Below are 115,343 nucleotides of genomic sequence, written 5' to 3' on the forward strand. Positions count from 1 at the left end.
CAATTACATTTATCACTGAACCCGCAAGGCCGGGCATTGGGGATGACCACAAACGATTTGGCTGTACAAATCTTACAGGGCTTCAGCGGACAAGTCGTACAACGCTATCAACGTAATAGTGATGAGATTGAAGTAAAAGTACGTTATCCGGAAGACGAACGTCAAAACGCTGCCAACGTACTCAACTCACGCGTCAGAACACCAAATGGCGATGTGGTACCGTTATCCAGCGTAGCAAATATCAGCTTCGGTTTTACCCGTGATTCAATAACCCGAATTGATAAAAAACGGGCGGTATATATTTCTGCCGATGTGAACAAAGATATCTTACCCACTACTGAACTGGTGTCTGATTTACAGTCGGATATTGTGCCGAATTTATTAAGAAAATATCCAGGGCTGGACATCCACTTTGCAGGCGAAGCGGAAGAACAAGCTGAAACCGAGTCTTCGATGGTGCATGTCTCCTTGATCGCTTTATTAGTCATTTATATGCTGTTGGCGATTCCACTGCGTTCATATATTCAGCCGGTATTGATTATGACCGCCATTCCTTTTGGCATTGTCGGCGCTATACTCGGTCACTGGGTCAATGATCTGACCTTAGGCATCTTATCGTTAAATGGCATCATCGCTTTAAGTGGTGTCGTGGTTAACGACAGTCTGCTGCTGGTCTCACGCTTCAACGATATTCGTCATGAATATGATGATATTAAACAAGCGATCAGCATCGCCTGCCGAAGTCGTCTGCGCCCGGTACTACTGACCTCTGTCACCACATTTGCCGGTCTTATGCCGTTATTAAGTGAAACATCCCGGCAGGCACAATTTTTAATTCCGGCAGCCGTTTCTCTGGGCTACGGCATTATGTTTGCTACTATCATCACCCTGATTTTAATTCCAAGCCTATTACTGATTCAGAATGATGTTTTAGCCTTATTTAAACGAAAATCAGTCATACATACTGCTGAGGTAAATTAACCATGTTTCATGTTTTATTAATCGAAGATGACCTCGATCTGGCTGAAACAGTCATTGATTACCTCAGTTTAGAAAACATCGAGTGTGACCATGCCAGTAATGGTGTAATGGGCTTACAGTTAAGTCAGGAAAATGAGTATGACGTGCTGTTACTTGACTTAAATCTGCCCAGAATGGACGGACTCACAGTATGTGAAAAATTACGCAAACAAGGCTATGACATCCCTATTCTGATGCTGACAGCGCGTGACCAAATCAGTGACAAAATTACCGGCTTTAATACTGGAACCGACGACTATCTAGTCAAACCCTTTGATCTGGATGAACTCGTTGTGCGTATTCGGGCACTTGCACGTCGTCGGAGTGGTCAGGTGCAACGCTTGCAATGTGATGATTTAATCATGGATCTGCAGACAAAAACTGTCAGCCGTCAGGGACAGCTCCTCAAACTATCCCCCACCAGCTGGCAATTATTAGAAGTGTTAATGCGCGCTTATCCAGAAGTCGTCACTAAACAAAAACTTGAAACGGCTATCTGGGGTGATATGCCACCAGACAGTGATAGTTTAAAAGTGCATATGTTTCACTTGAGGAAAGCCGTAGATGCACCTTTTGATAAAAGCTTAATTCATACCATTCCCAGTCACGGATTTGCATTGAGAAATGAAACTTAAACTCAGCCTCAAACTTTGGATTGCTCTATCCTTTCTGGTGCTCGGAATTACCATTGTGACCGGTTATTCCATGCTCAGTATTCATTTCTTTTTCCGTGGAATGGATAGCATTATTTCAGCCAATATGGAACATGCCGCAGAAGATTATCTGCATGCACAACAACAAACTACAGAAATAGCTTATATAGATGGCTATACCATCACCCGGAGCTGGGATGAGCAGACGGCTGTTGTCAAAAAGTATTTCAAAAAACCAAAACGTTATGCTGTGCTGATGAAACACTTCACACGTGGTGAGGCCGGACGCGGCTCAGGTCTGATGTACTTTCTGATCAAATTACGTGTTGAAGGGCAGGATTTTTTTATCAGTCGTACGCTTACCCGGGCTGACGCATCCCCTTTGGTAGGAAAAAATGCCAGACAAAGTCGACACTTTATTATTACGCTAAGCGTTGGTATTACACTACTTTTAGCCTTAATAACCTGGTTATTGATGAAACGTCTATCACAACCAGTCTCCAGGCTCACCAAATGGACTCATGAACTGACACCGGAGACATTGAAACGTAACCCGCCTGACTTTGCCTATCCTGAACTCAATCAGATGGCAAAATTAATCCAAAGCTCGTTATCTTCAGTCAATGAAGCAATGGAACGCGAACAAAAATTCTTACGTTATACCAGCCATGAATTACGCACCCCCATCAGTGTCATCAGAAACAATGTGGAATTGATGCATAAAATTCAGCAAAAACAGTCCAGCGCTTTACCAGAAAAACAGCAGGAAATTTTTGAACGAATTGAGCGCGCCAGTCTGACTATGCAGCATCTGTGTGAAACATTATTGTGGCTGAACCGTGATGAGACTGATTCACTGACAAAACAACATTTCCGTCTGGATGAATTAATCCATAACCTGGTCGAAGAAATGCGTTACTTGCTTAAAAACAAACCCGTCAATATCCAACTTGAAACACAGGCCTGCGAGTTGCATGAATCATCCGTAGCAGCAAGAATTATTATTGGTAACCTGATAAGAAATGCTTTTCAGCATACATGGGATGGCAGTGTATCTATACAACAGCATGGTGCAACGATCACCATCCATAATCACTGTAGTCAGTCCAACAAAGATAATACTGGTGATGCTCAGGGCTTTGGTTTAGGTTTGCAGCTCACTGAACAACTCTGTCAGAAGCTGAAATGGTCATATCAAAATCAGGTAAATACTGATGGCCACTGTGCGATATTAACCATTATTCCGGCTCATTCACTTGAGTAGGTATATCCAGTATAAAGGTAGTGCCTTTACCAGGTGCTGAGTTAACCGAAATCGACCCTTTTAGCACCTGTGTGACCCATTGGTGACATAAGTGTAATCCTAAACCAGTATGCCCTTCTCCTCTCGCACCAGTTTCAAACGGATCAAAGATTTTGTTCAATCGCTCAACTTCAATTCCATTGCCATTATCAGATACCATCACTGTTACACGCTCAGGTGAATCCTGTGAAACCTCTATGTGAATATGCCCGCTATCGCGCCGTGCAAAACCATGCGAAACCGCATTATCAATCAGGTTCTGGAATAACTGCGAAACAATGCCAACATAACTTTGTATCGCTAACTGTTCAGGCCCAGAAATATCCAATTTAATATGCAGCCCTTTTAGTCTGGGTAAAGAGGTAGTAGTGACATCTTTGATCACCAGCATTAAATCAAAGACCGTCGCCTCATCGGTATGCCGGTCGACTGCCAGGCGCTTAAAACTAGTGACTAAATCAGAAGCTCTTCGTATATTTTTCTGGGCGAGTTCAATCGTTTCAGCTGTCTTTGTTAAATAATCTTCCAGCTCACTTTTTTTCAAACCTTCCGAAACCGCTAAAGCCAACTGTTTACAAGATGATTCAAGGCTGGACAATGTCAGTTTAGTACCACCCAGAGGCGTATTTAACTCATGCGCAAGGCCTGCCACCATCATACCCATGGATGATAGTTTACGTAGTTCAACCATAGAATCCTGCATCTGCTGTTGTTGCTCATAGGCAATATTTAATTGTTGATTTAAAAGAGCTAATGCGTCTTTCTCAATAGCCAGTTGTCTGAATAAGTCATACTGTTTACGGCCATCGTAAAGAAAACGCCAGATCAAGAAGAAGACAATCAGCAAAATCAATATAGTCGGACTAAAAACGAGTAAAGCGACTTTTTGCTCGACAACATTTAATAAATCCGGTTTGGAACTATCAATAAAAAATAAACGATGTCGACTCTCTGGCGTATTATCGCCAATATCTATAGCACTGTAACTAATGAGTCTGGCGTCTTTTATAAAATTATGTAACTGCTGTTGCTGAAGAATAGTTCTGATTACATCAGGGGGTAATAAGGTGTTTGTTTTGACGAGATAGTCTGTATACGAACGAAACTCAAGCGAAGTATTAGGATGCATAATCCAATAACCTTTGTTATCAATTATGCGTAATTTATTATCTTGTCCTTTATTTAGTGACTCGAGCATATCATTCAATACGAAATTGATGATTAACACCCCGTCCTGTAAGCCATTCTCGGGCGCTGTATGCATTACCGTCCGGATGGTTTTTTCCAAAGGTATGATGATTTTCCCATTTTCTATATTGGGATTTATCGCCGATATATATACTTCATCTCCCTGAAGTTTCATCCCGGCCTGAAAATAGTCGCGCTGAGATTTATCTTGTAATTGCTTTTGTTCAACAACGACAACTTCATTGCCAGAGATATTTATTCTGACTTTTTCCATGCCATCCTTATCCAGCCATCTCACCTGACTGATATAAGATGAAACATTTGAAAAGTCAGTGAATACCTTCTCTATTGAAGAAAGATCTATCGGCCTTCCCAATTGCACTGATTGTTCAAACTGTTGGTTGTATCGAAGCAGACGAATTAATTGTTGAATATGCCCCAGTTCTCTTGAAAAAGTGTTCATGGAATTATCGAGCCTGTTTTGCTGTGATTCAAAATACGGCTGATAGTTTGACTCAAGTATATGGAGATAAATTTGATAACTGAGAAAGCTGATAATACAGAAAATAGGAAGATAAAGAATAGTCAGGCTCTGCCATACACTTCTGAATATTAATGGCAGATGAAATGTGTTGGATTCAGACGCCGTTATTGTTGTTCTATTGCCCACTTGACCGCCTCATCAATGGGCATTGGTCTGGCATAAAAATAACCCTGCCCCAAAGTACACCCGAGTTCGATCAACTTATCCCTTTGTAGCGTGGTTTCGACACCTTCAGCAATGACTTTTAGACCAAACTTCTTGGCAACTCTTATGATCATATCCACAACATGCTCAGATGACTCCCTTTCCCCAAGGTACTGAACAAAGGATTTATCAATTTTTAAGGTGGTTGCAGCGAGTTCCGTCACATGTGATAAAGAAGAGAAACCAGTACCAAAATCATCAATACTGACATCCATTCCAAGAGCAATAAGTTTTTTTAGTGTGGCTGAGACTTGCTCATAATCAATCATCGCTAAGGTTTCGGTGATTTCCATATCGACCTGATGTGGCGAAATAGCTTCAGCTTCAAGTAATGAGAGAATGGTTGTTGAGAAATCACTCAGCAATAACTCATGGCAAGACACATTAAAAGAAATAGGTACACTCACCCCAACAGCCTGTAATTGTTTTATGGCTTTACAACACTGCAATAATATAGCTTTATCTAATTGCTCCACTAAGCCTGATGCTTCAGCAATAGGAATAAAAATATCTGGTGGTACCATTTCACCATCAGATTTAAACCAGCGAGCCAGAGCCTCAAAACCAATCAATTTCCCAGTCACCATATCAACTTTGGGTTGAAGATAGGCCTGTATTTCATTTTTTGTCAGACCAATATTGAAATCATTCAGCATCTCTAAATGCTTAGAAAACATCGCTTCATTGTCTAAAGAAACATGGTGAAAATGACTGCTACTGGTTGCTCTCAGACGATATAAATGACTCTCCAATTGTCCAAGTAAACGCTCAGGACTGCGGTTTAATGATGGCTCTAGCTGGGCTGAAATCGCTTTGGCAATAATCTTATGTTCACGATGTTGAATATGCTTTTTTTTCCCTAGTATTTCATCAAATCTAGAGGCAGATAGTACATGTGACTTATCCAACAAAATAGCAAACGCGTCCCGGCTGATGATAGCTATTGCATGTATTCCTTCAATTAGCGATAACTCGTCATGTACTGTTTTTAATAATTGAATGGCAAACTTTTCACCGAAAGTCACTGTAATGTCACTGAATCTATCAATCGAAATTAAAACAATTTGTGCCTGCTTAGACCAATATTCTTCCATAGCCAGTTGTTGGCAGAACCAGTTCCGGTTATAAATTCCAGTCTGCCAATGTTTGAAAGCCAGCCCGTTTAGATATTCTGTGAGTGCAATATTGGCAAAACCATTGTAGATATTCTCACCAAAAACCTTCAATAGATGGACATCGGACTCAGTCAATGCTGTTGCCGACTTAACGACGATTAAGTAATAAACGGGACTAGGTTGTTTGAATGAAAAATACAATAAGGAATAGCGGCCCACAAACATATGTTGTTTTTGTTGGATCGTTTTTTTTATTCTTTTTAACAGTATTTCATTTTCCAAAGTATTGATGGATTGTCCAATATAAGGTTGATATTGGCCTGTTGCTGCTAAAACGGCAGAGTCTTTTTCTAAATCAAGCGGTTCAGTCATTTTCAGACTCATAATACCGCCATCTGTAATCCCGATAATTCGGTCAATTTCTTCGAGTACAGTTTGCGAAAAATGGGGTAAATCGTTATGTCTCGAAATAGCTTGTGATGCAGAGACTACGCGCTCTAGTCCCTGACGTGCATTTTTTAACTCGTTCATGCGGCGCCAGGTCTTCAGATTACCATTCATCACATTAAATAAATGCTCTTCCCCTAAATCGGTTTTAGACCAATAATCGTCAATATCATACTGCTCCATCACATGACGATTGGGGGCAATTCCAGGCTGCCCGGTTAATAGAATAATTCGAATAATGGGATTATTGAGCGTACTGCGGATGTGATCTACCAGGCGTAAGCCAGCATCATCCGTTTCCATAACCACATCCAGTAAAATCAAATTAATATCTGGACGCTTATCAAGGACAAGCTGAGCCTCTTCAGCAGAAGAGGCGGTCAGCACTTCCATGGTCTGCCCTTGTACTATCATTCTTGACAGCGCATTAAGCAATGACTGTTGAAAAGTTTCATTATCCTCAACACTAAGGACCAGCCAACGTGGCTTTTTAGACGTTGATGAAACACTATTCTCGGCGTCAAACTCGAAAAAAGAATTGTCTCGATTCATTTCGATAATCCTTTATGAAATTAAAGCCAAGCTACTTTATCTTTATGGATAGAAGTAAGTATTTAAATGCCAGACATCATCTTTCATTGTTTAGTGTTATTTAGCCAAACAGCTTATCAATAATCAACCAAGCATTCGTGTGGTTATATCTAAAACTGAGCACGATAATATTGATAAAACTGCTTTGCCGTTCTACCACTGTGGCTCCCCCTTCCCATTGCGTAGAGACGGGCAGCCTCATGTAATTGACTCGTATCAGTACTGATATCGGCAAATAATTTTTCAACTATAGCGAAATAATTTTCCCAATTAGCAGGGTAAAAAGATAAGGTCAGTCCAAACCTATCCGATAAAGCTAGTTTATCTTCCAGGCTATCAGCATAATGCACTTCACCATCGACTAATCCACTCAGCTGATTCTCAGACTGCTTTTCTGGCAATAAATGACGTCGGTTTGATGTGGCATAGAGTCTGACATGCTCTGGAGGTAGTTCCAGTCCACCTTCCAATAAGGTTTTTAATGGTTTATAAGTGGATTCGCCTGCTTCAAACGATAAATCATCACAAAAAATGATAAAGCGGAATTGCTCGCTTTCTTCTTCCAGTTCATCAAGAATTTCAGGCAGAAAACTCAGATCATCCTTATCAATTTGTATGATGCGTAAGCCTTGAGGTGCCATTTCATTGAGTAAGGCTTTAATGACAGAGGACTTCCCCGTTCCCCTCGCTCCCCATAACAAGGCATGATTACTGGTTTTGCCTTCAAGAAAATGCTGTGTGTTATCTATAATCGCTTGTTTTTGTCTGTCGATTCCCTGAAGTTCATCCAGACGAACAGGATCAAGACGAACAACCGGTTTTAACTTTTGACTTCGGCTTCGCCAAATGGCGGCATAAACCTGATGCCAATCAATACGCATAGTCTCTCCTTCATTTATTCAAATGAAGCTAGCATAGCATTATCTATGTTAGCGGAGAGAAGAAGACACGCTGAGCGTTTGATTGGTTCGACTAGAAACTCTGGCACGGCGTTTTTTTGCCCAAATGATGATACCTGTGACACTAAAAGCCGCTACCATCAGCCCCATGATAGAAACCATCACCCTTCCTGGTAAACCTAAGATACGGCCTGAGTGTAATGGGAATTGCGCTTGAATGAAAATATCTCCGGCGGTTCCTTGTCCCGGCAACTTACCACCAAGGTATTCACCACTTTTACCATCAAAATACAGCCATGGATTACCTAAACCACCATCACCGTGATCATTCTCTGGTGTATAAAAACCCACCCCGTAAACATCGTAGTGAGAAGCATAAAAAATACTGCCTGCTGGATCGGTTATGCCCATTTTATCGGCCTGCTCACGTGCAAGAGGCAAAATCTGTTCACGACTGAGTTCAGCATTCAATGGCTCATCCAACGCTGTAGGCGTACGCTGCTCAAACGGTGTTGGAGTCAATTCAGAAAAAAGAGACAGAACCGGACGCATCACCTGATTATTGAGATTCATCGAAATCGATGTCACAGCTAATATCAATACAAATACCCAGAGCCATACCCCACCCGAGCGATGCAAATCAAAATTTAATTTATAACCGCCTTGTTTCCAGCGAAAACGAAACGATTTTTTCCAACTCTTGGCTTTTGGAAAGCTAATCCATAACGCAATAAAGCTATCTATTGTCCAGACAATAGCGATAATTCCCATAAAGAGAATGCCCAGCTCTAAACCAAAACCATCTGGAATATGCATGCTGTAATGTAGCTTGTATAAAAAAGGGAGAATGTTTTCCCGGGCTAGTGATATCTGACCCCACATTCTATTTGCCTGGACATCTGAGGTCGCAGGGTCAATTGCTACTTGATTGAAATCAACGGTCGCAGCCTTCCCTGTTTCGGGTAAAGGTCTTGGCATGACCGTCATCAATAAACTATGACCAGCTTCAATATTGAGTGGCATAAAGCTGACCATTAATTGGGGATTCTCAGCTTCGAATGTATTGGCAAGTGCTAACGGGTTTACAGACGCATTATCAACATCTTGTGTTTTTGCTTTATAAAGCTGCGGATTTAACCATTCATCAAGCTCATGATCCCATGAAATGATCGCGCCAGTCAGTCCTGCAATAAACAGAAATACAGCTGTGGCCAGGCCAAACCAACGATGAGCAACTACCCAGATTGAACGCATATTAAATACCATCCAATATTTAGAAATCAGCAACCGCTTATGAATTTAACTGGAAAGCAATTGGTACATTCACTTCAAGCTGAGATTGCGTCATATCGTCAGGAAACGAAGGTAGTGGCTGTGCTTTTTTTAACATACTAATCACAGCTTCATCCAAGCGTGCTGAGCCTGAACTTTTTGCAATACGAAACTCCAACACTTTGCCAGTACGATCGACAACAAAAAACAATTTCACGATACCCTCTTCACCACGACGTCTTGAGGCCATGGGATAGCGCTTATGTTTTGCCAACGTAGCGGCAAGTTCACTGTAATACGATTTCTGAGCAGCAATCTGACCACCACTTAATTGGGCACTGGCTTGCCCGGTCGTTTTTTTCTGTGATGTTTGTTTATTATCACTTTTACTACTGACCGTACTCGCTACTGTTTGGGTCTTAACCGGCTGTACAGGCTCGACTTCTTTCTCAACAACCTTTTCAACCACTTTTTGTGGTTTAGGCTTCGGTTTCGCTTTTACTTTTGTTTCTGTTGTTTGTTTTGCTTCAACCTTTTTAGGCTCAATAACAGGCTCAGGCTTAACAATCGGTTCAGGCTCAACAACTGGCTCGGGTTCAGGTTCTGGCTCCGGTTCTTTTTGTGGTTCAACTTCAGGCTCTGGTTCGGGTTTAGCTGCTTGCTCTTCGGTTTTTTGCGTATCACCAAGATCACCGAGCATTCCAAGGTCAATTTCTACGCCCTGCAAACCAACAAGCTCAGCACCATCTTCCTGTTCAGGCTGATAAGTAAAGAAAACAAAACCGGCAGCATGAATAGCAACAGCTATAAATAGCGCAAATAACCAATAACGATGTTTTGTCATGAGATTTCCGCTTGCTTTTGTGTGGCCAGAGAAACACGTTTAATACCAGACTGTTTAATAATTGATAAGACGTGCTGTAGACGTTCGACAGGCAAGCTGCCGTCAACCTTGACTAAAATACGAAACTTTTCTTTATCGGCTGCCGCCTCAAATTGCTGGTTTATCGATGGTAATAAATTGTCATCCGCCACAATGTCCTGATCAATCGCCACTTGTCCATCATCAGATACCACAATAACCAAAGGCTGTTCTATCTGTTTCGTATCACTAGCAGATAAAGGCGGCTGCACTTTAATTGGATCAGACTGACTAATATGACCCGCCACCATAAAAAAGATAAGCATTAAAAATACAATGTTTATCAACGGAACCAGACTATCATCCTGATCCGGCTTTTTATGTTTAATTGTTTGCCCGACTTTCATTAGTTCACTCCAGCCAAGCTGACAGATTTTGCTCCAGCCTGTTTAAAGGCATCCAGCAGATCAATCATTGTTTGTGTTTGAATACCTGATTTCACATCAATCACATACACAGCATCAGGATCCTGTTTGACTACCGTCGTAACAGAATTCACATCTTCAAGGGATAAGGTCATATTGCCGATTTTGTATTTGCCATCGTTGGATATCAGTGTCACAACACGTTGTTCACGTGATTCTGACTGCGATTCACTTGGTGCTGACACATCAATTTGGCGCCATTGGATAAAGGTGGACGAGAGCATAAAGAACAGCAACAGAATGAAAACCACATCAATAAGCGGTGTCAGGCTAATGGCGCGTTTATGTCTTGGCGGTTCAGTATTAAGCAGCATGACGCATTGTTTTATTTTCAGCAGAAACAGGCTGAGCACGTTCAACAGTAAAGATTTGTGTGACCGTATCGTTCATTAATGCGGCAACACGTTCAACTTTACGCTCCATCCAGTTATGTACAGTCACAACCGGAATAGCCACAGCCAGACCGACAGCCGTAGTCAATAATGCCTGCCAGATACCACCTGATAACACAGAAGGGTCGACCTGATTACCCGCTGCTTCCATTTGCTGGAAGGCGATAATCATTCCCAACACTGTACCTAATAGACCTAATAATGGGCTTAACGTAGCAATCACTTCCAAAGGTCGTAAATAAGCACGTAGCTGATTAAGACGTAACGTTGCAACACGATCCAGTTCTTCCTTTAATGTCGCCAGATCCATTTTATGTTGGGTTAAACCGCGTATGGATAGCAATACTAATTCATCTACCGGACGTTTAGGATTGAGCCTCACCATGGCTTCAGCCGCATTCCCCTTCTGCCAGTCACTAATCACCGACGCAAGATGTTTTGTAGACTCTGGACGGGTAGAAATAAACTGCCAAAGTTTGATTAGCACAATTGCTAAAGCGATTACAGAAAATCCAGTAAGAATCCAAACAACCGGACCACCTACATGCATGAACTCGGCAAACTGAGACATAACCGCATCAGGTTGTTGCTGAGTTAATGTAGTGACGTCGGTACCATTCAACGCGTCAGTCATAGCTGGTGTGACAGCATTTGGATCAGCATTGGCAGCAGAACTCATATTAGCTGCAGTATCAGTAGTCGCAGTATTACTCATGTTCTCTGTTGCACTTATCACATCGTTTTCTTGAGCCATAAATCCCCCTATTTGATTTATTAATGATAATAGTTATCATTTAGTTTATCAAGAGGAAGTATTTCCTATTAATGTATGGCCCGTTCAGTGCTGTGCTTGTATGAAAATTGAGTCAGTTTTATATTTGTTTTTGACAAAAAAAAGCCCCGCATTGCGGGGCTTTTTCAGAACACATTACAGAAGCAATTTATTCTTCTTCTTTTGTTTCTTCATTGACCGCCTTCATACTTAAACGAATACGGCCTTGGCGATCGACTTCCAGTACTTTCACTTGGATTAAATCACCTTCAGATAATTTATCTGATACGTTTTCAACACGTTCTTCAGAAATCTGAGAAATATGTACCAGACCATCTTTACCAGGCAGAATAGTAACAAAGGCACCAAAGTCCATTAATTTAGCAACTCGACCTTCGTAGATCTTACCGACTTCAACTTCAGCAGTAATATCTTCTACACGACGCAATGCTTGTTGACCGGCATTGTAATCAGAAGAGAAAATCATCACTGTACCATCGTCCTGGATATCGATTGTCGCGCCTGTTTCTTCAGTGATTGCACGGATAGTTGCACCACCTTTACCGATAACATCACGAATTTTATCTGCGTTAATCTTAATAGTGATGATGCGTGGTGCAAACTCAGACATTTCAGTGCGATGTGAAGAAATGACCGCATTCATTTTAGTCAGAATATGCATACGACCATCACGCGCTTGTGCTAATGCAGTACGCATGATTTCTTCGTTGATACCTTCGATTTTGATGTCCATTTGCAGCGCTGTAACACCTTTTTCGGTACCAGCCACTTTAAAGTCCATATCACCTAAGTGATCTTCATCACCTAAGATATCAGTCAGAACAGCATAACCATTTTCTTCTTTGATTAAGCCCATAGCGATACCGGCTACAGGTGCTTTGATTGGCACACCAGCATCCATTAACGCCAAGCTTGTACCACAAACAGACGCCATTGAGCTTGAACCGTTAGATTCAGTGATTTCAGATACCACACGAACCACGTATGGGAACTCTGCAGCAGATGGCATAACCGCCTGCACACCACGTTTTGCCAATTTACCGTGACCAATTTCACGACGTTTTGGCGAACCAACCATACCAGTTTCACCTACACAGTAAGGAGGGAAGTTGTAGTGCAACATAAAGCGGTCACGGTATTCGCCTTCAACCGCATCAATAGTTTGGGCATCACGCTCAGCGCCTAAAGTTGCAACAACGATAGCCTGCGTTTCACCACGAGTGAATAATGCAGAACCGTGAACGCGTGGTATCAAACCTGTTTCCACAAAGATAGGACGTACACTGGCAGTATCACGACCATCAATACGTGGTTCACCAGCAATAATTCTGCCGCGAACCAATTCTTTTTCAAGCTTAGAGAAGACACCTTTTACATCATCTTCATCATATTCAGACTCATCAGATACCAGTGCTTCAACAGCAGCGTTTCTTACTTTGCTCAGTTCATCAAGACGTGCCAGCTTGTCACTGATCGCATAGGCAGCTTGAATACCTGCATAAGCTTGTTCTTTAACCAGGTTATACAAGGTTTCGTCTTTCTCTGGTGCAGTCCAGTCCCATGCAGGTTTACCAGCTTCAGCTTGTAATGCTTTAATCAAGTCCATAGCTGTTTGCATTTGCTGATGACCGAACATGACTGAACCCAGCATAACTTCTTCAGGTAGTTCTGATGCTTCAGATTCAACCATTAATACTGCAGATTCTGTACCAGCAACCACTAAATCCAGTGCACTATTTGCAAGTTGCGATTTATTTGGGTTTAAAACATAAGCACCATCAATATAACCAACACGTGCAGCGCCTAATGGACCGTTAAATGGGAGACCAGAAATAGCCAAAGCAGCAGACGCACCAATCATTGCTGGAATATCAGGATCAATTTCTGGGTCCAGACCAATAACGGTTGCTACAACCTGAACTTCATTGATAAAGCCTTTTGGGAATAATGGACGCAGAGGACGATCAATCAATCGTGAAGTCAGTGTTTCTTTCTCTGTTGGACGTCCTTCACGTTTGAAAAAGCCACCAGGAATTTTACCAGCAGAATAGGTACGTTCTTGATAGTTAACTGTTAAAGGAAAAAAGTCCTGACCCGGTTTAACATCTTTTTTACCAACGACGGTGACTAAAACAGATGTTTCACCAAGACTTGCGATAACTGCACCACCGGCTTGGCGTGCAATTTTTCCAGTTTCCAAACTTAATGTGTGCTGGCCGTATTGAACTGTCTTTTTTACTGAGTTCACTCTTTTTTCCTTCTCTTCTCTGTTGTCAGTTATGGACCCGTTCCACAACTGATATGAATTCATAAATCTAAAAATGAATATGCCCCTGAAACCGTTATAGCTTCAGGGGCATATTTTATATATCCTGCCTTGCGATCGCCGATTTGACCGGCCACATTGGCTGCATATTTTGAGTCACCAAAATCAACTTAGCGACGTAAACCTAATTCAGCGATCAGTGCACGGTAACGTTCGATATCTGTCTTTTTCAGATAATCCAACATTTTACGACGGCTGCTAACCATTTTTAACAGACCTTGGCGTGAATGATGATCGTGAATGTTTGTTTTAAAATGTTCTGACAAGTTTGTAATACGTGCTGTTAATAAAGCAACTTGTACTTCAGCAGAACCAGTATCACCTTCTGAACGTGCAAATTTAGTGATAAGTTCTTTCTTTTGTTGTGCAGAAATAGACATTAAATACTCCAACTTTTTATAGCTTTTGCTATTAGTTAAATTCTGAACTGCCCCAGCGACTTCACACCAGAACAGCCAACCATTTGAAGGTAGGCATTCTACCGACTTTCTTAATACGAAACAAGGCGTAAGTTAGGACACCGCATTTGCAAATAAACGCTTTGGTGCAACCACGCCCTCCGTTGACATCTCACCGATACCAAGAAACTGATTATTCATATTAAATAATCTGACATTTGCGCTTTTGAAGGGGGTTTCGACAGTAACTGATTGTCCAAAACCAATACTTTTTGTGTTCTCTTCATCAAGCACAATTGCAGGCCAATCCGGCAGAGCTTCTTCAGCTTGCTGCAAGCTGGCATCCAATGTCACAAAACCATCCTTTTCTGCCATTGCCTGTAACGCTTCAACCGTTATCGCTTGCGATAAATCATAACCGGCCACAGCTGTTCTTCTTAACATAGTGACATGGCCACCCGAGCCTAAAGCATGACTGATATCTTCAACTAAGGTGCGGATATACGTCCCTTTGCTACAGCGCACGGATAAGGTGAAATTATCAGACTGACAATCCATTACCTCGATAGCATAGATAACAATACGGCGCGCTTTTCGCTCGACATCAATACCCTGTCTTGCCAGCTTATATAAGGGTTGTCCCTGATGTTTTAATGCAGAAAACATCGGTGGAACCTGCTCAATTTCACCGATAAATTGCTGGATGATGTTGTTCAAAGTATCTACATCAAATTCGGGGATAGGAAGCTCATCAACGACATTACCATCAGAGTCACCACTATCGGTAATAACACCTAGCTGACAGGTAACCTGATATTGTTTATCAGCGTCTAATAGATAACTGGATAATTTAGTAGCATCACCTAAGCAAACAGGAAGAACCCCTGTCGCAAGTGGATCAAGGCTACCTGTATGGCCTGCTTTTTTTGCATCAAAAAGTCGTTTGACGCGTTGGAGTATATGATTTGAACTGTGACCGGTGGGTTTATCAATGATCACAATACCGGTGATATCCCGGCCTTTTTTATTTCGTCTTGCCATCAGCTGTGAGAATTAGTCTTCATCTTCCCGGGGAATATCTGCATTGGCTTTTGCTATCAATTCATCCATATGAAAACCGTGTTCTAAGGTTTTATCGTAGAAGAATTGAAGTTCAGGCATATTTCTGAGTTTAACGCGACCTGCCAGACCTCTACGCAGATACCCAGAGGCACTGTTTAACCCGGCCAGGCATTCTTTCATGTCCTGCTCATCTTCAAAGCCGTTAAAGCGTGTGACATAGACTTTGGCATATTTCAGATCTGAGGTCACATCAACATGTGACACGGTAACCATGCCCACACGTGGATCAGAAATCTCGCGTTGAAGCATCAACGCGAGCTCTCTCATTATGACTTCGCTAAAGCGATTTGTACGACTAAATTCTCTTGCCATTACAGGGTCGGTTTCATCAATACACGTTCATAAACTTCAATCTGGTCGCCAGGTTTAACGTCTTTGTAGTTTTTAACGCCGATACCACATTCGGTACCCGCATTCACTTCGTTAACATCATCTTTAAAGCGACGTAATGATTCAAGTTCACCTTCATAAACAACGACATTGTCACGTAAAACACGAATTGGATTATTACGTTTAACCGTACCTTCCACAACCAAGCAACCTGCAATGTCACCAAACTTAGGCGATCTGAATACATCGTCAACACGAGCCAGACCAATGATCTCATCTCTATATACAGGCTCAAGCATACCTGTCATCGCTTTAGTGACCACATCAAGCAAGTCGTAAATAATGCTGAAATACTGAACATCCAGACCTTTTTCAGCAATCACTTTTCTTGCTGCATTATCTGCACGAACATTAAAGCCAATCAGAATCGCATCAGACGCAGCTGCAAGTTGAGCATCAGTTTCATTAATACCACCAACACCCGATCCAACCACTCTGACTTTAACCATATCGGTAGACAGTTTTTGTAAGCCTTGACTCACTGCTTCAACAGAACCGTGAACGTCACCTTTAATAACCACATTAAGGGTTTTAACGTCACCTTCTTCCATCTTATTGAACATTTCGTCCAATTTAGCCGCTTGCTGTTGAGCCATTTTTTGCTCTCTGGCTTTCGTTTGACGGAAGTTAGCGATTTCACGTGCAGTACGATCATCCGGTGCAGCCTGAAGTTCATCACCTGCAGCTGGCGTACCTGATAAGCCAAGTAATTCTACCGGTGTTGATGGACCAGCATGGCTCAGTTGCTCACCAGTTTCATTAAACATGGCACGAACACGACCATACTCCTGACCGACGACAACGATATCACCTTTATTCAAGGTGCCTTGTTGTACCAACACAGTAACGACGGTACCGCGGCCTTTATCCAGACGCGCTTCAATAACAGTACCGTGAGCAGGACCTTCTTCAGGTGCCTTCAGCTCCATTACTTCAGCCTGAATAGAAATAGCTTCCAGTAAATCTTCAATACCTTGGCCTGTCAGTGCAGAGACAGGAATAAACTGAACATCACCGCCCCAATCTTCTGGGATGACCTCATGATTAGCCAGTTCCTGTTTAACACGTTCTGGGTTAGCATCTTGCTTATCGATTTTGTTCACAGCAACAATGATCATTGATTCAGCTGCTTTTGCATGCTGAATAGCTTCAATTGTTTGCGGCATAACACCATCGTCAGCGGCAACAACCAAGATAACGATATCCGTTACTTTAGCGCCACGAGAACGCATTTCAGTGAAAGCAGCATGGCCAGGCGTATCAAGGAAAGCAATTTGTCCACGGCTGGTTTCTACTTTATAAGCACCGATATGCTGTGTAATACCACCGGCTTCCCCTGAGGTCACCTTAGTTCGACGAATGTAGTCCAACAATGAAGTTTTACCATGGTCAACATGGCCCATAACGGTAACAACCGGTGCTCTCGGAACAGATTCGCCTTGATTCTCATCAGATACCTGAAGTGCTTGTTCTACTTCATTTTCCCGAATTGGTTTGGCAACATGTCCCATTTCTTCAACAACGATAATTGCCGTATCTTGATCCAAGACTTGGTTAATTGTCGCCATCGTACCAAGCCCCATCAGGGTTTTGATAACTTCGGCAGCTTTAACTGACATTCGCAAGGCTAAATCAGAAACGCTAATCGTTTCAGGCACATTCACTTCACGAATAACCGGAGCGGTTGGTTTAGAAAAACCATGTTCCTGATCTTTATTAACAGCAACTTTTGAGGCACTGCCGCCTTTTTTCTTCTTACGGCGACCGCCTTTACCTTCGGTTACATGCAGCTCTTTACGCTCGAAGTCATCGTCGCTACGACCACCTTTACGGCCAGACTTGTCACGATTATGTTTCGCTTCCGCATCTTTTGTTTTACGTACACCTGCTTTCTGCTCTTTCGCTTGTGCTTCTGCGGCGGCGGCTCTGGCTTTTTCTTTTTCTTTTTCTAAAGCCTCTTCCTCTTCACGCGCTTTTTTCTTAGCTTCAAGAGCCTTTTCAGCTTCAATTCGAGCTAGATTGGCAGCACGACGTTTCGCATCAGCTTCTTCCAGCTTTTTATGAGCAAGTTGTGAAGCAGATAATGTAGTTTCTGTTTTTTGCTTTGGTTTAGGATTCACTTTTTCTTCAATTGCTTTTTCAGCTTTCTTAGATTTAGCTTCTTCTTCCAGGGCTTTTCTCTCTTCTTCCGCTGCTAGTTTTGCTTCTTCTGCAGCTTTATTTTCAGCTTCGATAGCGGCAGCTACCGCTGCGGCTTCTTCCTCTGACTCACGTAAACGGCGCGCTTCGTCTTCTTGTTGACGACGTTTTGCTTCTTCTAAACGCAACGCCTCTAGTCGAGCAACTTCGGCAGCCTGTTGTTCAGCAACGCTCATTTGAGGCTGTTGCTCTACATTATTATTAACCGTTTCATCAGCGTCATTGCGTTTTACATAGGTTCGTTTTTTACGAACTTCTACACTAACACTTTTACCGCCACGTGCCGCGCCGCCTAGTTTAATTTCACTGACTGATTTTCGTTTCAGCGTAATTTTTTTAGGTGTTGCGGACTCACCATCACCAGATTTTCCATGGCGCTGCTGCAGGAATTGTAATAACGTCTGTTTTTGATCTTCAGTAATGAAATCATCAGGCTTTGAGACGTTAATCCCTGCTTCGTTCAGCTGATCAACTAAGCGCTCAGCTGTAATTCCGACTGTGCCAGCTAGGTCCTTAACCCTCATGTCACTCATTGGTTACTCCCCTGCATCTGTTTGTTCGTTAGCAAACCACGATTCTCTGGCTTTCATGATAAGTGCAGCAGCTTGCTGTTCATCCATACCACCTATTTCAACTAACTCATCAACGGCGAGTTCAGCTAAATCATCTAGCTCGGTGATACCTTTGCTTCCTAAAGTTAACGCGAGGTCTTGCGTCATACCTTCCATATCAATCAACTCTTGCGTTGGTTCGGCTGATTCGAGTTGTTCTTCACTAGCGATCGCTCTTGTTAATAGAACGTCTCTAGCTCGTGAACGAAGTTCAGCAACGATATCCGCATCGAATTCTTCAATATCGAGCATTTCATGTTCAGGCACATAGGCCACTTCTTCAAGTGAAGAGAAACCTTCTTGAGCCAGGATTAATGCGACATCTTCATCAACATCTAAATCTGCCATGAATGTTTTAATCAAAGCACCAATTTCAGATTCCGCTTTTTTATCAGCATCAGATGCTGACATCACATTCAGTTCCCAACCAGTTAATTGGCTAGCTAAACGCACATTTTGACCACCACGACCAATCGCTTGTGATAACTGTGCATCTTCAACAGCAATATCCATGCTGTGAGCATCTTCATCTACAACGATAGATAACACTTCTGCAGGCGCCATTGCGTTAATAGCAAAACGAGCAACATCCTCATCCCAAAGAATAATATCAACGCGCTCACCTGCCAACTCATTGGTCACAGCCTGCACACGTGAACCACGCATACCGACACAAGCACCCACCGGGTCAATACGAGATTCTTTCGCTAATACCGCTATTTTAGCTCGTAAACCAGCATCACGTGCTGCGCCTTTGATTTCAATCATGCCATCACTGATTTCAGGCACTTCCAAACGGAAAAGTTCAATCAATAACTCAGGTGCGACACGGCTGACAATAAGTTGAGGACCACGACCTTCTGGTCTGATTTCTTTTAAATAACCGCGAATACGGTCGCCCGTTCTGAAACTCTCACGTGGAATCATTTCTTCACGTGGTAAAAATGCTTCAGCATTACCACCAAGATCCAAAGTGACGTTACCGCGTTCTACACGTTTCACTGTGCCATGGATCATTTGACCGACTTTTTCACGGTATTGATCAACCACTTGAGCACGCTCAGCTTCACGGACTTTTTGAACAATAACTTGTTTTGCTGTTTGTGCCGCTATACGACCAAACTCTACAGACTCCATCGGCTCACGAATGTAATCGCCTACGACTGCGTCTGCTTTTTTCTCTTGAGCATCTTCTATCGTAATTTCTGTTTCTGGTGATTGGTAGTCTTCATCTTCTACAATCGTCCATTGACGGAACGTTTCATAATTACCTGTGACACGATCAATTTGTACATGCGCATCCAATGCCATGTCATAGCGTTTACGCGTAGCCATTGCTAACGCCGCTTCAATTGCCTGAAAAATGACTTCCTTACCCACGCCTTTTTCATTAGACATGGCATCGACAACCAATAAAATTTCTTTGTTATTCATCACGCCCCCAGTGGATTACGTAGCAGACCAATCCAGCTCAGTATTCAATATATTAACCGCTAATAATACGCTTTTTTTAGGCAACAAGTTTTGCTTTCGCTAACTTTGCCAAAGGTAAGGCATACACCTCACCATCCACTTCTATTAAGATGTCACCATCGCTAAAGCCTTCTAAAATCCCCCTAAAATTACGTCGCCCATTGACGGGTAATTTCATAGATATTTTAGCTTCAGCGCCTTTAAATCTTTCAAAGTCCCGAGCCTTAAATAAAGGTCGATCAAATCCTGGTGAGGATACTTCCAGCAAATAGGCACTGCGGATAGGTTCTTCGACATCAAGAATACCGCTCACTTGATGACTCACCCTTTCACAGTCCTCTATACCAATCCCTTGCTCAGCATCAATGTAGATACGCAAGATCGGATCAGGCCCGCCTTGAATATATTCAACGCCCACCAATTCATATCCGAGCGTCTCTATCGACGGCTCAACAAGTTGTTCAATCTGATCAGTAATGGCCATAAAGTATGTATTAAGCCTCTCGGCCTAAATCAATTCTCCAGAAAAACAAAAACCCCATACAGGGGCCCGGAATTTAAAATATTGTCATGCGGCTGATGTTCACCGCTCTGCCATAAGTATCTGTGCCGGAATACACATGACCCCGTACTGATTACTCTCCAGAAAGCACAGAATATTAACAGATCCCTACCCAGCACAGCAACTTAAACTGCTTTCTCGTCTTTATGACTTAATTTCTTCTCTTTTTACGTCAATGAAAAAAAGGATTCAATCAATATGAAATATACCTTTTATTTTCAAGCATAAAACTATCTATAGTGAAGCGAGTCAGCTATTCAATGAAAAAAGCAGGGAAACTATCCATGAAATCATTACTACCAATTTTCATTTTATTTTTCTTATCTATCAACGCCCTCGGTCAATTCGCTTTAGCAGATAGTGAAGCTGCCTCAGATTTTATTGTCTTTAAAACGATTGAAGACAAAGATACCAGTAGTGATTGCACACAACGGGGAGGTCTGCGAATTTACGTTGAAAATACACACCCTGATAAAACCATTGACTTGAGTTTAGATCGTTACTTCTCAACCGTCCGACAAGCTGGCCGCTCAATGTTTGCTTTGGAAAATGGTCATAGCCAGCCACTAGGCTGCAATATTGTTATGGATAGCGAACAACACTGGGAATTGATTAATGCTGAATTCATTAGCAAAGAAGATGCTATAAAACGCTATGGGACATTGTATTAATGACCCAATAAAAAAGCTCAAAACAATAAATTGTTTTGAGCTTCCATATTCAGTTTGGTAGCGGGGGCTGGATTTGAACCAACGACCTTCGGGTTATGAGCCCGACGAGCTACCAGGCTGCTCCACCCCGCACCTGATTAAGCAATGCATTATACATACCACTTCATAGGCACGCAAGTCTTAATCTAATTTTCTTTTAATTTACGCGTTAAAGTATTTCTACCCCAACCTAATAATTTAGCTGCTTCCTGACGTTTACCGGCAGTTTTCTCAAGAGCCACTTCCATTAACAGATGTTCTATCAATGGAACCACATCGGCTAAAGCACCTTCCTGCCCCGTCAATGCTTTATTTGCAGCCCATTGTCTGAATAATTGCTGCCAATCTCCACCTTGTCTGCCACTATGAGCATCTATTGTTTCTGTAGATAGTTCTACTGGCAGGTCGTCCATCTGAACGACTTGTCCAGGCGACATAACCGTTAACCACCGGCAAGTATTTTCTAACTGCCGCACATTTCCCGGCCAGGGTAATTGAGATAAATACACCTCAACATCCGAGGCCACAGACTTGGTCGACATATTTAACTCTTTTGCTGCTTTATTTAAAAAGTAAGCAACCAGAGCTGGAATGTCTTCTCGTCTCTCCCGAAGAGAAGGTATATGAATACGGATCACATTGAGGCGATGAAATAAATCTTCACGAAAATCACCGCGCTCAACCAGTTTTTCCAGATTCTGATGTGTTGCAGCAATGATACGTACATCGACTTTGACGGCACTATGTCCACCTACTCGGAAAAATTCACCATCCGATAGCACACGTAATAGGCGTGTCTGTAACTCAATTGGCATGTCACCAATTTCATCTAAAAATAAGGTGCCACCGTTAGCCTGTTCAAAACGCCCTTTTCGCTGCACATGAGCACCAGTAAAAGCACCTTTTTCATGACCGAATAATTCTGACTCCAGCAATTCTTTAGGGATTGCGGCCATATTTAAAGCGATGAATGGGCCATGTTTACGTGGACTATGACGATGTAAAGCCTGAGCGACTAACTCTTTACCCGTACCTGATTCACCGTTCACCATGACTGTTATATTGGAACGCGCAAGCCGCCCTATCGCCCTGAAGACTTCCTGCATAGCCGGTGCTTCACCGACAATTTCACTACCCAGATTAACATCTTCAACAGGCTGATTATTCTGTTCACGGCTATGACTTATTGCTCTTTGAACCAGTTCAACCGCTTCATCAACATCAAATGGTTTTGGTAGATACTCAAACGCCCCACCTTCATAAACAGAAACAGCACTATCCAAGTCAGAATATGCCGTCATAATAATTACGGGCAGTTCAGGATAACGTTCTTTGATCTCAGATAATAATTCCAAGCCATCAATACCCGGCATTCTGATATCACTAATCAAAACATCTGGTCTTTGTTCACGTCCCTGTTTTAGCTCGTTTAATGCAATATCACCGGTTTCAAAAGCACGAACAGTAATGTCAACAACTTCCAGGGCCTTTTGTAAAACCCATCGAATTGATCGGTCATCATCTACAATCCAAGCTATTGCTCTACTAGCGTTCACGTGCAAACTCCAAAGGAAATGTTACTGAAAAAATAGTTTGTCCAGGCTTACTGGAACAACTGACTGTTCCGCCATTGCGTTGCACCAGGTTTTGAACCAGATACAGGCCAAGCCCTGTGCCATCAGCCCTTCCAGTGACAAGTGGGTAAAACAAACTATCTTGTAATGATTCGGGAATACCTGGGCCGTTATCTTCGATCTCAACTAATACACCCAATTTGTAATACTGTTTTTCTATGGTGATATTTCGCTGGATTCTGGTGCGCAGAATAATCAAACCCACACCATGCATGGCTTGAACCGCATTTCTTACAATATTCAGAAAAATCTGAATAAGCTGATCAAAATCAGCATACAGCTCAGGAATACTTGGATCGTAATCAATTTTAAATCGAAGACGCTCATCCACTTCAATATCTACCAACTGACGAACATGCTGCAAAATCTCATGAATATTCGTATGTCGTTTTTCCGGCTGCTGATTTGGTCCCAGCATTCTATTCATTAAATTCTGTAAGCGGTCCGCTTCAGTAATGATAATGCGTGTGTACTCTTTTAAATCTTCTGAATCTAATTGTCTTTCAAGTAATTGTGCCGCACCACGTAAACCACCCAGTGGGTTTTTTATTTCATGTGCAAGGCCCCGAACGACTTGTTGTTGAGTATGGAGGTTCTCATCCCGCGTTATTCTTTGCTGATAATCAAGAAGCGCAAGTTCAAGGATGACGTAAGAATCATCGACATCCAGCATTTTTATAGAACAGTCCACTAAGACTTCACCACTGGCAGGCAAAAACAAATGTACTTCACGCTCAATCAATGCTTGTCCGGTAGATACGACACGTTCAAGAGATTTAAATAATTTTCTCTCGCCCGGTAACAAGGTTTGTAGCGGAATATTTTCAGCCTGACGTTGACTGATCTCAAATAAAATTTCTGTTGCTGTATTGATGTAACAAACACGCAAAGCGGAATCCAGAATCAGTATAGAAGTAGATAAACTTTCTAATACATCATTGCTGGCGAAAGCATTGTGGCTCATAGTGGTAACACTCATATTCATGCTCAGTTAGGTAGCAAAAAACGCTCCACATTTGAGCACAGTCAAAGGGGTTATAGTTAAGCTATTGATTGCTATAACAACACGATTAAATTCTTGTAAGATTTACTTAGTCGTATAAACAAAATCATACACGCCATTACGACTATCGCACCATAAATGTGCATTCAATATTAGTGCTTTTTGCTAGTTTACCGGCACGATGGCTAATTTAGCTTAGATGCTCGGTGTAAGTGGAACACGATGTTATCGGAGGCTAATTCTTTATCATCAGCACTGATGATTTTTGCTGTGATTTCGTGTGAACCTCTGCTGAGGTTAGTAAATTGGTATGAAGTTGTTGCCTGAGGATCACCGACAGTCTGCCCATCAAGATACACCTGAATAGCATCCCCTCTATCAACATCAAGCGCAGGTTCTACACTCAATGTGACTTTCACATCACCATTATTTACCCAAATACTTTCATTTGCTGCTGGAGCAGTAATTGAAATCTGATAGTCAGGTGCTGGTGAAGTATCTTGTTCTGGCTCTGTTTGGCTTACTTGCTGAACTTCTGGTGGAGAATATGTTGCTGAAGGTGGCAATTCGATGGTTTCAGCTCCAGGATGTTCTTCATCCGAAAACACAACTGTACCGTCAGGTTCTACCCAACGATATATAGCCGACAGGACCTGGCTACTGAATAATAACAAGAAAATCAGATATATAACTCTCATTGGCTAAGCATATTCTACCGTGCCTGTAACCGCAACTCACAGCCATAAAAAAAGCGCCCCGAAAGGCGCTTTTTGTTAGCTTCATCACATTAGTGATTACACACTGTAGTACAAGTCATACTCAACTGGGTGTGTTTCCATACGGATACGTGTGACTTCTTCCATTTTCAATGCAATGTATGCATCGATCATGTCATCAGTAAATACACCACCTTGAGTTAAGAAAGCACGATCTTCATTCAAACAATCAAGCGCTTGATCTAATGAATGACATACAGTTGGGATTTCTGCCGCTTCTTCAGCTGGTAAGTCATACAAATCTTTATCCATCGCATCACCAGGATGGATTTTGTTTTTAATACCATCTAAACCAGCCATTAACATCGCTGAGAAAGCTAAGTATGGATTCGCTGTTGGATCAGGGAAACGTACTTCAATACGACGGCCTTTTGGATTGCTAACAAAAGGAATACGAATTGAAGCTGAACGGTTACGTGCAGAGTAAGCTAACATTACAGGTGCTTCAAAACCAGGAACAAGACGTTTGTAGCTGTTTGTTGAAGAGTTTGTAAACGCATTCAGAGCACGTGCATGTTTGATGATACCACCGATGTAGTACAGAGCAGTTTCAGATAAACCACCATATTTATTACCAGTGAATTGGTTGTCACCATCTTTAGAGAAAGATTGATGAACATGCATACCACTACCATTATCACCAACGATAGGTTTAGGCATGAATGTCGCTGTTTTGCCATAAGCATGAGCAACATTATGTACAACGTATTTCAGGATTTGTACTTCGTCAGCTTTTTTAACTAATGTGTTGAATTTAACACCGATTTCGCACTGACCTGCAGTCGCTACTTCATGGTGATGAACTTCAACATCTAAGCCCATTTCTTCCATAGTTAAACACATTGCAGCACGGATATCGTTTAATGAGTCAACAGGAGGAACAGGGAAATAACCACCTTTCACTTTTGGACGGTGACCTTTATTACCATCAGCGAACACTTTTTCTGTATTCCATGCTGATTCATCAGAGTCTACTTTGAAGAATGAACCAGACATATCACTGCCCCAACGAACATCATCTAAGATGAAAAATTCTGGTTCAGGACCGAAGAAAGCAGTATCGCCTAGACCTGTAGATTGCAGGTAAGCTTCAGCACGTTTTGCAACGCTACGTGGATCACGTTCATAACCTTGCATAGTCGCAGGTTCAACGATATCGCAACGAATAATCAGTGTGTTGTCATCCATGAATGGATCCATCACAGCTGTTTCAGGATCAGGCATTAAAATCATGTCTGATTCATTAATACCTTTCCATCCTGCAACAGAAGAGCCATCGAACATTGCGCCTTCCGTGAAGGTATCTTCATCAATTGTGTGTGCAGGGTAAGAAACATGTTGTTCTTTACCACGCGTATCGGTGAAACGGAAGTCAACAAATTTGACATCCTCATCTTTGATCATTTGAAGCACATTTTCGACTGACATTTAACTTCTCCAATTTTTATAAACTGCACTTTCTGTAGTGCAAACTAAACACGCGACACAATACAGCAGAAATCACGCCAACTTTTACTATATAAAAAAATCAACTATTTAGGTGCATCCGCACCAACAAGGAGCACCTAAATGGTGCGTAAAAACCAATGAACGCACCATATCAGTGCTACGCACCAACTCGAACCGTAATGACTAGTTCATCATCATTTTGTTGCGTGGCTATTACCTCATGACCATTGATACGAGCCCAAGCAGGAATATCATGTAAAGCACCGGGGTCGGTGCATATCACATCCAGCTCCTCGCCCTGACTCATCAGCTTAATTTGATTTTGAGCTTTTATCACCGGTAAAGGGCATAACATCTTTCTGGCATCTAATATTTGCTTACTCACACATACCACTCCTGTAGAACCTGCTCCGCAGAAAGTGGCGGCGTTTTTACCTGCAAACTGCCTTGTTTTGGTAAAGCAATATCCAACTCAACTTCATCCGCCATTCTACCCTGCCCAAAGCGAGCAACAATAGCCGCAGCGAGTGTATATTGTTCCTCATCCAGTTTACCGTCAACCAGTGCCATAGGACCACTATGACTAAGGGCGTGAATACTAATAAACTCTTTTCGGTAACCTTCTAAAAACTTACTTTCACCGGCATCACGCGCGATAATCAACTTAAAATCTGCACTCGGACGAATATGTCTGCCTACTTTTAGCAGCATGATATCGTCCATCTCATACTCTCTGCTATTACGAGCTTTCCATAAATCAACAAGTTTGTCGGAATAATTTTTGTCCGTGAGGAAACAACAACCGCCTGCCGGAGTAGCAAAATCCGTTAAACCAAACTGTTTGGCCAATGCAATTTGTGGTTTACGGTTACGTCCATGGAAGTCATACAACTTACTGCGATCTACCCAGCCTTCACGCTCAGGTAATGTTTCAGGCAGGTTTTTAGCACACAAGGGTCTGAGTAATAAATCCTCAGCACCGGACTCTTCAGAGATAATTGGCATGGTCGCTTTACGTTGTGACATTGGGCGTTGACCAATCACTTCACCTGTAATAATGAAGTCAAAACCGTCGTGATGGTTTTCTTTTATCCACTCAACCGCTTTGCTGACCATAAAAATCTTACAATCCAGACAAGGGTTCATATTCGCCCCGTAGCCATGTTTAGGATTCAGTAAAACGTCTTTATACTCTTCGATAACATCAACGATATGTAATTTAATACCGAGTTGTTCAGCTACCCAGAGTGCATTATTTCGTTTCTGTTTATCTTTATCGTGATTGCGAATGGCATGTGTATGCCCCTCAACGCAAAAACCGGTATAAAAATTAATACCTTCGACTTCGATACCTTGTTCTTGCATAACCCGCACGGCCAGCATTGAATCCAGACCACCTGAAATCAGGGCCACTGCTTTATGTTTTTTTTCCATCATTATTTTAAATCTAAGCTGTTCCACCGACAGTGAGTGCATCAATTTTCAGGGTAGGCTGCCCTACTCCAACAGGTACACTCTGTCCTTCTTTACCACAATTACCAACACCGGTATCAAGTTCTAGATCGTCAGCCACCATTGATATACGTTGCATGACTTCTGGTCCATTACCAATGAGTGTTGCACCTTTCACAGGTGTAGTGACTTTACCGTTTTCAATGAGATAGGCTTCACTTGTCGAGAAAACAAATTTGCCAGAGGTAATATCGACTTGGCCGCCGCCAAAGTTGACCGCATAAATACCTTTTTCAACAGAAGCAATAATTTCTTCTGCTTTATGCTCACCGGGCAGCATGTAAGTATTTGTCATCCGAGGCATCGGCAAATGTGCATAAGACTCTCTGCGTCCATTACCCGTACTGGTACTGCCCATAAGCCGTGAATTGTGCTTATCCTGCATGTAACCGGTTAGTCTGCCCTTTTCGATCAATGTCGTGAATTGCGTTTCCACACCTTCATCATCGACATTCAACGAACCTCTTCGTGAAGGCATCGTGCCATCATCAACAACCGTACATAAAGAAGAAGCAACCTGTTCGCCCATTTTCCCTGAGAATGTAGACGTACCACGGCGGTTAAAGTCACCTTCTAAACCATGGCCAACCGCTTCATGTAATAAAACGCCAGGCCAGCCGTTGCCAAGAACTACAGGCATTGTCCCTGCTGGTGCGGCAACTGCTTCTAAATTAACCAGAGCCAGTCTGACAGCTTCTTTCGCATAATTAACAGCCAGATTATTTTGTTGGAAATAACGATAATCCATTCGGCGTCCACCGCCAGCACTACCACGCTCACGACGTCCATTTTGCTCAACAATCACACTGACATTCATTCGTACAAGCGGTCTGATATCCGTGGCATACGTTCCATCACTTGCCGCGATCAATACTGTATCGATACCACCTGCCAGGCTCACACTCACTTGTTTAACTCGTGGATCTGCTGCTCTTGCTGCAGCATCTGCTTCTCGTAATAAGTTGAGTTTTTCAGTCACTGTCAACGCGAGGATAGGATCATCTGGAGTATATAAAACCGGAGATTGCTGCTTTGACCAGACGGCGACAGATTGCTGAGAACCTTGTCTGGAAATAGCTTGAGCCGCCTTAGCTGCTTTTTGTAAAGCAGGTAAAACCAGATCATCAGAATAAGCAAATCCGGTCTTCTCGCCACTACAGGCTCGGACGCCAACACCTTGTTCAAGATGATAACCACCATCTTTAATAATGCCATCTTCCAGCACCCAATTTTCTTGCCTGGATTGCTGAAAATACAGATCGGCATAGTCAACACCAGCGGTCATTGTCGTTGCTAATGCATTTTCCAGATCAGTGTCTGTTAAACCAACAGGAAGAAGAAGTTGCTGTTGTACTTGCTCGGGAATCGAAGCGCTCATTAATACAGAATCATCGTTTGTTTAGGATGTGTACATGATAGCAGATTCTACTGCTTATCTGGATTGACAACATTGAGCTTGGGATCATTCCATGGCCCGGTTAGCTTATAGCTATAACTGATTAAATTAATCACATCTCTGTCCAGTACACTACCAGCGATTTTATCAAACAATAATATAGCAGTACCCACTCCAAGTCCCACCGGACCTCCAGCGACTGCTCCGGCGATAGGTAAAGTCGACGACACCTTAGGCGTGACTTTCACCACTTGATTATAGGTTTGATTAACCAGATCAATAGGCCCTTTCATTTCAATTACAGCCGAATCCCCTTGCATAGTCAGATCATCAGTTGTCGCGATACCGTTATCAAACTGAAAATGCCCTTTGATACTGCTGAAATCAAACCCACCACCAAACAGATCACTGAAATCCAGCGATAAACGCCGTGGGATTGCCGCAATACTAAGTAACCCAAAAATTCTGCCCGCAGCACCTGGTTCGACTTCGAGCAAGCTTCCCCGGCCTACTGACAAATCTAATTTTCCATTAAGACTCTGACGAGAAAATGATAGAGGATCGTTATTCCAACTCAGGTCGGCGTTCACTTTCACCTGCTTAGCCGCAATCACTTTCTGATAATTAAAATGAGCGAGTAATGCTTTTAAGTCATCACTTTCAATATTCAGCACAAAATGACTGCTATCACCAGAGGCCGTTTTTTGCCATTCTCCCGTCGCAGTTGACTTCATAGCCTCTGATGTTAATGACGCTGTTTTTATTAGCCATTGATTTGGTGTTGTCTGTGCTTCCAGATTCAACTGCCCCAAATCAAGATTGTTGATGCTCAGTGAGTTAATTGCCAATTTAATCGGCGGCCATAAATCTGGTGACTGCTTATCCTTATTTGGCTTGTTTTTAGCTTCATCATCACTTAAGTTGAGCTTCAGATACTCAAGGTTCACATCAAGCGGTGTCGCATTATTGATATCTTCGGGTACGCTCACTACCCCTTTTATTTGAGGTGAGCTTAAATCTAACCGCCACTTTGAATTTGTTTGTTTACCTTTGAGATGTAAATTATCAAGCGCCTGATCTTTCAGTTGAAGTTTAGCCAGCCGAATATCCAGACTATCAATATTATCGAGCGCTGATGGCCCAGTTGTTTTAGGTAAATTTTCTTGCCAGTCTAACCAGGGCTGAATATTTAGCTCCTTAATCTCGCCAGCAACTTGTAAACCATTAAACGACTCAGCAGACGCTTGACCACCTAGCATAATTTGACCTGAGATCTGACTATTCTTGTCAGAATAAAGGGCTGCCTTTAACCAATCTGCATAACTGAGGTTATAGATTAAGCCATCGTTTTTCTCTTGTATTACTGCCTGAAGCCGGACAGGCTCTGACGTCGTCTTACCCAATGGTTTGGGTGCATCAACCTGAATACCTTGTAAATCACTTGTCACCGTCACACTGAGTTCAAAATCACCCGGTTTAGGCTCACTGACTGTAAGGCCTGTTAAATAATCACTGTCTCCACTGATAAAAGCTGGAACGGCGTTAGGCCAAATTTTATTGATGGTCGAAACAGCAGCTCTGCCATTGATATCAACATAGGTTTTTTCATGCTGTGTTTTTGCATTAATGATAATAGGTTCATCAAATGCTGTTGCAGTAATTTTTTCTGCAGATACGCCATTATTACTGAAAAAAAGACGGCCATTAATCTTATTTACTTCAAGTCCGGTAATGGCCTTTGTTGTTAACTGGCTTTGATTAAAACTGACATAGCCTTTAGCCTGCGCACTATCAGGATCAACTAATGGCACCGTTAAATCTAGCTGAATATCACTGCTACCCTTAGCCTGGAGCCAGTCATCTATACTGCCAAAACGTGACTTTAATGGACTATTTTTTAGAAAAGCCAAGGCATTACTGGTGGAACCATTGAGTAGGCCACTAACTTTCAGAATCGGATTTTTCTTAACAAGATTACTGATAGTGGTGGTGACTTTATTAAAGTTAAAACCCGCTATCTGTCCGGACTGACTCTGAATAAGCAGATTATTACCCTGTCCTTCAATCGTGCCATTAACATGCATTAAATCCGGCCAACCTGGTCCATAATGTAACTGAACATCTTCGACATTAAGTTTCATATCAAAGCTGCCGCGATCGGGTTCTGACTCAAAAGGAAAGGCTGCAGGATCACCTTTCATAATAATAGAACCTGAACGAATGATCCCCTGCCGGAAAGCATCGGCTGACCACTTCTCAAAGTCCTCTGGCAAAATTCTTTTTGGCACATAACGACGCCATTTATTGGCAACTACATCTTGCAGTGTCAACGTTAAATCAGTGTTGGTAATACCATTGACCTGGTCAATTTCACCGTTAAGCAGAATATTTAAATCATCATTCCAGATATGTAATGCGTTGGCATTCACCGTCCAGCCATCACTTTGTTTATGCCAGCTTATTTTGCCTTTTACCGAATCAAACAATACAGAGTCTGACAGCCAGGTGTCGGCATAAATCGCAGTAGCGCGACTGTCGAGCTCAATTGACCCTTGATTTTCATTCTTATCAATAGAAAAACTTAAATCATTGGCGCCGGGGTAATCCTGCCATGGCAACAGTGACACCCCATTTGCTGTCATCGCCAGTTTATCCAGTCCCGACTGCTCGGAATAAGCAAAAGAGACACTTTGCAAATCACCTGCCGGTTTTGTATTCACCAAAGCAGCGGGCATGTCATTCATCAATAACGCTAAGGAAGTAATATCACTCAAACGAATAAAAGAGGCCTTTCCAGACAATTCACCATTGGCTTCTTGTTTAATATCAAAAAAAGTCGTGGGCCATTCTTCACCCGCCATTTTAATTTGAACTTGCTTACCCTGTAATTGCCACTGCTTATCCGCATAATCAAGTTGAAAATGCCCCGTCAGATGTTCAAGACTCACTTCTGTGAACTCATCATCAGGCTTGGAAGAAGACAAGGTGGCATCAGTGAGTTCCAGCTCAAGTCCAGCCAACAGTGCTTGTTCGCTTGCTTTCTGCACATTCAATGTAGCGGTTAACAGGCCGTCATCTAATTTCGCCCCTCTATAGGCGCGTTTTTTGAGTAATTTGCCCAGAGAAACCTCATCAAGATGTAACAGACCCTGCCATGAGGTAATATCTAATGCATCATTAATTTGGGCGGTTGCTGATAACTCAAGACTATTACCCAAAGTCTCAGGTAGTGCTAACTTTGCTTCAGAAATGAATTGCTGATTATAAAAACGTAGTGATGCCTGTTCGATAGTGTACTGACCAGTCAATGCAGGTTCATTATCATCTTTGTACTGAACTTGAACATTAGCCAGACGTGAATGTTTAAGCCGGGTTAACCAGCTAAAAACTGTTTGGATATTATCGTCAGAAAGCGGTTGTTGTGATTGAGGTTGATAGCCTTTTACCTGAAATTGACCATCCGCCGTATGTTCAACATTAACTTTAGCATTACGGATACTGGCATCTGCAATCATCAGCTCGCCACTGCGAATAGATGAAAAAACATCCACCGCCATATAAATCTGTCCGGCCTGGAAAATGGGTGTATTCCCTTGTTTCGCTAAGACCTTTACCTGACGAATTTCCAGTTTAGGAATCAGATCCAGCCAATATAATCCGGCTTCTTCGATTTCTACAGGATAACCGCTTTGCTGAGATGCCCAGCTGGCAATTTCATCTTTTCGCTCAGCAACCTGATCTGACAGCCAGATAGCAGTTATCAGTAATAAAAGTCCTAGCGTAATAGAAATCGCGGTGAGATAGAATAATTGCCGACCGGCAATGTGCAGGCTGCGCTTTAGCATCAAATACCTACATCAGAACCACGTTGAACTGCTCACGACCATATTGCGCTTCACACTGAAATAATATGGGTTTACCAATATGGTGTTCGAGCTCAGCCACTTTTGTTGAATCCTCGTCATTTAAGCGATCTATCACATCCTGCGAGGCCAGAATCAGAAACTGTTTTGCCTCATACTGTTTAGATTCACGCACGATTTCGCGGAAGATTTCATAACAGACGGTATCAACATTCTTGGTATAGCCTTTACCCTCACAGCAAGGGCAAGCTTCACACAAAATATGACCTAAACTTTCCCGGGTCCGTTTACGTGTCATTTCAACCAGACCAAGCTCTGAAACCGCACTGATATTATGACGAGCCCGATCTAACAGCATGGCTTTTTCCAATGCACGTAATACTTGCTCGCGATGTCCAAGCTCTTCCATATCAATAAAGTCGATAATGATGATACCGCCCAGGTTACGCACACGAAGTTGTCGGGCAATCGCATGTGCGGCTTCAAGGTTCGTTTTGAAAATGGTTTCTTCCAGATTCTTATGCCCTACAAAACCCCCGGTATTTACATCAACCGTGGTCATCGCTTCGGTCTGGTCAAAAATCAGATAGCCACCAGACTTTAACGGTACCTTACGTTGTAAGGCTTTCTGAATTTCATCTTCTACGCTGAACAAATCAAATAAAGGTAAGTCCCCTTTGTAATGCTCAAGCCGGGCTGCACACTCAGGCATAAAACCCTCGGCAAAATGCACCGCTTTGTGAAATGTCTCTTCAGAATCAATACGAATCCGGTCAACATCTGCAGAAAACAAATCACGTAATGCACGCATCGCCAGTGATAAATCTTCGTGTAAAGGCTCACCACACTTGACCAGTTGTTTACGTTCTTGCAGTTTCGCCCATAATCGATAAAGAAATTTGAGATCAGCTTTTAATTCTGCTTCTGATACACCTTCTGCAGCTGTTCGCAGAATATATCCACCGGCACCTTCTTCCAACAGATCAATCAAACAGGTTTTTAGTCGTTCACGTTCCTGCTCAGTTTCGATTTTTAATGAAACACCAATACCTTCTGTTTCTGGCATATACACTAAATAACGTGATGAAACAGACAGTTGCGTGGTAAGACGTGCACCTTTTGTCCCCATTGGATCTTTAATAACCTGAACCAAGATCTCCTGACCTTCACGCAGCAAGCTGCTTATGGTCGGTTCGACATTAGGTGCTTCTTTTAAATCGCCGGTTTGACCTTTTGGAATGGAAATATCAGATACATGTAAAAACGCCGCTCGTGCCAGGCCAATTTCAACAAAAGCCGCTTGCATGCCGGGTAAGACGCGACACACCTTGCCTTTGTATATATTCCCTACTAAACCACGATATTCATTACGCTCAATGAATACTTCTTGAAGTAGACCATTCTCAACTACGGCTGCACGAGTTTCACTCGGTGTCACGTTGATTAATATTTCACTACTCATTGGTCATCCATTGTTAATAAAAGTTGTCCCGTTTCCCTGATAGGCAATCCCATAATGCCAGAATAACTGCCTTCTATATGCTCGATAAACAACGCCGCCAGGCCTTGTACCGCATAACCACCAGCTTTATCGACACCTTCTTTAGTGTTGACGTACCAGAGAATATCCTTTTCTTTCATCTCAGTGAAGCGGACATCATTTACAGAAACCGAGCTTAATATGGAATTTCCTTTTGCTAATGCAATCGCCGTCATGACCTGATGCGTTTTACCCGATAACATTTTTAACATGGCTATCGCCTGTTCATCGTTCTCGGGTTTACCCAAAATAGTATTATCAACGACGACCGCAGTGTCAGCTGCCAGCACAGGCTTTTTATCCGCCGCCAATAATAATCCTCGCCCAGCTTGCGCTTTTAACTTAGCAATACGACTCACATAATCCAGCGGGAGTTCGTTATCAAGCGCAGATTCATCTACATCAGGATTGATAACAGAAAAGTCGACGCCCATCTGTAATAAAAGCTCACGTCGTCTTGGTGAACGTGAAGCAAGATAAATTGATGGAAAGTTCATGAGCGATGATAGGGATGATTTTGTAGGATAGTCCAGGCTCGGTATAACTGTTCTGCTAATACAACTCTTACAAGCGGATGAGGCAAGGTCATCGCAGATAAAGACCATTTCTGATTGGCGCGCTGCAAACAACTTTGATCCAGTCCATCGGGCCCACCAATCATTAAAGCAACATCACGTCCATCTGTCAGCCACTGCTGCATTTGTGATGATAATGCTTCGGTACTCCAACTTTGACCTGTCACTTCTAATGCCACCACGTGCTGGTTATCTGGAATCGCGGCCAGAATTCTCTGGCCTTCTTCTTTCTTCCACTGTTCTGGCTGCGCATTCTTAGTTCGGCGTGCAGGCATGATTTCCGTCAGTTGTAAGCCACATTCCCGAGGCATTCGTTTACTGTATTCTTCATAGCCCTCAGTCACCCAGCCTGGCATCTTATTGCCAACAGCGACGAGATTTATTTTCATTCCTGCTCAGCCGACGCCTGTTCACTTTGTGCTGGTACGGCCCATAATTTTTCGAGGTTGTAGGTCAGGCGCGTTTGCGGTGTCATGATATGTGTAATCACATCACCTAAATCTACAAGCGCCCATTCGCCAACTGTTTCCCCTTCAACCCCTAAAGGTTGTACACCTGCTGCTTTTGCTTGCATAACGACTTCATTTGCTAAAGCCTTCACCTGACGGCTTGATTTACCTGTGGCAATAATCATGATGTCCGTCACGTCAGTCATTTCTTTTACATCCAGTACCTGGATATCTTCTGCTTTAATGTCTTCGAGGGCATCGATGACCAATAATTTTAGTTGTTCTGCCTGCATTGGGCACTCCATTTAATCTATCTGTTTCATAGTGTAACGTAAGGGCTTATTAATATCCCGATTATTACGTGTCAATTAGTCTTTTTTATTAACGGTGTCAGTTGCTTGCGGAAACCAGCTCTGTGTTTTACCGGTGGCGTAATAAACCGTCAGGCCAAGCCATTCATGGCAGGCAGTTTCCAGCACTGCCAGATGTGCTGGTAAATCAAAATCCCAGTAACGATTATTGGGTTTATCACTCCGATAATCCACCGGGTAGGGAATCACATTAATATGCTGTTGCTTGGCAACACCAACTGCTCTGGGCATATGATAGGCTGAGGTAACTAAGATGTATCTGCCAGCAGGCTTAGGGAGTAAGGGCTTTAATTTCTGAAAATTCTCGTAGGTATTACGCGCCTGAGTTTCGATTATTAACCGCGTAGGATCGACACCCGCCTGTGAAAGCAGCATTTTAACAACCTGCCCTTCAGCATCTAGATCTTGCATCTGTACCAGATTGCTGCCACCAGACACAATTATCGGTAAGTCAGGGTATTGCCTGGCTAACTCAGCGGTTTTTAGAATGCGTTCTGCACCATCACCTACTTGTGCTGCTTGCCAGCTATCAGATAATTTTAATTGCTCTGCACCACCCAGCATAATAATGCCTGCTAATGGTTCCGGTATGTTTTCCGGTGCTGAAAAACGTGTTTCTAACGGGTGCATCAAGTAATCACCGACCGGATAACCCATCACTACAAACGACACAATACTCATCAAGAGCAGTAATTTTTTCGCCTGCCTGACATAATTAAGCCAAAGTAATAGTGTGGCAAAAAGAAGCAGCCAAACCATTAAACTTGTCGGACTGAGTAATCCCCATACCAGTTTGGATAATACAAAAAACAGATTATCCATCTGTTTCTGAAACTGATGATATTTGCGGGTAAAGGCCTAATTGCTCAATCAGACTAATCACAGCATCTGGTAAAAGATAACGTACATCCCGACCTTGTTCTAAGGCCTCACGAATAGCCGTCGCTGAAATCGACATTTGCGTCACAGGTACTGACCAAATTTTACCCGCGCTTAATTCGATATCTGCCTTTTCAGCTTGATGTTGTTCAAAAAAACTCTGAAGCTCATCACTCAATAAAAACGTTTCATCAGCCCGCTGCATCACAACAATATGTGCTAACTCAATGATCTGCTGCCAACGTGACCAGCTTGGTAAGCTGCAAAAGGCATCCGTTCCCATTAATAAAAATAGCGGTGTATCAGGAAAGTCTTCGCGCAGGCTTAGCAGTGTATCAACAGTATAGGAAGGTCCTTCCCTACTCAACTCACGATCATCAACAAGCAGTTTAGGATGATTTTTAATCGCCAGCTCCAGCATCATACGGCGCTGTTTTGCATTGGCAACGGGTTCAATACGGTGCGGCGGTATGGCACAAGGGATAAGACGAAGCTGATCCAGACTTAACTGTTCAACAACATCCAAGCCCGTACGTAAATGACCAAAATGAACAGGATCAAATGTGCCACCTAAAATCCCAATTGCCGGCTTATTTTCTGATCTGACCACTACCTAATACTATCCATTTTTGTGATGTCAAACCTTCAAGTCCTACTGGACCACGGGCATGAATTTTATCTGTCGAAATACCAATTTCAGCGCCAAGTCCATACTCAAAGCCATCTGCGAAACGCGTTGAGGCATTAACCATGACCGAGCTTGAATCAACCTCTGCCAGAAATTGTCTTGAACGCTGATAATCCTGCGTGATAATGGACTCAGTATGACCAGAACTATGTCTATTGATATGTGCTATTGCTTCATCAATATCATCGACGATTTTAATCGATAAGATAGGGGCCAAATACTCAGTATCCCAATCTTCAGCTGTCGCTTTATTGATATCAGTCAAAATCTGTAAGGTACGCTCACAACCTCTTAACTCAACACCTTCTTCAGCGTATTTCACAGCTAAACGAGGCAAAATGGCATTAGCTTCATCAGCCGCTATAAGCAGTGTTTCCATAGCATTACACACGCCATAACGATGGCATTTTGCATTAATCGCTATGGTTTCAGCCATATCCAGATCAGCGCCTTTGTCGATATAAACATGACAAATACCATCCAGATGTTTAATAACAGGTACCTTGGCATCTTGGCTAATACGTTCGATCAGTCCTTTACCACCTCTTGGCACGATAACGTCCACATACTCTGACATGGTAATTAAGGCACCTACGGCTTCACGATCAGTTGTTTCAACGACCTGAATAACAGCCTCTGGCAAACCAACAAGATTCAAACCACGTTGAATACATGCAGCGATAGCCTGGTTAGAGTGAATCGCCTCACTTCCACCACGTAAAATGGTCGCATTTCCTGACTTTAGACATAAGGCAGCCGCATCAGCCGTCACATTCGGACGTGACTCGTAAATGATGCCAACAACCCCCAAAGGCACGCGCATTTTGCCTAATTGAATACCTGAAGGACGATAGGTCATATCACTTACTTCACCGACAGGATCAGCTAAAGCAGCAATTTGCTCCAGGCCTTCGGCCATTGACTCAATGCGGGCATCGGTTAATGTCAGACGGTCTAGTAAAGCAGCGTCCAGACCTTTCTCTTGTCCTGACTTCAAATCACGGGCATTTTCCTGCTTCAATACTTCGGCATTAGCACGAATATCTGTAGCAATCGCCAGTAGTGCACGGTTCTTAATATCCGTACCCGCACTCGCGAGCTTGCGGCTGGCTAAGCGAGCCTGTTGACCTAATGTGTGCATGTAATCAATAACGTTCAATTAAGCACTCCTTTCCAATATTTGTGTTTGTATGTCTACTCCAGAAGCACTCAAACAAAGTGTTTCCAGAAGACGCCAAGGACAGTTTTTAGTTATCCCTTTCGCGGCCTGGTCGATATCAGACATTTGCTGTAAGAAAAAATGCCAGCGACTATAGTTATAGCGTTCGATAGCTTGTCGCATTACTGCTTTATTTTTATCCCAAACGGGGGGCTTTTGAGAGGCAAAAACACGTTCAATCTGCTCACCTGCAGCAACTTGGGAAGCCATATCCACCACACGCTGTAATGACCAATTTACCGCAGAAAAAACAGCCAGAATATCAACACCTTCGGCGCGTAAACGCGATATTATACGTGGGATTCTCGCATACTGTCCTGCAAATACTGCATCCATAAGTCCAAAAGCCTCAAACTTGGCATTATCAGCAACTGACGCCAACACCAAAGCTTCATCTATTTGTCCATCAAGACTGAGTAAAGAAAGTTTTTCAACTTCTTGTGCGGCGGCAAATAAATTACCTTCGACCCGTTCTGCGATCAGCGTGGCAATTTTAGGATCATTTTTAAGCCCTTTTGCCTGCATTCGTTGTGCTACCCACTGCGGTAGTTGAGCTAGAGCCACTGGCCATACAGGCACCGTAACACCTAAATTATCAAGCTCTGTAAACCACTTCGCTTTTTGTGAGCGGGCATCAATTTTGCCACTGATGATGAGCAAGGTTGTATCTGGTGGTGGGTTGGCGACAAATTGTCGTAAAGCCTCGCCACCCTCCTTACCAGGACTTCCGGAAGGCAAGCGGATTTCGATTAAACGCTGACTGGCAAATAAAGATAAGCTTTGGCCCTGCCACTTAATCTGCGACCAATCAAAACGGCCTTCAACGTTCCAAACTTCACGTTCATTTGCCCCAGCCTGACGAATATGCTGACGGATGATATCAGCAGACTCTTCAAGCAGAAGTGCCTCTTCCCCAAATAATAAATAAACAGGTTTTAATGAAGCCGATAAATGATTGCTTAACTGTTCCAGTCTTATCCGCATTGTTTACTTCAGTGCTGATAATCGTCTTAGCACATTCTGAACCATCTGTTTATTCAAATCGTTGTGGATAACCTGCTGCTGTTCACTCATGGCTAATAACTGATTACGATCAAACTGATAATCACGTCTGGCCTGAACAGTAATCACATCGCTCATCGGTTCACCGCTAGGCGAAGAGACTTTGAAAGAAAAACGTGTTTCCAACTCATACTCAGTGACTTTGGCATCTGAACCAACAGACAGTACGTTCTGATCAAACACATTTTCGACAACAGTCATCACTGCAGCACCTTCTTTATACGTATCCAGTACCTTGATACCATTACGTGTCAATGTGCGTTTTAGCTCTAAGCCAAATGAATTTTGTCGTATGTTCAACCCTTGTATATAGATGGTTTTTAACGATTCAGGCACATTGGCTTCACCTCTTAAATGAAAACCACAGGCTGTCAGTGTCAGCATCAATATACCGGTCATCAAACTCATCACTACACGATTCATTTTCATATCCTTAAATTTAGCCGGCGACCACAATATTTAATAAACGGCCAGGTACCAGAATGACTTTACGTACTTCTTTGCCTTCCGTGAACCGCTGTACATTTTCATCAGCGAAGGCCTGTGCCTCAACATCTTTTTGTTCAGCATCAGCCGCCACAGATATTTTGGCCCGTAATTTACCATTCACCTGAACCATTAACTCAATTTTGTCTTGCTTTAAAGCAGTATCATCAACTTCAGGCCAGGAGACATTAACAATGGCTTCATTATGTCCCAGAGTTTGCCATAAATGATGACAAATGTGCGGGGTAATCGGCGATAACATCAGCACCACCAGCTCAAGTGTTTCCTGCATTACCGCTCGCGCTTTATCACTGTCATCATTTAATTTAGTAAGGCTATTCATCAATTCCATCACAGCGGCAATTGCTGTGTTGAAGGTATGGCGACGGCCAATATCATCACTCACTTTAGCTAATGTTTGATGTGTCTGACGGCGTAAAGCCTGTAATGCTTCAGGTAAATCAGCCAGATCACCCGCTTTAACCACACCATGTTCAGCATGTTCAGTCACTGCACGCCATAGACGTCTAAGGAAACGATTAGCACCATCTACACCTTGGTCTGACCATTCCAGCGACATTTCAGGTGGTGCTGCAAACATCATAAATAAACGTGATGTATCGGCACCATACTGATCGATCAAGGCTTGGGGATCGACTGTATTACCTTTGGATTTCGACATTTTGGCACCATCTTTCAGCACCATGCCTTGCGTTAACAGGTTTTTAAATGGCTCATCTCCCGAGATCAGCCCTTCATCTCGCATCAGCTTGTGGAAAAAGCGCGCATACAATAAATGTAAAACCGCATGCTCAATACCACCGATATATTGATCAACAGGTAACCAATAGTCGGCTCTTTCATCCAACATCGCTTTTTTATTATCAGGACAAGCAAAACGGGCGAAATACCAAGATGATTCAAAGAAGGTGTCAAAAGTATCGGTTTCACGCTGTGCTGGTTTGCCACATTTAGGACAGCTGCACTCATAAAACTCAGGCATTGACTTAATTGGTGAACCTGAACCATCAACGATCACGTCTTCAGGTAAAACTACTGGTAAATCCTGTTCAGGTACGGCAACAGCACCACAATCATCACAATTGATAATCGGAATCGGAGTGCCCCAATAACGTTGACGAGAAACACCCCAGTCACGAAGTCTGTAATTAACCTGACGTTCCCCCTTATTCTGACTCACCAGAAAATCAGCGATAGCGTCAAAAGCTTCTTGTTCTTTTAAGCCATCAAACTGTTTAGAGTTAATCAACTCACCTTTTTCAGTGAATGCGGCTTTTGTTAAATCGGTTACTTGCTCATTTAACGGTTTAATAACTTGTTTTATTGGCAACTGATATTTTTGGGCGAACTCAAAATCACGCTGATCATGAGCAGGTACAGACATTACAGCTCCTGTGCCATAGCCCATCAATACAAAGTTAGCCGCCCACACAGGCACCTGTTCACCAGTAATGGGATGAACGGCCATCAACCCGGTATCCACGCCTTTTTTCTCTGCTGTTTCCATGGCCGCTTCAGAGGTTTCCATTTTCCGGCATTCATCAATAAATGTTTGCAGGATTGGATTGTCATTTGCCGCTTTAAGTGCCAGTGGATGCTCTGCAGCAACCGCCAGATAGCTCACTCCCATCAGGGTGTCCGGGCGCGTTGTATAGACCTCAAGAGTTTCTTTGCTTCCGACCATATCAAATTGAATCTGCACGCCTTCTGAACGTCCAATCCAGTTCGCTTGCATGGTTTTCACCTGTTCTGGCCAGCCATCAAGCTGATCCAAATCAGCAAGTAACTGATCGGCGTAGTCAGTAATCTTCATAAACCATTGTGGAATTTCACGACGCTCCACTTTGGTATCACAACGCCAGCAACAACCATCAATCACCTGCTCATTGGCTAATACCGTCTGATCGTGCGGGCACCAATTTACTGCAGCTGTTTTCTTGTAAACCAGCCCTTTTTCGAACAAGCGGGTAAACAACCATTGTTCCCAACGATAGTATTGTGGGGTGCAGGTAGCTAACTCACGTTGCCAGTCATAGCCAAGCCCTAAACGCTGTAACTGACCACGCATATAATCAATGTTCTGATATGTCCATGCAGCAGGCGCGACTTTATTTTTTATCGCCGCATTTTCTGCTGGCAGACCAAAGGCATCCCAGCCCATAGGTTGTAATACATTTTTACCCTGCATACGCTGATATCGTGCAATCACATCACCAATCGTGTAATTACGCACATGCCCCATGTGCAGTTGCCCACTGGGATAGGGAAACATCGACAAACAATAGAATTTTTCTTTAGAGGTGTCTTCCACAACATGGAAGCTATTATTTTCCTGCCAATATTGTTGTGCAGCTGATTCTACTTGGTCGGGACGGTATTCGTTTTGCATGGATTCTCTTTAAATCAGGGACTTGAAAAGCGCTAAGCATAACTCAGAGCACCAGTAAGGCTCAAAATAATCTGTCGTTTTGTTTAGCTAAAAAATAAAGCAGCTTGTTCAGCTGCTTTATTTCATGATGATGACATGGAGTACAACTGTGGGTTATTTTCCAGCAGCCATCAATATTTCATATTTTGCTTGTAGCTGATCATGTGTTTCTTCATTATCCGGGTCTTTTGGAATGCAATCGACCGGACAGACTTCAACACACTGTGGGGTATCGAAATGCCCCACACACTCAGTACATAAGTCAGGATCTATCTCATAGATTTCAGCACCTTGAGAAATAGCTCCATTTGGACATTCTGGTTCACAGACATCACAGTTGATACATTCATCAGTGATAAACAGCGACATGATTTACTCCAGTAAAATTCAATAATGATCTTAGCGCGGTTAGTTATGGGCAGGCAATTTACGTTTCAATGCTTGTTGCACACATGGCGAAACAAATTCAGAAACATCCCCACCCAATACAGCAATTTCTTTAACCAAAGTAGAAGAAACAAAACTTAAATTTTCCGCAGGCGTTAAGAATAACGTTTCCACTTTTGACTGCATCCGGCGATTCATGGTGGCCAATTGTAATTCATATTCAAAATCTGAGACCGCTCGTAAGCCACGAATGATCACATTCGCTCCCATACTGAGTGCTTCATTCACTAACAGGCCTTTAAAGCCGCAGACTTCCACATTGTCGATATCTTTGGTCGCTTCTTTGACTAATTCGACTCGCTCATCAAGACTAAACATCGGTTGCTTACCAGGGTTAATCGCCACTGCAACAATGATGCGTTCGAATAATGGTGAAGCACGCTTGATCAGATCTATATGTCCATAAGTGATGGGATCAAATGTACCGGGATATATGGCGACCGTGCTCAATCATCTTCTCCAGCATGAAATTCAAATAAGCAATATTTTACATCACCTGCTTTCTTTTCTTTCAATAAATACCATGCTGAGGGTAAATCAGGCCTGTCTTGTTTTGCCGGATACTCGAGATAAATCATGGCTCCATCACTCAACAGATTATGTGACAACAAGTCAGATGCCGTTTTTGTCCATAGATCTGCCTGATATGGCGGGTCAATAAACACAATATCAAACGTTTTATTGAGCGCCCCTATAGCATGTTCTGCAGATTTATTTTCAATATGACAATTCGGCGTCTGCAATACTTCAGCATTTTGTTTAAGCTGCATAAAGGCCTGACGGTTATTTTCAATCAGGACAACCTCAGCAGCACCTCTTGATGCCGCTTCGAAGCCTAGTGCACCACTGCCTGCAAACAGATCGAGACAGCGGCTGCCTCCAATATAAGGCTGCAACCAGTTAAATACCGTTTCTCGGGTGCGGTCACTGGTTGGCCTCAGACCTTCCACCTCAGGAAACGCTAATTTTCTACCCCGCCAAATGCCGCCAATAATCCTCAAAGCGCCAGTTCTAGCCTTATTATTTTGTTTCGCCACCCACTAATACCGTTAACATTTTGTCTGCATGAACACGTCTTTTAAACGCATCTTTTATATCAGCCACAGTCACGGCATTCACTTTATCGTTAAAGCTATCCAGATAATCCAGCGGCAATCCGTAAAAGCCTATCATAGAAAGATAATCAGCGATCTTGCTATTACTGTCTACTCTCAAGGCAAAACCACCTGTGATGTTTTGTTTTGCTGCTTTCAACTGTGCTTCAGTAGGTCCATTTTCAATATAAGTATTTAAGGTATCTTTGAGTACATGAAGCGCTTCTTCAGTTTGATCATTGCGTGTTTGCAGACCAAACACATACGGTCCTGATTTTTGCATCGGGCTGAAATAGCTATAAACACCGTAAGTCAGTCCTCGTTTTTCGCGTATTTCATCACTCAAAATAGATACCAGACCGCTACCGCCCAGAATGTGATTACCAACATACAGAGGAAAATAATCAGGATCATCACGACTCATGCCGATTTGCCCCATCATAATCGTGGTTTGAGACGACGGGAATGGCAATACCACTTCTTGTTGTTTTGAAAGCGGTGTTACTGCGGGTAACTCTGGAGCTGGACTTCCACTGTTCAGGTTCTTGGTTAAAGCAGTTGCCATTTGGCTTGCTTGCTGTTTACTGACATCGCCAACGATGACTACAACAGCATTTTTCGCCACATAAAATTGCTGATAAAACGCTTTTAAATTATCCAGATTAATTTTTTCTACACTAACCGTATCTCCCGCAGGCATGCTGCCGTAGGGATGCTTATCATAAAGTTTCTGGAAGAAAGTGCGTGTAGCAATACTTTGCGGAGACTGTTTTTCGCCTTGTAATGCAGTTAATAACTGCTGTTTTATTCGAAGAAATGAGATTTCGGGGAAGCTTGGTTTTGCTATTACTTCAGCAAACATCTTCAGCGCGGTATCAAACGCTTTTTTCTCAGTCAGCGTTCGTAAGCTCAACACCGCCATATCGCGTTGTGAATTGGCACTGTAATTTGCGCCAACCGATGAAAATGTATCCGCAATCGCATCAGCATCCATGCCTCCAGCGCCCTCATCAAGCATGGCATTAGTTAATTTTGCCAGTCCCGGATGCTCGCCATCACGCGCGGCACCGGCATTAAAAACAATATTCACATCAACCATCGGTAGCTCAGGTGCATTGACAAAATATACTCTGGCGCCGTTATCCGTTGTCCAGTGTTCAATATCAGGGCTGGCAAACAAGCTAGAACTGAATAATAACGTGATAACAAAAATCCATTGTTTAATGGACATATTGACCTCCGGCAGATGAAACAGGATGACGACCATTAAGTGGTAATGGCACTAACTCGCCAACCGTTAATTGATCGTTGGTAAGATACTTATTCGCTACAGCCTGCACTTGCTCGGCAGTAACTGCTTTGATGTTATCGACATATTGTTCACCTACACGCCAGTCCACACCAATGGTTTCCAGCATGCCAATCTGCATTGCCTGATAGAACACACTGTCTTTTTCATACACAGCATCAGCAACGACTTGCGCCTTCACACGATCTAATTCTTGTTGACTTACAGGTTGACTTTTAAGTTGAGAAATTTGTTCGATAATGGCTTTTTTGAGTTCATCTACAGATTTACCATTAGCCGGCGTTCCAGCAATAGTGAATAAATCTGACAAACGTGAAAATAAGCTGTTGCCAGCGCCAATACTTGCGGCGACTTGCTGTTCACGTACCAACTGTTTAGCAAATCTTGCACTGTTACCGCCATCAAGGATATTTGCCAAAACTTCCAGAGCATAAGGTTCCCAGGCATTTTCTTTAGCAACGGTGGTGACTGAAGATACCTTCCACCCCATCATTAAGTATGGCAACTCAGCAGGGGCTTTTACTTCTATTTCACGAATGCCTTTTTGATTCACTTCAACTTGCGGTTTTAATGTAGCAATTTTTTCTGGTTTTAAAGGCCCGAAATATTTCTTTGCCAAGGCCAGCACCGCTTTTGGTGAAACATCACCAACCACCACGACAGTGGCATTATTCGGTGCATACCACTTTTGATACCACGCTCTTAAATCACTGGCTTGATAGTGATTAATATCACTCATCCAACCAATAACCGGACGGTGGTATGGGCTACTCACAAAGGCAGCAGCATCAAATCTTTCTCTTAATAAGGCCTGCGGATTATCATCTGTACGCATACGACGTTCTTCAGCAACGACTTTCCGTTCTTTTAATAACTCATCAGGGTCAATGATGAGATTGCGCATTCTATCGGCTTCATTCTTAAAACTGACTTCTAATCTATCTTTATGAAGTTTTTGAAAATAAGCCGTGTAATCTTGTCCAGTAAAGGCGTTTTGCTCCCCCCCATTTTCGGCAATGATATGAGAGAACTCGTTCGGCGCCAGATGTTTCGTTCCTTTAAACATCATATGCTCCAGCATATGAGAAATCCCTGTTATCCCTTCATGCTCATAGCTCGCCCCGACCTTGTACCATACTTGAGAGACCACGACCGGTGCCCGGTGATCTTCTTTCACAATAAGCTTCAAGCCGTTGTCTAATTCAAACTCACTCACATTCGCTAAGGCTATCGTAGGTAAGAAAAAAATAAGCCAAGCTATTTTTTTTATATTCAGCATCTGCATCTCTTTTTTGTAACGCGTGATAAGATTTACCGTCGAAGTTTAACGACAAGCAGAGAATATGTTTAGTTTCCTTAAAAGAAAATCAAAAACACCCGTGTCAGACGGCTCTATCGCTGAAGATAACGCTGTTGAGAATTCGCAAGAATTATCTCCTGCTACTGAAGCAGAAGAGGAAAAAACAGATAACGTATCGCAACCCGGTTTTTTTAGTCGTCTGAAACAGGGCTTAAGTCGAACCAGTAGCAAACTCACTGAAGGCTTTGCGAGCTTAATTTTAGGCCGGAAAAACATTGATGATGACCTGCTGGAAGAGCTTGAAACACAACTTTTAACAGCCGATCTTGGTGTTGAGGCAACGACCCGAATCATTAGTGATTTAACACAACGTGTCGCCCGCAAACAATTAAGCGATGTTGAAGCCTTATTTGCTGCTATGCGAGAGGATATGATTTCTATCCTCGAACCGAGTAGCCAGCCACTGGAAATACCAGAAAAAACTGATGGGCCATACGTAATTTTAATGGTAGGGATAAACGGTGTAGGTAAAACCACTACAATCGGTAAACTTGCCAAACAATTCCAACAGCAAGGTAAAAAAGTCATGCTGGCAGCGGGTGATACCTTCCGTGCTGCCGCTGTAGAACAATTACAAGTCTGGGGTGAACGTAACAATATCCCTGTTATCGCACAAAAAACCGGTGCTGATTCGGCTTCTGTGATTTTTGACGGACTACAAGCCGCTAAAGCCAGAAACATGGATATTCTGATTGCTGATACAGCTGGTCGTCTTCATACCCAATCCAACTTAATGGAAGAATTAAAGAAAGTGAAACGTGTTATGGGTAAAGTGGATGAAACAGCGCCTCATGAAGTCATGCTTGTACTGGATGCAGGTACTGGACAAAACGCGCTTCAGCAGGCACAACAATTTCAACAATCTGTGGGTGTTTCAGGTATCACACTAACCAAACTAGATGGCACCGCTAAAGGCGGTATTATTTTTGCCATTGCCAACAAAACGAAGCTACCTATTCGCTATATCGGTGTGGGTGAAAAAATTGATGATCTGCGTCCGTTTAACGCCACTGATTTTGTTGATGCTTTGTTGGGAAAAGAAGAGATTAAATGATCCGTTTTACTGACGTTTATAAACGTTATACCAATCAATACGAAGCTTTATCTGGCCTGAGTTTTGAACTAGAGAAAGGAGAAATGGCTTTTCTCACCGGTCATTCAGGTGCCGGCAAAAGTACGTTATTAAAACTTATCGCTCTGATTGAACGCAGTACTCATGGCCAAGTCTGGGTAAATAATCAAAATCTCACTCGTCTGCCAAAGTGGAAAGTCCCGTATTACCGTCGCAAAATTGGCTTGGTCTTCCAGGATCATAATCTGCTCCATGACCGAACCGTTTTTGATAATGTCGCACTGCCATTGATTATAGCTGGTGAAAATCATCGGGAGATTGGACGTCGAGTGAGAGCAGCTTTAGATAAAGTGAATTTACTCGGTAAAGAACGAAATCTGCCTATTGCCTTATCTGGCGGTGAGCAACAACGTGTTGGTATTGCCCGTGCGGTTGTTAACAGACCTCCGGTGCTACTTGCAGATGAACCTACCGGTAATTTAGATCCTGAGTTATCAAGAGAAATCATGCATCTCTTCGAACAATTCAATCAGGTTGGTGTAACGGTATTCATAGCAAGCCATGATCACGAACTGATCAGCACTATGCCCTATCGCCAACTCACGTTACACCAAGGACGTCTTGCCTGACATGTTGTCATTCAATTTACCTAATTATTTTCTAAGACACTTACAGGTCATGCTCTACAGTTTGGGGCAGCTCTCCAGAACGCCTGTCGCCAGTGTTATGACAGTTTTAGTTATAGGCATTGCGCTGGCACTTCCAGCCGGCTTATATGTATTACTGAAAAATGTGGAACAAGTGGCTGGTCAATGGGATGATGCCAGTCAAATTTCTTTATTTCTGAAACCCTCTACAAATGATGCAAGAGGTAAGCAACTTGCTGAGCAATTGCTTGCTTGGCCCGACATAAGTGCTGTTGATTACCACTCAGCTAAGCAGTCTTTGCAGGAGTTTCGAGAACTATCAGGACTAAATGAGATTTTAGATAGTCTGCCCACTAATCCCTTACCACCGGTCATTATTATCAAACCAGTTGAAACAGAGCATGAAGAAGCCATTCAGGGTTTACTTGAGCGTTTACAAAACATGCAGGAAGTTGATCTGGCCCAGCTTGATATGGCCTGGTTGAAACGCTTAAAAACCATTAATCAAACGGGCGAACGTGGCATTACCATTCTTGCCATCCTGTTGTCTTTGAGTGTTCTGTTAGTCATCGGCAATACAATTCGTTTAGCCATTCTTAACAGGCAAACAGAAATACGCGTCATAAAACTGGTGGGTGGCACTAACGCTTTTGTCAGAAGACCTTTTTTATATACGGGATTTTGGTATGGTCTGTTTGGTGGTACCATTGCATGGTTCACTTTATTGATAGCCCTGCTGGCCATTAATGGACCTATTTCTAGATTAACAGCCCTTTATGATAGTCAGTTTTCACTCCAGTGGATGCTTGGACAAATGTTCCTGTCTCTTCCGCTTTTTGGGCTTGTTTTAGGCGTCTTGGGAGCATGGTTAGCAGTGGGACGTCACTTATATGATATTGAACCCACCTAGTAGCAAATATAGGAACTTTTTCTAAAAATAAGCTTCTTATAGTTGATATTAATCCTTTAGTGTTATGATTGAGGCAATGACTCTCAGGAGACAAGAACAGATGACAATGAATGTAGCTCAATATGATATGGCTTTAGCACCTATTGGTAATTTAGATGCTTATACCAGTCTTGTGCATACCATTCCTGTATTAACTGAGGAAGAAGAATACGACTTGGCGCATCGCCTGCAAAATGAAGGTGATCTTAAAGCCGCCCAAAGGCTGGTCTTATCTCACCTGCGCTTTGTTGTTCGTATTGCCAAAGGATACAGTGGTTACGGACTACCCGTTGCTGACTTGATTCAAGAAGGCAATATCGGTCTGATGAAAGCGGTGAAACGATTTAACCCAGAAAAAGGGGTTCGCTTGGTTTCGTTTGCAGTTCACTGGATTCGCGCTGAAATCCATGAATATGTGATTCGTAACTGGCGTATTGTAAAAATCGCTACAACTAAAGCTCAACGTAAATTATTTTTTAATCTACGCAGTGCTAAAACACGACTTGGCTGGTTAAATAAAGAAGAAGTTGAAGCCGTCGCAGAAGACTTAGGCGTGACAGCAGATAATGTGATGGAGATGGAGCGTAGATTAGCTCAACCAGATACATCTTTTGATTTACCTAGCGATGCCGATGATGATGAAAATCATTACTCGCCTATTGCCTATCTTGCCGCTAATGATAATTCAGATCCTTCTAATCAATTAGAAGATGATAATTACACTGACTATCAACAGCAAAAGTTATCAAACGCACTAGCGACATTAGATGAGCGCAGCCGAGATATCATTATGCAACGTTGGTTAAATGAAGATAACAAAGCGACATTGCATACTCTTGCTGATCAGTATCAGGTTTCAGCTGAACGTATTCGTCAGATTGAAAATAATGCGATGAAAAAACTAAAACATCTTATGGTGTAAAAACAAAAAAGCCCGCGAAAGCGGGCTTTTTTATGTCATTCGATAATGCTTTTATCTTTCAAGTAGAGGTGTTTTATTAGATTTACCATCCCACTCTTCTGCATCTGGAAGTGCATCTTTCTTTTCAGAAATGACAGGCCATACACGAGATAATTCTTCGTTGATTTGCAAAAACTCCATTTGCTCATCAGGTAAGTCATCTTCAGAGAAAATAGCTTCTGCCGGACACTCTGGTTCACAAAGTGTGCAATCGATACACTCATCAGGATCGATAACTAAGAAATTAGGACCTTCGTGAAAACAATCTACTGGGCAGACATCAACACAATCAGTATATTTACATTTAATACAGTTTTCTGTGACAACAAAGGTCATGGTGAATTCTCCAAAATCACGAGTTGATACAGGACCGACCTGTCAAAATAAAAATGTAATTCTACATGATTTCGCCTTATTCTGGGCAAGGTTCGATTTTAGGGTATGATCCTGATTGAAGAAAATTAACGAAAAAACATTAGTAATTTTAAGGGACACCGCACAATGCGAAAAATAATATTACTCCTGATATTTGGACTCATTTTCTTGGTGAGCGCTGCTTTTGCCGCATATAACATGAGCGATGTTACAGTGAATTATTATTTCGGCGAATTAACAATCCCTCTATCAGTCCTGGTCGCAATGTCCATGCTCGCCGGTGTCATCATAGGCGCTGTTATCTTGTTATTCAGTACAATGAAACTACGCTATGAAAACCGCAGACTGCAATCTAAACTCTCAGTTTCCGAGCAAGAAATTAACAGTTTACGAATATTACCGATTAAAGACGCACATTAATCAATGCTTGGTTGGCTATTCTTCTTATTACCAGTTGCAGCCCTTTCTGGCTGGATAATGGCACGTCGTCATTACAAACGTCGCTATCGTCCACAAGAACCTTCTTTCAGTCCTGACTATTTCAAGGGCCTGAATTACTTATTAAATGAACAACCTGATAAAGCCATTGATGTATTTATTGGCCTACTGGAAGTCAATAGCGAAACTGTTGAAACTCACTTGGCACTAGCGAATCTATTCCGCAGACGCGGTGAAAGTGATCGCGCTATCAGGATTCACCAGAACTTAATCGCCAGACCATCACTGAGTGCACAACAACGACGTCAGGCCCTGGTTGAGTTGGGCTTAGATTATATGAGTGCCGGGGTATTAGACAGAGCCGAAGTATTATTTCTGGAGTTACTTCAACAACCAGGCACTCCGCCTGAAGCACCTAAACAATTATTACGTATTTATCAGCAAGAAAAGAAATGGCAGCAAGCCATCGATATGGCAAAACAAATCCCTGCTAATGATAAAGCTAATACACGAGCACTCATTGCCCAGTTTTATTGTGAGCTGGCAGATTCGGTTATAGAAAAAGATCAACACCAGGCTTTGAATTTATTACGCAGTGCCCATCATTATGATGCTAACTGTGTCAGGGCTAGCCTGTTGGAAGGCCGCATATTAATTAAGATTGGACAATATCGTAAAGCTATTCGTGTATTGCAACATATCGAAAAACAGAATCATTCTTTTCTACCCGAAGCATTGCCTCTACTGTATACCTGCTTTGATAACACAGATAATTTGGATGACTTTAAAGACTGGTTAGAGTCGCTATTAACAAGATATCCTCATCTGACTTCCGCACGCTTAATGCTGACAAAACTCGTTGAACAAAAACAAGGGACAGAAGCTGCCCAACGCTTTTTATATCAGCAGCTACATCAGCACCCTTCAGTGGAAGGCCTACATCAACTTATCATGTTAGGTGAAGACAACCATCAAACCTTAATACCACTCATAAAAGATGTGACTACCACATTGATTCATAAAGGTGACCGTTATACCTGCAAAAATTGTGGTTTTTCAGGTCGTACCATGCACTGGTTATGTCCAGGCTGTTCACAATGGGCCACAATTAGGCCGATTGAAATTCACTTATCCGCATTAGAAAAACTATTGGAACCCTCTCGATGAGCACAATCACTATTTTGCATAACCCGCGTTGCAGCAAATCCAGACAAACCCTTAGCTTACTTGAAGAAAAAGGTATTACTCCTGAGATCATAAAATATTTGGATACCCCTCCAAGCTTTGATGAATTGAAAGCGATTATTGATAAGCTTGGTATCAGTCCAAGAGACTTATTGCGAAAAGGTGAAGAAGAATATAAAACGCTTAATTTGAAAAATGACTCATTAAGTGATGATGAACTGATAAAAGCCATGGCCAGTCATCCTAAACTTATTGAAAGACCGATCGTTATCCATGGCAAGCAAGCAAAAATTGGCCGTCCACCAGAGTCAATTTTAGACATTATCTAAGTTATCATGACAAAAATTCTTATTCTTTATTACAGCCGGACAGGCCATGTAAAAGCCATGGCTGAGCAGATCGCACGAGGTGTTGGGTCAGTCACAGGCTGTGAAGCCATCGTTAGAACAGTTCCATCTATATCCACAGTGTGTGAAGCTACTCAAGATACCATTCCAAATGAAGGACATCTTTATGTGAGCCATGAAGATCTTGAACAATGTGCAGGACTGGTTTTAGGGAGTCCGACACGGTTTGGAAATATGGCCGCCCCGCTTAAATACTTTATCGACTCAACAAGCGATAGCTGGCTTTCAGGTGTTTTATCAGGAAAACCAGCGGCGGTTTTTACCTCAACAGGCAGCTTGCATGGAGGACAGGAATCCACTTTATTGTCGATGATGTTACCGCTATTTCATCATGGCATGTTGTTAATGGGACTTCCCTATAGTGAACCTGAATTAATGACAACAAAAAGTGGTGGTACACCTTATGGAGCAAGTCATTTAGCCGGACCAGATAATAAACAAAATCTTGATGGCGACGAGATAAACTTATGTAAAGCAATAGGTCGACGGATCGCAAATACAGCAAAGAAATTACATGAATCTTGAGAAATTATTCAGAGCACTGACGTTAATCAGCTTTTTTGGTTTAATGCTCACGCTGCTGGCTTGGATATTTATTGCACCACACGCAGAGAATTTTCCTATCGCAGCAATGCTAATTCTTGGCCTGGTCCCATTATTGTTTCCTATGCGTGGCTTGCTTTATGGTCGTCCATATACACATGCATGGACAAGCTTTCTAATGCTGTTTTACTTCAGTCACGCTGTAGGAGAACTGTACAGTGCACCAGCTGTTTCAATTTACCCTCTGCTAGCTTTAATTTGCAGTAGTGTTTGTTTTTGTTCTACTATCATCTATGTCAAAGCTAACGCAAAAAACAAAAAAGCGACGTCAGTCACAAACTAGTTAGTTGAAAAATGGTATAAAGTCACCATAACTGGAGAGATTTTATGAGTAGCATTTCTGCTTTTCAATCAGGTGTAGCAGGTATTCAAAGTGGCATGTACGGTGCAGCACAAAGTAGCGCCAAAATTGCTTCAGCGGATTCTGGCTCTAGCGAACAGTTAACCAAAGCGTTGGTTGAATTGGATGCGAATGCAAGACAAGTTGAAGCTTCTGCTAAAGTCGTTAAAGCCAGTAATGAAATGGTAGGCAGTATCTTAGATATAAAAGTGTAAGTATCAACTAACATAAAATTTATGAGGAGGCTCCCGTAACTCCTCTTAGCCTGTTAAACTGCTCTCTCGTTTCACAAACCGAACATCCTTTTGAACAATCCAACTTTTTCACCGTTATCGCATACTGCTATTGTCAGCGCTATGGAACCAAAGACAGTTAATACACTTTCTGAGGTCATCATTCTGCCTGAAGTGACATCGACCAATGATATTCTCTGGCAACGATTTAGTCAGGGACAATTAGGACCAGCAGCCTGTATTGCTGAAACGCAAACTGCTGGACGAGGTCGTCGGGGTGATGTCTGGCAATCACCTGCAGTGGGAAATTTATATCTTTCCCTATTTTGGCCTCACTGCGCAGAACAAGCCCGACATGGACTCAGCATTGCCGTCGGCATCAGTTTAATAAATACACTCAAGCAGTCTGGAATCAATCAGTTAGCGCTGAAATGGCCTAATGATGTATTACATAAAAGACAAAAGCTTGCTGGAATTCTTGTAGAATCAAGATTCAATACTAGGCAATATACTGTTGTGGGCATCGGCCTTAACTTCAAGCTTCCAGAAGCCACACAAACATTAATTCAACAACCATCTACCAGCCTCGAGCAGCTTTGTGACCCAGTCCCCTGTCGTAACTGGCTGGCAGGAAAAATACTTCAGAACATGATAGAAACAATAGAACTGTTTGAACATCGGGGTCTTACTGACTTTCTTCCACTCTGGCCTCAGTATGATGCCTTACATGAGCAGGCTATTACATTGATAGATGGTGCTCAAAAATCTACAGCGATAGCCTGTGGTATTAATGATCAGGGCGAATTACGTTATTTACAAAACAATGAAATAAAACTGTTGTCCAATAGTCATATCAGCATTAGGTTTACCTCATGAAATTACTGGTAGATATAGGCAATAGTCGAGTTAAATGGGCCATTATGGATAATGGTGGCCTTAGTGATAGCCAAAGTTTTGACCGAAACAAATCCGGCATAAAAGCATCACTGAATAAGGCATGGAAAACATTAATTGAGATTGAAGCCATCTATGTGGCCAATGTCGCTGGTGAAAAAATAGCCGAACAACTCAGTGAATGGACACAAAAGCAGTGGAATCTAACCCCCAAGTTTATTCAGGCTGAGAAAAAACATTTTGGTGTTATCAATGCTTACGATGAGCCGGAAAAGTTGGGTGTAGACCGCTGGCTATCACTTATTTCAGCCAGACAGCATGCGCGTCTCGCTCAATGTATTATTGATTGTGGTACCGCAATCACCGTTGATATTGTCACAAAAACAGGACAACATCAGGGTGGCATGATTATTCCTGGCATCAGTATTATGAAAAGTAGCTTGGTCAATAATACCGATGCACTCACTGCTGATACCGACAATCAAGAGTTTAAAACTTTAGCAACTAATACCTATAGTGCCATCCATACAGGCACACTGTATGCGGTAACTGCCACTATAGAACGTATCATCAGCGATCTAAAAGAAAACTTTAACAATCGAATTCGTTTTATCATCACAGGTGGCGATGCAGATGCATTACTGCCTTTACTGTCTGATGATGTACATCACTATCCTGATATTGTGCTTAGAGGCCTCGCCTTTTATGCCAGACAGGATAAAACAAAAACATCAGCAAGAAAGAAAACAAAGCCTAAACAAAACGAAGCTTCTCCTGATGTCGAAGAGTCTGCTGCCAATACAGAGAATGAAACTGCGCCACCAGTAAAAGAAAACGCACAGAAAGACACTCAACCAGTGACTGACAACTCAACGGAAGATAAGCCGAAACCCGCGCGTAAACCACGTAAAACAAGAGCAACAAAACCAAAAGTAGCAGCAAAGACAGAAACAGAAGCGTCGGATCCATCATTGCCAGAAGAAGCAATCTAAGGTAATCTTTCGCACCCTTAAGGAGAACTGGCCGAGTGGTTGAAGGCGCACGCCTGGAAAGTGTGTATAGGTTAATAGCCTATCGAGGGTTCGAATCCCTCGTTCTCCGCCATTTCAAAAACCATCTTATTTTTCAATAAGTTACCAGCCTAAAAATTCATCTTTGTTACCAGTTTTGTTACCAGAAAAATTCTTGCTAAGAAACCTGAGTGGGAATACTTTTGCGGATAAAGTAAGTTCATTCGTTATCTCGACTCAAATATGAATGGAGTGCGCATGGAAGAGAAAACACTTAAGCTAACCTATCCCCTCGGCACTCATAGCCCAACAATAAATGATATTGAAAATATTATTCATGAAAATCTGAAGGACTTCCATGTACTTCTGTGGCTCTTCATCGATGAAAATGATGCAAGAACAACATTATTAGAAGATTCTGTTCAAGTTGAACATGTGACCTTGCCAGCTAACTCTGATGAAGGCTCATTCGACTTACAATTCGAGTCCGAGTTTTACGCTGGTTGTAAGGACATGAACTCAACTGATGAACACGAAACGACAGTAGAGTTTTTTATTGAAAATGGGCAATTGATCATTGATATGCTATTGCCGCCTAAGTGGGGTGCCAGTGACGTTTACTAAACCTGTACCTTTACCCTCTGAACTGTCGAAACTGAAACACCCAACTGAGCCGCTGTCTTCCTGATTGAAGTCCCTCCAGCAAGCAGTTCTTGGATTTTCTCACGATCAACCTGTTGCGGTCTCCCTTTGTACTTGCCAGCTTCCTTAGCCTTCTGAATGCCCTCTCTCTGGCGCTCCAACAGCATCGAACGCTCAAACTGATAGACAGCCCCAAGTACTCCCAATAACAGCTCCTGCATGGCGTTCTGTTCGCCTGTGAAGGTTAAGCTCTCCTTGTGGAACTTAATGCTCACACCTTTCCCGTTCAGCAGCTTCACCAAGCTGATCAAGTCTTCAAGATTACGAGCCATCCGAGAAATGTCGTGGACATGAACTTCATCGCCTTTCCTGACGTACTTTAGCAGGGCTTGGAGTTGTGGCCTGTTGGTATCTTTACCCGAACACTTGTCTTCAAAGAGTTCATCCAGTTCAACCCCGTCAAGTTGACGCTCTGAGTTCTGGTCTACTGTCGACACCCTGATATATCCAATACGTTTCATACCTTCACCTGTATTCATTTAAGTCTTAGATGTCGACACATTACTGTGGTCATATTTAAAAGTCAACTTAAAAGAACACGGTTTTCGTATTCATCTTGGGTGTAGTCACAGGGTGTAGTCATAAAGGTACCTTAAGAATGCGACCAGATGAAATGCTCATGCTATGCTTGGACAATCTGACAATCTCAATTACAGGAGGAAGCATGGAAAGCAAAGTTTGGAAGGATAAGCTGTTTGGTATCGGGGTGATGCTCTTGATAATCGGATCATTAGCCTACAGCGCTTTAGTTTTCTTTCTTGGTTACGTAGGGATTGCAGAAGGTCTGGGCCGATGGTGGGCCCTTGGCGCATTGTTTTTGGCGATATTCTTACGTTTTGTGGCTCCGATTGTAGTAGGTGCTATATTTGGTGCTATGCACTTATGGGACTGGCATTGGGCGGCGGCTGTTGTTCTGGTAATGCCAGGGATAGTTTTAGTAATACCCGCTATTTTAGCTGGTGCACTAGATAGCTTACGTAAAGCATTCCAGCGAACTCCAACTTAGCAATGCTGCGCTATGTTTTTCTGAGAACAACTTCGCCAGAGTAAATCATGGGCCAAACTAACTCATGGTGTTTCATGTTTTTTATTGCTTGAAATGCTCTGCTGGTAGTCACTGACAGCTATCCACCACCTCAACTATTTCAAGACAGCAACTCATACGATGATGTAAGTGTTGCACTGTCTCACGCCGTGTGATCTCCTGTGTGCCTTCACTAACCAACGTAAGGGAAACACAATGGAGATATTCAGTATCAAGCGCTTGTTCGGCTTTGGTCTTTTCGTGGAGCTTCTAGAGACAAAGGCTTCAGACTTCATCATTGAGACCACCAGCACTGACCATGACCGTGAGGTCTGGCTCTTTGGTCGTCTTCACCTCGTCATCAGTAACGAGAAAGCTTACAGCCTGTCCTGACAGAGAAACTAAACGAATACCCCCGTACCCCCCTTGGTCTTTTCTGTAATGGACTGGGGCGGCACGGGGGACTGAAGCCCTTGCCCTCGTAGGGGTATGCCCTCGAAAATGTGTCAGGAAAAAATCACCGGACTCTGTCCCAGTGGGACAAACTGAAGATAATCTCCTTGTCCCTCAGCGGCATGGTAGGGAAGGGACAACTGAAGACCAACTCAAGTCACCTCTAAAGTTTTGCTGCAGTTGGCTTGAGAGTGTCTTCAGTCAATCTTCCGTGTTACTTAAAAATCACTATCACCATCAACATCATCAAACTCATCTCTGAAGTCATGCCTGAGCCATTCCGCCAGTCCTTTGTAAAGATGGGGTGAATACTTCTCTAGTGCTCTGGCGAATAACTCAGGCTGTCTCTGAGGCTTATTGCCAAAGGTTTTCTGTAGACCTTTAGCCCACGTTATGACCTGACGATCTTCCCACTCTTCATCATGGTCTCGCTTGACTCCAATGCTGAGGACTTCCTTCCAAGTCAAACCATCAACTTCATCAAGCCACTGTTCGCCATATTTCTGAACCAGCTCTTCACGTTTGGCCTTCATTCTGCTGACCGAAGACTTACCGACTTTACAGATAGAGCCTATCTCACGCACGGTCATCTCGTTGTCGATGGTCACGATGTGCCAAGCCTTGGTGAGTTTATCTTCCTTGCCCATGGCTAGCTTATCTTTGGCGTTCAGCCTGATTGATTCAAGGTGCGCTTCCCGAAGGCTTCCACGGAAGGTCAATACGGGGATTACCCCTGTGCCCTTACCTTGAGCCTGAAGCCTGTTGTGCGCTTCTACTCTGTGATGACCATCTAATACCAGAAATCTCTTACCAGACCACCAGATAACCACAGGATCAAGCTCATGGTTTTTTTCGTGCATGATTGCTTCCATCAAAGCCTGAATGTGGCGCTCTGAAGCAAATTCATCACCAATTGCCCGTGGCTGGAAGACTGAAGTCATAAACTCAAGGCGGCTCACAGGGTAACGGTTTGGGCGGTGGGGTAATGGTTTTGGTGGGAACGCTGTCCCAGTTGCTAGCTCCTCTTCAAGTTGGCGGTAACCGTCTTGAAATGAGGCTGTCTCTTGTGTTGCAGACATGTGTTTTACCTTCGTTGATTACAAGTGAGAACGGGAGTGTTCTCCGAAGGTGCGTGGTAATTATAAGCCCATGAAGAATAAAGGAATAAATCACCATCTAAATAAAGCCCAAAACGGATCTCAGGTTGCCTCTGATCGTTTATCTCTTGTTGCTGGTGGAGTAGTGGCTCATGTGGGCTGAAAGTGGCTCAGGGGATCACACAACGAACCCTCAGAGGCTTTGCATGAAAAAAATAAACAGGCCATGACAAACAGACCAGACTTATTCCAGACTCCACTTTATTTGATCTACCAGCTCCTTCTTAAAAGAAAGTGCCTCAACATGATCGTATACAGGCAGTGATCCACCCTTTGAGCTATCCTCTCCAAGGTGCCCTGTTATTGAACCGATTGCCTTGTCGCTGTACCTCATCCGACGAAGTTGAGTAATTATGGTTGACCTGAAGGAATGAAATGAGAGTTTCCTTGGTTCCCCTGTAAGCTCATGGTGACGAGTGCCTAACACCTTGTCCACATGCTCCCGCATAGTCCGCAATGCTGTTCTGTAAGGGATTTTAAATGTGAACCCCTCCGGCAGATCAAGGCTTTCATGAAGTGGCACTATCCGTGTTGATTGTTCTGTTTTCCCTTTTTCTTTGAAGTTGAAAAGCCAGCACGGTTGATCATGCAAGACCTTTACTTCAGCTCTGAGCATCTCACCTATCCGCGCCCCTGTGGTAGCTCCTGCATGAATAAGTGTTTTGAACTCTGGGTCTGCATGTTGATAGAGATCGCGTATCTCTTCCATTGTGAATGGGTCGTAAGACTTACCTTTTTTGCTAATCTTATGGCCAGTGAATGGGTTATCGCCACTGACAAGCTTAGCCCGCTTGGCTCTGCTCCACATCTTCGAGAGTCCCCACAGGTGGCCATTTAAAGTTGAACCAGACACACCAGCTTCAAGCTCAGCAATAAGGCAATCATTAACCTGTTCATACTCAATCTGATCAATATCAATATCCGTTAACATCAAACTTTCAAGCAACCATGACGAAGAACGTTCTAGCTTTGAGATAGTTTTCTTCGCAAGCCCACGCGCCTCGCTCTCACGGACAACGGCTTTGGTTAAATTCTTAACGCTTTTCCCTGCTTGCCGCTTTGCACCTAACAGAGCAAACACAGCTTCACGCTCACGCTCAGCGATACTCTTCAACTTTTTGATAGTCGGTTTATCGCCCAGAGTAGCTGAACCTCTCATGAGTATTGCTCTAACATTCTCTATGTTAGGGTGTGAGGACTTCAGGGGTATCAGGAGAGGATTCTTGGGCGCTACCTGTGGTGAATGCTCCTGTGCTTGAGGCTCTTCCCTTTCAGGTAACCAAGCCTTGTAATGATCTTGCGCTTGGGCTTCCAAACCATGAAGAAAAATATCCCGCCGTCTTCTCGCCTCTCTGAGGCTGTCCGTTTCAAGGCTCTTCGGGAGTATGTCTTTGTACTTGATGCACTCGGGTAAAAGTTTGTGCCTTTCGGGAATTCGATAGTGGAGCCACCAAACATTTCCCCGCTGGCGGAGGTGTTTCTTATCCAAAGCCATGCGTAAACCATCAATAAAAAAATAGCGAATGTTACCAGTTTTGTTACCAAACGAAAGCCCTGAAAAGCTTTTATACTGCGGCTTCAAAGGGTTAGGGGCACAAAACTTGCTAATCCCTCGTTCTCCGCCATTTAAATGATACTACTATCTGTCACCTATCAATTCCAAACATATAGACTTCAAACTCAGCCACCGGTAAAGGTTTCGAATAGTAAAAACCTTGTAGGCCGTGACAGCCTATATTTTTCAAAATATCAGCCTGAACAGCTGTTTCAACGCCTTCAGCAATAACTTTTATATCCAAACGTTTAGACATATCCGTAATGGCTTCAACAATAGCCCGATCATCTTCACTATCTTCAATATCATGGATAAATGAGCGATCAATTTTTAAAAAATCAACATCCATTTCTTTCAGATAAGAGAGTGAAGAATACCCCGTTCCAAAGTCATCAACGGCAATTTTTATGTCGGCATCACGTAAGCGGTGCAGTAACATCCGGCTTTCCGACTGTTTTTGCATTAGCGTGCTTTCCGTAATTTCCAATGTAATAAGTCCACTTGACAGCGATTGTTCAGCTAAATAAGCGAGCCAATCCAGACGTCCACGCTGCCCACCAAAATTATGTGCTGAACGATTAATAGAAATATGAGGTGTGTTAATCCCTTTGCTTTGCCAGCGTTGAAGATCTCTACAAACTCGCTTGAAAACGTAATCGTCAATCTTATCGATCATTCCCATCCGTTCAGCTTGAGGCAGGAAATCTGAAGGTGGAATCATACCTCGTTCCGGATGATTCCATCGCACCAGAGCTTCGGCATATAAATTTTCATGTTCAGCCATTGAAATAATGGGCTGATAATGAACATCTAGTTCTTCTCTAACTAATGCAGACTCTAATTCATTAATGATAAATGTTCTGGCCAACCAGCTCGATTCCAACTCGGCATTGTAAAATTTGAATGCACTTCCTCCCATTTCTTTTGCGGCGTACATTGCTCTATCAGCGTTCTGAATTAATATGCCGGGTTCTGTCGCATCATCAGGGAAAAAGGTCACCCCAATACTGGTTGAAACGCGTATAAATTGCCCTTTTATGACTACAGGTTTTTCTATTTCAGTAATCAGACTTTTTGCAACCGTAATCGCATGCGCTTTGTTATTAAACTCAGATAAAATAATAGTGAATTCATCACCACCAAGCCTGGCAACCGTATCCATCTCCCGAATACAACCTAAAATTCTTCTAGCCATTTGTCGAAGCAGTTCATCGCCAAACTCATGCCCCAATGTATCGTTGACATCCTTAAAGCGATCTAAATCAAGAAACATCAGACAGATTCTTTCTTTTTGCCTTTCACAACGCTTAATTGCCTGATGTAAACGGTCAGTAAATAAACGCCGATTAGGTAAATTGGTCAGTGTGTCATAGTTAGCATGTCTTTCTATCTTGGCATGAGCTTCTTTGACATCAGTCATATCGGTGAAAACAGCCACCATATTAGTCAGTGTTTGTTCAGTATCGTAAATTGCTGATATGGCTAAATACGAAGGAAGAGATACGCCCGTTTTTGTTACCGTTATGACTTCCCCTCTCCAGGTACCTTTATCCTGCATTACATCCCACAATTCATGTGTCAGCCTTATCGGTTCAGATGGCGAAATTTCTGTCACTAAAAAGTCAGGATACTGATACATCACTTCTTCCTGACTGTATCCGGTGATATCAATAAATGCCTGATTGACTGCAATAATGTACTTACTGGCGTCAGTAATCATCATGGCTTCACTGGTGGAATTAAACGCCACGTCAGAAAGGCGTAGCTGTTGTTCCGTCAACTGCATTTTTCTCAGTACATCCCTGATACGCTTTTCTGATGCCTGAGCTCTCACCGTTGCTTGTGATAACTCACGGGTTCGTAATGTGACTTCTGTTGAAATTCGATATGTTCTTCCAGTCATGCTAAGAAATAACAAGGTAAATAACGTCGTTATTAAAAAGCCACAAACCAAGGCCAATGGTGCCAAACTTGTTGAATAAGTATTAATAAAATGAGCGGTTGGATAAAATTGCAATTGCATTTTACGTCCAGCCAATTCGAAATCGACGTAATGCTTGATATCCGATTTTATTTCAGTGTTTTGATGATAAAAATACTCACCACTTTGAACATCAAGCCAATTTATTTTGAATTCAGGCTTTTTTGCTTGCTTTAAAATATCTTCCACAAACTCTTCCACCCGAATGACCATATTCACTAAACCAATAACATGATTTCCCTCTTTCTCAAGACTCATCTTCCCGGAAGGTGTCTGATAAATAGGTCGGTAAATCACCAGAGAATTGATTCGACCTTGCTTGCGTATCATTTTCAAGGGACTTCTGGCCACTGCCTGACCAGTTTCAATTGCTTGATCAATCACTTTTCTTGAAACAATGGATGAGTATGGATCAAAGCCTCTTGATATCGTATTATCTAGTTCAGGTTCAAGATACGTAATCGGATAATAAACATCACGTTGTTTTGCTGGTCCAAGTGTTGTCGGTGAAACAATTTCTGTAATAACAAAGTCATCACCAAAATATTTTTTTTGTTCTTCTTCATAGGCTTTACGTTGTGAACGCTCTATTCGAGGCAACCACTCAACAACCTGTATATGCTGATCATTATAAGTGGTCCAGTTCACGAAACTCTTGAACTCATCTCGTTTGACTTTTTCAGATGAGGCAAATAAACGTGATACCCCATCCTGTATCAACTCCTGCGTTTTTAAGGCAATTTTGAACAGCTCAGATGCTTCCTGAGTTCTTATTTTGAACTGATCTGCGAGGCGATTAATTTCAAACTGACGAATACTCCACACGATAGAACTGATAATAATCATAGAAAGCACAACAAGTATGCCTATAAACCATCGCCTTGTTTTCCATACTGCTCGGGGGCGTCCAATAAAACATAGAACCATGGGCAGCATGACATAAATGCCAATAATATTTCCTACCCACCAGGTCAACCAGACTCGGATAAAATCCATTTCTGCTGGGTTGACAAGATAAATCGCTCCGAGACTGATGCTGGCTGCCACCAGACAGATAACGGGTACCAGCATCAGGAATAGAAAAATATCCCTATCACGACTCAATGTAATGGGATATTTAATAAATCTACGAAAAAGATACTTACCAACAATAACTTGCAAACAAACTGATAACGCAATAATAGAGGCAATAACAACCACTTCAGAGAAGTCGAGGTTCAGATCTGTGAGTACTGTCACCCCTAATAATAAAGCTCCAAGAAAAAGACCAGGTAGAACAGAAATAGGATGGAATGTCAGATAACATGCCAATGCAATTCCAGCAGGGAAAAAAACCAATGCTGAAAAATGTTCAAATGTCGCTAATTGGATACTCACCCAGCCTGTAACCAGATAAGCCAGTGTAATAACCCAGTTAATAAAAGTAGCGGTAAGAAATGTCTTTTTCATTATTTTTATGATTCAGTCACAGTGAAAAATGATCCATGCTGATAGCTATAGTCACTATTTCAATATCATTATTTATCGACCATCAGCCTTGTTTCATAAACTTAAATTTAATAATCACTTCCATTTTAGCTGGCGCATATCAGCAAGCTTATCAATACCCGATTAATTCTTTTGAATACGCTAACTGCTTGTTTGTGGTGGTGATGCTGTTATAAAAGCAAAATGGGATGGAAAAAACAATAACAAACACATAGAATGTGTCGTTCTATGGTGGCCTGCATTGGTCTCCTCGCGACGATATGTTGGTTACCCCGTCAGGCCCGGAAGGGAGCAGCGGAGCCTTCGGACTCGGGCGCCGAGATTCGGCTGGTGCGGGTCGCCACCCTAAATATTAAGTTAACCGGGTGTCTAATAACCGATGAGTTATCTGGTTTTAGCCCGTAAGTGGCGACCTAAAACATTTGAGCAAGTGGTTGGGCAACAGCATGTATTGCGTGCTTTAATCAACGGCCTTGATCAAAACCGACTACATCATGCCTTTCTTTTCTCCGGAACACGCGGCGTAGGTAAAACTACTCTGGCAAGGATCTTTGCCAAATCTCTCAATTGTGAACAAGGTGTCAGTTCACAACCTTGCGGTGAATGTCAGAGCTGTGTGGAAGTAGATAGTGGTCGCTTTGTCGATTTAATCGAAGTTGATGCCGCCTCCAGAACGAAAGTCGATGACACTCGTGAACTCCTCGATAATGTGCAATATGCACCCAGCCGTGGCAGATATAAAGTTTATCTCATCGACGAAGTCCATATGCTCTCAACCAGCAGCTTCAATGCATTATTAAAAACGCTGGAAGAACCACCTCCCCATGTTAAATTTCTATTTGCGACCACCGATCCACAGAAGTTACCAGTAACAATTCTGTCGCGTTGCTTACAATTTAACTTAAGACGTTTAGACCTTACTCAGATTAGTGAGCATCTATCGTATATTTTAGGTGAAGAACAGCTCGCATTTGAACAGACTGCGCTGATACAACTCGCCCGTGCAGCTGATGGCAGCATGCGCGACGCACTCAGTCTATTAGATCAGGCTATTGCTTTTGGTGCAGGAAATGTCACCAGCGATGTTGTTTTTCAAATGCTCGGAAGCATTGATCAAGATCAGATCAATCAATTATTGAGCGCTCTGCAACAACAAGATGCAAAAGGTCTGTTGCAGCAATCAGCCGAGCTTGCAGCACTTGGTCGCGACTTTGAAGTCATTTTGAATGCTATCCTCGATGGTTTGCAAAAAATCGCGACACATCAACTCATCCCGGATTTAGCCGCTGAAGAATATGAGTCAACAAACCTAAAGGAATTAGCTAACACCTTTGATGCTGAAACAGTGCAATTACTTTATCAAATTGCGCTTCATGGAAAACGGGATCTGCCTTGGGCTGCAGATCCTAAAAGTGGCTTTGAGATGACGCTACTACGCATGTTAAGTTTTCAACCTCGAGGCGGTGATGGTGGTACAGAGAGTCTTCCAATAAAAAAGTCTGACACACTCCGTAAACCGGCCGTTGATGTACCGCCGGTAACAGCGAACAATGTCAGCAACACTGACAGTAAAAACATTGAAAGACCGGCAACGTCATCTGTCGTTAGCACTGAACAAACTTTATCAGACACAAATACTACAATTACTGAAACTCTGTCAGCTTCAGATACACAACTTGCTTCCGCAGCAAAAGAACAACAAGCTGCTGCCATCAATCCGATATCGAATACTCAAGCACCTACAGAAGAATTAACGGCTACTGAAGTTGATGAACCTATACCAGAGGTTAATGAAGACACTTTAATCAGTGTTGACTTATCACCGGCAAATTGGACACAAATTATTTCAGAGCTGAAACTATCAGCTTTAACCCGACAATTAGCCGAAAACAGTGCTTTTATTCGCTGCGAACAAAGAACACTGCAACTTGCACTGTCATCAGAGCTTGCTCACTTAGCGACAGCCAAATCTAAAGAACGCCTTGAACAGGCATTACAAAAGAAACTCGATCAGGATGTCAGTGTCGTATTTAATCATAATACAGATAGTGCGCAGTCAGGCCCTACCGTTGCTGTAGAAAGAGCCGAACAACTAGCTTTCAAACAACAACAGGCTATTGAATCTATTCAGAATGACCCCACTATTGAGTTGATAAAAAATACATTTAATGCTCGTATAATAGAAAGCACAATAAAACCCATCGATTAATCAAAGAGGACATTCCATGAAAGGTGGATTAGGCAATCTGATGAAACAGGCCCAGCAAATGCAGGCCAATATGGAAAAAGCACAAAAAGAATTAGCATCGGTTGAAGTTATCGGCCAAGCCGGTGGTGGCATGATAAAAGTCACCATGACGGGAAAACATGATATCAAGCGTGTGCAGATTGAAGATGCGTTATTTGAAGACGACAAAGAAATGCTGGAAGACTTAATTGCAGCCGCCGTCAATGATGCAAATCGTCAGGTAGAACAAACTACACAAGAACGTATGTCAGGCATGTTGCCGCCTGGCATGAAAATGCCATTTTAGTACGATAATATGGCAAAGCTCGGCCCTAGTATTGATGAACTTATCAGCGCTCTACGCTGCTTGCCTGGCGTTGGTCCGAAATCAGCACAGCGGATGACCTTTCATCTGCTTGAACGCAATCGCGACGGTGGTCAGCGCCTGGTTCAAGCTTTATCTCATGCACTAGACAATGTTAAACATTGCAAACGCTGTAGAATTCTGTCTGAAACAGAGCTCTGCTCACGTTGTGATGATCACAGACGACAACAGGATGTATTGTGTATTGTTGAAATGCCGAGTGATGTATTGGCCATTGAACAAGCGACTCAATACCAGGGACAATACTTTGTATTATCGGGACATTTATCACCGCTGGATGGCATTGGTCCCGATGCTTTAGGTATTCCAAAGCTCATTGATTGGCTGGACAAAAATATAATAGAAGAAGTTATTTTAGCCACCAATCCCACCGTTGAAGGTGAAGCAACAGCTCACTTCATTGGTGAACTCGCCCGAGCCCGCAATATCAAAGTCAGTCGACTCGCTCATGGAATTCCATTGGGGGGTGAGCTGGAATTTATTGACAGCAGCACCCTTTCTCACGCATTCTCCGGTAGGGAGTCGCTTTGAGGTGATGGCTAGCTTAGAGAGAGCATTTGCTTATGGCGCAGGATGTAGTCGCATTAGAACAATTAAAAACCTTCTCGGGTTTAATTCATCGTCAGCCCTTATTCATCAATGATGAACTGGATGTTGCAGGCTATCATATTAGCTTTTTCGATCTGAATGGCGAGAAGTTAAATGATGACAGTGCAGTTCCTGACTTTGTCCAACACCTGCCCGAGATCATTTTAGGCATCAATCACAATCCTAACGCGCTTCTCTCCATTCCAAACTCATGGCAGCAGGCATTACTTGCTCTTCCTAAAATAAGTGCATCATTAACGCTTGATGGTGATGTACTACCTTCCCACCATAACGGTGCTATTAAATTTGCTAGACGCGTAAATGTATCAGCAAATGGTCATGATCATCAGACCTTGTTGATCGATCTTGCACTAGAAAATCTCCAGCAACTCAACGACAGTGATATACGTTCGTGGCGACAACATCATGAGATTCTCTGCGCTATTAATGTTAACGATGCAGAGCAGTATCATCAGTGTAAGATGCATCGACTTGATTTGCTGGAGGGTATTTTTTTCACTAAACCAGACCAGAATGCCAAACAGCCATTACACCCTTCTACCCAGACCTTAATGTCTTTATTAGTCAGGCTACAGGAAGAGGATGTAGAAACTGAAGATTTAACGGACATTATCAATCAGGATATTAGCCTGAGCTATAAATTGCTGCGTTTGATCAATTCGGCCTTTTTTGGGCTGCCGAAAAAAGTGGAGAGTACCAAGCAAGCAATACTCATGCTGGGCTTAAACAAAATCAAAACCTGGGCAAGTTTATTATGTCTGTCAGGTATGGATGATAAACCAAATGAGTTACGCAATGTCGCCATGTTTCGTGGCAGAATGTGTGAACTGCTTGCCAAGTATTACAAAGGCCACTCCGATATGTTTTTCACCGTTGGTCTTTTATCTGTACTTGATGCGATGTTAGATAATTCACTTGCCGATATTATTGAATCCCTACCACTGACTGCGGAACTGAAAACCGCACTGATTGACAAACAAGGCCCGGCAGGAAGAGCATTAGCTGATACACTGAATTATGAACAAGCTGACTGGGAAACAATATCATCGTCTCCCATTCCTAAAGAAATATTAGTCAGAACCTATTTAGAATCTATTCAATGGGCAAAACAACTCACTATCCAATTACAAGATTAAGTTATGTCTATCACATGGTTGGCCGCCAGCCCTGAAAGTATTTTCCCACCTGTAGAAAAAGCAACAGAACACGGCTTATTAGCTGCGGGAGGAGATCTATCAGCGACACGGTTATTAAAGGCTTATGAACGCGGTATTTTTCCATGGTTTAATAAAAACGATCCGATTTTATGGTGGTGTCCGGACCCACGCATGGTTCTTTTCACCGATAAAGTTCATATAAGTAAAAGTTTGAATAAAGTCATCCGTAAAGGTCATTTGACGGTGACGATAGACCATGCTTTTGAACAAGTGATGAAAGCCTGTTCAGAACCCCGCCATAATCAACCAACGGATCCAGATAATCGAACCTGGATACACAGTAATATGATCGATGCTTATACAGATTTACATCATCAGGGGTATGCTCATAGTATTGAATGCTGGCAAAATGATAAACTCGTTGGTGGACTGTATGGCGTTTCCATAGGCAAAGCATTTTTTGGTGAATCTATGTTTAGTTTTGTGCCTGACAGCTCAAAAGTAGCTCTGATAGCATTATGTCAGCAGTTACAACGTTGGGGTATGCCGATGATTGATTGCCAGATTTATTCCGATCACCTGTCCCGCATGGGGGCAGAAGAAATGCCACGAAGCGAATTTATACAACAGCTGGAAAAGCTTTGTGCTGAAAAAGTAACGCCGCGTTCTTGGCAGCTAGATACTGATTTACCTTACTCACTATGAGCTTAAATTTTTACCAAGATCAGCCACATACTTGTTCGTATTTAAGCGGTAGACAAGCACGAAACCTGTACCCGGATCCCAATAAGCCGGCGAGTAAACATCTTTATAGCCATCTTATTCAACATGGTTTCAGGAGAAGTGGTGATCATATCTATCGTCCTTTCTGCGCGGAATGCGATTCCTGTGTCCCTGTTCGCATTAATTTAAAACAATTTAAACCTAACAGAAGCCAAAAACGCTGTTTGAAACGAAATCAAGACGTTCAAACAAAACTGCACCCAGCTGAATTTAATTCACTGCACTTTGACTTATATGAACGTTATATTGCAGGTCGCCATTCTGGTGGTGGCATGGATAACCCCACCCCATCTAGCTATACGAACTTTCTCACCAGTAGCTGGTGCGATAGTGCTTTTCTTGAATTTTGGCTGGAAGACAGGCTGATTGGTGTAGCCGTAACAGATTTTGTTGCTGATGGTGCTTCTGCTTTTTACACTTTTTTTGACCCTGAACTTGCCAAACGAAGTTTAGGTACATTTGCCATTCTTAAACAAATTGAATTAGCAAAAAACTATGATCTTTCATGGCTTTATCTTGGCTACTGGATTGCCGAAAGCCCTAAAATGTCATATAAAACAAACTTTTCAGGATTGGAAGGTTATTACACTGATTGGAAGACATTAGATAAAAAACTTTGAATAATCAGTGATTTTACGGCAAAATGGTCTTTTTAATTCAAGAACATTAGAGTTTATGGCAAAAGAAGAACATATTGAGTTTGAAGGCACAGTAATTGATACCATGCCTAACACCACTTTCCGTGTCGAACTGGAAAACGGTCATGTGGTAACAGCGCATATTTCAGGAAAAATGCGTAAAAACTATATTCGTATTCTTACTGGTGACAAAGTCACTGTCCAGCTGACACCTTACGACTTAACTAAAGGTCGCATCGTCTACCGCGCTCGCTAGAGTCTTTTTCATAAGCCACATCACGTGGCGCAGCGACGAAATAATAAACTCTGAACTCTCCATGATTTTCATCTGAATTAAATTAATTCAGATGAAGTCAGGATGTTTATGATGACCAAACAGCAGCTTTAACCCCATCAGACACATCACGATAAAAGCAATGAAAGTCCATGCTGGAATGCTTAGATTGAGGAATGTCCACAACACATCAGCACACTCTCCAGACCCTCTTAGCACCATATCAACAGCTTGACTCAATGGAAAATTTTCCAGGATAAAATTCAAACCAGGGCCGCAGCTCGGCACCTGATCTTCAGGGAGATTCTGTATCCATACGTGTCGTGCCGATATCGCAGCGCCGATCCCAGCAGCAAAGAAAACCAAAAACCCGTATACCCGTCGTCCTGAAGTGACGGGGTTATGAATGGCGCCAATTAAAAAGAACACACCAGCAACCAAAACCATGACCCGTTGCAATATACATAAAGGACAGGGTTCTAAATGCTCGATAAACTGGAAATAACCAGCAATAAGCAACATACTCAAACAGGCTAGAAAGCCAACGAGGAAGACGCCACGAAATGAATTCAAAACAGACTCCTTAAGTCATTTAATCTGTGCTAAGTTAACCTAAAAAACGCAAGGATAAAAGGAGTATGGAAATGAATGACGAAAATTTCGAAAAAAAATTTACTGCCGCCTACGACAAAATGATGGAACGTCTGAATGACTTTCTGGATGATGCAGAGCAGCAGGCGCTTCCAACACTTCAACGTAATCTCGACAAAGCCAAACAGCAGGCCATCGAATTAAAAGAATTAACACATGATGAAGCAGAAAAAGTGGCTGCTTATCTCCGTCGTGACTTACATGATGCGGCTGAGTATCTCGAATCATCAGGCAAAACATTTTCAAGCTGGCTGACCTTTGACTTACAACTTGTTGAAGACCGTATGCTTGAATTATTTGCTACTGTGGCTGATAAAACACGCTTGGAATTAGAACAACTCGCTCAACAAGCTGAAAAATCACAGCAATACCACACAGGAGAAATTACTGGCATTGGTACCTTGTATTGTGAATCGTGTGGCGGTGAATTGCACTTTAAGAAAACAAGTCGCATCCCACCCTGTCCGAAATGTCACAAAACCACGTTTAACAGGAAAAAACTGGTTTAATGGGTTAACCAGTACCATGCACCATGTTCAATAAGAAAACTAAGCACCAGCTCTGCTTCTTCATGCTGCTGCAGTAATTTCCATTGCTCATCTTTGATTGCTGAACTTCCGGTTAATACATCCACAATTGTCTTGTACGAAGGAGCAACAGCCAGACTTTCTCCTGCGACAAAGATGAGTATATTTTGCGTAGCGTCAATCCAGGCCAGACGTATGTATGGGTTTCGCTGTAACGTTGCACCTGCTTTGAACTGGGCTGCAATTGAGCGTTCATTGTCCTCAGTTAAATATTCATCAGCCAACCATTCAAGAGAGGGTTTGGTCTGTGTGACTAGTCGCCCAAATGCAGACTGTATAATTGAATCAGAGTGATTAATGGTATCGATCAGACTTTGTTTAAAACGGGCAATAGCCGTCTTATCAATCTCGGTTTCGCTGCTATTGATACGCAAGTCTGGATCACTATAATGTCTCTCACCAATGGCAGATTCCGCAAGCTCGTGTAAATAGGCATCCAACACTTCTGTTTGCGTAGGCGCCCTGAAACCAATAGAAAAGGTCATACAGTCATTCATGGCTACACCATGATGTGCATAATGTGGCGGTAAATAAAGCATGTCACCCGGCTCTAGCTCCCAGCTTTCATCCGCAGTAAATTCAGATAGAATCTTCAGATCCAAGCCATCAATTAAATCAGTTTCTAATAGAGGCTCAGAGCCTATTTGCCAATGGCGTATTCCTTTTGCCTGTAATAAAAACACATCGTAACCATCAGTATGCGGACCTACACTCCCTCCTACTGGCGCATAACTAATCATTAAGTCATCGCGTCGCCATTCAGGAATAAAACTAAACTGTCGGGTTATTTCAGCTAATGCAGGTTCATGCTTATCCATATCCTGAACCAACAGTGTCCAATGTGACTCGGGTAGTTTGGAGAAATCATCTTCCGAAAAAGGTCCATGTCGACACTTCCAGGGACCTGATTTGGCATGTTCTTCAATAAGACGCGACTCTACATCCTCCTGACAAGCAAAATCGGCGAGTTCATCTGCTGTAATCGGAGATTGAAAGTCAGAAAAGGCCTGTCTGATCAGTAATGGCTTTTTTTGCCAGTATTGATCTAAAAAATCCTGTTCTGATAATCCGGTATTAAAAAACTCACTCATAGCTGCCCTGCATGGAATAACAATCTTGCAAATTCATTTTTACCATCACGATAAACTTCTATTCTACTTAGACATGCATAAGGCACATCAATGTGAAATACAGCTTCAAGTGGCATGGATAGAATATTTGCCAACAATAATCGAATGACACCAGCATGCGTCACCAGCAAGATATGGCGTTGCTGATATTGTTGCAGCATTTCTTGCCAGGTAGTAATGCAACGTTGTTGAAATACGATTAACGACTCAGCTTTTGGTGGCGTATTACGTATCGGATCCTCATAAAAAGCAAAGAACCGTTGCTGATCCATCTTCTGTATTTCATCAGCGGTTTTGCCTTCCCATTCACCAAACCCCATTTCTATAAACCCAGGGGCATAGGCCAGAGGAAGCCCGGTATCACGACTCAGCTCTTCAGCAAAGCTGGCACAGCGATTTAAAGGTGAGGTAATAATCTGCTGCCATGGCAAATCATTGTCCAAATGCGCATGCATCTGCTTACGTCCTAACTGAGTCAGCGAATAATCCTGCTGACCACGATAAACGCTCTCACCTTCCGTCTCGCCATGACGTAATAAATCAATAGTGGTCACAGACATTTCAGTCTATAGACTCCACCGTGAACACCACATTATTTAAAGCCACAATCCTGACTTTTTTGCCTGCAGGAGAATCAACGCCTTGTATCTTCCATGTGGAATCATCCAATTTGATTTTACCTACGCCGTCGACTATCGGTGTCTGTAAGGTAATGATACGACCAATATATTGCTCACCACGCTTATTCAAATTAGGTTGATCACTACGTAAAGGATGATCGCGATAATACTGCCGCCAGACAACAATGCTGACGATGGAGAGTAATGCAAAAATTAATAACTGATATTGCCACGATAAGTCTGGGAAAATAAATAGGAACAGTCCCGTGATAAAGGCAGCAATGCCCATCCAGAGAGCAAAAAAAGTCGGCAATAATATTTCGATAATAATTAGGCCAACACCTAATACCCACCAATGCCAAAAATCAACAATAAAGGGCATGATTACGCTCCTTTTTTATTGAACGCTTCTTTGGCCAGTTCAGCGATACCGGCAACGGATCCAATCACATTGCTGGCTTCAAGTGGCATCATAATAACTTTATGATTATCGGCTGAGGCCATATCTTTTAATGCTTCTACGTATTTTTGTGCAACGAAGTAATTGATAGCTTGTACATCACCTTTCGCAATGGCTTCTGACACCATCATGGTGGCTTTGGCTTCAGCTTCTGCTAAGCGTTCACGTGCCTCAGCATCACGCATAGCCGCTTCAAGACGACCTTCCGCTTCTAATACGGCAGCCTGCTTTTCACCTTCAGCTCGTAAAATTTCAGATTGACGGTGACCTTCTGCTTCCAGAATAGACGCACGTTTAGTTCTGTCCGCTTTTAACTGGCGACTCATCGCCTCAACCAGTCCCTGATCCGGTTCCAAATCTTTGATTTCAATCCGCGTGACTTTCACACCCCATGGCGTTGTCGCATCATCAACAACATTCAGTAAGCGTGCATTAATATCGTCACGTTTAGATAACAACTCATCCAGATCCATTGACCCCATAACAGTACGAATATTCGTCATCGTTAAATTCAAGATGGCATTATCTAAACCACTGACTTCATAGGCAGCCTTAGCCGCTTCGATAACCTGAAAGAAGACCACACCATCAACGCGCACGGTTGCGTTATCCTTAGTGATAATTTCCTGAGAAGGCACATCCAGAACCTGCTCCATCATATTTATCTTGGCACCGATTCTGTCAATAACAGGGACAATCAAATGTAAACCAGGTGACAATGTTCTTGTATAACGACCAAAACGTTCAACGGTATATTCGCGTCCCTGTTGAACTGCCTTGACGCCCATCATGATGATAACCACCATGAGTACAACAATAATTAATACAAAACTCGAAAATCCATCCATTATTTCACCCTCTTTGCTCATCGACGTTGATTAAACATACCGTTTAAATAATAGCAGTATTGTCACCGCGAATTGTTTATCACTTGAATAATAGGTTTTATTCAGTGGACAATACATAGAAATACTTCCCGAATAGAGTCATTATGAAAACACAACGTCAGTTTATTTCACTGTTTATCCTCTTCCTGCTTTCAGTGATAAGCACAAATGCAGCAGCTCAACAGTGGTATAAGGCGGAATTAGTTGTTTTCGAAAGATACAGTGGTGCAAATGCCGAACATTGGCCTGAAATGCGCTCTATTAATAATGGCAGTTTAAGCCCAAGTGCCAACAACAACCTCATTAAACCCGCTGGCACAGGCTTATTATCGGGTGTGGTATCACGTCTCAATAATGCGTCCAATTATCGCGTACTTTATCATCAGGCATGGCAACAACCGATTCTGAGTAAAGGTAGCGCAAGAAGCATTCAAATTAATTCAAGTAATGGTCTGGTTGAAGGTCGTATCAAACTTTACCGGGTTAATTATCTGCATGCTGATATTGATGTCTGGTTTAAAGAAAACGGTAATCTGCCTGTAAGCAATTCAGACACAGCGGCTGACTCCCAGACTTATCCCAATAATCCACATCTGGATCAAATTCGTCGTATTCGTAGTAAAAACTTAATTTACTTCGATCACCCACGTCTGGCAGCAATTCTGGAGATTGTTCCGGTTGCGACACCGGCTTCAGCAGTATCAAAAACACCGGAAACGTATTCACTGTCTGAAAACTAGCCTTATAGCTGCTTAATCACATTGGCAATAATGGTTTTCACATCATCAATACCCTCAGCCAGGGTTTGTTGAATTTCATCCATTGTCAAAACGTTATTTGTAATGCCTGCTGCCCAGTTAGCCACTACTGCCAGTGTGGCATAAGGAAGTTCAGCTTCTCTGGCCAGACAGGCTTCCGGCATTCCCGTCATTCCAACTAAATCACAACCATCTCTTGCTAAACGACGAATTTCCGCCGCTGTTTCCAGTCTCGGCCCCTGAACTGCAGCATAAGTCGCACCATCCAGTGCAGACAGACCTGCATCTGCTGCGGCTTTCAATAAGGTTTCACGTAGCTCATCATCATAGGGCCAGGTAAAATCAATATGGTTATCAGCGCGGAACTGTTCACTGAAAAAACTTTGCTCACGGCTATGCGTGTAATCAATTATCTGATCGGGCACTGACAGCACACCTGGGGTAAACTTATCGGTAATACCGCCTACCGCAGCGACAGCCAAAATATCGGTGACACCTATGGCTTTCAATGCATGGATATTCGCTCGGTAATTAATGCGATGTGGCGGAATACTATGTCTATCACCATGACGGGGTAAAAAAACGACTTTTTTACCGTTTAAAGTGCCTATTTTTATCGCTGCTGAAGGTTCACCATAGGGCGTTTCAACATGTTTTTGTTCTGTTATGTCCAGCCCTGGGTACTGGGTCAGACCACTTCCACCAATGATGCCTAATAAACGCATTTACGACTCCTTCAGAGCATATACCGCGGGCAGATTACGCCAGAAACCACCCATATCCATACCAAAGCCAAAAACATAACGGTTGGGCACTGTTAGCCCAATGTATTCGGGAATGATGCCGATTTTATTGGTATGGTCTTTATCAAATAAACACACACATTTCACCGAGGCCGCCCCTTCACTGACACAATATTCTCTTAATGCCGCCAGTGTTACACCTTCATCAAAAATATCTTCAATCAACAACACATGTCGCCCCTGCAAAGCAGTAACCGGCTTCGCCTGCCAGCTAATCTCTCCGCCCACTGTTTTATCGCCATATCGTGTGGCGTGAATATAATCCTGTTCTAGCTTGAAGTTCAGACGAGGTAATAAATGACCTGCCGTGATAACCGAACCATTCATCACACACAGCATAAGCGGTAACTTGTCGGCATAATCCTGACGTAATTGTTCTGCCAGTTTATCCAGTGCGGCATTAATTTGATTCATATCAAAAAGCATATCCGACTTGGATAGCAGTTCCTCATACTCTGTCATTGCATACTCTCTATTGTAATTCAGGCCGTATAATGCCCCATTTGTGCTCAGGATAATTTATGCGCCGTTTATGGCCCTTAATCGTGTTTATACTGATTTTTTGCATCGTCTGGCTATTGGCAGATAATGTGCAAAAGCCTTTATCTACAACAAAAAGCTACCAGCGGATCATTACCTTATCGCCAAGCCTGACAGAAACCGTGTTTGCATTAGGCCTGGGAGCTCGCGTTGTCGCGGTCACCGATTATTGTGACTATCCGCCACAAGCTCAAGCTTTACCAAGTGTTGGAAGTTACACCAACACCAGCCTCGAAGCCATTACCCGTCTACAACCAGACTTGGTTATTATGTTAAACGGTCAGCAGCAACGACAACAACAGCTACAACAATTAGGTATAAAAACCTTAGTACTTGATAACTCCACTATTGCTGATATTAAAGAAACAATTAAAACCATCGCCAATCTGACTGGCAAACAAAAGCAAGCGACTAAATTACTTAATAACATCCAGGATCAAATTGACTATGTACGCAGCAAAGTCCATGACATTGCGCCTGTCAGAACCTTGGTGGGTATTGCTCATTATGTGAACAGCGATCAACTCGATACGGTGTATATTGCCGGGCAACATGACTTTTATAATGAATTACTTGAGCTTGCCGGCGGCGTCAATGTCTACACAGATACCACTGTTAAAGTCCCTTCGGTCTCTGCAGAAGGTATTATTCGCATGAATCCGGATGCCATTATTGACGTTTTTCCAGAACAAAAAGATCATCAATCTGATATGAAACAGGTCATCAAGCAGTGGCAAACCCTGCGCAGCGTCAATGCGGTAAAACAGCAGCGGATTTATATCATCGAACATGATTATGCGAGCATTCCTGGCCCACGTATTTTTAAGCTCTTACCCGAAATGGCGCAATTACTTCATCCCAATCTGGACTGGCAGAAGAATGATTGAAGTCAACAAACTCTCTGTAAAGATTCAGGATAAAACGCTGCTGAGCGGGATTGATTTCCATGTCGATGACGGTAATTACTGGGTGGTCGTCGGTCCAAATGGTTCGGGCAAAAGCACTTTACTGAAAACACTTATGGGCATTTTGCCTATTCACTCAGGGCAAATTAGCTTAAATCAGCGCCACATCAATCAATATAAACAACGTGAACGAGCACAATTAATGAGTTATGTGCCTCAAAACAGTGGTCGGGAATTACCTTTCAGCGTTGAAGAATTTTTGAAGATGTCTCGTTACAGCTATCACTCGCCACTATCAGAATGGTCCAATCAGGATCAGCAGGCGATCGAAGAAGCACTCACCATTACCGATACTCAATCGTTTCGCACACGTTTAATGAAAACCTTGAGTGGTGGAGAATGTCAGCGAGTGATGATTGCTGCCGCCTTAAGCCAACAAACACCACTAATCTTATTGGATGAACCCACCAGCTATCTTGATCCTCACCATCAAGTAGAAATCCATCAACTTATTAATCAGCTCAATAAAACGCATCAAATGACTGTGATTGAAGTCAGTCATGATATTAATCACGCAGCACATCCTGATAAACAGGTATTGGCATTACGCGATGGTCAGGTGTTGTGGCAAGGTAATGGGCCGGACTTACTCGATAAACAACGGCTGAAGCAACTTTACCAACAAGACTTTACCTTTGTTGTGCATCCGACTAATCAGCGCCTATTTGCATTGGCGGAAACACCATGACGTCGTCACATAAACTGATATTGATTACCTTACTCAGTTTTATTATTGCTTTTTCCGCCCCTTGGATAGGACTCAGCGATATTGCTAATGAAATCGTTAAACAACAGATTCTGCTGGATATCCGCCTGCCACGTGTGATGTTTGCCTTTGTCGCTGGTGCCGGCTTATCGCTCTGTGGCATGGTGTTTCAGGCTATGTTTCATAATCCATTAGCCACACCTTTTACACTCGGTGTCGCCAGTGGTGCCTCTTTTGGCGCAGCTTGTATGGTGTTTGCAGGATTAAACGTCACCTTACTTGGCTTTGACATTATTACGATAGGCGCTTTTATCGGTGCCCTGGTCGCCATTACCTTTGTGTTTTTTATCAGCCAGTTACAACGCGGCTTTTCCAGTGAAACCCTGCTGCTCACGGGTGTCGCCACTAGTTTCTTTTTCTCCAGTCTGATTTTGTTTATTCAATACCTCAGCGATATGACCGATTCATTTATGATCATGCGTTGGCTGATGGGAGGATTAAGTTCAGCCAGTTATCACTCGCTATTACAGCTTATTCCGATTGTGACAATCAGTACGGCTATCATTTTATGGCTGAGTCGTGAGTTGAACCTGTTAATGGCAGGTGATGATATTGCTTTAAGTCGTGGTGTATCGGTAAAGCAGGTACGTTATCTGTTATTTTTCTCCACCTCATTATGCGTGGGTGGCATTGTCGCCTTATGTGGGCCGATAGGCTTTATTGGCATGATGGTGCCACATATCTGCCGGTTGCTAATAGGTACAGATCATCGTTGGCTGACACCGGCAACTATTATGTTCGGCGGAGGCTTTTTAATTCTCTGTGATGGTATTGCCAGACTGCTCATTGCTCCCGCAGAAATCCCTGTGGGTATCATTACCACATTACTTGGCGGCCCTTTTTTTCTGTGGCTGTTAATTAAACGTCGACAAGGTTAATTCAGGATCTGCTACTCTCTGCCAAGATTTCAGAGGACAACGCTGATGCAGACATCAAGACGACAGTTTCTACAATGGGGGCTGACCTCAACATTGCTTTTACAGGCGCCTTTGTCACTGGCAGAAAAGCTGAAACAGCCGCCCAGACATATTGCTTTTGATAATCTGCATACTGGTGAAAAACTTGAGCTGACCTACTGGGAAGAAGGGTTTTATCAGCCCGAAGCACTGAAACAGGTAAATCATATTCTGCGTGATCATCGGACTGGCGAGCAAATGCCCATCGACCGACATCTGATTGATCTTCTTAATGTGTTACATACCAAGCTTGGCAGTAAAAGTCCTTTTCAAATCATATCCGGCTATCGTTCCAGTCAGACCAATTCCATGCTTAGAAAAACGTCTGATGGTGTAGCGAAGAAAAGTTTACATATGGTCGGCAAAGCAATTGATGTTCGACTATCAGACATTAAACTGAGTCAACTGCGTCAAGCAGCACTAGAGTTGAATGTCGGTGGTGTGGGGTATTATCCAAAATCGAATTTTATCCATCTCGATACTGGTCGGCCACGGCACTGGCAAGGTTAATCTAACTCGTTCAGTAATCGCTCTGCCAGTTCCCTGACACGCTGCATTTGCTTCTGATAATTACGCGAAAAACGTTCATGCTCTTTTTTCATTTCTTCGTGTCTTTGATGCATTTTTCGATGCATTTTTTGGTGTTTTTCCAGCTCAATATGGCTGGGACACGTGTCTAAGCAATGTTCATCAAGACCACATTCATCATGAATGATTTCCGCATTATGCTCATCAATACGTTTTTTATGACTTTCAATACTCGATGAGTGCTCGGGTAAGGATTTTTCCAGTAAGTAAATAAGCGCTACCATACGCTGCGTTGAATGTTGCCAATGTTCAATTTCCCGCTGCCAGCGCTGATCATCTTCCTGCCATTGCTGGTTGCATCGTTTAAGCTGTTCCCTGTCTACCATTGTGTTCACTCCAACACTCCTAATTAATCGCCTGATTTGCTTTTTGAGTGTGACAAAAATATTAACCGTAATACTGACAAACCGACACGGTAAATTCGCCCGGCTTTTTATGAATTATTCATAGCAGGACAGCGACGTTAAATAAACGTAAAATAACGAGATTTATTTTAGTTTCAGGAAAAACCATGTCCCATATTGTCGTTTGTGCGTTGTATAAATTTGTCACGCTAGACAATTACACCGAGTTAAAAGCGCCATTACTAGATTTCATGCTCGAACACGAGATTCGCGGCACATTATTACTGGCACAAGAAGGAATTAACGGTACCATTGCAGGCTCAAGAGAAGCCATTGATGCCTTGCTTGCTTACCTTCAGCATGACCCGCGATTGGATCCAATCAGTTATAAAGAATCATTTACTGATACCCCACCGTTTATGCGTACCCGGGTCAAACTCAAAAAAGAAATCGTCACCATGGGTGTGGAAGGTATTGATCCGCTACAAGCAGTGGGCACTTACGTGAAACCCAAACAATGGAATGAACTGATTTCTGCCTCAGATGTGTTGCTGATTGATACCCGTAATGATTATGAATTTCAGGTTGGCACCTTCAAAAACGCGGTTAATCCACAGACTGACAGTTTCAGAGAGTTTCCTGAGTACGTAAAATCCCACTTGGATCCTGAAAAACATAAACGTGTCGCTATGTTCTGTACAGGTGGTATTCGCTGTGAAAAATCGACAGCTTTCCTCAAAGAGCAAGGATTTGACGAGGTGTATCATCTGGAAGGTGGCATTCTGAAATACCTGGAAGACGTCCCTGCAGAAGAATCCATGTGGCAAGGTGAATGTTTTGTGTTTGATGATCGCGTCACGGTGAATCACAATCTAGAAAAGGGTGACTATGATCAATGTCACGCCTGCCGCCTGCCAATTACTGAAGAAGAAAAACAAAGCCCACTTTATCAAAAAGGCGTCAGCTGTCCGCATTGTTACGACAAAACCTCACCTGAACAAAAAGCCCGCTACGCTGAGCGTGAAAAGCAAATTCAACTGGCCAGGCAACGCGGCGAAGCGCATATCGGCGTAGAAACTCAGGAAGCGGTTGAAAAACATCGCGCAGAGAAGAAACGACGCCGCGAATTAGATCGTCAAGCGGCTAAGAAACAGGCCTGATATGCGTCTACTCCACCTGCTCTGTCTTGGTTTTTGTTTATGGTTTACCCCAGTATGGGCAAGCGAACATGATGTTGCTGTCGCCAGTGCTCAGCCATTAGCCACACAAGCGGGTATTGAGATTCTGCAACAAGGTGGCAATGCCTTTGATGCCGCCGTGGCAGTCACCGCGGCATTAGCTGTTGTTGAACCTGCTGGCTCTGGTCTGGGAGGTGGCGGTTTCTGGTTACTGCATGAGGCAGAAACCAATAAAGACATTATGGTAGATGGCCGTGAAATGGCACCGGGTAAAGCCAGTGCGGAAATGTATCTCAATCAGCAAGGCGAGTTCGAACAATCCCGCTCCCTCAATGGCCCACTTGCTGCCGGCATTCCCGGTGTACCTGCTGGCATCGTCTATCTAAGTGAGCACTATGGCAAACTGCCTCTTAAACAAAGTCTGGCACCTGCTATTCGTTATGCTTTAGAAGGCTTTGCAGTGGGTCAGCACTACACAGATATGGCACGCTTTCGGCTGCCGGTATTAAGCCAATATGCCGCCAGCCGTCAGCAGTTTCTTAAGGATGGACAAGTCCCCAGTGTAGGCACCATCATTAAACAACCTGATTTAGCGCATACGCTTAATAGCATTGCCGAACAGGGCACAGCAGGTTTTTATCAGGGTGATATTGCTCAGCGTTTAGTTGAAGCTGTTCAGCAGCATGGTGGCATCTGGACTTTAGATGATTTACAACGTTACGAAGTCAAGCCGAGACAACCGATAAAAGGCCTTTATCAAGGCTATACCATCACTTCTGCAGCTCTTCCCTCTTCAGGTGGTATTGTTCTTATCAATGCATTAAACCAGCTCTCTGCTTTTGACTTGGCTAATGCCACAACCACACAGAAACGTCATCTGGTGATTGAAGCTATGCGTCGCGCTTATCGTGATCGCAGCCGTTTTCTTGGTGATGCCGATTTTATAGACATTCCTGACTACTTAACTTCGGCTGACTATGGCAAACAACTCAGTGACACGATTGATCCGGTTCATGCTACGCCTAGTTCAGAGCTGGTAGGTAAAGCCATTGAAGGTGAAGATACCACCCACTTTTCCATAATGGACAGTCAAGGCAACCGGGTAGCTGCTACTTTGAGTGTTAACTATCCTTTCGGTTCTGGTTTCGTTGCCCAAGGTACAGGGGTATTACTTAACGATGAAATGGATGACTTTTCTGCCCCGTCGGGTGCAGCTAATGTCTATGGTCTTGTCGGTAATGAAGCCAATGCTATCGCCCCCTATAAACGCCCACTATCGAGTATGACACCGACCTTTGTAGAAAATAATGATCATCTATTAATCACTGGTACTCCTGGTGGCAGCCGCATTATCAGTATGGTGTTGCTCAGCGTACTTGATTTTATCGAAGGCAAAAATGCACAGGCTATCGTTACTGCGCCTCGCTACCATCATCAATATTTACCGGATGAAGTGCAGGTAGAAAACGTTGGCTTTAGCGAACAGGAACTGGATGCACTAAAACAACGGGGTCATCACATCACCCCGCTATCACGCCAATACGGTGATATGCACATTATTATTGAAGACAAAGTTAAGCGTAAACTCAGTGCAGCCAGTGATCCGCGTGGTGAAGGTCAGGCGACTATCACCACGCTGGAAAAATAATCACAGCCGCATTTGTTGCGGCATGATGCCTCTTCTGGCTTGCGCTAAAGCACTGGTTTCTAAAATAATCAAACCAACCACGGTCAGTGAGATCGGAATCAGACAAAACCAGCCAACAACCGCCAGCTGAATCATTCGCATATTGGCATCTTCCTGCCCTTGTAACACTCCCCAGGCGATAACAAAGAGTATGAGTGAGACGATATAGGACACGATAAGAAAACGACTACGTCGCCATGCACACTGCCAGTGAGCTAATACCAGTTCGGTTTTATTGGCCGGTCTGTGCGCTTGAACCCAGATTGATAAAATCATCATCAATGAGCAGGCAACCGGCACACCAAAAATAAGCCACAGATTTTCCGTTGCAAAAAGTACGGCAGGCAAAAGAAAATGAAAGATAGCTATATTAAACATCATCCGCTCATGCGGCTGACTGGCAAGATGTGCAGTGTTATCAGTTTCAGACATAAAGACTCCTCTATTGATATTATTACGCACCTTTGCGTGCATCAGATAAAGCGGTCATTTCCAACATAAAAAGCAGCAAAACCATCAGTAAAATAGGCACAGCCGCAATTCGGCTGAACACCACAAGCATAATGGTCGCCATATTATGATCCGGCTGAATAGACGAAAGAAGCAGGGCTACCAGCATAATCAGAGCAGACACACCATAACTGATGAGCAACCACTTGCCATGACGCCATGCCAAATGCCAGTGCTGCTGAATCAACACATTATCATATTGACCAAACTTGGCTTTCCAGGCAATCCAGCTTATGCTGACCAGAGCCCCAACTAATGCAATGCTCAGAATCCAGGCAATATGTCCGGAACTGAACGCAGCCACTGGAAGCAATAAATGAAACAAGGCGAGATTAATCATCATACGTTCGTGCGGCAAGCTGGCTTGTTTTATATCATCGTTCATCTGTCATCCATTAACGTTTGCTAATATACCTTTATGATGCACCTGATAGACAGTCATTGCCACCTCGATTTTGATGTCTTTGATCATGACCGTAAGGAAATTCTTTCTCGTTGTGAGGCGGAAGGTATCCAACACATCATTGTGCCTGGTGTGACAGCTAAACAGTGGCCAACACTGATTAAGACTTGTGCTCAGTATCCGATGCTCAAACTGGCGTTGGGTTTACACCCGATGTTTATGGCCGAGCATCAGGCAAGCCACATTGATGAATTACGCTCTGCACTTATTACTCATCAGGCTATTGCTGTAGGGGAAATCGGCCTGGATTTTTTTATCGCAGATGCTGACAAAAATGCACAAACTGAGCTATTTAAAGCACAACTGAAATTAGCGGCTGAGTTCAATTTACCGGTAATTCTGCATGTTCGCAAAGCACATGATGAAGTATTAAAACTGCTCAGAGAAATTAAGGTTCCCGGCGGCATTGTGCATGCCTTTAATGGCAGCCTGCAGCAGGCAGAACATTATCAAAAACTAGGTTTTTTATTTGGCGCCGGAGGTGCCCTGACCTACTCTCGAGCAAACAAGTTGAAAACCTTGTTTAGCCAATTACCAGAAGAGCATATTGTGCTGGAAACCGATGCGCCTGATATGCCTTTGTCTGGTTATCAAGGGCAGAGAAATACGCCAGAACGATTACCTATGATTTTAAGTATGCTGGCTGAGCTTCGTATGGTATCAGAGCAATCACTGGCAGCGGCGACAACGGCCAACTGCCAGAAACTGTTTCATTTTGTTTAATCGTGATGACCAATTTCACCTTCTGTGAATAAATAGTCTTTCAGCTCATCATTAAATTTAGGATCACGACGACGAATCCATTCCAGCATCATAGCAGCATGTTCTTTTTCTTCGTCGCGATTATGCTGCAGAATTTTTTTCAATTCAGGATCATGACAGGCATCTACCCGCTGGTTATACCAGTCAACAGCTTCAAGTTCTTCCATTAATGAAACAATCGCGCGATGCATATCGCGAGTTTCAGTTGATAATTCTTCGATGGATTCGTGATAGCCTTCACTTGCCATATAAATCTCCTCTCTCTTAAAAGTGGTTGTATACGATGTTCTTGTGAACGATGTTAAAACTAGCATGTACGATGATAAGTTGGCACTATCAGAGGTTAAAAACACCATAAATAATTCTTCAGGACAACCATGGCAAATAAAGATATTTCGCTGATTCTAGATACCGTCAATGACATTATTATTGGAAAACAACAAGCTATAAAACTCGCCCTGGCCTGCCTGTTAGCCAGAGGACATTTGTTGATTGAAGATCTGCCAGGGGTAGGCAAAACCACTCTGACTCATACCCTTGCGGCCACCATGGGGCTGAGTTTTCAACGCATTCAATTTACCAGCGATATGTTGCCAGCCGATATTATCGGTATCAGCGTTTATGATCGGGAATCTTCCAGATTTCATTTCCATCCCGGCCCCATTTTTACCCAGTTTATTCTTGCTGATGAGGTAAACCGCGCCTCGCCCCGGACCCAAAGTGCGCTACTGGAAGCGATGGAAGAACAGCAAGTCACCGTGGATAACGAAACCTTAAACCTGCCTGAACCATTTTTTGTTATTGCTACGCAAAATCCCAGCCATCAGATTGGTACTTTTCCATTACCGGAATCTCAGCTGGATCGTTTTCTAATGCGTATAGAACTGGGCTATCCCGATGCTAAAGCGGAGCGACAATTACTGATGGGCTCATCTCGTCGTGAGTTGTTGAAGCAGCTTCAGGCTGTCAGCTCAACCGACGCATTATTAACACTGCAACAGCAAGCCAGCCAGCTTATCGTGTCTGAAGCACTCGTTGATTATTTGCAAAAAATTCTGCAACACACACGTGAATCCGGTCATTATCATCATGGTCTGTCTCCCAGAGCCGGTTTATGTTTACTTAACGCTGCAAAAGCCTGGGCATTTATTGAAGGTCGCGATCATGTCTTACCTGAAGATATACAAGCCGTTTTGCCCAGTGTGGTGAATCATCGCTTGCAGTTGATTGATGAGACGCAAAAGACAGACTGGATGGATAACATAATTCAGCAGATTCCTATTCCCTAACGATGGTTTCTAGCATCACCCAACTTTGGCAAAAATGGCTGCATCGGCATCGTATTTTTATCATGCCGTCAGCCTATGGTTATGCTTATGTCGTGTTGTTGCTTGTCATGTTGCTGGGCGCGATTAATTACAATAACAGCCTTGGACATTTACTATGCTTTCTGTTGGTCGGCCTTGGTCAGGTAGCGATGCATCATAGTCATCGTAATATCAAAAATCTGAGTTTGACGGTGACAGCTTTAGATTCAGTATTTAACGGCCAATCTGCCCAGTTTCGATTAACAACAAGCAACACTAAGCCACACGCCAGTTATCAGCTGGAAGTCCGACATAAAATCAGTTCAAAAAAATCACGCTGGCCATTTATCAAACGTTATCACTCTCTGCAGCTATTAGATGTGGTTGATGGCAATAGTAACCACACTTCTACACTGACTATCCCAACGCAAAAACGTGGCTGGCAGCCATTAAATACCCTTAGTCTGACCAGTAGCTATCCACTAGGTTTATTTCAGTGTTGGACATTATTCGACACCCCAGCTCAGGTACTGGTTTATCCTCAGGCAAAAGGTCAGAAACCGCTGCCGATAAGTGCTCAGGCAGGACAAGAATCACATCAATACGAACAACTGGGTGAAGATGAATTTGCCGGTTTGAGATCCTACCGCGAAGGTGAAGCCCTGCATCGAGTCGCCTGGAAAGCAATGGCACGTGATGATCAGATGCGCAGTAAACAGTTCTCATCACCACAAGGCAGAGAGCTATTATTCCGCTGGGAAGATGTGGCTGATATCAACGACACTGAGCAAAAACTGTCTCAGCTCTGCCAATGGATTTGTCAGGCAGAGCAACAAGGTGATCGCTATGGCCTGATCTTGCCCAACGCTGAGCTTACCGCATCACACGGTCCTTCTCATCAACATCACTGTTTAAAACTGTTGGCATTATTTGATGAAAACCGTTGATTTATCACCACCACAAGCGACTATCAATGCCTTAATTCTGGCACTGAGTATTGCGGCTATTCCACACATTATTTACCAGCCCATTTGGGTGGGCATGATGTTTGTGGTCATGATTAGCTGGCGTTTGTTACATCACTGGAAAGGCTGGCCTTTGCCTGCAGCGAGTCGCTGGCTAAAAGTGTTACACAACGGTACAGCCCTGCTGACTATTGTGATGCTGATCGCTCAATTTGGCCTCACCATTGGTCGTGATGCTGGTGCTGCCTTACTCACTATGATGCTGGCCTTTAAAGTGGTCGAAATCCGCTCTCTGCGTGACTATTACCTCAGCTGTTTTCTGGGTTTCTTTGTCGTTATCACCAACTTCTTTTATAGCCAAAGTGTGTTTATGGTGATGTTAATGCTGGTTGTTGTTATCGGCCTGGGCTATTGCTTACTCAGTGTGAACAGTCAGGTAAGCGCACTCAATATCAAACAACGCTTATGGTTATCCAGCAAAATGGTGTTACAAGCGACACCGATGATGCTGTTTTTATTTGTATTATTCCCACGAATCTCAGGCCCTATCTGGGGTCTGCCACAAGATGCCAATGCCAGCCAATCTGCACAAATGCCTGATCAACTCACCCTGGGAGATTTACCACCATCCCAAGGCATAAGCGGTATCAATGACCGGATTCAGATGGGTAAAATCAGTCAGCTGATTCAATCTGATGCCATCGCTTTTCGGGTGAAATTTAACAATAATGACAAACCCGCCGCGTCTGAACTGTACTGGCGTGGTCCGGTTTTATGGAAAACCAATGGCACAGTCTGGTCGCCGATTGAAGAAAAAAACATTAAGTCGACAAAGCCCAATATTCAAACCTCAGGCTCATCATATAACTACCAGATGACATTGGAACCACATAATAAAAAATGGTTATTCGCACTCGACTTTCCGACAAAACTGCCGCAATCGTTTCAGACACATCTCACCACAGATGGACAATTAAATAGCAATGAGGCAATTAAACAACGCAGCCAGTATTCGCTGACATCCAGTCCTTCATACACATTCAATGCCGCATCCGATCCCAACCTCAATGCTGCATTACAACTACCTGAAAACAAGCACACCAAAACACGGGCTTTGGCTGAAAAATGGCAGCAGCAATCTGCTACCCCGCAGCAATATATCGACACTGTTTTAGACTTTTTCAAAAACGATGGCTTTGTTTATTCACTCAGCCCGCCCAGACTCAATGGCGACACGGTTGATGAGTTTTTATTCAACACTAAAGAAGGTTTCTGCGAATACTATGCCGCCAGCTTTACTGTGTTGATGCGAGCGGCAGGTATTCCGGCGCGTATCGTCACAGGCTATCAGGGAGGAGATATTAACCCCGTTGATAATATTCTCACCGTCAGACAACGTGATGCCCATGCCTGGAGCGAAGTCTGGTTACCAAAACAAGGTTGGGTGCGAGTTGATCCGACAGCCGCAGTCTCACATCAACGTATCGAACAAGGCATTGGTCGATTCTTACCCCCTGGCAGACAATCACCGGCGATGTTGGGCAATAATAATCAACTTGTCGCGGCATGGAACAGTCTCAAAAATAACTGGAACGCATTTAATACTGCCTGGGATATGTGGGTGGTGTCTTTCGGCCCGGAACGCCAGCTTGAGTTGTTATCAAAACTAGGAATGACCAATCCGAACTGGAAGAAAATGACGCTGGTCTTGACGATCTTATTCGTTCTAAGCGGACTCATCATGACGCTCAGTATCTGGTTTAAGCGATCATCTAGCGATCCTGCCGTTGTTTTATATCAACGATTCTGTAAGAAATTAGCCCGGTTGGGGATAAAAAAAGCCGACTACGAAGGTCCTCAAGATTTTGCCCAACGTGCTCAAGTCGCTTTGCCCGAGTATCAACAGCAAATCGACAGTATTACCACTTTATTTACCACATGGCGTTATCGTCAGCAGGATGAGCAGACGCTGTCCTCATTGCGTGAACAAATAAAAACATTTAAGCCAAGACGCTAAGTCACTTTGCCAAGCTGTGTGATTTTACGGAAAATAGGCAGCCCAGATTCGTTGGCTTTAAGGAACACGCATGACACACTCCAATCCCCTATTCGAACGCACTCACATTTTGATTGGTGATGAAGGCATCGAAAAGCTGCAAAACAGCCATATTTTTCTTGCCGGTATTGGTGGTGTCGGTTCCTATACAGCAGAAGCTTTAGCCAGAATGGGCGTGGGTAAAATGACACTGGTTGACCATGACGTGGTGTCAGGCTCGAATATGAACCGCCAGCTTGTTGCGCTACGTTCGACTGTGGATGTATTAAAAGCTGACGTCATCGCTGATCGTATTAAAGATATTAACCCGGACTGTCAGGTCACCTTAATCACCGACTTTTTAACGCCAGAGTCGATTCCCACCGTATTATCGCAAGGCTATGATGTGGTGATCGATGCGATTGATAGCTTAAGCAGTAAAGCTGCTTTATTAGAGACCGCATGGCGTAATGAGATGACGGTATTTGCCAGCATGGGGGCCGGTGGCAAGCTCGATCCCACCCAAGTCAAAACTGGCGATTTAATGGATACCTCCATTTGTAAACTCGCCAAACACCTGCGTGGGCAATTACGTAAACGTGGCGTAGGCCGAGGTATTCAAACTGTGTATTCCTTAGAAGCACCACTCCCGCCTCTGCCACCAGAACCTGTCAGCCGTGGCCGTGCACGTGCGGTTAACGGCACGGTCAGTTATATGCCGTCTATCTTTGGCTTAACCTTAGCAGGTCTGGTTATCAATCATATTATCGGTGACTCACGACGTGTCTGATCCGATAGATGTTATTAACTGCAACGACTTTATGTTGCAGCAACTCCAGACCTTACTCAGCAAATACGGACTGGAAATAGAAAGAATCTCAAGTGATGAAACCATTCCCGGCAGCTTTTTTGGTGAACGTGAAGCGGGCCTGATTGGCAATAAACTCATCGTCCGTTCAGATACCCCGGTTCATTCTGTGTTGCATGAAGCCGGTCACTACATCTGTATGGATCCAGAACGTCGTGCCAATTTACACACCGATGCCGAAGGTGATTACGATGAAGAAAACGGCGTCTGTTATCTGCAAATTCTATTAGCTGGCCATATCCAGCAAATGGGCCGGGCTCGTATGCTCAGAGATATGGATCGTTGGGGTTACACCTTTCGCCTCGGCAGTGCTAAGGCCTGGTTTGAGCAAGATGCTGATGATGCTCGACAGTGGCTGCAACACTTTAATATTATCGATTCAGAGCAGCTCATCACTTGGAAGTTTAGAAACCAATAATTCCATTATTTTCAACAAATTAACATCATTAAGATTATAAGCTATGATTATCTATTAGCAATCGTTCTAAATACATTCAATATCCTCTAAACAGTGAATTGACATGACAAGTAGAAAACAATTTATAGAATCAGTTGGTGCTAACTGCAAGAATTGGAATTGGAGTTGGTCTTTTGTTAACCATGATCAGAAATTCGTGATTTTTGGCTTATGGGATATAAATACTGATGGATTAATTTTTGACAATGATTGGAAAGGACCGGGTCGTAAGCAGTCACTAGAACATATCAAGCTAATTGAACATCATGGATACAAATTAAAAATATTCAATATGAAGCTCGGAAAAACAAAGGACGGCAGAGTAAAAATTAAAAGCTTTGATGAAAAGCTTGAGGACAAGTCACTCGTACGTATTCAAGATGACTATTTTGCATTTAGTCGACAGAGTAATTTCGATATCAGATTAGCAGAGGAAGTCACAAATCCTCAAAAATATATTGAAGGTGCAACTAAAAAAATTTCAATCAATGCATACGAGCGTTCTCTTAAGGCTCGGACAGCTTGTATAGAATACTATGGTTGCAATTGTTATATTTGTGGCTTTAATTTTCATAAAACATATGGAGATATTGGCGAGGGATTTATACATGTTCATCATGAAAAGCCTTTGGGAGAAATACAACAGCAGTATGAGGTAGACGCAATAAACGATCTAAAACCAATTTGTCCTAATTGTCATGCAATGATTCATAGAATCTCACCAGCCCTCCCTATCTCAGAACTCAAAAAGAGATTAACAAAAACTTCCAACTAATTTCTGCTTGAAAGGAAGGAAATCACTTATATTTAGTAAGCCTTAACAAGCGTACAACTTTCTGTACATGTATTAAATTAGCATCTATACTTGTCCAATAAGTTGTACATATTAAGGTGTGATATGAAAGTTGTTTCTTTTACCGAAGCACGTAATAGTTTGAAGGCTGTTTTAGATCGAGTTATCAATGATGCCGACACTACGGTTATTACACGTCGAGACTCTCAAGATGCCGTGGTGATGTCATTAGATTATTACAATAGCCTAATGGAAACTGTCCACTTACTCCGTTCGCCGGCAAACGTTGAGCATCTGAATAAATCGATTGCTCAGTATAGACAGGGAAAAGTTGCAGAACGGAAATTACTGGATGAGTAAACGACTGCTGACATGGACAGATGAAGCATGGAATAGCTATTTATACTGGCAGACACAAGATAAAAAAACGCTTAAACGAATCAATAAATTGATTGCAGATGTTCAACGTTCCCCATTTGAAGGCATAGGAAAACCAGAGGCCTTAAAAGAAAATTTGTCTGGCTTTTGGTCACGGCGAATCGACGATACCAACAGATTAGTCTATGCCGTAGATGACGGTGCAATCACCATTATTTCCTGCCGTTATCACTATTAAGCTGCCATATCGAAAAGAAAATCATCAATCGTTGGGTTTCGCTAACGCTCTACCCAACCTACACGATAAAAAAATTCTCTTTCGTAGGTTGGATTGAAGCATGAAATCCAACAAATACACCTACTTCAAAAATCTGATTTTCACTGTACACTGACTGACTAATATCCAAACTTAACTATGGCACTTACAGGAGGCACAATGAGTACGCCGATTTCTTCTCCCGTCACTGATTTACTTGAAGCACAAGGTATTGCGTTTGAAGTGATTGAAATTCCACTAACCGAAGATAAAAAACCGGTGCGTAATCTGGAAGAGCTGTTAAGCAGTCAGGGACATGATCCAAAATCTGTGGTGCGTAGTCTGCTGTTTAAAACCGGTTCCGATAATTATGTATTGTTGGCGGTTGCCGGCGGTGGTCGTGCTGACTGGGGTATTCTGAGAAAACATCTGGAAGAGAGAAAACTGCGTATGGCAGAGTTTGATGAAGTGCCGGAAGCCACAGGCTATGTGGTGGGTGCAGTACCACCGATTGCCTTACCTGACAGCATCACTGTATTACTCGATGAGAGTGTGGCTCAGTTTGATAATGTCGTGATTGGCAGTGGCGTCTTAGGTTACGCCTTGGGATTAACCTCAGCTGACTTACAAAAAGTAATGGCTGATGTCGATCGCGGTACCTTTGTTAAAGAATAAATACTTGTATTTATAAAGAAAAAGGGCTGGCATCTTTCAATGCCAGCCCTTTTTTATGGCTTAAATCTAAACTTTAATCAGCATCGTCAAAATCTCCTTTCCGGCTTGGATTGGATTTTGCCGATTTTGAGCTTTTCTCTGTTTTTTCATCATGTGAATTTGAATGCTGTTCATTTTCAACATCATCATGTCCATGTGACAACTCTTTCACTTCCAGCTCATTCACCATACGTAGCGGTGCTGCTGGTGCTTTACCCTCTTTGTCCTCACCAAAGTATAAAGTGAGATGTGGGAATGGTATTTCGATACCAGCGGCATCCAGATGGCGTTTAACCAGACGGTTATAGGCGCGACCAATACTCCACTGGCTGCCCGGTAGCGTTTTGATTCTGACACGTACGTTAACCGAACTATCAGCCAACGCCGTGACACCATGCACTTCCAGTTCTTCCGTCAGAATTTGCGAGCGATTGTCATCATCTGACATTAGCTCGGCAAAGGCTTCACGAAGTTTGATAACGACTTCATCGGTATCTTCTCGATAAGCGACACCATACTCACCCACATGATAGGCAAACCCACGCATGTAATTAGATACGGTGGTAACAGATGAAAACGGAATGATATGGAATGTACCGGACAAATCACGTAAGCCCAGGGAGCGAATAGTCAGTTTTTCAGCAACACCAGTAATACCATCTGCCGTCACCACATCACCGGTATTAATCGCATTTTCTAACTGGATAAACACACCGGTAATCACATCCTGAACCAGTTTCTGTGCACCAAAACCAATCGCTAAGCCCATCACACCCGCACCAGCAATCAGCGGCCCAATATTAATACCCAATTCGGACAGCACAATCATAACCGTCATCACCGTAATGGTGATGGCAATTGCATTCCTGAAAATGGTCAACAGCGTTTTCTCTCTGGCGCTAGGCATATGACCACTTTCTTCAGGATTCAGACGATGCTCAATCCAACTGGCCAGCACAATCCATGTCAGCATCGCAGCAGACACAATTAAGAAAATCGAAATCGCTGAGGTAATGACGTGCATGCCCGTTGCAGAGCTGATCCACTCTGCTAAATTCACGATGCCCCAGGCATCCAGAATGGCACTGATAATCAGCACAACAACTATCAGCTTGAAGACTTTAAATACACGAGGTAACTGCTCATTAATACGCATCTCGGCATTTGATAAATGCTGCTCGAGAGCTTTAGGCAGGCTAATGCCATGTTCAGAGGCCATATCCAATAAAGCTATCACGCCTATACCCGCCAGAACAGCCACAACGGTTTTTATTGTCGCTAATAAAATAACAGGTAAAGCGTCTTCTGATTTAACTAAAAGCCCTGTCCCCAGTACCAGAAAATAGATAGATGCAAACCAATGCCAGGTCTTGGCTAATATTCTTAAGGTCACATCATTGACGCCAAAATGGCTGCGTTCAGCTGTAGCGATTAACTGCTCCTTCACCGTATTTTTCTTTTTATAGATGACGCTTAGAGCAAAAATAACGGTAAAGAGAACAATAAGAAGATTGGCTAATTGGCTCAGGCTTTCTGAAATCGACATGGCCAGAAAAGGCACAATAAACAGGGTACCGTAACCGACTAATGACACGATGATAGAAAAGAAGCTCGACCAGTAACGAGCGGTTTCTGTGGAAATAGACAGTAAGCGCAGACCTTCATTTCTAGATGCAAAAATCGCCCTTATTAGTACTTTTGTCAGTTCAACAGCCAGGAAAATATTTAAAAACAGCGTTTCAGAAACAGCTATTTCCCCGACTTTTCCTACCGCTAACAAAGCCACGCCATAACCTGCTAACCAGGCTAATGCCACCACAGCAATACGTACAACTGTGGCAATGCTGACCGCTGTGACTTTAATGATGACGGCATGCGTATTATGCTCACGCAAAGCGAAGTCATTGGTGCTACGGAAAATAAACTGCGCCAGCACCGCGAATAAGAGAAAACTCAGAATCGTTGCTGCAGCGACAGTTGCCGTAGTGATGAGATCCCTGAACCAACCTTGAGTCGCTTTATCAGGTCCGGTCCAGATAGAGCTAATCGCATCCCAACTGCCTTTAAGCGTAGACATCATGGTTTGAACAACCGACTGACTTTGCTCTGCAATAGCAGCGGCTAGGGAATATTCAGACTTTTTATCTTCTGCTTTTTTAGTGCTGTCAGATGACCCTTTGCCATCTTGCTGACCAGCATTTTCTGACAGAGTATTTAATTCTTGGATTAACTTATCACGCGTTTCAGGATTCTCAATTAAGTTGGCTAAACTTCGATAAACATCGGCTTGTGATTCTTCTGCTTTTGTTTGCTGCACGCTTGTTGCTGACGGGGCAGCAGTATTAGCCATTGATTGCGTTGGTATCGCCAAGCCCAGTGAAAACACAAATAGAAAGAATAGTTGCGGCAATAAAAAATAGGTTCGAACATTTGGCACAAAGTTCTCCTGAAGATAAGCCAGATTATATATTGCGAAAAAGATAACGGCTGGCAAACATAACAACTCAGCACTTTAGATACAAATTAGAACACACTCATGACAATCAATAAATGTGGTGATTGCATTGAATACCAGACTGGTAGAATAGAATAAAAAATAATCTACCCTCTTTTTTATCAAAGATTCTTTTCAGACAGGAATTCCTATGGACTCTGAGAACCGACTCAGTTACAGCGGACTTTTAAAAAATCATTTTGGCCTGATTGCTGCTGCTTACCTGGCAGTGTTTACCGGCAATCTTGGGCAAAGCTTTTTTATTGGTTTATTTCGCACAGATATTAGCGAGTACCTAAATATTTCCGCTGGTGAATTTGGCTCTATATATGCTGTGATTACTATGATCAGTGGTTTTTTGGTTATGCACTTTGGGCCAAAAATCGACTGGATAGCCCCGCGTCGTTATGTACTGAGCGTACTCATCGTCTTAACTATTGGTGTATTAATGCTCACCTTATCACCTTGGTGGGGCTTATGTATTTTTGGTCTCGGCTTGCAGCGGTTATGTGGACAGGGATTGATGACGCATTTTGGTAGTACGCTGGCCGGACGAGAATTCTCCACTAATCGTGGTAAAGCTTTGGGCCTGGTCACGCTCGGTATGCCGACAGGTGAAATTATCTTGCCTCCAATCATTGCTTTAATGGCTGTCAGTTTTAGCTGGCAACAGGTCTGGTGGAGTATTCTAGCTGTTCTTATTGGGCTCTGGGTTTTACTGATTTTGTTTGTTGACTGGCCACCTGCTCCACGTCAAAAACATGAACATAAACAACGTAAAGACGCGGGCCCCAGCCCAACCCGTGATCTGCGTTTCTGGTTATTACTGCCACTGCTGATGGTGTTACCCATCACGCTGACCGGTATTTTTATCTATCAGGCTCAGATGACAAAGGACTTACTCGCCAGTCCTACAACCTATGCTTTAGCATTAACCGGACTGGGTATTGCCCGCTTTCCCGGAGCATTATTAGGTGGCCGTTGGATTGATGAATACGGTGCCACCACATTGGCCAAACTCTATTTGATTCCGTTTGCTCTGGCCTTATTAATTGCCGCTACCATTGGCGGCGATGCAGGCATCTGGATTTTAATGCTCGGCGCTGGTACAGCATTAGGTATGTCTTCACCGATTGGCGATACCTTATTAGTGCGACTATGGGGACGCGATCACTTAGGTCAGGTGCGTTCCTTGAAGTCGGCCTTTTTAGTGTTTTCTACTGGTATTGCACCAGCCTTTTTAGGTTTTATGATCGATGCTGGCGTGAGCTTCCAGAGTATCTTGTTAGGCATGCTGACTTTTTTAGTCATCGCCTGGATATTGGCACAAGGGCCGATAAGAGAAGCACACAATAGCCCAAACAACTGAATCCAATACTTCGTTGTTTGGGCTCTGGGTGATTTAGTGAGTCGTATTTATAATCAACTAAGGACAGGTATAACCACCATCAATCACTAAGTCTGTGCCGGTCATAAATGACGACTCATCAGAGGCCAGAAAGATCGTACCGTAAGCAATTTCATGAGGTTTACCAAAGCGTTTCATCGGCACCATTGAAATAAGTGCATCCCATTCTTCTTTTGGCACACTGCTTTCAAATAAGTTGGTATCAAACATGCCGGGACAAATGGCATTGATCCGGATATTGTCACCAACAAATTCCAGCGCAGCTGATTTGGTCATTAATCTGACAGCACCTTTCGTACTCTGATAGGCGGTTGAAACACCTGCTCCGGCGATGCCGTAGATAGATGAAAAGTTAACAATAGAACCACCACCAGCGCGTTGCATTGCAGGCACCGCCGCTTTCATTCCTAACAAAACACCAAGTTGGTTTATATTGACTATCTGGTAAAACTTTTCGACAGTGTGCTCAAGTAAGCCTGCGTGATAATAAATTCCTGCATTGTTGACCAGTACATCCAGACAGCCAAAACGCTTTTGGGTTTCCGTCACAGCATCAACCCAGTCTTGTTCCTTGGTCACATCGAGAGCAACAGCACTCGCTTCCCCCCGTCCTGCTTTATTTCTTCAACCAGATTAAGTGTTTTATTCCAGAGAGCATCGGCAGGTTGTCCATCAGCAATGATCGGATCCTGTTTTAGATTAGCAGCAACAATTTTGGCACCTTCTTTTGCCATCATCCGAACTTGCTCACTACCCAGTCCGCCGCCAGCGCCCGTAATTAAAATGACTTTATTTTCTAATCTACCCGCCATGATTGTTTCCTCTAATCTTTTGAAATAATTAAAAGCAACGAAATACATTGCTTGTTGGAAACATCGTAGGAAGGATAAGAAAGTGCCGCAAGACGGCACTTTTCAGAGACTTAGTTACTTAAAAGTAACCTATGGAATCGATTCAGAACGGTTTTTTAGCTAAGACGAGAAGAGGACTGGTATGGCTGATAATTTAATCAGCATCCAGCACTCTGACTAATAATTGTCGTATCGCTCTGGTTCAAATGGTTTATCACAAATGGCGGTCACGCCTGCGGCTTTCACTTCGCCCAAACGAGCAGCATCATCACTGGTCACCATAATAATAGGAATAAACGCATTATCGAGCTCGTTACGCACATATTCCACTAATTGTTTGCCATCCATATTGGGCATGTTCAAGTCGGTAAAAATAAGATCAAACTCATTATTTTTAACCACTTCTGCCGCCTGCTGACCATCATTCGCCTTGGAGATATCACTCATCCCCAGATTTTTTAAAACCCGGGTAATGTGGTTTCGGGCAGTCAGGCTATCGTCAACAACCAGCACTTTAAGCGCTGTAATATCGTAATTATCTAACTCAAGCCGTGCAGGCTCCATGAAATCAATCGTGGTGGCGAGGGCTTTTTCCAAATCATGACTATTAAAAGGTTTTGGCAGCAGAGCCACGATTCCAGCTTGTCTAACATCATCTAATTCTTCAAATCGCGTTTCACTTGAAACAAGCATAAAGTGAATATTGGTTTCGCTTTTAATCTTACGTGCCAATGCAATCAGTTTTGCCGCATCCATATCAGGTAAATGCAAAGCACTGATGACCAGGTCAGGCGGATATTGCATCATGATTTTTAATGCTTCCATACCTGAAGCCACACCTTCGATGTTATATACACCAGCCTGTTGGAGGTGGGTGACAATAATTCTTCGCTGCGTTGAAGATGGCTCTACTAGAACAATCGACAAATCTGACAAACTCACTGAAGCCATAGTCCAACTCCGTTGTTATAAAACAGGCTAAGGCTAATATAGCAAGAAGAAACAAAGCTTCATAATCTAAAATCGCCATCAAGCCTACATATCAATGACAATCAATTCCCATACTTTCTATTTATCTATCAGAACCTTAGTCAATCTTAACAAAACTTAACATTTAAAATTACTAATTTTTCACTTTCCAATGTCGTTATGAATAAGGAGCCCCTCCAACACTACCTCAACAACGGTAGCCTTTTTCTTAGAAATAAATATGAACCTCATAAATATTTATCACAATGCATCGGTGATGAAAAAATCGATGATCCCACCGGTTATTATGACTGTGATGCTGACTATCCTACTGATTGTCATCACCACAAATCTCAAAACGGTCTCTAACAACATTGATGATGTTGTTTATAACTTGGCACCAGATACTGATTTAGCCGCACAAATTATGGAGAAAGTGAGTGCAAAAAGGCTGCAGGTAAAAAACTATATCAAGACTTCAGATAACAGTAATGTAGAAAAATTTAAGGCAATAGCTGAAGAGTTACATCAGCTTATTACCACTGCTCAGGCAGACATTAAAGCACCAGATCGCCTCAAGCTGATAAGTGAGATTGAGCAATTAAATAGCCTTTATGATGATGCTTTTCATAATGATGTCGTCACCAATATGTCGATCAGAAATGGCATTGTTTCTGACAATTTAAACAAAAATGGAAAGTCAGCTGAGAAAAAGCTGGATGGCATACTGAATTCTGCTCATAACAGCTATGACATAGAAGCCACCTTTTATGCCGGGGAAACGCTTAAGTCTTTTTTATTATCACGACTCTATGTCTTCAAGTATTTAGATACCAATAGCATCGATGATGATAATCAGGCTCAAAAAGAACTTGAAGCTACCCAGCAATGGTTAGAAAAATTACTCTTAAACACAACGGATAGCCAAAGCTTACAGTCTGCTCATGAAGCAGCTAAACAAATCGATGAATATAAAAACGGGTTTATTGAACTAGTCACAGCTATTACCAAAAGAAACAATGCCATCAATAATGTGCTGGATAAAAATGGCCCTATCATTTCCAGTAAAACGCAAGCTCTGAAAGACAGTGTATTTAAGTCAATGATTGAGCAAGGAGAACAAGCAAAAACCAATATCGTCAAAACGGAACGCTTTAGCTATCTTGTCTATATTATTGCAGCAATTGCCGGCATATTTATTTCTTTCAAACTGGCTAAAGGTATTGTTAACCCGATTGAAAAAATGAAAGGCGTTATGGATAAAGTGGCTGACGGCAATCTGACCATGCGTATCAAAATTGATAACAAAGATGAACTTGGTCAGTTTGCTGATAATTTCAATCAATTTGTCGCACAACTGGAACAGCTGATAAAAGAGATTGCACTGGCAACTGAGCATCTCTCCACTGCCGCTGAAGAAACCTCCAGTGTGACAAAAGACTCTACGCAGAACATTCTTAAACAGCAAAATGAAACCAGTCTGGTCGCTACCGCCATTAATGAGATGACAGCCACTGTTCGAGAAGTTGCCACCAATACAGAACAGGCTTCTCTGGCAGCATCTAATGGTGATCGGGAAGTACGTTCCGGACAGCTGGTGATCAAGCAGATGGTGGAATCTATCGAACGTTTAGTAAATGAAATCGAGGATTCATCTAATGTTATCCAAACGCTGAAAACAGGCAGTGTCAACATTGAAACCGTATTAGACGTTATCAAAAGCATCGCTGAGCAAACCAATCTACTGGCACTGAATGCAGCGATAGAAGCTGCCCGTGCTGGCGAGCAAGGCAGAGGCTTTGCTGTAGTGGCAGATGAGGTTCGCTCACTGGCACAAAAAACACAAGAATCAACACTGGAAATTGAACAACTTATCGACACCTTGCAATCCCATGCTGACGATGCTGTTAGTTCGATGGATTCTAATAAGGTCAGCGTCAGTGCTCTGGCTGAGAAAACCAGTCTGGCAACTGAATCATTAAATAGCATCACCTCTGTTGTGTCATCCATCACAGAAATGAATGCTCAAATCGCTACAGCAGCAGAAGAGCAAAGTTACGTTGTCGAGGAGGTTAATAATAACGTCCACAATATTCAGATTATTTCAGAAAATAATGCTACAGCGTCTCAACAAATCTCTCAGGCCAATAATGAGATTGCAGACTTGAGTGCAAAACTCAAAATCCAGGTCATGCGGTTTCAGGTGTCTTAATCTATTAGAAACGTCAGCCAGTCTCTTCCAAGAGACTGGCTGTTTTATTCATTTCCTACTATCCCCCATCTCCCTATCAAATTTTTCACGCCGACTTTTATATTTTTAATGAGTCGCCTATGCTGTATTACTCAATTGATAAGGGAATTTTATGCCTGAAGATCTGCACATCAAGATTCGTAATTTGGAAAAATCTGACTATCCTCAGCTCAAAAGTCTGATGGATAAAATTTACGATGATATTGGTGGCGCCTGGCCTGAACACACTATTTTTAAACTGATTGATGACTTACCTGAGGGCCAGATTGGTATTATCGATCATGACACCATCATCGGTGTCGCCTTGTCAGTACAAGTCAATTATCAGCGTTTCAGTAACCCGCATACCTACGATGATTTAATCAGTAAAAAAGAAACCATTCTGAATAATAAAAATGGTGATGCTTTGTATGGACTGGATGTATTGATTCATCCGGATTATCGCGGCTATCGTCTGGGGCGACGTTTATATGAAGCAAGAAAAGAGCTGTGCCGCCAGCATAATCTGAGAGCTATCCTCGCCGGCGGCCGTATTCCAAATTATCACCAGTATGCTGAAGAAATGACGCCTGCTGAATATTTTGAAGCCGTTAAAAATAAACGTATTTATGATCCGATTCTGACCTTTCAATTATCTAATGACTTTCAGGTCACACGATTATTAAAGCAATACTTGCCAGAAGATGAAAAATCACAGGGCTATGCCACTTTACTGGAGTGGCGGAATATCTTTTACGAACCTGAAAGTACGGTGATTGAAACCCGAAAAACTCAGATCCGCATTGGGGCAATTCAATGGCAGATGCGTGAAGTTGAATCTGTTGAAGAATTACTACGTCAGGTTGAATATTTTATTGATGCCTTATCCAGTTATAAAAGCGACTTTGCTCTGTTCCCTGAGTTTTTTAACTCACCCTTGATGGGCCTCAGTCCCGACCAACGTAATCAGACCGAAGCGATCCGCTTTTTAGCCAGCTTTACTGAACGCTTTAAGAATGAAATGTCGCAAATGGCAGTGAGTTACAACATTAATGTGATTACGGGATCGATGCCCTTATTAGAGGACGATGTTCTCTATAACGTCAGTTATCTCTGCCGTCGTGATGGCACGATTGAGAGACAAACCAAAGTGCATATCACTCCACATGAACGTCGTGACTGGGTAATTGAAGGCGGTGACCAATTACAGGTCTTTGAAACAGATGCTGGTCGTATAGGTATATTAATCTGTTATGACGTCGAATTCCCTGAGCTGGCTCGTTTGTTGGCACAGCAAGATATGGATATTCTTTTTGTGCCCTATTGGACTGATACCAAAAATGGTTATCTACGGGTACGTCATTGTGCTCAGGCCCGCGCCATCGAAAATGAATGTTATGTGGTGATTTGTGGCAGCTGCGGTAATCTCCCTCAGGTAGAAAATCTGGATGTGCAGTATTCTCAGGCAGCGGTGTTTTCTCCTTCTGACTTTTCCTATCCACACGATGCTGTCATGGCAGAAACCACGCCTAATACCGAAATGATCATGTTCTCTGATTTAGACTTGGACAAACTCAAACTGACCCGAAGTGAAGGCTCAGTGAATAACCTAAAAGACAGACGAACTGAACTCTATTCACTTAATTGGAATGGCAAAATTAAATGACAGAACATCCCATCATTAGTCAGATTAAAGCAGCTGACGAAGCCATTATGGCGGAAGACTTTGATACATTATTAGATATTTATACTGACGATGCGGTGTTAGTCGTTCAACCCGGTATGAATGCCGTTGGCAAAATACAGATCCGTCAGGCATTTGAAAAAATTGCCGTTTATTTCCAGCATGGTTTACAGGTCAAACAAGCGGCACTAGAGATTTTAGAAACTGGCGATACCGCCCTTGTATTGGCGAACACCATTATCTCTGCTCCCGGTGCTGAAACGACCACAAGACAAGCGACGTATGTATTTGTCAAAAACAGTGATGATATCTGGCGATGTGCGATTGATAACTCTTATGGGCATGCCATTATTCAGAGCAAATAACTCAGTTTTTATTTAACAATCGAGGCCAAAATGGAATTAGAAACACAAGCACCTCAGACCATTATGGAAGCGGATATTGATCCTGCAGCAGGGGATCAAGCCTATTTCTCAGTCTCCACCAGTAAACTAAAATGGCTTTATCTCGCTACATTTGGTTTATATAGCATCTATTGGTTTTATAAAAACTGGAAGCTTCAACAGCCTTTTATTGATGGCAAAATTATGCCCGTTATGCGTGGCATATTTTCAATTTTTTTCACTCATGCCTTAGCTAAACGCATTAAGCAAAGCATGTCACGTCAAGATATTCCCGAGAATAAACATTTAGGTTTTCTCGCAACCATGTTTGTCTTACTGGTTATCCTCGGTAATCTGGCTAGCACCTTAGCTGATAATCATGTCGTGCCTCAATATTTCAATATTATCTGGTTAGTATTGTTTTACCTGAGTGTCTATCCACTAATAGAGCTACAGGACAAAATCAATATGCTTAAGGACGATCCTATTGGCACTATTAACTCACGCTATGACTGGCGAGGCTATGCCGCCTTATTCATAGGGGGTGTACTCTGGCTGTTGGCTATCCTTGGTGCAGTTGCCTTAATCGCACAAAACTAAGCGGAGAAATATCATGACATTAGAAAACCTATACCATTTAGCATTTACCGGTTTATTTATTATCTTATTAACCCTGTTAATCCAGTGGTTTATAGCCAGTAAAACCAAGGCCTCACAACCAGGCGCCATTCCAGGAAAAATTGATGAAAATTTGAGTCACTCTTCTTTTGTTTTCCGTAGTCACCGCACCTTTATAAATTCACTGGAAAATATGCCCTTAATGTTAGGGACTTCCTTTATGGCCATTCTCATCGGAGCAAATGCATTATGGACCGGTATTTTTATCTGGGTCTTTGCTATCGCCCGAATTTTTCATATGGCGTTATATTACAAAATTGCCACTGAAAAAAATCCCAGCCCAAGATCACTGTTCTTCATGATTGGTTTACTGGCAAATGTCGCATTACTGGGTCTCTGCGCCATCACCCTTTTATAATGCAAAGCTGATTTAATACCGCAAAGTTAGGTAACGTTAATATCATCATTATCGACAAAATATAAAATATTGATAATCATGCAATAACAATATAATTTCTAGCCAAGTATGTAGACGGATCATGGTAATGAGAGAGACTATCCTCAGAGGTTTAGAGAACGAACTATCCTTATCAGAATCATCAGAAATCACTGATAACTTAAGTTATATTTTGTCTGTTATCCGTAATCACCTGGAAATGGATGTTGCTTTTATCTCGGAATTCACCGATGAACTACGCAAAATTGAAGTTATCGACTCAGTAGACCCAGACATTCCTTTAAAAGCCGGGCATGCCGACCCTACGGAATTAACGTATTGTCAGAAGATTGTTGAAGGTGAACTGGATGGCATCATTGCTGATACTTCAGACAATCCCATAACTAAGGCAATGCCGATTACACAAGAGCTAAATATTGGTAGCTACTTAGGTGTGCCAATTGTGCTCAATGATGGTGAAGTCTATGGTACTTTTTGCTGCTTCAGTCATACATCTGACGCTACGCTGAGCGAGCGCGATCTGGCATTGATGAAAATATTTGCCGACATAAGCGCCCGTCAAATCGATAGACAACTGCTCAAAAATCAGCAGGATAATCAAATCAAAAGACGACTCAGTAAGGTCTTATCTGAGAATAATCTCAACACGGTTTTCCAGCCTGTCTATCACGTTGACGAGAAAAAAGTGATTGGTTATGAGTGTTTATCCCGTTTTATCGATACACCATATCGCACTCCAGATATCTGGTTTGAAGAAGCGGAATTTGTCGGACTGGGAGAGGAGCTTGAAATAATGGCTATTACTACAGCTCTGGATAAAATGACTCTTTTCCCCGCCGACGTCAGCTTTTCTCTAAACATATCACCGGAATACGTTATAAATGGTGCTGTTGAACGCGCCTTAGACCAGCATATATTCAATAAAAATTATTCTGGAAGTTACCGAACATGCACAGATAGCAGACTATCGTGCCTTTCGAGAAGCCATCCAATCATTACGAAAACAAGGTGTGCGCCTGGCTATTGATGATGTCGGTGCCGGTTATTCCAGCCTTCAGCATATCCTTGAGCTCGGTGCAGATATCATCAAACTGGATATCAGCCTGATCAGAAATATTGATACTGATACTTCCAGAAAAGCGCTAACTGCCGCATTAATTGCTTATGCTCAAGAAACTGGGTGCGAAGTTTTAGCTGAAGGTGTGGAAACTGAAGAAGAATTCAGAGAGCTGGTTAGACTTGGCATCAAAAAGATACAAGGTTATTTCATCAGCCAGCCTTTAGAATTAGAACAAGCGATTGATTTTCGATGTCCTGAATTTAATTAAAAGACACAGTAAAAGCTGTGTCTTTTAATTTGTTAAAAACACATTAGACTTTAAACTGTTTCACCAGATCATTGAGTGTTGTCGCCAGGCGAGCCAGATCTTTACTTGCTACTGAGGTTTGCACGGTTCCTTCAGCTGTTTGGCTGGTCATATCATTAATTGAAACAATATTACGATTAATTTCTTCAGCGACAGCGCCTTGTTCCTCTGCTGCTGTCGCAATCTGACGACTCATATCATTAATATGCGAGATGACTTCCGCTATCAGGCTTAAGGCTTCTTTAGTCGAGTTTGCCTGACCTAGCGCTTCGTTCACCTGTTTCTGACTTCTTTCCATTGATTCCACAGCATGATTAGAGCCTTGCTGTAACATATCAATCATATTGGTTATCTCACCAATGGACGCAGTCGTTTTACTCGCTAAGGTACGTACTTCCTCGGCAACCACAGCAAAACCACGTCCATGTTCGCCAGCACGGGCTGCTTCAATAGCTGCATTCAAGGCCAATAAGTTAGTCTGCTCAGCAATATTGTTAATTACATCCAGCACGGTAGAAATATCCATACTGCGGCTTTTAAGTTGATTAATGGAATCAACTGCCTCTTCTGTAACATTTGCTAATTGCTGAACCAGTGAGGTCGTTTTATCCATTGCGACAATGCCGGTGTCTACTTGTTCAGCTGCTTTATCGGTCGCTAATGATGTGTCACTGGTATTTTTTGCTACTTCTTGAACAGTCGCCGTCATTTCATTCATGGCTGAAGCAACCTGGGTTGTTTCACTTTGCTGCTTCTGAACAGCCTGGCTGGTCTGCTGAGTGATGACCGATGTTTCTTCCGAGGCAGCGGCAATCTGACTACTGGCATCGGTAACTTTATTCATGGTTGTTTGCATGGTGATGAGCATTTCATTGAGCGCTTTACTGGCATCTCCAATTTCATCACTACGTTGCATATTCAGTCTTGCCGTCAGATCCAGATCTTTTGCTACACCAGAAATAAACGTTGATATTTGCAAAATAGGCCCAGAAATCAGCTTGGATGCTTTAACGGCAAAGACGATAGCAACTAATGCAACTATCACTAGAATCAACATACCATACAGCCATAAACTCTTTGATAACTGATCTGCGGCTGCAAAAGCTTCAGATTCATCTATCTCTGCCAATATTGCCCAGTTTAAGCCTGTAATTTCCAAAGGTGCATAAGCAGACAATACATGTATGCCACGGTAATCTGTAATGATGTTAAATCCTGATTTACCAGCCAACGCCTCGTCAACACCATGACTGTCCACATGCAAAAGACCTAAAGCTGAGTCTTTAAGATCAATCAAATTTCTGCTTGTTGCATCGACTGCTTGTGTCTTTTCTAATAAGCTCAGATAAGCCGCTTTGTCCTCCACTAAAAACCGACTTTCACTCCGTAACAATTTATCGTTGCCAACAAGATAGGTCTCACCTGACTCGCCTAAACCAGCTTCTTTCCACTTATTATCAAAAGTCATAATCTGATTAATGCGGTCTACTGGCATTTGGAAAATCAAAACACCTTGTTTCTCATCATTAATATGGATTGGAGCGGCAATAAAACTGGCTGGACTTTCATAAGAAGGTAAATACGGCGCATAGTCGGCAATCGCGACTTGCTCTTTATCGCTTAACTGTAATGCCTGCCTGAAAGCCTTCCCAATTGCGGTATCAGCGTAAGGTCCTGTTTTGAGAGAGGTTGCATAATCCAATTCTTTGAATACGCTATAAACCACCATTCCAGTATCAGCGTCGACGAGAAAAATATCGTAGTAACCAAATTTATTTAAAAAGTCTTTTAGGAAAGGATGGTACTTAGCATGATAAAAAGCATAATCACTGCCGTCATTTGCCTGCACCATATCATGCTTACTGCCTAATTCAGCTTTATTATCAACAATATAGGTCTGCTGCAAAGCCAAACCATTTATATCAATTTTAGATAGCAAATTATCCATATTGATAGGCGGTTTAACCTTGTTCAGTGATTCATAATGCTGAGTAAACTGCGTGTCGTAATAGGTTTTTACATGTTGCTGAATAGTAGTGCGATCAAATTGACTCGTATCACTGGCATAACTCTTTGCTGCACTACTCAAATTGTTTAATGCCTCAGACATTAAACTGGAATCGGCCAGGTTCACCAATTGATTTTCTATCGTAAAAAAATAATCTTCGACTTGGCTTTTTTTAACATTTCGCAGAGAAACCAGGCGCTCTTGAAATAACGCTTTAAGCGCATTATTAGACTCATTTGTTGCAATATAATTAGTCAGAACATTTGAGATTAGAATTGGCGTAATAGCAATAATGATCGCTGCCAGTGTAATTTTCTGTTTTATTTTCATGGTAAAAGGTCACAAAAAATAAGGATGTATTAGTTCTTTCAATATCGTCTAACAGTAAGAAATGTTTAATAATATTGATTATTTTTCTGTCTATACATCACTTAAGTGAAGCAACCTTACCAATCACTGTTTACCTGTCAGCTATAAAACTTGAATAAGGGTTTTGTCCTGTTTGCCAGCGCGACCAGAGATAACATCACCGGTACTTCAACCAACACCCCCACCACTGTAGCTAATGCCGCACCTGAATTAAGACCAAATAAGCTAATCGCCACGGCAACCGCCAGTTCAAAGAAGTTTGACGTGCCAATCAAAGCCGCTGGAGCCGCCACATTAAACGGCACTTTCCATAAATAAGCCCAGCCATAAGCGATGGCAAAAATACCATAGCTTTGGATCAGTAATGGAATAGCAATCAAGGCAATAACTAACGGTTTAGCCAGGATGGTTTCAGCCTGAAAACCAAATAATAAAATCACCATCGCTAATAAACCGATAATTGAATAAGGTTTTATTGTTTGAGTAAAGCGAGCAATTTCATGATGGTCCTGACTATTATCAAGGCGTTTTCTTGTGAGATACCCCGCGAGCAATGGAATCACGACATACAAAACCACAGATAAAAATAAGGTTTCCCATGGCACAATTATATTCGTCATACCTAATAAGAAAGCGGTAATCGGGGCAAAAGCAAACACCATAATCAAGTCATTTATCGAGACTTGTACCAGCGTGTAGTTGGCATCGCCTTTAACCAACTGGCTCCAGACAAATACCATCGCCGTACATGGTGCTACACCTAATAAAATCATCCCGGCAATGTATTCTTTTGCCGATTGCGGATCGACCCAACCAGCAAATAAAACCTCAAAAAACAGAATCCCCAGCCCAGCCATGGTGAAGGGTTTGATTAACCAGTTCACCACCAGCGTCAGACATAAGCCTTTCGGTTTTCTGCCAACATCTTTAATCGACGCAAAATCCACATTAACCATCATTGGATAAATCATTAACCAGATAAAGACCGCAACAGCGAGATTCACATTGGCATATTGCCAAGTGGCTACTGTTTGAAAGATGGACGGAAATAATGATCCCAAAGCCACGCCAGCCACAATACAAAGGCCAACCCAGACAGACAGATAACGTTCAAAAAATCCTATTGCTGAACTAGAAGCTGAGTTCATTTTAATTCCTTTTCAATACGTGTTTTTAATAACTGAAAAGCTTCATCAAAAGCCGCGTCTATCTCCGCCTCATTGCCTTGTGCTTTCGCTGGATCAGGTGTGCTCCAGTGCAGTTTCTGGTACTCACCATAAAAAATTGGACAGACTTCATTGGCAGCCTGGTCGCAGACAGTAATCACATAATCAAAAGGCTGACCGGCAAACTCATCCCATGATTTGCTAACGGGGCTTCCCGGATCAATGCCATGTCTTTTTAATGTCTCTATGGATTTAGGGTGAACATACCCAGCAGGCTGACTGCCTGCACTGACCGCCTGATATTCCGTTCCCTTAAGATGATTAATTAATGCTTCAGCCATCACCGAACGGCATGAGTTACCCGTGCATAAAACCAGTATTCTTTTCATTTCAACTCTCTGTTTTAACGGATTGAGGTATACAACAATCAACAAATTCCACCACGGCACAATCAGCATTATCAGCCTGATGCAATCGAGCTAGATCACTGCTGCAACAGTCCTGAACCATAAAAGCAATCAAATCTCTCATCTGTTCAAAATTAGCCATGTAGATAATGGATCGGCCTTCTTTACGTGATGACACCAAATTGGCCTGACTCAGATGGGTCAGATGGAATGACAGCGTATTATGCGGAATGCCAAGTGCATCACTGATAACACCAGCCGCCATACCCTGTGGACCGGCTTCAACCAGCAATCTAAAGGCCAGCAGGCGTGTTTCCTGGGACAAAGCAGCAAAAGCGTTAAGTGCAGTTTCTAGTTTCATATGTCGATAATAGTCGACACATATTTATATGTCAATAATTATGGACATATAAAGACAAAGGTTTGCCATGTTAAAGTGATCGATAAGCATGAAAATAATCGTAGGGAGATAAACCATGAGTAAAACATTAGTCATTGGAGCCAACGGCCAGATTGGAAAACAACTTATAACGTTACTCTGCGCTGATGACAGTCCGGTGAAAGCCATGATCCGAGACTCCCAGCAAGCCTCATATTTTCAGGAATTAGGCGCTGAAACGATTATTGCCGACTTGGAATCCCCACTACCTGAAAAAGCATTTGAGGATTGTGACAAAGTCGTTTTTACTGCAGGCTCAGGAGGAAAAACCGGTGCTGATAAAACTATCCTGATTGATCTATGGAGCGCCGTAAAAGCTATCGACATGGCTAAGAAATATAATATAAAACAATTTGTTATGGTCAGCGCCAGAGATGCTGGCAATCCCGAGACCGGCACGGAGGCCATCAAACACTACAATATTTGTAAACACTTTGCTGACCAATATTTATTAGCCAGTGGTGTGCCCTACACCATCCTGCGTCCAGGTAAACTAATTGATGATAAAGCGACAGGACATATTTCTACACAAAGAACAGGCCAGGCTGATAAGGACGTGATTACACGCGCTGATGTAGCCGCTTGCATTCAATTTTGCCTCAATCATACTGAATCGATTAATCAGATAGATGAACTCTACAATGGTGATGAAACTATTCGGGACGCATTTATCAATAGTGTCTCTGGGCGGTTGGGCTAAAAATTACCAACCTGTCAGAGAGCGACTGTATTGACCAGCACAGCGTTTGATCACATAAGCTAATGTCATACTAATCAGTATTGTGAGCGGAAAGGTAATAATAAACTGGTGCAATCCGCTCATATTCTCCACATTGGGTAACCACTTATATTCGACTAAGGCAATTAGTACCCAGGGATGAATAAAATAAATCGCAAAACTGGCATCAGCTAACAACCTTAATAAAGGTATTTGAGGGTAATGTTCGCTCAGTTTTTCCAGCAAAGATAAAAAGAAAAAACATAAAACAATTTTCTGCAAAATCAGGATATCCAGACCATCAAAGGTGAATGGATGTAATTTATGCAGATTGCCAAAGCCTAGATAAATCAGAGCTTGTAGAATTGCCAGAAATACCACTGTCACCCCGAGAATAAACGCTTTGTTATGTAAATATCGCTGAACAGGCTCACGATGCATTGACACGAGAATGCCCAATAAATACATCGGCAAAAAATACATAACAGCATGCCACGGCGATAAATTACCTGCTGGACGATGCACAATCATTGCCAGCACTAAGGCAATAATAAAAATCAACAGCCGGATTCTTACACCCTGACGAATGTAGCTGATAAACAATGGCGACATCAGAAATATCAGCATAATAAAAGGAATGTACCAATAGGCAAATGAGGTTCTGCCTGTCCATAGATACAGGCCAATCATGCTTAAATAATCTTGCCAGTTAGCTAAAGACGTGATGCCCAACTCTTTTGCATCAGGTAAAGAAATACCTGAACTTAAATAGTAAATCAGTGCTAATAACGATAAAAACACATAGGGAAGCAAGACATTCTTCACTTTCTTCAGCATAAACTGGCTGTATTGAAACTGCCTGTAAAAAATATGATGAAAGAAAAAACCGGAGATGAAAACAAACAAAGGTGAGCCACCCTGAATTAAGTTGGCAATCACTCTTTCGTCAAAACTGGTGATAGATTTGTAGCTAATACAATGTCCGGCAACGATGCTTAAAATGGCAATGGCTCTGAAATAATCAAAGACAATTAACCTCATTTAGTCAATTACCACAGACAGTAAAAACAGCATCGGCTTAGCACTCTTCTATAGATAAAAACAGGCGAACAATACACCAAACTCAGACTATTTATCATCATTTATTACGACTTGGAATCAAACGATTTAAGTCAGTATTTTTGGCTAGCCGTGATTATCTCTCTGTCATGACTATTACCAGTATTTTTCAATACTGATTTGCCCCGGATCACGTCGTGAATGCTTTTTCAAACCATGTGTATTGATTAACACATCCATCGTTTCCAGCACCATATCCGGGTTACCACACAACATCACTTGGCTGTCTTCCGCATTTATTTTCAGGCCAGTACGTTGTTCAAAGCGACCATCTTCAACTGCCTGAGGAATACGACCTGATAATGCATCTGGCATCTCTTCACGGCTGACAAAAGGTACATAAATAAATTGATCCTGGTGTGCTGTTGTTATCGCATTAATATTATCCTGATAAGTCAGCTCATTTTGATGTCTGACGGCATGAACCAATATCACCTTTTCAAATTGCTGCCACACCTCAGTGGTGTTCAGAATAGAGAGAAAAGGACCAATCCCAGTCCCTGTCGATAATAGATACAGATGTTTTCCTTCAGCTAACTGATCCAGGGTCAATAATCCCGCAGCTTTAGGCGCTACAAAAATCTCATCTCCAGCCTTAAGTTTGGCAAGCCGGGTTGACAGTCGACCATCAAGCACCTCAATAAAATAAAAGTCGAGCGGCCTTGTATCAGGACTGTTCACCAAAGAAAAAGGTCGACTCACAATCTCACCATCAATTTCCAAAGCTAAACGGGTAAATTGTCCGGGTTTAAACTCTGGATAGTCGATATCCAATCTTAACGAGTGCAAACGATCATTCCATTGTTTATTTTCAACTACCGTTGCAGTCAACCAATCAGCCATTATGGTGTCTCCCCTTTTTGTCGAGTTGATATAACTTTCCAGTTTATGGTCATGCTACTATCAATCAACTTTTAATACGACGTACAACGCTGACATTATCTTAGCTTAAGGGTTAACGCTAAATGACCAACCATATCATTGCAGAAGCAACACTCACTGATTTGAATGCCATTACACATTTACTGACCGTCCTGTTCACTCAGGAAGCCGACTTTGAACCACAGCCAGAGAAACAAATGCACGCGGTCAGTGATATTCTCAGGCACCCGGATAAAGGTCATTTTTTACTTATAAAGCATCAGTCAAAAGTGGTTGGTGTCGTCAGTTTGTTATATCTGACTTCAACCGCAATGGGCGGTAAAGTCGCTTTATTAGAAGATATGGTCATCGATGAACAACATCGTGGTAAAGGCTTTGGTTTAGCTTTGTTAAATGCTGCTGTTAATTTTGCCAGACAACAAGGTTGCCTGCGGATTACTCTATTAACCGATGCTGATAATGCTATTGCCCAGAAAATGTATCAGGATGAAGGCTTTACTCACTCGGCTATGGTTCCGATGCGCTTAATTTTAGACATATAAACAGATACGTCATGGATGCCATTAATCCCAAATTATTATGGGAAATTTTTAAACATATACAGCGCTGGTTAGCAAATCTTAATCGCGCTGGAGAAGAACGTCAGCAGCAATCCAGAAAAGCCCTGAGAAATGTGATTATTGCTGCCCGTGAAACCAGCGTGTATGTCAGACAAATACAAGATACGCAGCAAACCGATCATGCGACCGAGCGACATCTGGCAAAATACTGGACACAGCTCGGCTTTGATTTAGAGGATCTGGGACTCAATAAACTCGCCAAACGCTGTCATATCACTGGTAAACATTGGGCTGACCCCAAATTTTACACCAATGATTTTCTGCAAAAAGCCGATATTAGTCTGGAGCGGATGGAAACATTAGCAAAACAGATTTTGTTGGATATTGATAAACTCTAAGCCATGAAAAAAACTGTTTTATTTAGCCTACTTTTTATCGTATCACCACTGACTCAGGCGCAAGCGCTGTGCCCAATGACCACAGCCGATGCAAGACAAGCCTGTTTGGATGAAAAACTGCAATCGGCGATTGATGAAATGGTGGGTGACTTAACTATCATCAAACAACGACATGCCGAAAACGGTGCACTGTTGAAATCACTAGAGTTATCACAACAAACCTGGGATGCCTATCGGAAAACACAGTGTCTGAATGTCTATCAGACCTGGCAAAACAATGCGCAGCAAAAAGCCATGACCGCCAGTTGCGCTATTGAACTGACCAGACAACGTAATCAGTTTTTACAAGACTATTACCTGAAGTAAAACCGCTCAGACTTGTGCAAAATACTGACGCGCCTGCTCTGCATCCCGATGAATCTGAGCGATCAAATCATCGAGACTCTCAAAACGTTGTTCATCACGAATCTTGTGTAAGAAAAATACCTGAACATGCTCTCCGTATATTTCTCTTTTAAAATCAAATAAATGCACTTCAAGCAAGGCTTTATTACCACCAATGGTAGGTCGAATACCAATATTCGCCACGCCATTGACCGGTTCTTCATCAATACCAAATAACTGCACAGCAAATACGCCTATCAGTGGAATTTTATGGCGATGTAAATGAATATTAGCCGTGGGGAAGCCCATCTTGCGCCCGCGTTTATCACCATGTGCGACCCGGCCACTCATCCGATAAGGGCGACCTAATAACTTCTCAGCTAATAATAAGTCACCGTTGCTTAACGCATCTCTGATGCGGGTGCTGCTCACTCGGTTTTGGTCAATCGCAAAGGTATGCATATTCACAACCTGGAAACCATATTTCTTACCGGCTTCCTGTAACAACGCAAAATCGCCTTTTCTTTCACAACCAAAGCGAAAGTCATCCCCCACCACCAGATATTTGACGTTTAAACCTTCCACTAATAATTTTTGGATAAACATTTCAGCCGACATGCCTGCCAATTGTTTATTAAATCGCAAAACACATAGCTGCTGGATGGAGTAACAACGCAGCGCTTCGACTTTTTCCCGAAACCGCGTCAGTCTGGCCGGCGCTTTTTCTGGTACAAAATATTCAAAAGGCTGCGGCTCAAAAGTAATCACTACGGCGGGTAATTTCAGCGTATCGCCTTTCATGGCTAACTGCGTTAATACCGCCTGATGTCCAAGGTGAACACCATCGAAATTACCAATAGTGGCAACACACCCTTGTGGTGAAGCAGGTAAATTATGAAAACCGCGAATGATTTTCGGCATAAGACGTTGTCTACCAAAAAATAACCAAACACAACAGAGTAACGGCAAATAAAAAAACAATCCAGCAGGCAAGCCTACGCCTATTACCTTATAATAGGCGCAAAATTATTTCGGTCAGAGGCAAGAATGGCAGCGAAACAAAAAAAATTGGATTATGAAGCTGCAGTGAAAGAGCTGGAAACATTAGTTGAACGTCTGGAAGAAGGCGATATCAGTCTGGAAGAATCACTCAAACTCTATGAACGTGGTGTATTACTGACACGTGATTGCCAGGAATCATTGCAAGCGGCGGAACAAAAAGTTCAAATGCTGTTACAACAATCTGGCCAAACCAATATGGTAGATTTCGATCCGGAAACTGGTGAAGCGTGAACGTAAAGTTTCCTCTGCAAGACTGGATGTTAAAGCACCAGTCT

General features: G+C 42.7%; 123 protein-coding genes, 2 tRNA genes and 1 other RNA gene (2 of these 126 cut by a window edge). 60 read left to right on the forward strand and 66 right to left on the reverse strand.

Annotation, left to right across the window (positions count from 1 at the left end):
• The 3 genes in view from BM232_RS01855 to BM232_RS01865 are tightly spaced (at most 2 nt apart) and all read left to right on the forward strand, a layout consistent with a single transcriptional unit that may run on beyond the window.
• Positions 1–981, forward strand: partial view of an efflux RND transporter permease subunit gene (locus BM232_RS01855; protein ID WP_091711496.1) — the 3' end only. The gene continues 2,148 nt to the left of window position 1, outside the view; the window shows 981 of its 3,129 coding nt (coding positions 2,149–3,129); its start codon lies beyond the left edge, outside the window; the stop codon is at positions 979–981.
• Between the two features lie 2 nt (positions 982–983).
• A complete protein-coding gene (locus BM232_RS01860) occupies positions 984–1,655 on the forward strand; it encodes a response regulator transcription factor (RefSeq protein WP_091711497.1) in 672 nt (223 codons plus the stop codon).
• A complete protein-coding gene (locus tag BM232_RS01865; RefSeq protein WP_218153277.1) occupies positions 1,645–2,937 on the forward strand; it encodes a sensor histidine kinase in 1,293 nt (430 codons plus the stop codon). Before BM232_RS01860 ends, BM232_RS01865 begins: the two co-directional genes overlap by 11 nt.
• On the opposite strand, the gene BM232_RS01870 is transcribed toward BM232_RS01865, so the two are convergent.
• The 15 genes from BM232_RS01870 to rimP all read right to left on the reverse strand — a co-directional run bounded on the left by BM232_RS01870 (position 2,912) and on the right by rimP (position 20,771).
• Positions 2,912–4,834: a sensor histidine kinase gene (locus BM232_RS01870; RefSeq protein ID WP_091711498.1), complete on the reverse strand. Its 1,923-nt coding sequence runs from the start codon at positions 4,832–4,834 to the stop codon at positions 2,912–2,914. The two genes, BM232_RS01865 and BM232_RS01870, sit on opposite strands and share 26 nt — an antisense overlap.
• On the reverse strand, positions 4,813–7,026 hold the full coding sequence (locus BM232_RS01875; RefSeq protein WP_091711499.1) for a GGDEF/EAL domain-containing response regulator: 2,214 nt from the start codon (positions 7,024–7,026) through the stop codon (positions 4,813–4,815). Before BM232_RS01875 ends, BM232_RS01870 begins: the two co-directional genes overlap by 22 nt.
• 149 nt (positions 7,027–7,175) lie before the next feature.
• Positions 7,176–7,946 (reverse strand): ATP-binding protein, encoded by a 771-nt coding sequence (locus BM232_RS01880; RefSeq protein WP_091711500.1) that lies wholly within the window; start codon positions 7,944–7,946, stop codon positions 7,176–7,178.
• A gap of 48 nt (positions 7,947–7,994) precedes the next feature.
• Positions 7,995–9,218, reverse strand: a complete 1,224-nt coding sequence (locus BM232_RS01885) for a PepSY-associated TM helix domain-containing protein (RefSeq protein ID WP_091711501.1) — start codon at positions 9,216–9,218, stop codon at positions 7,995–7,997.
• Positions 9,219–9,255: 37 nt separating this feature from the next.
• Positions 9,256–10,080: an energy transducer TonB gene (locus BM232_RS01890; protein WP_091711502.1), complete on the reverse strand. Its 825-nt coding sequence runs from the start codon at positions 10,078–10,080 to the stop codon at positions 9,256–9,258.
• On the reverse strand, positions 10,077–10,505 hold the full coding sequence (locus tag BM232_RS01895) for an ExbD/TolR family protein (RefSeq protein ID WP_091711503.1): 429 nt from the start codon (positions 10,503–10,505) through the stop codon (positions 10,077–10,079). The genes BM232_RS01890 and BM232_RS01895 overlap by 4 nt, the downstream gene beginning before the upstream one ends.
• Positions 10,505–10,897: an ExbD/TolR family protein gene (locus tag BM232_RS01900; protein ID WP_091711504.1), complete on the reverse strand. Its 393-nt coding sequence runs from the start codon at positions 10,895–10,897 to the stop codon at positions 10,505–10,507. Before BM232_RS01900 ends, BM232_RS01895 begins: the two co-directional genes overlap by 1 nt.
• Complete coding sequence (locus BM232_RS01905; protein WP_091711505.1) at positions 10,887–11,729, reverse strand: MotA/TolQ/ExbB proton channel family protein; 843 nt, start codon at positions 11,727–11,729, stop codon at positions 10,887–10,889. The genes BM232_RS01900 and BM232_RS01905 overlap by 11 nt, the downstream gene beginning before the upstream one ends.
• A 187-nt stretch (positions 11,730–11,916) precedes the next feature.
• A complete protein-coding gene (gene pnp, locus BM232_RS01910; RefSeq protein WP_091711506.1) occupies positions 11,917–14,016 on the reverse strand; it encodes a polyribonucleotide nucleotidyltransferase in 2,100 nt (699 codons plus the stop codon).
• A gap of 188 nt (positions 14,017–14,204) precedes the next feature.
• Positions 14,205–14,474 (reverse strand): 30S ribosomal protein S15, encoded by a 270-nt coding sequence (rpsO, locus tag BM232_RS01915; RefSeq protein ID WP_007145766.1) that lies wholly within the window; start codon positions 14,472–14,474, stop codon positions 14,205–14,207.
• A 132-nt stretch (positions 14,475–14,606) separates the two neighbouring features.
• The gene (truB, locus tag BM232_RS01920) at positions 14,607–15,533 is read right to left on the reverse strand and encodes a tRNA pseudouridine(55) synthase TruB (RefSeq protein ID WP_091711507.1); all 927 of its coding nucleotides are present in this window, start codon (positions 15,531–15,533) and stop codon (positions 14,607–14,609) included.
• A 12-nt stretch (positions 15,534–15,545) separates the two neighbouring features.
• Entirely contained in the window at positions 15,546–15,926 is a 381-nt protein-coding gene (gene rbfA, locus BM232_RS01925; RefSeq protein WP_091711508.1) for a 30S ribosome-binding factor RbfA, read from the reverse strand.
• Positions 15,926–18,736 (reverse strand): translation initiation factor IF-2, encoded by a 2,811-nt coding sequence (infB, locus tag BM232_RS01930; RefSeq protein WP_091711509.1) that lies wholly within the window; start codon positions 18,734–18,736, stop codon positions 15,926–15,928. The genes rbfA and infB overlap by 1 nt, the downstream gene beginning before the upstream one ends.
• Positions 18,737–18,739: 3 nt before the next feature.
• Positions 18,740–20,248 carry a transcription termination factor NusA gene (nusA, locus tag BM232_RS01935; protein ID WP_091711510.1) on the reverse strand — a complete coding sequence of 503 codons (1,509 nt, stop codon included), beginning with the start codon at positions 20,246–20,248 and terminating at the stop codon, positions 18,740–18,742.
• A 76-nt stretch (positions 20,249–20,324) separates the two neighbouring features.
• The gene (gene rimP / locus BM232_RS01940; RefSeq protein WP_091711511.1) at positions 20,325–20,771 is read right to left on the reverse strand and encodes a ribosome maturation factor RimP; all 447 of its coding nucleotides are present in this window, start codon (positions 20,769–20,771) and stop codon (positions 20,325–20,327) included.
• Positions 20,772–21,133: 362 nt separating this feature from the next.
• Between rimP and BM232_RS01945 the strand changes: the two genes are divergently transcribed.
• A complete protein-coding gene (locus BM232_RS01945; protein WP_245752794.1) occupies positions 21,134–21,520 on the forward strand; it encodes a hypothetical protein in 387 nt (128 codons plus the stop codon).
• Positions 21,521–21,575: 55 nt separating this feature from the next.
• Here the strand turns inward: BM232_RS01945 and BM232_RS01950 are convergent.
• From BM232_RS01950 to BM232_RS02065, 24 genes are all read right to left on the reverse strand, one after another.
• Positions 21,576–21,652, reverse strand: a tRNA-Met gene (locus tag BM232_RS01950).
• Positions 21,653–21,705: 53 nt separating this feature from the next.
• Entirely contained in the window at positions 21,706–23,115 is a 1,410-nt protein-coding gene (gene ntrC, locus BM232_RS01955) for a nitrogen regulation protein NR(I) (protein WP_091711513.1), read from the reverse strand.
• Positions 23,105–24,178 carry a nitrogen regulation protein NR(II) gene (glnL, locus tag BM232_RS01960; protein WP_091711514.1) on the reverse strand — a complete coding sequence of 358 codons (1,074 nt, stop codon included), beginning with the start codon at positions 24,176–24,178 and terminating at the stop codon, positions 23,105–23,107. Before glnL ends, ntrC begins: the two co-directional genes overlap by 11 nt.
• Before the next feature lie 203 nt (positions 24,179–24,381).
• On the reverse strand, positions 24,382–24,894 hold the full coding sequence (locus BM232_RS01965) for a DUF4124 domain-containing protein (protein WP_091711515.1): 513 nt from the start codon (positions 24,892–24,894) through the stop codon (positions 24,382–24,384).
• A gap of 96 nt (positions 24,895–24,990) precedes the next feature.
• Entirely contained in the window at positions 24,991–26,400 is a 1,410-nt protein-coding gene (gene glnA / locus BM232_RS01970) for a glutamate--ammonia ligase (protein WP_091711516.1), read from the reverse strand.
• 178 nt (positions 26,401–26,578) lie between these two features.
• Positions 26,579–26,806: a sulfurtransferase TusA family protein gene (locus tag BM232_RS01975; protein ID WP_091711517.1), complete on the reverse strand. Its 228-nt coding sequence runs from the start codon at positions 26,804–26,806 to the stop codon at positions 26,579–26,581.
• Positions 26,803–27,855, reverse strand: a complete 1,053-nt coding sequence (locus BM232_RS01980; protein ID WP_091711637.1) for a tRNA (5-methylaminomethyl-2-thiouridylate)-methyltransferase — start codon at positions 27,853–27,855, stop codon at positions 26,803–26,805. Before BM232_RS01980 ends, BM232_RS01975 begins: the two co-directional genes overlap by 4 nt.
• Before the next feature lie 13 nt (positions 27,856–27,868).
• Positions 27,869–29,311, reverse strand: coding sequence for a metalloprotease TldD (gene tldD / locus BM232_RS01985; protein WP_091711518.1), 1,443 nt, complete (start codon positions 29,309–29,311; stop codon positions 27,869–27,871).
• Positions 29,312–29,358: 47 nt separating this feature from the next.
• The gene (locus BM232_RS01990) at positions 29,359–33,174 is read right to left on the reverse strand and encodes a YhdP family protein (protein ID WP_091711519.1); all 3,816 of its coding nucleotides are present in this window, start codon (positions 33,172–33,174) and stop codon (positions 29,359–29,361) included.
• Between the two features lie 7 nt (positions 33,175–33,181).
• Positions 33,182–34,654, reverse strand: a complete 1,473-nt coding sequence (gene rng, locus BM232_RS01995) for a ribonuclease G (RefSeq protein WP_091711520.1) — start codon at positions 34,652–34,654, stop codon at positions 33,182–33,184.
• Complete coding sequence (locus BM232_RS02000; protein ID WP_091711521.1) at positions 34,651–35,229, reverse strand: Maf family protein; 579 nt, start codon at positions 35,227–35,229, stop codon at positions 34,651–34,653. Before BM232_RS02000 ends, rng begins: the two co-directional genes overlap by 4 nt.
• Entirely contained in the window at positions 35,226–35,696 is a 471-nt protein-coding gene (gene rlmH / locus BM232_RS02005; RefSeq protein ID WP_091711522.1) for a 23S rRNA (pseudouridine(1915)-N(3))-methyltransferase RlmH, read from the reverse strand. The genes BM232_RS02000 and rlmH overlap by 4 nt, the downstream gene beginning before the upstream one ends.
• Positions 35,693–36,049 (reverse strand): ribosome silencing factor, encoded by a 357-nt coding sequence (gene rsfS / locus BM232_RS02010; RefSeq protein ID WP_091711523.1) that lies wholly within the window; start codon positions 36,047–36,049, stop codon positions 35,693–35,695. Before rsfS ends, rlmH begins: the two co-directional genes overlap by 4 nt.
• Positions 36,050–36,124: 75 nt before the next feature.
• Positions 36,125–36,949 carry a YdcF family protein gene (locus BM232_RS02015; RefSeq protein ID WP_091711524.1) on the reverse strand — a complete coding sequence of 275 codons (825 nt, stop codon included), beginning with the start codon at positions 36,947–36,949 and terminating at the stop codon, positions 36,125–36,127.
• Positions 36,942–37,616 carry a nicotinate-nucleotide adenylyltransferase gene (gene nadD, locus BM232_RS02020; protein WP_091711525.1) on the reverse strand — a complete coding sequence of 225 codons (675 nt, stop codon included), beginning with the start codon at positions 37,614–37,616 and terminating at the stop codon, positions 36,942–36,944. The genes BM232_RS02015 and nadD overlap by 8 nt, the downstream gene beginning before the upstream one ends.
• Positions 37,597–38,853, reverse strand: a complete 1,257-nt coding sequence (locus BM232_RS02025; protein ID WP_091711526.1) for a glutamate-5-semialdehyde dehydrogenase — start codon at positions 38,851–38,853, stop codon at positions 37,597–37,599. Before BM232_RS02025 ends, nadD begins: the two co-directional genes overlap by 20 nt.
• Positions 38,854–39,897 (reverse strand): DNA polymerase III subunit delta, encoded by a 1,044-nt coding sequence (gene holA, locus BM232_RS02030; protein WP_091711527.1) that lies wholly within the window; start codon positions 39,895–39,897, stop codon positions 38,854–38,856.
• Positions 39,898–39,900: 3 nt separating this feature from the next.
• Positions 39,901–40,398, reverse strand: coding sequence for an LPS-assembly lipoprotein LptE (locus BM232_RS02035; RefSeq protein WP_091711528.1), 498 nt, complete (start codon positions 40,396–40,398; stop codon positions 39,901–39,903).
• Positions 40,399–40,414: 16 nt separating this feature from the next.
• A complete protein-coding gene (leuS, locus tag BM232_RS02040; RefSeq protein WP_091711529.1) occupies positions 40,415–42,871 on the reverse strand; it encodes a leucine--tRNA ligase in 2,457 nt (818 codons plus the stop codon).
• Between the two features lie 153 nt (positions 42,872–43,024).
• Entirely contained in the window at positions 43,025–43,279 is a 255-nt protein-coding gene (locus BM232_RS02045) for a YfhL family 4Fe-4S dicluster ferredoxin (RefSeq protein WP_091711530.1), read from the reverse strand.
• A 39-nt stretch (positions 43,280–43,318) separates the two neighbouring features.
• Positions 43,319–43,807 (reverse strand): pantetheine-phosphate adenylyltransferase, encoded by a 489-nt coding sequence (coaD, locus tag BM232_RS02050; protein ID WP_091711531.1) that lies wholly within the window; start codon positions 43,805–43,807, stop codon positions 43,319–43,321.
• Complete coding sequence (rsmD, locus tag BM232_RS02055) at positions 43,804–44,394, reverse strand: 16S rRNA (guanine(966)-N(2))-methyltransferase RsmD (RefSeq protein WP_091711532.1); 591 nt, start codon at positions 44,392–44,394, stop codon at positions 43,804–43,806. The genes coaD and rsmD overlap by 4 nt, the downstream gene beginning before the upstream one ends.
• Positions 44,378–45,682 carry a M16 family metallopeptidase gene (locus BM232_RS02060; RefSeq protein ID WP_091711533.1) on the reverse strand — a complete coding sequence of 435 codons (1,305 nt, stop codon included), beginning with the start codon at positions 45,680–45,682 and terminating at the stop codon, positions 44,378–44,380. The genes rsmD and BM232_RS02060 overlap by 17 nt, the downstream gene beginning before the upstream one ends.
• Positions 45,672–47,039, reverse strand: coding sequence for a M16 family metallopeptidase (locus BM232_RS02065; protein ID WP_091711534.1), 1,368 nt, complete (start codon positions 47,037–47,039; stop codon positions 45,672–45,674). The genes BM232_RS02060 and BM232_RS02065 overlap by 11 nt, the downstream gene beginning before the upstream one ends.
• A gap of 64 nt (positions 47,040–47,103) precedes the next feature.
• Here BM232_RS02065 and ftsY point away from each other — a divergent pair, with 64 nt between their 5' ends.
• The 4 genes from ftsY (at position 47,104) to rpoH (ending at position 50,710) form a co-directional block, all read left to right on the forward strand.
• A complete protein-coding gene (ftsY, locus tag BM232_RS02070; RefSeq protein WP_091711535.1) occupies positions 47,104–48,174 on the forward strand; it encodes a signal recognition particle-docking protein FtsY in 1,071 nt (356 codons plus the stop codon).
• Positions 48,171–48,821: a cell division ATP-binding protein FtsE gene (ftsE, locus tag BM232_RS02075; protein ID WP_007145797.1), complete on the forward strand. Its 651-nt coding sequence runs from the start codon at positions 48,171–48,173 to the stop codon at positions 48,819–48,821. Before ftsY ends, ftsE begins: the two co-directional genes overlap by 4 nt.
• A gap of 1 nt (position 48,822) precedes the next feature.
• Positions 48,823–49,749 (forward strand): permease-like cell division protein FtsX, encoded by a 927-nt coding sequence (ftsX, locus tag BM232_RS02080; protein ID WP_091711536.1) that lies wholly within the window; start codon positions 48,823–48,825, stop codon positions 49,747–49,749.
• A gap of 100 nt (positions 49,750–49,849) precedes the next feature.
• Positions 49,850–50,710, forward strand: a complete 861-nt coding sequence (rpoH, locus tag BM232_RS02085; protein ID WP_091711537.1) for an RNA polymerase sigma factor RpoH — start codon at positions 49,850–49,852, stop codon at positions 50,708–50,710.
• A 51-nt stretch (positions 50,711–50,761) separates the two neighbouring features.
• On the opposite strand, the gene fdxA is transcribed toward rpoH, so the two are convergent.
• The gene (fdxA, locus tag BM232_RS02090; protein ID WP_007145800.1) at positions 50,762–51,085 is read right to left on the reverse strand and encodes a ferredoxin FdxA; all 324 of its coding nucleotides are present in this window, start codon (positions 51,083–51,085) and stop codon (positions 50,762–50,764) included.
• Positions 51,086–51,250: 165 nt separating this feature from the next.
• Between fdxA and BM232_RS02095 the strand changes: the two genes are divergently transcribed.
• The 10 genes from BM232_RS02095 to BM232_RS02140 all read left to right on the forward strand — a co-directional run bounded on the left by BM232_RS02095 (position 51,251) and on the right by BM232_RS02140 (position 56,858).
• Positions 51,251–51,544, forward strand: coding sequence for a LapA family protein (locus BM232_RS02095; RefSeq protein ID WP_091711538.1), 294 nt, complete (start codon positions 51,251–51,253; stop codon positions 51,542–51,544).
• Between the two features lie 3 nt (positions 51,545–51,547).
• The gene (gene lapB, locus BM232_RS02100) at positions 51,548–52,729 is read left to right on the forward strand and encodes a lipopolysaccharide assembly protein LapB (RefSeq protein WP_091711539.1); all 1,182 of its coding nucleotides are present in this window, start codon (positions 51,548–51,550) and stop codon (positions 52,727–52,729) included.
• The gene (gene arsC, locus BM232_RS02105) at positions 52,726–53,076 is read left to right on the forward strand and encodes an arsenate reductase (glutaredoxin) (protein ID WP_091711540.1); all 351 of its coding nucleotides are present in this window, start codon (positions 52,726–52,728) and stop codon (positions 53,074–53,076) included. Before lapB ends, arsC begins: the two co-directional genes overlap by 4 nt.
• 6 nt (positions 53,077–53,082) lie before the next feature.
• Positions 53,083–53,679, forward strand: coding sequence for an NAD(P)H:quinone oxidoreductase (gene wrbA / locus BM232_RS02110; protein ID WP_091711541.1), 597 nt, complete (start codon positions 53,083–53,085; stop codon positions 53,677–53,679).
• Positions 53,669–54,040, forward strand: coding sequence for a DUF2069 domain-containing protein (locus tag BM232_RS02115; RefSeq protein WP_091711542.1), 372 nt, complete (start codon positions 53,669–53,671; stop codon positions 54,038–54,040). The genes wrbA and BM232_RS02115 overlap by 11 nt, the downstream gene beginning before the upstream one ends.
• A 44-nt stretch (positions 54,041–54,084) precedes the next feature.
• Positions 54,085–54,312, forward strand: coding sequence for a hypothetical protein (locus BM232_RS02120; RefSeq protein ID WP_091711543.1), 228 nt, complete (start codon positions 54,085–54,087; stop codon positions 54,310–54,312).
• Positions 54,313–54,453: 141 nt separating this feature from the next.
• Positions 54,454–55,206 (forward strand): biotin--[acetyl-CoA-carboxylase] ligase, encoded by a 753-nt coding sequence (locus BM232_RS02125; RefSeq protein WP_245752795.1) that lies wholly within the window; start codon positions 54,454–54,456, stop codon positions 55,204–55,206.
• Positions 55,203–56,216: a type III pantothenate kinase gene (locus BM232_RS02130; RefSeq protein WP_091711545.1), complete on the forward strand. Its 1,014-nt coding sequence runs from the start codon at positions 55,203–55,205 to the stop codon at positions 56,214–56,216. Before BM232_RS02125 ends, BM232_RS02130 begins: the two co-directional genes overlap by 4 nt.
• Before the next feature lie 21 nt (positions 56,217–56,237).
• Positions 56,238–56,328: transfer RNA gene (locus BM232_RS02135), tRNA-Ser, on the forward strand.
• Between the two features lie 164 nt (positions 56,329–56,492).
• Positions 56,493–56,858: a hypothetical protein gene (locus BM232_RS02140; RefSeq protein WP_091711546.1), complete on the forward strand. Its 366-nt coding sequence runs from the start codon at positions 56,493–56,495 to the stop codon at positions 56,856–56,858.
• On the opposite strand, the gene BM232_RS02145 is transcribed toward BM232_RS02140, so the two are convergent.
• On the reverse strand, positions 56,855–57,397 hold the full coding sequence (locus tag BM232_RS02145; RefSeq protein WP_091711547.1) for a recombinase family protein: 543 nt from the start codon (positions 57,395–57,397) through the stop codon (positions 56,855–56,857). The genes BM232_RS02140 and BM232_RS02145 overlap by 4 nt on opposite strands.
• Positions 57,398–57,600: 203 nt before the next feature.
• On the opposite strand from BM232_RS02145, the gene BM232_RS02150 reads away from it, so the two are divergent.
• Entirely contained in the window at positions 57,601–57,942 is a 342-nt protein-coding gene (locus tag BM232_RS02150; protein ID WP_091711548.1) for a hypothetical protein, read from the forward strand.
• Between the two features lie 234 nt (positions 57,943–58,176).
• Positions 58,177–58,353, forward strand: a complete 177-nt coding sequence (locus BM232_RS14860; RefSeq protein ID WP_177207235.1) for a hypothetical protein — start codon at positions 58,177–58,179, stop codon at positions 58,351–58,353.
• Between the two features lie 278 nt (positions 58,354–58,631).
• Here the strand turns inward: BM232_RS14860 and BM232_RS02155 are convergent, their stop codons facing one another.
• The 3 genes from BM232_RS02155 to BM232_RS02165 form a co-directional block, all read right to left on the reverse strand.
• Entirely contained in the window at positions 58,632–59,492 is an 861-nt protein-coding gene (locus BM232_RS02155; RefSeq protein ID WP_091711549.1) for a ParB N-terminal domain-containing protein, read from the reverse strand.
• Between the two features lie 262 nt (positions 59,493–59,754).
• Complete coding sequence (locus BM232_RS02160) at positions 59,755–61,065, reverse strand: tyrosine-type recombinase/integrase (protein ID WP_091711550.1); 1,311 nt, start codon at positions 61,063–61,065, stop codon at positions 59,755–59,757.
• Between the two features lie 151 nt (positions 61,066–61,216).
• The gene (locus BM232_RS02165; RefSeq protein WP_091711551.1) at positions 61,217–64,555 is read right to left on the reverse strand and encodes an EAL domain-containing protein; all 3,339 of its coding nucleotides are present in this window, start codon (positions 64,553–64,555) and stop codon (positions 61,217–61,219) included.
• 278 nt (positions 64,556–64,833) lie between these two features.
• Between BM232_RS02165 and ffs the strand changes: the two genes are divergently transcribed.
• The 8 genes from ffs (at position 64,834) to infA (ending at position 70,649) form a co-directional block, all read left to right on the forward strand.
• An RNA gene (ffs, locus tag BM232_RS02170) (signal recognition particle sRNA small type) lies at positions 64,834–64,930 on the forward strand.
• 43 nt (positions 64,931–64,973) lie between these two features.
• Entirely contained in the window at positions 64,974–66,803 is a 1,830-nt protein-coding gene (gene dnaX / locus BM232_RS02175) for a DNA polymerase III subunit gamma/tau (RefSeq protein WP_091711552.1), read from the forward strand.
• Positions 66,804–66,819: 16 nt separating this feature from the next.
• Positions 66,820–67,128: a YbaB/EbfC family nucleoid-associated protein gene (locus BM232_RS02180; RefSeq protein WP_091711553.1), complete on the forward strand. Its 309-nt coding sequence runs from the start codon at positions 66,820–66,822 to the stop codon at positions 67,126–67,128.
• Between the two features lie 9 nt (positions 67,129–67,137).
• Entirely contained in the window at positions 67,138–67,737 is a 600-nt protein-coding gene (recR, locus tag BM232_RS02185; RefSeq protein ID WP_091711554.1) for a recombination mediator RecR, read from the forward strand.
• 32 nt (positions 67,738–67,769) lie between these two features.
• A complete protein-coding gene (locus BM232_RS02190) occupies positions 67,770–68,951 on the forward strand; it encodes an EAL and HDOD domain-containing protein (protein ID WP_091711555.1) in 1,182 nt (393 codons plus the stop codon).
• A gap of 3 nt (positions 68,952–68,954) precedes the next feature.
• Positions 68,955–69,677 (forward strand): leucyl/phenylalanyl-tRNA--protein transferase, encoded by a 723-nt coding sequence (gene aat / locus BM232_RS02195; protein ID WP_091711556.1) that lies wholly within the window; start codon positions 68,955–68,957, stop codon positions 69,675–69,677.
• The gene (locus BM232_RS02200; RefSeq protein WP_091711557.1) at positions 69,674–70,375 is read left to right on the forward strand and encodes an arginyltransferase; all 702 of its coding nucleotides are present in this window, start codon (positions 69,674–69,676) and stop codon (positions 70,373–70,375) included. Before aat ends, BM232_RS02200 begins: the two co-directional genes overlap by 4 nt.
• Positions 70,376–70,430: 55 nt before the next feature.
• Positions 70,431–70,649, forward strand: coding sequence for a translation initiation factor IF-1 (gene infA, locus BM232_RS02205; RefSeq protein WP_007145816.1), 219 nt, complete (start codon positions 70,431–70,433; stop codon positions 70,647–70,649).
• A gap of 87 nt (positions 70,650–70,736) precedes the next feature.
• Here infA and BM232_RS02210 read toward each other — a convergent pair whose 3' ends face one another.
• Positions 70,737–71,240 carry a disulfide bond formation protein B gene (locus BM232_RS02210; RefSeq protein WP_091711558.1) on the reverse strand — a complete coding sequence of 168 codons (504 nt, stop codon included), beginning with the start codon at positions 71,238–71,240 and terminating at the stop codon, positions 70,737–70,739.
• A 71-nt stretch (positions 71,241–71,311) separates the two neighbouring features.
• Between BM232_RS02210 and BM232_RS02215 the strand changes: the two genes are divergently transcribed.
• Positions 71,312–71,827: a zinc ribbon-containing protein gene (locus BM232_RS02215; protein WP_091711559.1), complete on the forward strand. Its 516-nt coding sequence runs from the start codon at positions 71,312–71,314 to the stop codon at positions 71,825–71,827.
• Here the strand turns inward: BM232_RS02215 and BM232_RS02220 are convergent.
• From BM232_RS02220 to BM232_RS02235, 4 genes are read right to left on the reverse strand one after another with little or no spacing between them, the layout of a single operon-like run.
• Positions 71,824–72,996: a cupin domain-containing protein gene (locus tag BM232_RS02220; RefSeq protein WP_091711560.1), complete on the reverse strand. Its 1,173-nt coding sequence runs from the start codon at positions 72,994–72,996 to the stop codon at positions 71,824–71,826. The genes BM232_RS02215 and BM232_RS02220 overlap by 4 nt on opposite strands.
• Positions 72,993–73,595 (reverse strand): histidine phosphatase family protein, encoded by a 603-nt coding sequence (locus BM232_RS02225; RefSeq protein ID WP_091711561.1) that lies wholly within the window; start codon positions 73,593–73,595, stop codon positions 72,993–72,995. Before BM232_RS02225 ends, BM232_RS02220 begins: the two co-directional genes overlap by 4 nt.
• Position 73,596: 1 nt before the next feature.
• Positions 73,597–74,037, reverse strand: coding sequence for an NfeD family protein (locus BM232_RS02230; RefSeq protein WP_091711562.1), 441 nt, complete (start codon positions 74,035–74,037; stop codon positions 73,597–73,599).
• A gap of 2 nt (positions 74,038–74,039) precedes the next feature.
• Positions 74,040–74,963, reverse strand: a complete 924-nt coding sequence (locus BM232_RS02235) for an SPFH domain-containing protein (protein WP_091711563.1) — start codon at positions 74,961–74,963, stop codon at positions 74,040–74,042.
• A 143-nt stretch (positions 74,964–75,106) separates the two neighbouring features.
• Between BM232_RS02235 and BM232_RS02240 the strand changes: the two genes are divergently transcribed.
• The gene (locus BM232_RS02240) at positions 75,107–75,742 is read left to right on the forward strand and encodes a CsiV family protein (RefSeq protein ID WP_091711564.1); all 636 of its coding nucleotides are present in this window, start codon (positions 75,107–75,109) and stop codon (positions 75,740–75,742) included.
• A 2-nt stretch (positions 75,743–75,744) separates the two neighbouring features.
• Here BM232_RS02240 and BM232_RS02245 read toward each other — a convergent pair whose 3' ends face one another.
• Together BM232_RS02245 and BM232_RS02250 are read right to left on the reverse strand one after the other, a co-directional pair.
• Entirely contained in the window at positions 75,745–76,485 is a 741-nt protein-coding gene (locus BM232_RS02245; RefSeq protein ID WP_091711565.1) for an S-methyl-5'-thioinosine phosphorylase, read from the reverse strand.
• Positions 76,486–77,025, reverse strand: coding sequence for a hypoxanthine-guanine phosphoribosyltransferase (locus BM232_RS02250; RefSeq protein WP_091711566.1), 540 nt, complete (start codon positions 77,023–77,025; stop codon positions 76,486–76,488).
• Positions 77,026–77,084: 59 nt separating this feature from the next.
• On the opposite strand from BM232_RS02250, the gene BM232_RS02255 reads away from it, so the two are divergent.
• From BM232_RS02255 to mepK, 4 genes are read left to right on the forward strand one after another with little or no spacing between them, the layout of a single operon-like run.
• Positions 77,085–77,990, forward strand: coding sequence for an ABC transporter substrate-binding protein (locus BM232_RS02255; protein WP_091711567.1), 906 nt, complete (start codon positions 77,085–77,087; stop codon positions 77,988–77,990).
• Positions 77,983–78,756, forward strand: coding sequence for an ABC transporter ATP-binding protein (locus tag BM232_RS02260; RefSeq protein WP_091711568.1), 774 nt, complete (start codon positions 77,983–77,985; stop codon positions 78,754–78,756). Before BM232_RS02255 ends, BM232_RS02260 begins: the two co-directional genes overlap by 8 nt.
• The gene (locus tag BM232_RS02265) at positions 78,753–79,712 is read left to right on the forward strand and encodes a FecCD family ABC transporter permease (protein ID WP_091711569.1); all 960 of its coding nucleotides are present in this window, start codon (positions 78,753–78,755) and stop codon (positions 79,710–79,712) included. Before BM232_RS02260 ends, BM232_RS02265 begins: the two co-directional genes overlap by 4 nt.
• A gap of 45 nt (positions 79,713–79,757) precedes the next feature.
• Positions 79,758–80,300 (forward strand): peptidoglycan L,D-endopeptidase MepK, encoded by a 543-nt coding sequence (gene mepK, locus BM232_RS02270; RefSeq protein WP_091711570.1) that lies wholly within the window; start codon positions 79,758–79,760, stop codon positions 80,298–80,300.
• Here the strand turns inward: mepK and BM232_RS02275 are convergent.
• Entirely contained in the window at positions 80,297–80,704 is a 408-nt protein-coding gene (locus BM232_RS02275; protein ID WP_091711571.1) for a hypothetical protein, read from the reverse strand. The genes mepK and BM232_RS02275 overlap by 4 nt on opposite strands.
• 185 nt (positions 80,705–80,889) lie before the next feature.
• On the opposite strand from BM232_RS02275, the gene trhO reads away from it, so the two are divergent.
• Positions 80,890–81,882: an oxygen-dependent tRNA uridine(34) hydroxylase TrhO gene (gene trhO / locus BM232_RS02280; RefSeq protein ID WP_091711572.1), complete on the forward strand. Its 993-nt coding sequence runs from the start codon at positions 80,890–80,892 to the stop codon at positions 81,880–81,882.
• A gap of 1 nt (position 81,883) precedes the next feature.
• Positions 81,884–83,548, forward strand: a complete 1,665-nt coding sequence (gene ggt, locus BM232_RS02285) for a gamma-glutamyltransferase (protein ID WP_091711573.1) — start codon at positions 81,884–81,886, stop codon at positions 83,546–83,548.
• On the opposite strand, the gene BM232_RS02290 is transcribed toward ggt, so the two are convergent.
• Together BM232_RS02290 and BM232_RS02295 are read right to left on the reverse strand one after the other, a co-directional pair.
• Positions 83,549–84,019: a hypothetical protein gene (locus BM232_RS02290; protein ID WP_091711574.1), complete on the reverse strand. Its 471-nt coding sequence runs from the start codon at positions 84,017–84,019 to the stop codon at positions 83,549–83,551.
• 22 nt (positions 84,020–84,041) lie between these two features.
• On the reverse strand, positions 84,042–84,482 hold the full coding sequence (locus BM232_RS02295; protein WP_091711575.1) for a hypothetical protein: 441 nt from the start codon (positions 84,480–84,482) through the stop codon (positions 84,042–84,044).
• 33 nt (positions 84,483–84,515) lie between these two features.
• On the opposite strand from BM232_RS02295, the gene BM232_RS02300 reads away from it, so the two are divergent.
• Positions 84,516–85,283, forward strand: a complete 768-nt coding sequence (locus BM232_RS02300) for a TatD family hydrolase (RefSeq protein ID WP_091711576.1) — start codon at positions 84,516–84,518, stop codon at positions 85,281–85,283.
• Here the strand turns inward: BM232_RS02300 and BM232_RS02305 are convergent.
• The gene (locus tag BM232_RS02305) at positions 85,280–85,570 is read right to left on the reverse strand and encodes an encapsulin-associated ferritin-like protein (protein WP_091711577.1); all 291 of its coding nucleotides are present in this window, start codon (positions 85,568–85,570) and stop codon (positions 85,280–85,282) included. The genes BM232_RS02300 and BM232_RS02305 overlap by 4 nt on opposite strands.
• A gap of 129 nt (positions 85,571–85,699) precedes the next feature.
• On the opposite strand from BM232_RS02305, the gene BM232_RS02310 reads away from it, so the two are divergent.
• From BM232_RS02310 to BM232_RS02350, 9 genes are all read left to right on the forward strand, one after another.
• Positions 85,700–86,611: an AAA family ATPase gene (locus tag BM232_RS02310; RefSeq protein WP_091711578.1), complete on the forward strand. Its 912-nt coding sequence runs from the start codon at positions 85,700–85,702 to the stop codon at positions 86,609–86,611.
• 62 nt (positions 86,612–86,673) lie between these two features.
• Complete coding sequence (locus BM232_RS02315) at positions 86,674–87,576, forward strand: DUF58 domain-containing protein (RefSeq protein ID WP_245752796.1); 903 nt, start codon at positions 86,674–86,676, stop codon at positions 87,574–87,576.
• Complete coding sequence (locus tag BM232_RS02320) at positions 87,563–89,611, forward strand: transglutaminase TgpA family protein (RefSeq protein ID WP_091711579.1); 2,049 nt, start codon at positions 87,563–87,565, stop codon at positions 89,609–89,611. The genes BM232_RS02315 and BM232_RS02320 overlap by 14 nt, the downstream gene beginning before the upstream one ends.
• A 70-nt stretch (positions 89,612–89,681) precedes the next feature.
• A complete protein-coding gene (locus BM232_RS02325; RefSeq protein WP_091711580.1) occupies positions 89,682–90,419 on the forward strand; it encodes a tRNA threonylcarbamoyladenosine dehydratase in 738 nt (245 codons plus the stop codon).
• Positions 90,412–90,915, forward strand: coding sequence for a hypothetical protein (locus BM232_RS02330; RefSeq protein WP_091711581.1), 504 nt, complete (start codon positions 90,412–90,414; stop codon positions 90,913–90,915). Before BM232_RS02325 ends, BM232_RS02330 begins: the two co-directional genes overlap by 8 nt.
• A 103-nt stretch (positions 90,916–91,018) precedes the next feature.
• Positions 91,019–91,729 carry an HNH endonuclease gene (locus BM232_RS02335; protein ID WP_091711582.1) on the forward strand — a complete coding sequence of 237 codons (711 nt, stop codon included), beginning with the start codon at positions 91,019–91,021 and terminating at the stop codon, positions 91,727–91,729.
• A 123-nt stretch (positions 91,730–91,852) separates the two neighbouring features.
• Positions 91,853–92,107 (forward strand): type II toxin-antitoxin system Phd/YefM family antitoxin, encoded by a 255-nt coding sequence (locus BM232_RS02340; protein ID WP_091711583.1) that lies wholly within the window; start codon positions 91,853–91,855, stop codon positions 92,105–92,107.
• Entirely contained in the window at positions 92,100–92,363 is a 264-nt protein-coding gene (locus BM232_RS02345; protein ID WP_091711584.1) for a Txe/YoeB family addiction module toxin, read from the forward strand. Before BM232_RS02340 ends, BM232_RS02345 begins: the two co-directional genes overlap by 8 nt.
• A 198-nt stretch (positions 92,364–92,561) precedes the next feature.
• Complete coding sequence (locus BM232_RS02350; protein ID WP_091711585.1) at positions 92,562–93,056, forward strand: aminoacyl-tRNA deacylase; 495 nt, start codon at positions 92,562–92,564, stop codon at positions 93,054–93,056.
• A gap of 73 nt (positions 93,057–93,129) precedes the next feature.
• Here BM232_RS02350 and BM232_RS02355 read toward each other — a convergent pair whose 3' ends face one another.
• A complete protein-coding gene (locus BM232_RS02355; RefSeq protein WP_245752797.1) occupies positions 93,130–95,532 on the reverse strand; it encodes a mechanosensitive ion channel domain-containing protein in 2,403 nt (800 codons plus the stop codon).
• 208 nt (positions 95,533–95,740) lie between these two features.
• Between BM232_RS02355 and BM232_RS02360 the strand changes: the two genes are divergently transcribed.
• A complete protein-coding gene (locus tag BM232_RS02360; protein ID WP_091711586.1) occupies positions 95,741–96,958 on the forward strand; it encodes an MFS transporter in 1,218 nt (405 codons plus the stop codon).
• Between the two features lie 57 nt (positions 96,959–97,015).
• On the opposite strand, the gene BM232_RS02365 is transcribed toward BM232_RS02360, so the two are convergent.
• The 3 genes from BM232_RS02365 to BM232_RS02375 all read right to left on the reverse strand — a co-directional run bounded on the left by BM232_RS02365 (position 97,016) and on the right by BM232_RS02375 (position 98,799).
• Positions 97,016–97,576 carry an SDR family NAD(P)-dependent oxidoreductase gene (locus tag BM232_RS02365; RefSeq protein ID WP_091711587.1) on the reverse strand — a complete coding sequence of 187 codons (561 nt, stop codon included), beginning with the start codon at positions 97,574–97,576 and terminating at the stop codon, positions 97,016–97,018.
• Complete coding sequence (locus BM232_RS15180) at positions 97,573–97,809, reverse strand: SDR family NAD(P)-dependent oxidoreductase (protein WP_091711588.1); 237 nt, start codon at positions 97,807–97,809, stop codon at positions 97,573–97,575. The genes BM232_RS02365 and BM232_RS15180 overlap by 4 nt, the downstream gene beginning before the upstream one ends.
• A gap of 216 nt (positions 97,810–98,025) precedes the next feature.
• The gene (locus BM232_RS02375) at positions 98,026–98,799 is read right to left on the reverse strand and encodes a response regulator (RefSeq protein ID WP_245752798.1); all 774 of its coding nucleotides are present in this window, start codon (positions 98,797–98,799) and stop codon (positions 98,026–98,028) included.
• A 259-nt stretch (positions 98,800–99,058) separates the two neighbouring features.
• Between BM232_RS02375 and BM232_RS02380 the strand changes: the two genes are divergently transcribed.
• The 7 genes from BM232_RS02380 (at position 99,059) to BM232_RS15185 (ending at position 105,517) form a co-directional block, all read left to right on the forward strand.
• Complete coding sequence (locus BM232_RS02380; RefSeq protein WP_091711589.1) at positions 99,059–101,029, forward strand: methyl-accepting chemotaxis protein; 1,971 nt, start codon at positions 99,059–99,061, stop codon at positions 101,027–101,029.
• 151 nt (positions 101,030–101,180) lie between these two features.
• Positions 101,181–102,713: a carbon-nitrogen hydrolase family protein gene (locus tag BM232_RS02385; RefSeq protein ID WP_091711590.1), complete on the forward strand. Its 1,533-nt coding sequence runs from the start codon at positions 101,181–101,183 to the stop codon at positions 102,711–102,713.
• Entirely contained in the window at positions 102,710–103,096 is a 387-nt protein-coding gene (locus BM232_RS02390) for a YybH family protein (protein WP_091711591.1), read from the forward strand. The genes BM232_RS02385 and BM232_RS02390 overlap by 4 nt, the downstream gene beginning before the upstream one ends.
• A 30-nt stretch (positions 103,097–103,126) precedes the next feature.
• Positions 103,127–103,714, forward strand: a complete 588-nt coding sequence (locus BM232_RS02395) for a hypothetical protein (RefSeq protein ID WP_091711592.1) — start codon at positions 103,127–103,129, stop codon at positions 103,712–103,714.
• Positions 103,715–103,727: 13 nt separating this feature from the next.
• Positions 103,728–104,150: an MAPEG family protein gene (locus BM232_RS02400; RefSeq protein ID WP_091711593.1), complete on the forward strand. Its 423-nt coding sequence runs from the start codon at positions 103,728–103,730 to the stop codon at positions 104,148–104,150.
• A 127-nt stretch (positions 104,151–104,277) separates the two neighbouring features.
• Entirely contained in the window at positions 104,278–105,216 is a 939-nt protein-coding gene (locus BM232_RS15025) for an EAL domain-containing protein (RefSeq protein WP_177207236.1), read from the forward strand.
• Positions 105,146–105,517 (forward strand): EAL domain-containing protein, encoded by a 372-nt coding sequence (locus BM232_RS15185; protein WP_281248260.1) that lies wholly within the window; start codon positions 105,146–105,148, stop codon positions 105,515–105,517. The genes BM232_RS15025 and BM232_RS15185 overlap by 71 nt, the downstream gene beginning before the upstream one ends.
• A 43-nt stretch (positions 105,518–105,560) precedes the next feature.
• Here BM232_RS15185 and BM232_RS14865 read toward each other — a convergent pair whose 3' ends face one another.
• From BM232_RS14865 to BM232_RS02430, 4 genes are all read right to left on the reverse strand, one after another.
• A complete protein-coding gene (locus BM232_RS14865; protein WP_091711596.1) occupies positions 105,561–107,894 on the reverse strand; it encodes a methyl-accepting chemotaxis protein in 2,334 nt (777 codons plus the stop codon).
• A 137-nt stretch (positions 107,895–108,031) separates the two neighbouring features.
• Positions 108,032–109,081, reverse strand: a complete 1,050-nt coding sequence (gene arsB, locus BM232_RS02420; protein ID WP_091711597.1) for an ACR3 family arsenite efflux transporter — start codon at positions 109,079–109,081, stop codon at positions 108,032–108,034.
• Complete coding sequence (locus BM232_RS02425) at positions 109,078–109,488, reverse strand: arsenate reductase ArsC (protein WP_091711598.1); 411 nt, start codon at positions 109,486–109,488, stop codon at positions 109,078–109,080. Before BM232_RS02425 ends, arsB begins: the two co-directional genes overlap by 4 nt.
• 1 nt (position 109,489) lies before the next feature.
• Positions 109,490–109,867, reverse strand: coding sequence for an ArsR/SmtB family transcription factor (locus BM232_RS02430; protein ID WP_091711599.1), 378 nt, complete (start codon positions 109,865–109,867; stop codon positions 109,490–109,492).
• Positions 109,868–109,982: 115 nt separating this feature from the next.
• Here BM232_RS02430 and BM232_RS02435 point away from each other — a divergent pair, with 115 nt between their 5' ends.
• Positions 109,983–110,645 carry an SDR family oxidoreductase gene (locus BM232_RS02435; RefSeq protein ID WP_091711600.1) on the forward strand — a complete coding sequence of 221 codons (663 nt, stop codon included), beginning with the start codon at positions 109,983–109,985 and terminating at the stop codon, positions 110,643–110,645.
• Positions 110,646–110,648: 3 nt separating this feature from the next.
• Here BM232_RS02435 and BM232_RS02440 read toward each other — a convergent pair whose 3' ends face one another.
• The gene (locus BM232_RS02440; RefSeq protein WP_091711601.1) at positions 110,649–111,704 is read right to left on the reverse strand and encodes an acyltransferase family protein; all 1,056 of its coding nucleotides are present in this window, start codon (positions 111,702–111,704) and stop codon (positions 110,649–110,651) included.
• Between the two features lie 174 nt (positions 111,705–111,878).
• Entirely contained in the window at positions 111,879–112,625 is a 747-nt protein-coding gene (locus BM232_RS02445; RefSeq protein ID WP_091711602.1) for a ferredoxin--NADP reductase, read from the reverse strand.
• A gap of 122 nt (positions 112,626–112,747) precedes the next feature.
• Here BM232_RS02445 and BM232_RS02450 point away from each other — a divergent pair, with 122 nt between their 5' ends.
• Genes BM232_RS02450 through BM232_RS02460 form a run of 3 tightly spaced genes read left to right on the forward strand, consistent with a single transcriptional unit; the run spans position 112,748 to position 113,988 of the window.
• Positions 112,748–113,206 (forward strand): GNAT family N-acetyltransferase, encoded by a 459-nt coding sequence (locus BM232_RS02450; RefSeq protein WP_091711603.1) that lies wholly within the window; start codon positions 112,748–112,750, stop codon positions 113,204–113,206.
• Positions 113,207–113,217: 11 nt separating this feature from the next.
• The gene (locus tag BM232_RS02455) at positions 113,218–113,622 is read left to right on the forward strand and encodes a hypothetical protein (RefSeq protein ID WP_091711604.1); all 405 of its coding nucleotides are present in this window, start codon (positions 113,218–113,220) and stop codon (positions 113,620–113,622) included.
• Between the two features lie 3 nt (positions 113,623–113,625).
• Positions 113,626–113,988: a lysozyme inhibitor LprI family protein gene (locus tag BM232_RS02460; RefSeq protein ID WP_091711605.1), complete on the forward strand. Its 363-nt coding sequence runs from the start codon at positions 113,626–113,628 to the stop codon at positions 113,986–113,988.
• A 6-nt stretch (positions 113,989–113,994) separates the two neighbouring features.
• Here the strand turns inward: BM232_RS02460 and ribF are convergent, their stop codons facing one another.
• On the reverse strand, positions 113,995–114,927 hold the full coding sequence (gene ribF, locus BM232_RS02465; protein WP_091711640.1) for a bifunctional riboflavin kinase/FAD synthetase: 933 nt from the start codon (positions 114,925–114,927) through the stop codon (positions 113,995–113,997).
• Positions 114,928–115,053: 126 nt separating this feature from the next.
• On the opposite strand from ribF, the gene BM232_RS02470 reads away from it, so the two are divergent.
• Both BM232_RS02470 and ispA read left to right on the forward strand, forming a co-directional pair.
• On the forward strand, positions 115,054–115,299 hold the full coding sequence (locus BM232_RS02470; RefSeq protein ID WP_091711606.1) for an exodeoxyribonuclease VII small subunit: 246 nt from the start codon (positions 115,054–115,056) through the stop codon (positions 115,297–115,299).
• A 26-nt stretch (positions 115,300–115,325) separates the two neighbouring features.
• A protein-coding gene (gene ispA / locus BM232_RS02475; protein WP_091711641.1) for a (2E,6E)-farnesyl diphosphate synthase crosses the window boundary here: on the forward strand, positions 115,326–115,343 show its 5' portion. 849 nt of this gene lie beyond the right edge of the window; 18 of the gene's 867 nt are visible here — the first part of the coding sequence; its start codon is at positions 115,326–115,328; its stop codon lies beyond the right edge, outside the window.

This window comes from Methylophaga sulfidovorans, assembly GCF_900114205.1.
In the GTDB taxonomy this organism is placed as follows: Bacteria; Pseudomonadota; Gammaproteobacteria; order Nitrosococcales; family Methylophagaceae; genus Methylophaga; species Methylophaga sulfidovorans.

Bases quoted from the DNA above. Each gene is read 5' to 3' on its own strand.
- BM232_RS01860 (WP_091711497.1), top strand. From the start codon at position 984: ATGTTTCATGTTTTATTAATCGAAGATGACCTCGATCTGGCTGAAACA.
- BM232_RS01865 (WP_218153277.1), top strand. From the start codon at position 1,645: ATGAAACTTAAACTCAGCCTCAAACTTTGGATTGCTCTATCCTTTCTG.
- BM232_RS01875 (WP_091711499.1), bottom strand. From the start codon at position 7,026: ATGAATCGAGACAATTCTTTTTTCGAGTTTGACGCCGAGAATAGTGTT.
- BM232_RS01880 (WP_091711500.1), bottom strand. From the start codon at position 7,946: ATGCGTATTGATTGGCATCAGGTTTATGCCGCCATTTGGCGAAGCCGA.
- BM232_RS01885 (WP_091711501.1), bottom strand. From the start codon at position 9,218: ATGCGTTCAATCTGGGTAGTTGCTCATCGTTGGTTTGGCCTGGCCACA.
- BM232_RS01890 (WP_091711502.1), bottom strand. From the start codon at position 10,080: ATGACAAAACATCGTTATTGGTTATTTGCGCTATTTATAGCTGTTGCT.
- BM232_RS01895 (WP_091711503.1), bottom strand. From the start codon at position 10,505: ATGAAAGTCGGGCAAACAATTAAACATAAAAAGCCGGATCAGGATGAT.
- BM232_RS01900 (WP_091711504.1), bottom strand. From the start codon at position 10,897: ATGCTGCTTAATACTGAACCGCCAAGACATAAACGCGCCATTAGCCTG.
- BM232_RS01905 (WP_091711505.1), bottom strand. From the start codon at position 11,729: ATGGCTCAAGAAAACGATGTGATAAGTGCAACAGAGAACATGAGTAAT.
- rpsO (WP_007145766.1), bottom strand. From the start codon at position 14,474: ATGTCTATTTCTGCACAACAAAAGAAAGAACTTATCACTAAATTTGCA.
- truB (WP_091711507.1), bottom strand. From the start codon at position 15,533: ATGGCAAGACGAAATAAAAAAGGCCGGGATATCACCGGTATTGTGATC.
- rbfA (WP_091711508.1), bottom strand. From the start codon at position 15,926: ATGGCAAGAGAATTTAGTCGTACAAATCGCTTTAGCGAAGTCATAATG.
- infB (WP_091711509.1), bottom strand. From the start codon at position 18,736: ATGAGTGACATGAGGGTTAAGGACCTAGCTGGCACAGTCGGAATTACA.
- nusA (WP_091711510.1), bottom strand. From the start codon at position 20,248: ATGAATAACAAAGAAATTTTATTGGTTGTCGATGCCATGTCTAATGAA.
- rimP (WP_091711511.1), bottom strand. From the start codon at position 20,771: ATGGCCATTACTGATCAGATTGAACAACTTGTTGAGCCGTCGATAGAG.
- BM232_RS01945 (WP_245752794.1), top strand. From the start codon at position 21,134: ATGAAATCATTACTACCAATTTTCATTTTATTTTTCTTATCTATCAAC.
- glnL (WP_091711514.1), bottom strand. From the start codon at position 24,178: ATGAATATGAGTGTTACCACTATGAGCCACAATGCTTTCGCCAGCAAT.
- BM232_RS01965 (WP_091711515.1), bottom strand. From the start codon at position 24,894: ATGAGAGTTATATATCTGATTTTCTTGTTATTATTCAGTAGCCAGGTC.
- glnA (WP_091711516.1), bottom strand. From the start codon at position 26,400: ATGTCAGTCGAAAATGTGCTTCAAATGATCAAAGATGAGGATGTCAAA.
- BM232_RS01980 (WP_091711637.1), bottom strand. From the start codon at position 27,855: ATGGAAAAAAAACATAAAGCAGTGGCCCTGATTTCAGGTGGTCTGGAT.
- tldD (WP_091711518.1), bottom strand. From the start codon at position 29,311: ATGAGCGCTTCGATTCCCGAGCAAGTACAACAGCAACTTCTTCTTCCT.
- BM232_RS01990 (WP_091711519.1), bottom strand. From the start codon at position 33,174: ATGCTAAAGCGCAGCCTGCACATTGCCGGTCGGCAATTATTCTATCTC.
- rng (WP_091711520.1), bottom strand. From the start codon at position 34,654: ATGAGTAGTGAAATATTAATCAACGTGACACCGAGTGAAACTCGTGCA.
- BM232_RS02000 (WP_091711521.1), bottom strand. From the start codon at position 35,229: ATGAACTTTCCATCAATTTATCTTGCTTCACGTTCACCAAGACGACGT.
- rlmH (WP_091711522.1), bottom strand. From the start codon at position 35,696: ATGAAAATAAATCTCGTCGCTGTTGGCAATAAGATGCCAGGCTGGGTG.
- rsfS (WP_091711523.1), bottom strand. From the start codon at position 36,049: ATGCAGGCAGAACAACTAAAATTATTGGTCATCGATGCCCTCGAAGAC.
- BM232_RS02015 (WP_091711524.1), bottom strand. From the start codon at position 36,949: ATGGATAATCTGTTTTTTGTATTATCCAAACTGGTATGGGGATTACTC.
- holA (WP_091711527.1), bottom strand. From the start codon at position 39,897: ATGCGGATAAGACTGGAACAGTTAAGCAATCATTTATCGGCTTCATTA.
- BM232_RS02035 (WP_091711528.1), bottom strand. From the start codon at position 40,398: ATGAATCGTGTAGTGATGAGTTTGATGACCGGTATATTGATGCTGACA.
- leuS (WP_091711529.1), bottom strand. From the start codon at position 42,871: ATGCAAAACGAATACCGTCCCGACCAAGTAGAATCAGCTGCACAACAA.
- BM232_RS02045 (WP_091711530.1), bottom strand. From the start codon at position 43,279: ATGTCGCTGTTTATCACTGATGAATGTATCAACTGTGATGTCTGTGAA.
- BM232_RS02060 (WP_091711533.1), bottom strand. From the start codon at position 45,682: ATGTCCATTAAACAATGGATTTTTGTTATCACGTTATTATTCAGTTCT.
- BM232_RS02065 (WP_091711534.1), bottom strand. From the start codon at position 47,039: ATGCTGAATATAAAAAAAATAGCTTGGCTTATTTTTTTCTTACCTACG.
- ftsY (WP_091711535.1), top strand. From the start codon at position 47,104: ATGTTTAGTTTCCTTAAAAGAAAATCAAAAACACCCGTGTCAGACGGC.
- ftsE (WP_007145797.1), top strand. From the start codon at position 48,171: ATGATCCGTTTTACTGACGTTTATAAACGTTATACCAATCAATACGAA.
- ftsX (WP_091711536.1), top strand. From the start codon at position 48,823: ATGTTGTCATTCAATTTACCTAATTATTTTCTAAGACACTTACAGGTC.
- rpoH (WP_091711537.1), top strand. From the start codon at position 49,850: ATGACAATGAATGTAGCTCAATATGATATGGCTTTAGCACCTATTGGT.
- fdxA (WP_007145800.1), bottom strand. From the start codon at position 51,085: ATGACCTTTGTTGTCACAGAAAACTGTATTAAATGTAAATATACTGAT.
- BM232_RS02095 (WP_091711538.1), top strand. From the start codon at position 51,251: ATGCGAAAAATAATATTACTCCTGATATTTGGACTCATTTTCTTGGTG.
- lapB (WP_091711539.1), top strand. From the start codon at position 51,548: ATGCTTGGTTGGCTATTCTTCTTATTACCAGTTGCAGCCCTTTCTGGC.
- arsC (WP_091711540.1), top strand. From the start codon at position 52,726: ATGAGCACAATCACTATTTTGCATAACCCGCGTTGCAGCAAATCCAGA.
- wrbA (WP_091711541.1), top strand. From the start codon at position 53,083: ATGACAAAAATTCTTATTCTTTATTACAGCCGGACAGGCCATGTAAAA.
- BM232_RS02115 (WP_091711542.1), top strand. From the start codon at position 53,669: ATGAATCTTGAGAAATTATTCAGAGCACTGACGTTAATCAGCTTTTTT.
- BM232_RS02120 (WP_091711543.1), top strand. From the start codon at position 54,085: ATGAGTAGCATTTCTGCTTTTCAATCAGGTGTAGCAGGTATTCAAAGT.
- BM232_RS02125 (WP_245752795.1), top strand. From the start codon at position 54,454: ATGGAACCAAAGACAGTTAATACACTTTCTGAGGTCATCATTCTGCCT.
- BM232_RS02130 (WP_091711545.1), top strand. From the start codon at position 55,203: ATGAAATTACTGGTAGATATAGGCAATAGTCGAGTTAAATGGGCCATT.
- BM232_RS02140 (WP_091711546.1), top strand. From the start codon at position 56,493: ATGGAAGAGAAAACACTTAAGCTAACCTATCCCCTCGGCACTCATAGC.
- BM232_RS02145 (WP_091711547.1), bottom strand. From the start codon at position 57,397: ATGAAACGTATTGGATATATCAGGGTGTCGACAGTAGACCAGAACTCA.
- BM232_RS02150 (WP_091711548.1), top strand. From the start codon at position 57,601: ATGGAAAGCAAAGTTTGGAAGGATAAGCTGTTTGGTATCGGGGTGATG.
- BM232_RS14860 (WP_177207235.1), top strand. From the start codon at position 58,177: ATGGAGATATTCAGTATCAAGCGCTTGTTCGGCTTTGGTCTTTTCGTG.
- BM232_RS02155 (WP_091711549.1), bottom strand. From the start codon at position 59,492: ATGTCTGCAACACAAGAGACAGCCTCATTTCAAGACGGTTACCGCCAA.
- BM232_RS02160 (WP_091711550.1), bottom strand. From the start codon at position 61,065: ATGGCTTTGGATAAGAAACACCTCCGCCAGCGGGGAAATGTTTGGTGG.
- BM232_RS02165 (WP_091711551.1), bottom strand. From the start codon at position 64,555: ATGAAAAAGACATTTCTTACCGCTACTTTTATTAACTGGGTTATTACA.
- dnaX (WP_091711552.1), top strand. From the start codon at position 64,974: ATGAGTTATCTGGTTTTAGCCCGTAAGTGGCGACCTAAAACATTTGAG.
- BM232_RS02180 (WP_091711553.1), top strand. From the start codon at position 66,820: ATGAAAGGTGGATTAGGCAATCTGATGAAACAGGCCCAGCAAATGCAG.
- recR (WP_091711554.1), top strand. From the start codon at position 67,138: ATGGCAAAGCTCGGCCCTAGTATTGATGAACTTATCAGCGCTCTACGC.
- BM232_RS02190 (WP_091711555.1), top strand. From the start codon at position 67,770: ATGGCGCAGGATGTAGTCGCATTAGAACAATTAAAAACCTTCTCGGGT.
- aat (WP_091711556.1), top strand. From the start codon at position 68,955: ATGTCTATCACATGGTTGGCCGCCAGCCCTGAAAGTATTTTCCCACCT.
- BM232_RS02200 (WP_091711557.1), top strand. From the start codon at position 69,674: ATGAGCTTAAATTTTTACCAAGATCAGCCACATACTTGTTCGTATTTA.
- infA (WP_007145816.1), top strand. From the start codon at position 70,431: ATGGCAAAAGAAGAACATATTGAGTTTGAAGGCACAGTAATTGATACC.
- BM232_RS02215 (WP_091711559.1), top strand. From the start codon at position 71,312: ATGAATGACGAAAATTTCGAAAAAAAATTTACTGCCGCCTACGACAAA.
- BM232_RS02220 (WP_091711560.1), bottom strand. From the start codon at position 72,996: ATGAGTGAGTTTTTTAATACCGGATTATCAGAACAGGATTTTTTAGAT.
- BM232_RS02225 (WP_091711561.1), bottom strand. From the start codon at position 73,595: ATGTCTGTGACCACTATTGATTTATTACGTCATGGCGAGACGGAAGGT.
- BM232_RS02230 (WP_091711562.1), bottom strand. From the start codon at position 74,037: ATGCCCTTTATTGTTGATTTTTGGCATTGGTGGGTATTAGGTGTTGGC.
- BM232_RS02235 (WP_091711563.1), bottom strand. From the start codon at position 74,963: ATGGATGGATTTTCGAGTTTTGTATTAATTATTGTTGTACTCATGGTG.
- BM232_RS02240 (WP_091711564.1), top strand. From the start codon at position 75,107: ATGAAAACACAACGTCAGTTTATTTCACTGTTTATCCTCTTCCTGCTT.
- BM232_RS02245 (WP_091711565.1), bottom strand. From the start codon at position 76,485: ATGCGTTTATTAGGCATCATTGGTGGAAGTGGTCTGACCCAGTACCCA.
- BM232_RS02250 (WP_091711566.1), bottom strand. From the start codon at position 77,025: ATGACAGAGTATGAGGAACTGCTATCCAAGTCGGATATGCTTTTTGAT.
- BM232_RS02255 (WP_091711567.1), top strand. From the start codon at position 77,085: ATGCGCCGTTTATGGCCCTTAATCGTGTTTATACTGATTTTTTGCATC.
- BM232_RS02260 (WP_091711568.1), top strand. From the start codon at position 77,983: ATGATTGAAGTCAACAAACTCTCTGTAAAGATTCAGGATAAAACGCTG.
- BM232_RS02265 (WP_091711569.1), top strand. From the start codon at position 78,753: ATGACGTCGTCACATAAACTGATATTGATTACCTTACTCAGTTTTATT.
- mepK (WP_091711570.1), top strand. From the start codon at position 79,758: ATGCAGACATCAAGACGACAGTTTCTACAATGGGGGCTGACCTCAACA.
- BM232_RS02275 (WP_091711571.1), bottom strand. From the start codon at position 80,704: ATGGTAGACAGGGAACAGCTTAAACGATGCAACCAGCAATGGCAGGAA.
- trhO (WP_091711572.1), top strand. From the start codon at position 80,890: ATGTCCCATATTGTCGTTTGTGCGTTGTATAAATTTGTCACGCTAGAC.
- ggt (WP_091711573.1), top strand. From the start codon at position 81,884: ATGCGTCTACTCCACCTGCTCTGTCTTGGTTTTTGTTTATGGTTTACC.
- BM232_RS02290 (WP_091711574.1), bottom strand. From the start codon at position 84,019: ATGTCTGAAACTGATAACACTGCACATCTTGCCAGTCAGCCGCATGAG.
- BM232_RS02295 (WP_091711575.1), bottom strand. From the start codon at position 84,482: ATGAACGATGATATAAAACAAGCCAGCTTGCCGCACGAACGTATGATG.
- BM232_RS02300 (WP_091711576.1), top strand. From the start codon at position 84,516: ATGATGCACCTGATAGACAGTCATTGCCACCTCGATTTTGATGTCTTT.
- BM232_RS02305 (WP_091711577.1), bottom strand. From the start codon at position 85,570: ATGGCAAGTGAAGGCTATCACGAATCCATCGAAGAATTATCAACTGAA.
- BM232_RS02310 (WP_091711578.1), top strand. From the start codon at position 85,700: ATGGCAAATAAAGATATTTCGCTGATTCTAGATACCGTCAATGACATT.
- BM232_RS02315 (WP_245752796.1), top strand. From the start codon at position 86,674: ATGCCGTCAGCCTATGGTTATGCTTATGTCGTGTTGTTGCTTGTCATG.
- BM232_RS02320 (WP_091711579.1), top strand. From the start codon at position 87,563: ATGAAAACCGTTGATTTATCACCACCACAAGCGACTATCAATGCCTTA.
- BM232_RS02325 (WP_091711580.1), top strand. From the start codon at position 89,682: ATGACACACTCCAATCCCCTATTCGAACGCACTCACATTTTGATTGGT.
- BM232_RS02335 (WP_091711582.1), top strand. From the start codon at position 91,019: ATGACAAGTAGAAAACAATTTATAGAATCAGTTGGTGCTAACTGCAAG.
- BM232_RS02340 (WP_091711583.1), top strand. From the start codon at position 91,853: ATGAAAGTTGTTTCTTTTACCGAAGCACGTAATAGTTTGAAGGCTGTT.
- BM232_RS02345 (WP_091711584.1), top strand. From the start codon at position 92,100: ATGAGTAAACGACTGCTGACATGGACAGATGAAGCATGGAATAGCTAT.
- BM232_RS02350 (WP_091711585.1), top strand. From the start codon at position 92,562: ATGAGTACGCCGATTTCTTCTCCCGTCACTGATTTACTTGAAGCACAA.
- BM232_RS02360 (WP_091711586.1), top strand. From the start codon at position 95,741: ATGGACTCTGAGAACCGACTCAGTTACAGCGGACTTTTAAAAAATCAT.
- BM232_RS15180 (WP_091711588.1), bottom strand. From the start codon at position 97,809: ATGGCGGGTAGATTAGAAAATAAAGTCATTTTAATTACGGGCGCTGGC.
- BM232_RS02375 (WP_245752798.1), bottom strand. From the start codon at position 98,799: ATGGCTTCAGTGAGTTTGTCAGATTTGTCGATTGTTCTAGTAGAGCCA.
- BM232_RS02380 (WP_091711589.1), top strand. From the start codon at position 99,059: ATGAACCTCATAAATATTTATCACAATGCATCGGTGATGAAAAAATCG.
- BM232_RS02385 (WP_091711590.1), top strand. From the start codon at position 101,181: ATGCCTGAAGATCTGCACATCAAGATTCGTAATTTGGAAAAATCTGAC.
- BM232_RS02390 (WP_091711591.1), top strand. From the start codon at position 102,710: ATGACAGAACATCCCATCATTAGTCAGATTAAAGCAGCTGACGAAGCC.
- BM232_RS02395 (WP_091711592.1), top strand. From the start codon at position 103,127: ATGGAATTAGAAACACAAGCACCTCAGACCATTATGGAAGCGGATATT.
- BM232_RS02400 (WP_091711593.1), top strand. From the start codon at position 103,728: ATGACATTAGAAAACCTATACCATTTAGCATTTACCGGTTTATTTATT.
- BM232_RS15025 (WP_177207236.1), top strand. From the start codon at position 104,278: ATGAGAGAGACTATCCTCAGAGGTTTAGAGAACGAACTATCCTTATCA.
- BM232_RS14865 (WP_091711596.1), bottom strand. From the start codon at position 107,894: ATGAAAATAAAACAGAAAATTACACTGGCAGCGATCATTATTGCTATT.
- arsB (WP_091711597.1), bottom strand. From the start codon at position 109,081: ATGAACTCAGCTTCTAGTTCAGCAATAGGATTTTTTGAACGTTATCTG.
- BM232_RS02425 (WP_091711598.1), bottom strand. From the start codon at position 109,488: ATGAAAAGAATACTGGTTTTATGCACGGGTAACTCATGCCGTTCGGTG.
- BM232_RS02430 (WP_091711599.1), bottom strand. From the start codon at position 109,867: ATGAAACTAGAAACTGCACTTAACGCTTTTGCTGCTTTGTCCCAGGAA.
- BM232_RS02435 (WP_091711600.1), top strand. From the start codon at position 109,983: ATGAGTAAAACATTAGTCATTGGAGCCAACGGCCAGATTGGAAAACAA.
- BM232_RS02440 (WP_091711601.1), bottom strand. From the start codon at position 111,704: ATGAGGTTAATTGTCTTTGATTATTTCAGAGCCATTGCCATTTTAAGC.
- BM232_RS02445 (WP_091711602.1), bottom strand. From the start codon at position 112,625: ATGGCTGATTGGTTGACTGCAACGGTAGTTGAAAATAAACAATGGAAT.
- BM232_RS02450 (WP_091711603.1), top strand. From the start codon at position 112,748: ATGACCAACCATATCATTGCAGAAGCAACACTCACTGATTTGAATGCC.
- BM232_RS02455 (WP_091711604.1), top strand. From the start codon at position 113,218: ATGGATGCCATTAATCCCAAATTATTATGGGAAATTTTTAAACATATA.
- BM232_RS02460 (WP_091711605.1), top strand. From the start codon at position 113,626: ATGAAAAAAACTGTTTTATTTAGCCTACTTTTTATCGTATCACCACTG.
- ribF (WP_091711640.1), bottom strand. From the start codon at position 114,927: ATGCCGAAAATCATTCGCGGTTTTCATAATTTACCTGCTTCACCACAA.
- BM232_RS02470 (WP_091711606.1), top strand. From the start codon at position 115,054: ATGGCAGCGAAACAAAAAAAATTGGATTATGAAGCTGCAGTGAAAGAG.